Source organism: Streptomyces sp. CC224B (assembly GCF_030010595.1).
Classification (GTDB): domain Bacteria; phylum Actinomycetota; class Actinomycetes; order Streptomycetales; family Streptomycetaceae; genus Streptomyces; species Streptomyces longispororuber.
Genome location: NZ_JASCXL010000033.1, coordinates 1 through 81685, shown reverse-complemented (window position 1 = coordinate 81685; position 81685 = coordinate 1). Strand labels below are relative to the sequence as shown.

Annotated in this window: 63 protein-coding genes, 9 tRNA genes, 1 pseudogene and 1 riboswitch; of the genes and pseudogenes, 33 read left to right on the top strand and 40 right to left on the bottom strand. The window is 73.1% G+C overall.

The window, feature by feature from the left end; translation table 11 throughout:
* Positions 1-293 precede the first annotated feature (293 nt).
* Positions 294-842, bottom strand: a complete 549-nt coding sequence (locus QK440_RS15990) for a MarR family transcriptional regulator (RefSeq protein ID WP_282793757.1) — start codon at positions 840-842, stop codon at positions 294-296.
* Positions 843-945: 103 nt separating this feature from the next.
* Between QK440_RS15990 and QK440_RS15985 the strand changes: the two genes are divergently transcribed.
* On the top strand, positions 946-2223 hold the full coding sequence (locus QK440_RS15985; protein ID WP_282793756.1) for an MFS transporter: 1278 nt from the start codon (positions 946-948) through the stop codon (positions 2221-2223).
* Between the two features lie 80 nt (positions 2224-2303).
* Here QK440_RS15985 and QK440_RS15980 read toward each other — a convergent pair whose 3' ends face one another.
* Both QK440_RS15980 and QK440_RS15975 read right to left on the bottom strand, forming a co-directional pair.
* The gene (locus QK440_RS15980; protein WP_282793755.1) at positions 2304-3959 is read right to left on the bottom strand and encodes a SpoIIE family protein phosphatase; all 1656 of its coding nucleotides are present in this window, start codon (positions 3957-3959) and stop codon (positions 2304-2306) included.
* A 224-nt stretch (positions 3960-4183) separates the two neighbouring features.
* Positions 4184-5539 (bottom strand): NAD(P)/FAD-dependent oxidoreductase, encoded by a 1356-nt coding sequence (locus QK440_RS15975; RefSeq protein WP_282793754.1) that lies wholly within the window; start codon positions 5537-5539, stop codon positions 4184-4186.
* Between the two features lie 373 nt (positions 5540-5912).
* On the opposite strand from QK440_RS15975, the gene QK440_RS15970 reads away from it, so the two are divergent.
* Positions 5913-6722 carry a helix-turn-helix domain-containing protein gene (locus tag QK440_RS15970; protein ID WP_282793753.1) on the top strand — a complete coding sequence of 270 codons (810 nt, stop codon included), beginning with the start codon at positions 5913-5915 and terminating at the stop codon, positions 6720-6722.
* A gap of 212 nt (positions 6723-6934) precedes the next feature.
* Positions 6935-9073: a sigma-70 family RNA polymerase sigma factor gene (locus QK440_RS15965; RefSeq protein ID WP_282793752.1), complete on the top strand. Its 2139-nt coding sequence runs from the start codon at positions 6935-6937 to the stop codon at positions 9071-9073.
* 136 nt (positions 9074-9209) lie between these two features.
* Here the strand turns inward: QK440_RS15965 and QK440_RS15960 are convergent, their stop codons facing one another.
* A complete protein-coding gene (locus QK440_RS15960) occupies positions 9210-12701 on the bottom strand; it encodes a BTAD domain-containing putative transcriptional regulator (protein ID WP_282793751.1) in 3492 nt (1163 codons plus the stop codon).
* Positions 12702-12989: 288 nt separating this feature from the next.
* The gene (locus QK440_RS15955; RefSeq protein ID WP_282793750.1) at positions 12990-15095 is read right to left on the bottom strand and encodes an asparagine synthase-related protein; all 2106 of its coding nucleotides are present in this window, start codon (positions 15093-15095) and stop codon (positions 12990-12992) included.
* A gap of 826 nt (positions 15096-15921) precedes the next feature.
* On the opposite strand from QK440_RS15955, the gene QK440_RS15950 reads away from it, so the two are divergent.
* The 4 genes from QK440_RS15950 (at position 15922) to QK440_RS15935 (ending at position 20960) form a co-directional block, all read left to right on the top strand.
* A complete protein-coding gene (locus QK440_RS15950) occupies positions 15922-17370 on the top strand; it encodes an MFS transporter (RefSeq protein ID WP_190135712.1) in 1449 nt (482 codons plus the stop codon).
* Between the two features lie 96 nt (positions 17371-17466).
* Complete coding sequence (gene lhgO, locus QK440_RS15945) at positions 17467-18675, top strand: L-2-hydroxyglutarate oxidase (RefSeq protein WP_282793749.1); 1209 nt, start codon at positions 17467-17469, stop codon at positions 18673-18675.
* Between the two features lie 131 nt (positions 18676-18806).
* Positions 18807-19574 carry a tRNA (guanosine(46)-N7)-methyltransferase TrmB gene (gene trmB, locus QK440_RS15940; protein ID WP_282793748.1) on the top strand — a complete coding sequence of 256 codons (768 nt, stop codon included), beginning with the start codon at positions 18807-18809 and terminating at the stop codon, positions 19572-19574.
* A gap of 66 nt (positions 19575-19640) precedes the next feature.
* Complete coding sequence (locus QK440_RS15935) at positions 19641-20960, top strand: PrsW family intramembrane metalloprotease (protein WP_282793747.1); 1320 nt, start codon at positions 19641-19643, stop codon at positions 20958-20960.
* Between the two features lie 2 nt (positions 20961-20962).
* Here QK440_RS15935 and QK440_RS15930 read toward each other — a convergent pair whose 3' ends face one another.
* From QK440_RS15930 to QK440_RS15915, 4 genes are all read right to left on the bottom strand, one after another.
* A complete protein-coding gene (locus QK440_RS15930; RefSeq protein WP_282793746.1) occupies positions 20963-21907 on the bottom strand; it encodes an aldo/keto reductase in 945 nt (314 codons plus the stop codon).
* Between the two features lie 179 nt (positions 21908-22086).
* The gene (locus QK440_RS15925; RefSeq protein ID WP_282793745.1) at positions 22087-23313 is read right to left on the bottom strand and encodes a M23 family metallopeptidase; all 1227 of its coding nucleotides are present in this window, start codon (positions 23311-23313) and stop codon (positions 22087-22089) included.
* Between the two features lie 11 nt (positions 23314-23324).
* Positions 23325-23518: riboswitch (cyclic di-AMP (ydaO/yuaA leader) on the bottom strand.
* Between the two features lie 231 nt (positions 23519-23749).
* Positions 23750-24862 (bottom strand): PP2C family protein-serine/threonine phosphatase, encoded by a 1113-nt coding sequence (locus QK440_RS15920; protein WP_282793744.1) that lies wholly within the window; start codon positions 24860-24862, stop codon positions 23750-23752.
* A gap of 354 nt (positions 24863-25216) precedes the next feature.
* A tRNA-Met gene (locus QK440_RS15915) sits at positions 25217-25290 on the bottom strand.
* A gap of 278 nt (positions 25291-25568) precedes the next feature.
* Here QK440_RS15915 and QK440_RS15910 point away from each other — a divergent pair.
* The 3 genes from QK440_RS15910 (at position 25569) to QK440_RS15900 (ending at position 28279) form a co-directional block, all read left to right on the top strand.
* Positions 25569-26066, top strand: coding sequence for a SigE family RNA polymerase sigma factor (locus tag QK440_RS15910; protein ID WP_282793743.1), 498 nt, complete (start codon positions 25569-25571; stop codon positions 26064-26066).
* A 299-nt stretch (positions 26067-26365) separates the two neighbouring features.
* Complete coding sequence (locus QK440_RS15905) at positions 26366-26887, top strand: hypothetical protein (RefSeq protein ID WP_282793742.1); 522 nt, start codon at positions 26366-26368, stop codon at positions 26885-26887.
* A gap of 117 nt (positions 26888-27004) precedes the next feature.
* Positions 27005-28279 (top strand): mannosyltransferase family protein, encoded by a 1275-nt coding sequence (locus tag QK440_RS15900; RefSeq protein WP_282793741.1) that lies wholly within the window; start codon positions 27005-27007, stop codon positions 28277-28279.
* Between the two features lie 475 nt (positions 28280-28754).
* Here the strand turns inward: QK440_RS15900 and QK440_RS15895 are convergent, their stop codons facing one another.
* The 6 genes from QK440_RS15895 to QK440_RS15870 all read right to left on the bottom strand — a co-directional run bounded on the left by QK440_RS15895 (position 28755) and on the right by QK440_RS15870 (position 32947).
* Positions 28755-28994, bottom strand: a complete 240-nt coding sequence (locus tag QK440_RS15895) for a hypothetical protein (protein WP_282793740.1) — start codon at positions 28992-28994, stop codon at positions 28755-28757.
* Between the two features lie 106 nt (positions 28995-29100).
* A complete protein-coding gene (locus QK440_RS15890; RefSeq protein ID WP_282793739.1) occupies positions 29101-29628 on the bottom strand; it encodes a flavoprotein in 528 nt (175 codons plus the stop codon).
* Positions 29625-29780, bottom strand: a complete 156-nt coding sequence (locus QK440_RS15885) for a hypothetical protein (protein ID WP_282793738.1) — start codon at positions 29778-29780, stop codon at positions 29625-29627. The genes QK440_RS15890 and QK440_RS15885 overlap by 4 nt, the downstream gene beginning before the upstream one ends.
* 137 nt (positions 29781-29917) lie before the next feature.
* Positions 29918-30274: a hypothetical protein gene (locus QK440_RS15880; protein WP_282793737.1), complete on the bottom strand. Its 357-nt coding sequence runs from the start codon at positions 30272-30274 to the stop codon at positions 29918-29920.
* Between the two features lie 832 nt (positions 30275-31106).
* A complete protein-coding gene (locus QK440_RS15875; protein ID WP_282793736.1) occupies positions 31107-32546 on the bottom strand; it encodes a hypothetical protein in 1440 nt (479 codons plus the stop codon).
* Positions 32547-32617: 71 nt separating this feature from the next.
* Positions 32618-32947, bottom strand: a complete 330-nt coding sequence (locus QK440_RS15870) for a hypothetical protein (protein WP_282793735.1) — start codon at positions 32945-32947, stop codon at positions 32618-32620.
* Between the two features lie 137 nt (positions 32948-33084).
* Between QK440_RS15870 and QK440_RS15865 the strand changes: the two genes are divergently transcribed.
* The 3 genes and pseudogenes from QK440_RS15865 to QK440_RS15855 form a co-directional block, all read left to right on the top strand.
* Positions 33085-33291 (top strand): hypothetical protein, encoded by a 207-nt coding sequence (locus tag QK440_RS15865; RefSeq protein ID WP_282793734.1) that lies wholly within the window; start codon positions 33085-33087, stop codon positions 33289-33291.
* Between the two features lie 54 nt (positions 33292-33345).
* The gene (locus QK440_RS15860) at positions 33346-33501 is read left to right on the top strand and encodes a hypothetical protein (RefSeq protein WP_282793733.1); all 156 of its coding nucleotides are present in this window, start codon (positions 33346-33348) and stop codon (positions 33499-33501) included.
* Positions 33502-33655: 154 nt separating this feature from the next.
* Positions 33656-34210 (top strand): annotated as a pseudogene (locus QK440_RS15855) (tyrosine-type recombinase/integrase); the annotation flags it as partial.
* Positions 34211-34452: 242 nt separating this feature from the next.
* On the opposite strand, the gene QK440_RS15850 reads toward QK440_RS15855, so the two are convergent.
* From QK440_RS15850 to QK440_RS15830, 5 genes are all read right to left on the bottom strand, one after another.
* Positions 34453-34525: transfer RNA gene (locus QK440_RS15850), tRNA-Lys, on the bottom strand.
* A 102-nt stretch (positions 34526-34627) separates the two neighbouring features.
* A complete protein-coding gene (locus tag QK440_RS15845; RefSeq protein WP_282793732.1) occupies positions 34628-36934 on the bottom strand; it encodes a FlgD immunoglobulin-like domain containing protein in 2307 nt (768 codons plus the stop codon).
* Positions 36935-37046: 112 nt separating this feature from the next.
* On the bottom strand, positions 37047-39470 hold the full coding sequence (locus QK440_RS15840) for a DEAD/DEAH box helicase (protein ID WP_282793731.1): 2424 nt from the start codon (positions 39468-39470) through the stop codon (positions 37047-37049).
* A gap of 503 nt (positions 39471-39973) precedes the next feature.
* Complete coding sequence (locus QK440_RS15835; protein ID WP_282793730.1) at positions 39974-40534, bottom strand: hypothetical protein; 561 nt, start codon at positions 40532-40534, stop codon at positions 39974-39976.
* A 191-nt stretch (positions 40535-40725) separates the two neighbouring features.
* Positions 40726-41076: a metallopeptidase family protein gene (locus QK440_RS15830; RefSeq protein ID WP_016643405.1), complete on the bottom strand. Its 351-nt coding sequence runs from the start codon at positions 41074-41076 to the stop codon at positions 40726-40728.
* A gap of 207 nt (positions 41077-41283) precedes the next feature.
* On the opposite strand from QK440_RS15830, the gene QK440_RS15825 reads away from it, so the two are divergent.
* The 5 genes from QK440_RS15825 to QK440_RS15805 all read left to right on the top strand — a co-directional run bounded on the left by QK440_RS15825 (position 41284) and on the right by QK440_RS15805 (position 43695).
* Positions 41284-42858 (top strand): metallophosphoesterase, encoded by a 1575-nt coding sequence (locus QK440_RS15825; protein WP_282793729.1) that lies wholly within the window; start codon positions 41284-41286, stop codon positions 42856-42858.
* A gap of 80 nt (positions 42859-42938) precedes the next feature.
* Positions 42939-43011, top strand: a tRNA-Glu gene (locus QK440_RS15820).
* Positions 43012-43051: 40 nt separating this feature from the next.
* Positions 43052-43126 (top strand) — tRNA-Asp (locus QK440_RS15815).
* 20 nt (positions 43127-43146) lie between these two features.
* Positions 43147-43220: transfer RNA gene (locus QK440_RS15810), tRNA-Phe, on the top strand.
* A 241-nt stretch (positions 43221-43461) separates the two neighbouring features.
* On the top strand, positions 43462-43695 hold the full coding sequence (locus QK440_RS15805; RefSeq protein WP_282793728.1) for a YozE family protein: 234 nt from the start codon (positions 43462-43464) through the stop codon (positions 43693-43695).
* A gap of 381 nt (positions 43696-44076) precedes the next feature.
* On the opposite strand, the gene QK440_RS15800 is transcribed toward QK440_RS15805, so the two are convergent.
* From QK440_RS15800 to QK440_RS15790, 3 genes are read right to left on the bottom strand one after another with little or no spacing between them, the layout of a single operon-like run.
* Positions 44077-44928: a cytochrome c biogenesis CcdA family protein gene (locus tag QK440_RS15800; RefSeq protein ID WP_282793727.1), complete on the bottom strand. Its 852-nt coding sequence runs from the start codon at positions 44926-44928 to the stop codon at positions 44077-44079.
* The gene (locus QK440_RS15795) at positions 44925-45815 is read right to left on the bottom strand and encodes a thioredoxin domain-containing protein (RefSeq protein ID WP_282793726.1); all 891 of its coding nucleotides are present in this window, start codon (positions 45813-45815) and stop codon (positions 44925-44927) included. The genes QK440_RS15800 and QK440_RS15795 overlap by 4 nt, the downstream gene beginning before the upstream one ends.
* A gap of 58 nt (positions 45816-45873) precedes the next feature.
* Complete coding sequence (locus QK440_RS15790) at positions 45874-46386, bottom strand: hypothetical protein (RefSeq protein ID WP_282793725.1); 513 nt, start codon at positions 46384-46386, stop codon at positions 45874-45876.
* Between the two features lie 149 nt (positions 46387-46535).
* On the opposite strand from QK440_RS15790, the gene hrpA reads away from it, so the two are divergent.
* The 3 genes from hrpA to QK440_RS15775 all read left to right on the top strand — a co-directional run bounded on the left by hrpA (position 46536) and on the right by QK440_RS15775 (position 51302).
* The gene (gene hrpA / locus QK440_RS15785) at positions 46536-50510 is read left to right on the top strand and encodes an ATP-dependent RNA helicase HrpA (protein ID WP_282793724.1); all 3975 of its coding nucleotides are present in this window, start codon (positions 46536-46538) and stop codon (positions 50508-50510) included.
* A gap of 109 nt (positions 50511-50619) precedes the next feature.
* A tRNA-Asp gene (locus QK440_RS15780) sits at positions 50620-50694 on the top strand.
* Positions 50695-51083: 389 nt separating this feature from the next.
* A complete protein-coding gene (locus tag QK440_RS15775; RefSeq protein ID WP_282793723.1) occupies positions 51084-51302 on the top strand; it encodes a DUF6274 family protein in 219 nt (72 codons plus the stop codon).
* A gap of 624 nt (positions 51303-51926) precedes the next feature.
* Here QK440_RS15775 and bldC read toward each other — a convergent pair.
* Together bldC and QK440_RS15765 are read right to left on the bottom strand one after the other, a co-directional pair.
* On the bottom strand, positions 51927-52133 hold the full coding sequence (gene bldC, locus QK440_RS15770) for a developmental transcriptional regulator BldC (RefSeq protein WP_003949541.1): 207 nt from the start codon (positions 52131-52133) through the stop codon (positions 51927-51929).
* 532 nt (positions 52134-52665) lie between these two features.
* Positions 52666-53583, bottom strand: a complete 918-nt coding sequence (locus QK440_RS15765) for a hypothetical protein (protein ID WP_282793722.1) — start codon at positions 53581-53583, stop codon at positions 52666-52668.
* Between the two features lie 264 nt (positions 53584-53847).
* Here QK440_RS15765 and QK440_RS15760 point away from each other — a divergent pair, with 264 nt between their 5' ends.
* A complete protein-coding gene (locus QK440_RS15760; protein WP_282793721.1) occupies positions 53848-54933 on the top strand; it encodes a Glu/Leu/Phe/Val dehydrogenase dimerization domain-containing protein in 1086 nt (361 codons plus the stop codon).
* Between the two features lie 374 nt (positions 54934-55307).
* Positions 55308-55565, top strand: a complete 258-nt coding sequence (locus tag QK440_RS15755) for a DUF3073 domain-containing protein (protein WP_190135694.1) — start codon at positions 55308-55310, stop codon at positions 55563-55565.
* 252 nt (positions 55566-55817) lie between these two features.
* Here the strand turns inward: QK440_RS15755 and purM are convergent, their stop codons facing one another.
* Both purM and purF read right to left on the bottom strand, forming a co-directional pair.
* Positions 55818-56900, bottom strand: coding sequence for a phosphoribosylformylglycinamidine cyclo-ligase (purM, locus tag QK440_RS15750; RefSeq protein ID WP_282793720.1), 1083 nt, complete (start codon positions 56898-56900; stop codon positions 55818-55820).
* Between the two features lie 31 nt (positions 56901-56931).
* Entirely contained in the window at positions 56932-58458 is a 1527-nt protein-coding gene (purF, locus tag QK440_RS15745) for an amidophosphoribosyltransferase (RefSeq protein ID WP_282793719.1), read from the bottom strand.
* A 261-nt stretch (positions 58459-58719) separates the two neighbouring features.
* On the opposite strand from purF, the gene QK440_RS41400 reads away from it, so the two are divergent.
* Positions 58720-58818: a putative leader peptide gene (locus QK440_RS41400; protein ID WP_349239295.1), complete on the top strand. Its 99-nt coding sequence runs from the start codon at positions 58720-58722 to the stop codon at positions 58816-58818.
* A 247-nt stretch (positions 58819-59065) separates the two neighbouring features.
* Positions 59066-60499, top strand: coding sequence for a sulfatase-like hydrolase/transferase (locus QK440_RS15740; protein WP_282793718.1), 1434 nt, complete (start codon positions 59066-59068; stop codon positions 60497-60499).
* Between the two features lie 176 nt (positions 60500-60675).
* Here the strand turns inward: QK440_RS15740 and QK440_RS15735 are convergent, their stop codons facing one another.
* The 8 genes from QK440_RS15735 to purS all read right to left on the bottom strand — a co-directional run bounded on the left by QK440_RS15735 (position 60676) and on the right by purS (position 68307).
* Positions 60676-61494, bottom strand: coding sequence for an META domain-containing protein (locus tag QK440_RS15735; RefSeq protein WP_282793717.1), 819 nt, complete (start codon positions 61492-61494; stop codon positions 60676-60678).
* Positions 61495-61781: 287 nt separating this feature from the next.
* Positions 61782-62579, bottom strand: a complete 798-nt coding sequence (locus QK440_RS15730) for a maleylpyruvate isomerase family mycothiol-dependent enzyme (protein WP_282793716.1) — start codon at positions 62577-62579, stop codon at positions 61782-61784.
* A 9-nt stretch (positions 62580-62588) separates the two neighbouring features.
* Entirely contained in the window at positions 62589-63248 is a 660-nt protein-coding gene (locus QK440_RS15725; protein WP_282793760.1) for a TetR/AcrR family transcriptional regulator, read from the bottom strand.
* 46 nt (positions 63249-63294) lie between these two features.
* Positions 63295-64200: a M23 family metallopeptidase gene (locus QK440_RS15720; RefSeq protein ID WP_282793715.1), complete on the bottom strand. Its 906-nt coding sequence runs from the start codon at positions 64198-64200 to the stop codon at positions 63295-63297.
* A gap of 189 nt (positions 64201-64389) precedes the next feature.
* The gene (locus QK440_RS15715) at positions 64390-64890 is read right to left on the bottom strand and encodes a winged helix-turn-helix domain-containing protein (protein ID WP_282793714.1); all 501 of its coding nucleotides are present in this window, start codon (positions 64888-64890) and stop codon (positions 64390-64392) included.
* Between the two features lie 146 nt (positions 64891-65036).
* Complete coding sequence (gene purL, locus QK440_RS15710) at positions 65037-67310, bottom strand: phosphoribosylformylglycinamidine synthase subunit PurL (protein WP_282793713.1); 2274 nt, start codon at positions 67308-67310, stop codon at positions 65037-65039.
* A complete protein-coding gene (gene purQ / locus QK440_RS15705; RefSeq protein WP_282793759.1) occupies positions 67307-67984 on the bottom strand; it encodes a phosphoribosylformylglycinamidine synthase subunit PurQ in 678 nt (225 codons plus the stop codon). The genes purL and purQ overlap by 4 nt, the downstream gene beginning before the upstream one ends.
* A gap of 56 nt (positions 67985-68040) precedes the next feature.
* The gene (purS, locus tag QK440_RS15700) at positions 68041-68307 is read right to left on the bottom strand and encodes a phosphoribosylformylglycinamidine synthase subunit PurS (protein ID WP_282793712.1); all 267 of its coding nucleotides are present in this window, start codon (positions 68305-68307) and stop codon (positions 68041-68043) included.
* A 429-nt stretch (positions 68308-68736) separates the two neighbouring features.
* Here purS and QK440_RS15695 point away from each other — a divergent pair, with 429 nt between their 5' ends.
* From QK440_RS15695 to QK440_RS15660, 8 genes are all read left to right on the top strand, one after another.
* Positions 68737-69054 (top strand): Lsr2 family protein, encoded by a 318-nt coding sequence (locus tag QK440_RS15695; protein ID WP_282793711.1) that lies wholly within the window; start codon positions 68737-68739, stop codon positions 69052-69054.
* Positions 69055-69209: 155 nt separating this feature from the next.
* A tRNA-Gly gene (locus QK440_RS15690) sits at positions 69210-69284 on the top strand.
* Between the two features lie 76 nt (positions 69285-69360).
* Positions 69361-69436 (top strand) — tRNA-Gly (locus QK440_RS15685).
* 204 nt (positions 69437-69640) lie between these two features.
* The gene (locus QK440_RS15680) at positions 69641-70657 is read left to right on the top strand and encodes an ABC transporter ATP-binding protein (protein ID WP_282793710.1); all 1017 of its coding nucleotides are present in this window, start codon (positions 69641-69643) and stop codon (positions 70655-70657) included.
* Complete coding sequence (locus QK440_RS15675; RefSeq protein WP_282793709.1) at positions 70654-71463, top strand: ABC transporter permease; 810 nt, start codon at positions 70654-70656, stop codon at positions 71461-71463. Before QK440_RS15680 ends, QK440_RS15675 begins: the two co-directional genes overlap by 4 nt.
* 11 nt (positions 71464-71474) lie before the next feature.
* Entirely contained in the window at positions 71475-73043 is a 1569-nt protein-coding gene (locus QK440_RS15670; protein WP_349239294.1) for a sensor histidine kinase, read from the top strand.
* Positions 73040-73648: a response regulator transcription factor gene (locus tag QK440_RS15665; RefSeq protein WP_282793708.1), complete on the top strand. Its 609-nt coding sequence runs from the start codon at positions 73040-73042 to the stop codon at positions 73646-73648. Before QK440_RS15670 ends, QK440_RS15665 begins: the two co-directional genes overlap by 4 nt.
* Before the next feature lie 23 nt (positions 73649-73671).
* Positions 73672-73744, top strand: a tRNA-Gly gene (locus QK440_RS15660).
* Between the two features lie 57 nt (positions 73745-73801).
* Here the strand turns inward: QK440_RS15660 and QK440_RS15655 are convergent.
* The 5 genes from QK440_RS15655 to purD form a co-directional block, all read right to left on the bottom strand.
* On the bottom strand, positions 73802-74713 hold the full coding sequence (locus tag QK440_RS15655; protein ID WP_282793707.1) for a phosphoribosylaminoimidazolesuccinocarboxamide synthase: 912 nt from the start codon (positions 74711-74713) through the stop codon (positions 73802-73804).
* Positions 74714-74816: 103 nt separating this feature from the next.
* Positions 74817-76337, bottom strand: a complete 1521-nt coding sequence (locus tag QK440_RS15650; RefSeq protein WP_282793706.1) for a N,N-dimethylformamidase beta subunit family domain-containing protein — start codon at positions 76335-76337, stop codon at positions 74817-74819.
* Between the two features lie 231 nt (positions 76338-76568).
* Positions 76569-78833 (bottom strand): hypothetical protein, encoded by a 2265-nt coding sequence (locus QK440_RS15645; RefSeq protein WP_282793758.1) that lies wholly within the window; start codon positions 78831-78833, stop codon positions 76569-76571.
* A 249-nt stretch (positions 78834-79082) separates the two neighbouring features.
* Complete coding sequence (locus QK440_RS15640; RefSeq protein WP_282793705.1) at positions 79083-79979, bottom strand: hypothetical protein; 897 nt, start codon at positions 79977-79979, stop codon at positions 79083-79085.
* Positions 79980-80131: 152 nt separating this feature from the next.
* Entirely contained in the window at positions 80132-81385 is a 1254-nt protein-coding gene (gene purD / locus QK440_RS15635) for a phosphoribosylamine--glycine ligase (protein WP_282793704.1), read from the bottom strand.
* Positions 81386-81685 lie beyond the last annotated feature (300 nt).

The window sequence follows — 81685 nt, the reverse complement described above, 5'->3', positions numbered from 1 at the left end:
TTGACTCTATCAGATCCTTTCGGGCCTGATTCCCTGTCAACCGGGTTTGTCTTCGCGGCTGTTGGGCCGTTCCGACGTCCCAAACTTTAGCGGATTCCCCCGGCGATTCATAATCGCGCTCCCGGAATGGAATTCGGGCACGCCGAAATCTGTCCCGTGGGGAGATCGTGCTGGTGGTTTGGTTGCCGCCGCAGCGGCGAGAGGTGCCGCCGCAGAACCGTTACGGCCCCGCGACAACTCGAAGTACCTTACGGACCCGGCGCGGCGGTGTCAACCCCCCGGCCCCGTGAACATCAGTCGAGGTCGGTGAGACGCCCGCCGGCGTCCGGCTGGGCGTGCTCCACCCGGCGCAGCAGCCGCGTGAGCACCTCGCCGAGGACGCCCCGCTCGGCGGGGGACAGGTCCTGGAGCAGGTCCTCCTCGAAGACCGTGGCGAGGCGCATGGCCTCCAGCCACTTCTCGCGCCCCTCGTCCGTGAGCTCCACGATCACCCGTACGCGGTTGTTCTCGTCACGCTCCCGGGTGACCAGGCCCTCGCTGACCATGCGGTCGATCCGGTGCGTCATGGCCGCCGGGGTGAGTCCGAGCCGCTTGGCCAGCTCGCCGGGGCCCATGCGGTACGGCGCGCCGGCGAGGACCAGGGCCTTGAGGACCTCCCACTCGGCGTTGCTGATGCCGAGGGTCGCGGTCTGCCGGCCGTAGGCGACGTTCATACGGCGGTTGAGGCGGCCCAGGGCCGAGACGATCTTCTCGACCTGGGGGTCGAGGTCCCGGAACTCCCGCTGGTACGCGGCGATCTGCTCTTCGAGTGTCGGCTCTGTGGGGCCGGGGGTGTCACCCATGGGCGCAGTATGGCACGCCCTGGCTTGCCGTCGAAGTCCTTCGATGTGTATTGTTTAGATCCTAACTTTAGCTTCGAAGTCTTCACTCCTAAGGCAGGTGAAAGTGACCAAGGTGATGGGTGCCGCGATGCGCCGGATCCACGTGGGCAACGCACTGAGCGCGTTCGGCCTCGGCTTCACCGTCCCCTTCCTGTACGTGTACGTGGCACAGGTCAGGGACCTCGGCGCCGTCACGGCGGGACTCGTACTCGCCGCCTTCGCCGTGGCCGCGCTCATCGTGCTGCCCTTCTCGGGCCGTGCCATCGACCGTCGCGGGCCGCTGCCCGTCCTCGTCGCCGCGCTGCTGACCGCCGCCGTCGGCGCGCTGAGCCTCGGTCTCGCCGGCAGCGCCCCGCTCGTCCTGCTCTCGGCGGGCGCGCTCGGCGCCGGTCAGGCCGTCATGCAGCCCGCGCTCGCCACGATGATCGTCGAGTGCTCCACGCCGGACACCCGTACGCGCGCGTTCGCCATGCAGTTCTTCCTGCAGAACCTGGGCCTCGGCGTCGGCGGGCTCATCGGCGGCCAGCTCGTGAAGCACGAGCGGCCCGGCGACTTCACGCTGCTCTTCGCCATCGAGACCGTGATCTTCCTGGTGCTCGCCGGTGTCATGGCCACCACGCGTCTGCCGCGGTCTCCCCGGATCACCGACGCCACCCCGCAGGCCCAGGGCACCATGAAGGACGTCTTCCGCAACCGCGTGATGCTGCAGCTCTGCGTCCTCGGGTTCGTCCTGTTCTTCGCCTGCTACGGCCAGTTCGAGTCCGGCCTCTCGGCGTACGGCGTGGAGGCCGCCGGGATCTCGCCGTCGACGCTCGGCATCGCGCTCGCCGCCAACACCGGGGCGATCGTGCTCGCCCAGTTCGCGGTCCTGCGCTTCGTCGAGCGCCGCAGGCGCTCCCAGGTGATCGCCGCCGTGGGCCTCATCTGGGCCGTCGCGTGGATCGCCGCGGGGTACGCCGGCCTCGGGCACGGCAGCCAGGCCATGGCCACCGCCGCGTTCATCTCGACGTACGCCCTGTTCGGCATCGGCGAGACCATGCTCGCGCCGACCGTCGCCCCGCTGGTCGCCGACCTGGCCCCGGAGTCGATGGTCGGGCGGTACAACTCCGCCTTCGCCCTGGTCAAGCAGCTCGCCCTGGCGGTCGGTCCGGCCGTGGGCGGGCCGATGGGCGCCACGCTGCACGCCCCGTACGTCGTGACGTTCCTGCTCTTCTCGCTCGGCATCACGGTGCTCGCGCTGCGGCTCGGCAAGCACCTCACCCCGGCGCAGAACCACCCGTACGCCCAGAAGAGCCGGATCGTGGCCCAGGGTGCCCCGGAAGCCGTGAGCGCCCACTCCTGACCCTCTTCCGGGGGGCGGCCCGGACACCGTCGGCTACGCGCGCGTGGGCACTGCCCCCGCGCGCGTCGTCGTACCGGGCCCTAGGCGCGCGGCAGCGCGAACTCGCACCACACCGCCTTGCCGCCTCCCGGCGTACGGCGCGAGCCCCAGTTCGAGGCGATCGTCGCGACGATGGCGATGCCCCGGCCGGACTCGTCCACGGGCTCGGCGCGGCGGCGCCGGGGCAGGTGGTCGTCGCCGTCGGTGACCTCGATGATCAGGCGGCGGTCGGTGCGGCGCAGCCGCAGGCGCATCGGGGGCGTGCCGTGCTGGAGCGAGTTCGCGACGAGCTCGCTGGCCGCGAGGACGCCCAGGTCGAGCAGGTCCTGGGGGAAGCGCCAGCTCGCCAGGACGCCGGTGGCGAAGGCACGCGCGCGCGGGGCCGCCTCCACGCCGCCGAGCAGCTCCAGGGCGGCGTTGCGGAACAGCTCCGCGTCCGCGCCCGTGCGGGCGGGCTGCTGGAGGACGAGGACCGCGACGTCGTCGTCGTGGTCGGCCGTGACGCCCAGGGCGCGGATCAGGCGGTCGCAGACGACCTGGGGCGTGCCGGTGGCGCCCGCGAGGGCGCGCTCCAGGGCGGCGACGCCCTCGTCGATGTCCTCGCTGCGCCGCTCCACCAGGCCGTCGGTGTACAGCACCGCGGTCGAGCCCGGGCCGAGCGGCACGGAGCCCGAGGTGTGCAGCCAGCCGCCGGTGCCGAGCGGCGGTCCTGTGGGCTCGTCCGCGCGGTGGATGGTGCCGTTCTCGTCCCGGACGAGGATCGGCAGGTGGCCCGCCGACGCGTACGCCAGGCTGCCCTCGTTCGGGTCGTGGACCGCGTACGCGCACGTGGCGATCTGGCTGGCGTCGATCTCGGCGGCCAGGCCGTCCAGGAGCTGCAGCACCTCGTGCGGCGGCAGGTCCAGGCGGGCGTAGGCGCGCACGGCCGTGCGGAGCTGGCCCATGACGGCGGCCGCGCGGACGCCGCGCCCCATGACGTCCCCGATGACCAGGGCCGTACGGCCGCCGCCGAGCGTGATGACGTCGTACCAGTCGCCGCCGACCGCGGCGTCCGTGCCGCCGGGCTGGTAGGTGGCGGCGATGCGCAGGTCGTCGGGCTGCTCCAACTCCTGGGGCAGGAGTGAGCGTTGCAGCGTCACGGCGGTCTCGCGCTGGCTGCGCTCGCTGGCGCGCAGCCGCTCGGCGGCCTCGGCGTGGTCGGTGACGTCGGCGGCGAACACCAGCACGCCGCCGTCCCGCGCGTCCGCCGCGGGGCCGCCCAGGGGCAGCGTCACGGGGGTGCAGGTGAAGGTGTACGACCGGCCGCCGGGGGCCTTGCGGGACTTGACCGTACGCGGCCGGGCGCTGCGCAGGACCTGGTCCATGAGGGGCAGCAGGCCGACCTCCGCCAGCTCGGGCAGCGCCTCGCGCGCGGGGGCGCCGGTCGGGCGGGGGCCGAACGCCGTCGTGTACGCGTCGTTGACGTACGCGATGCGGTGGTCGGGGCCGTGCACGAGCGCGACCAGGGCGGGGATGCTGTCGAGCACCGCGCGGGCCGGGAGTCCGTCGACGCCGTCCGGGAACGTCTGCGTGAGGCGCTCGGCGCGGGCGGCGGGGACGGAGTCACCCCGCTGTACCGGGGAGCCACCGGTCTCGGTGCGCGCCGCGGCGCGACGCTGTGTTCCGGGGAGCCGGGCGCTCCAGCGCGTGAAGTTCACTGCGTAGGCCTCGTGATGTCGCTTCTGGATCGGGCGGGGGTGTACGGCCGGGCGTTCGGCCGGTGGCGGTGCGGCGGGCGGCACCGCCTCCCGGGAAGACACAGCATGGCGCGGTGCGGGCCCCGGCTCTCTGGGGCCCGCTCATGGTCACACGTCCAGTCTGGCCGACCGGACTGACATCCGTCAGACGCCGGGCCTGCCCGGAGAGTTCCGGCAAGGGATCATCAGGACTCCTTCGGGCGTTCCCCTCCGGCCGCGAGTTCGAACTCCGCGCGCGGGTGTTCCAGTGACCCCAGGGAGACGATCTCGCGTTTGAACAGGCCGGACAGGGTCCATTCGGCGAGTACGCGGGACTTGCGGTTGACCGTGGGCACCCGGCTGAGGTGGTAGACGCGGTGCATGAACCACGCGGGGTAGCCCTTCAGCTTGCGGCCGTAGACGTGGGCGACGCCCTTGTGCAGTCCCAGGGAGGCCACGGAGCCCACGTACCTGTGCCGGTACTCCTGGAGGGGCTTGTCCCGCAGGGCGGCGGCGATGTTGTCACCCAGGGCCTTGGCCTGGCGCACGGCGTGCTGGGCGTTGGGGGCGCACTCCGCGCCGGGCTGCTCGGCGGTGACGTCGGGGACGGCGGCCGCGTCCCCGGCCGCCCAGGCGTGCGGCGCGCCGTCGACCGTCAGGCTCGGCGTGCACTTCAGGCGGCCGCGTTCGGTCAGCGGCAGGTCCGTGGCGGCGAGCAGCGGGCTCGGCTTGACGCCCGCGGTCCACACGACCGTACGGGTGGGGAAGCGTGCGCCGTCGCTGAGGACGGCGACGCGGTCCTCGCACGTGTCGAGGCGGGTCTCCAGGCGGACGTCGATGTTGCGCCGCCGCAGCTCGCGGACCGTGTACTTCCCCATCTCCTCGCCGACCTCGGGGAGGATGCGGCCGGAGGCCTCGACGAGGATCCACTTCATGTCGCCGGGCTTGATGTTGTGGTAGTAGCGCGCGGCGTAGCGGGCCATGTCCTCCAGCTCGCCGAGGGCTTCCACCCCGGCGTAGCCCCCGCCCACGAAGACGAAGGTGAGGGCGGCGTCGCGGACGGCGGGGTCGCGGGTGGAGGAGGCGATGTCCATCTGCTCGATGACGTGGTTGCGCAGCCCGATGGCCTCCTCGACGGTCTTGAAGCCGATGCCGTAGTCGGCGAGGCCGGGGATGGGCAGGGTGCGCGAGACGGAGCCGGGGGCGAGGACCAGCTCGTCGTAGGCGAGGTCGAGGGGGCCGGAGCCCTGCTCGTCGGTGGCGAGCGTGGTGAAGGACGCGGTGCGCTTGGCGTGGTCGATCGACGTGACCTCGCCGACGACGATGCGGCAGTGGTCGAGGACCCGGCGCAGCGGGACGACGACGTGGCGCGGGGAGATCGACCCGGCCGCCGCTTCGGGGAGGAACGGCTGGTACGTCATATACGGGTCGGGCGAGATCACGACGATCTCCACCTCGCCACGCCTCAGCTCCGGCTTGAGTTTCCGCTGGAGGCGCAGCGCGGTGTACATCCCGACGTAGCCACCGCCGACAACGAGAATGCGCACAGGTTCCGTCACCATCCCATGACGCACCCGCACTTCGCGTTTGTCCACAGGCTCGGCAATTTGTATGACTGGAAGCAGCGGGCGGCGGCAGGTCGTCCACTTGGCTGAGTCCGTGGCATAAGAGCAGGTCAGCGAGGGGTGGTGGGGTGGTGGTACAGGGTGCAATCGGGTGGGAACCGGTGCGTACTCCGATCGGGGGGCACCCCGTGCGGAACCCGCCTCTTCTGAATTGACTCTGGCTCAACTATGTTCGTGTGACGTCGGGGTGTCGGGGGATGCGCTCGTCGAGTCCGGTTTGCCGGGTTCGTGCGCGGCTCGCTCCTCACACGCCGGTCATCGATGACGGGGAGTGTCTCCGGGGGGAGACGTCATTACCGGGGGAAAACATATGCACATTCAGGACTCTCACTGGACTTCCGCGACAGCGCCGGCACCTGCCGTCGCCTCCAGCGGAAACGGACGGGAAGTGGGGGACACGGCGCGTACGACACCGCTGCGTGTGGACGCGCAGCGGAATCTCGAGCACGTCCTGCGCGCGGCCCGCGAGGTCTTCGGCGAGCTGGGGTACGGCGCGCCGATGGAGGACGTGGCCCGGCGGGCCCGTGTCGGTGTCGGCACGGTCTACCGCCGCTTCCCGAGCAAGGACGTACTGGTGCGACGGATAGCCGAGGAGGAGACCTCCCGGCTGACCGAACAGGCACGCGCTGCCCTCGGGCAGGAGGACGAGCCGTGGTCGGCGCTCTCGCGCTTCCTGCGGACCTCCGTGGCCTCGGGCGCGGGGCGGCTGCTGCCGCCGCAGGTGCTGCGCGTGAGCGTGGACGACCAAGCCGAGGCGGCGGGCGCGGCCGGCGGCGCGGCGATCACCGGGGCCGGCGTCGCGGAGGGCGCCGAGGCCCGGGTGCCGCAGCAGCGGCAGATGCCGCCGTCGCTCCCGCCGGAGCTGCGGCTCGTGGAGCAGCGGCCCGCGCCGGCGCAGGAGAGCGACGACGCGGGAGCCGCGGCGCTGCTCGACGTCGTCGGGCGGCTCGTGGACCGGGCGCGTGCGGCCGGTGAGCTGCGCGCGGACGTGACGGTGTCGGACGTGCTGCTCGTCATAGCGACGGCGGCGCCTTCGCTGCCGGACGCCGCACAGCAGGCCGCGGCGTCGTCCCGCCTCCTGGACATCCTCCTGGAGGGGCTCCGGTCGCGGCCTTCGTAACGCTCGTTCGGACCCTCACGGGTACGGAATGCTCAACCCCGATCATGTCCGCAAGGGGTTGAGCATTCCCCGAAGGGGTGAACGGTAGTGCTCCGTTCCGGTAACTCACCCCGGATGGGTGGTTGCTCGCCACCCCTATTCGACGGGGCGTCACCGTGTGGCACTCTTTCCCGCGTGTCCGGGTCTGCTAGTGCGTGCGGGGGCTTTCCGCGATGAGCGTTGACGGGCAGGACGAGCCCACCTCTCCCGGCGGTGAGCCGGAACCCCCTCCCCGCGACGAGCCGGACCCCGTCTCTCCCGGCGGCGAGCGGGGCGGTGAGCGAGGCGGGCTGCCCGCGCGGCAGGTGCCCGGCCAGGGCGGTCGCCGCGGCGGCGGAGGACCCGGCGGACGTCACGGCGGCAAGGGCGCCGGCTCCGCGTCCGGCGGCTCCCGCGACGGGTCCGGAGTGCCCGGTCCCGGTGCGAGTGTGCCGTCGCAGCGCAGCGGCGGTTCGGCCGGACCACCGGGCTCGGAGGGTGGTTCGTACGGCGCCCGTGGCGGTGACGTGCCGTCCTCGGACGCCGACCTGATCGACCGGATGCGGGCGGGCGAGGACGCGGCCTACGAGGAGCTGTACCGCAGGCACGCCGAGGCCGTGCGCCGCTATGCCCGTACCTGCTGCCGGGACGGGCACACCGCGGACGACCTCACGGCCGAGGTGTTCGCGCGGATGCTCCAGGCGGTGCGCTCCGGCGCCGGGCCGGAGTACGCCGTGCGCGCCTATCTGCTGACCACGGTGCGGCGCGTCGCGGCCGGGTGGACGAAGTCGGCGAAGCGGGAGCAACTCGTCGACGACTTCGCGGTGTTCGCCGCGCAGGCGGCCCGGGGCACCGAGGCGGCCGAGGACACCGCGTCCTTCGGCTCCTTCGGCGCGGGCCTGGACCTGGGCGCGGACGTCCGCGCCATGCACGAGGCCGAGCAGTCGCTCGCCATGCGGGCGTTCCGCAGCCTGCCCGAGCGCTGGCAGGCCGTGCTGTGGCACACGGAGGTCGAGGACGAGTCGCCGAGCGAGGTCGCCACGCTCTTCGGGCTCGACGCCAACGGCACCCGGGTGCTCGCCAGCCGTGCCCGCGAGGGCCTCAAGCAGGCGTATCTCCAGGCCCATGTGAGTGCCGCGCTCACCAAGAGCGAGGAGTGCGCGCGCTACGCCGACCGGCTCGGCGCCTACGCCCGCGGCGGCCTGCGCACCCGTGCCGAGCGGGGCTTGCGCAAGCATCTGGAGGAGTGCGCCGAGTGCCGGCTCGCGGCCGGCCAGATCGAGGAAGTGGCCAGCGGCATCCCCGCCGTCGTGCCGATCGCGGTCATCGGTTGGTTCGGTGCCGCCGGGTACGGCAAGGTGGCCGCGCTGGTCGGCGGCGGCGCCGCGGGCGCGGGTGCCGCGGGCGCGGCCGGGGCGGCGACGGGCGGTGGCGGCGGGGCCGGGGGCGCGGCGTCCGAGGGCCTCGGCACACCGGCGAAGGCCGGGATCGTGGCGGGCGCCGTCGTCGCGGCCGGCGTGGCCCTGGCGCTCGCGCTGGCCGGCAGCCCCGACGACGAGCCGACGAAGGCCAAGGCGCCGCCCGCCGAACCCGTCATCCCGCGCAACCCGCCGTCCTCGAAGCCGCTGCCGCAGCCCGAGCCGCCCGCGCCGGAGGCACAGCCCGTGCCGCCGGCCAAGGCCCCGCCGAGGCCCGCGCCGGAGCCCGTCCCCGAGCCGACGCCGACACCGACGCCGACGCCGAAGCCGCCGGTGGAGAGGCCTGGGCCGAGACCGGAGCCGCCGCCCCCGCCGCCGGAGCCGCGGCCGACACCGCCCAGGCCCACACCGACGCCCACGCCCACTCCCACCCCCACACCGTCACCCACGCCCACGCCATCACCCACTCCCACGCCCGCACCCGTGGTCTACCAGTGGAACGAGCTGGAGTACGGCCTCATCGGCGACGGCACCAAGCCCGAGATGCGGCTCGGGGAGAGCAGTTGGGTGTGGCAGCGGCGGGGCCTGTCCATCGCGGACACGCGGTACAGCCACGGCGTGACCGTCCACGGCACCTCCTCGGTCACCATCGACCTGAACCGGACGTGCACCGCGTACGAGGCGCTCGTCGGTGTCGACGACATGACGATGCGGCTCGGCGCGGTGCGGTTCTCCGTGTACGGCGACGGGGTGCGGCTCTGGCGGTCGCCGCTGGTGCGGGGCGGTGACTCGGCCGTGCCCGTGCACGTCGACCTGACCGGTCGCAGGACGATCCGCCTGGTCGTCGAGCCCCACACCTCGTTCGACTCGGTGGCCTTGGCGGACTGGGCGCAGTCGCGGTTCCGCTGCGTGTGAGGCGCCCGGCGGGGCGTGGCGGCGGCCGGGCGGGACGGGACGGCGACCGGACGGGACGGGGGCCGCGGGGTCGTGGGGCCGGTCCCAGTTCAGCCAGCCGGGACGGGGGCCGCAGGGTCGTGGGGTCGGTCCCGGCTCAGCCGGCCCGGTCGAGCTCCGCGAGGACGTCGTCGACGGTCAGCGCGGCGCCCGCCTCGCGCTCCCGGTCGTAGGCGGCCGGGCCGAGCACCGCGCGGGCCTCGGCCTCGACGCGGGCCGCCTCGGCGCGGTCCGGCATGGGGCGGTCGTGGCCGCCGCGCCAGCGGGTGGCGAGGGCGAGCAGCCGGGTGGCGCGCGCGTGCTCGCCCAGGCTCAGGAAGAACACGGCGGCGGCGTCCACCAGGATCGCCGTCATGATGTCCGAGCAGCGGTGGTGCAGCGCCGTCCGCAGCACGTCGGCGAGCACGGCGAGGCCGGCCCGCGGCCCGGCCTCGGCGGCGGTGACCCGGGCCTCCACGTGGCCGATGCCCACCGCGAACTGCGGCGGCATCGTACCGCGCTCCCCCTCCGCGCGGGCCGCCTGGCACAGCGCCCGCGCCCGCTCCGGGTCGCCCTCGGTGAGCGCCATGTCGGCCTGCATCAGCCGCACGAAGGCGCGGGAGTCCGTCACCCCGTACCGGTCGGCCTCGGCGCTCGCCTCGTCCAGGCCCTTGGCGGCCAGCTCGCGGTCGCCCTCGCGGTAGGTGATCTCGGCGAGCCGGGCGAGCAGGAACGGGGTCTCGGCGTGCGCGCCCACCTCGTACGCGAGCCGCAGCGCCTCCTCGTACTCCACGCGCGCCTCGGCGTGGCGGCTGCGGGCCATCGCCGCCTCGCCCGCCGCGCTGCACACCTGCGCGCGCAGCCAGCGGTCGCCCACGCGCCGGCTCAGCTCGCGCAGCTCCGCCAGGTCCTCGTCGACCCCGGCGAGGTCGCCGGGCCGGTCGATGACCGTGTGCACGCGGAACATCAGGGTGATCGAGACCTCCCAGTCGCCGCCGAAGCGGCGGCAGTTGTCGACGGCCGCGTCCAGGTACGACACCACGTTGTGCGGTTCGTCGAGGAAGTACAGCGTGAACGGCCACACCAGGCCGGGGAAGCGGCCGCTCGCGGGGACGGGCCGGGCGAAGGCGTCCCGCACCCGCAGGACGTACCGCCGGGCGCGGTCGTCGGCGAGCACCTCCGAGGGCCGCGACTCCACCGTCAGGAACAGGTGCAGCATCCGCAGGGACATGCGCGGCCAGTACAGCGGGTGGTGCTCATCCGCGAGATCGGTGTCGAGACCGGCGTTGAGCCGGGCGGTCTCGGAGGCCAACGGCGCGAAGGCGGCCGACGACGGGGCACTCGCCGCCACGATGGGGAGGGCAGGCGCGGGGGGTGCGGGCTCCGACGAGGAAGGTGCGGGCTGCGGGAGTGCCGTCATGCGCAGGACGCGGCTGACCCACTCGGAGCCCTCCACGCGGTAGTTGCGCAGCCACCAGAACCAGCCCATGGCGAGGGTCAGAGCGGTGGCCTGGTCCTCGTCGTGCTGGACGAGGGCCCGCTGGAGGGCCGCGCGGATGTTGTCGAGCTCGGTCTCCAGGCGGCCGATCCAGGGCAGTTGCTCGGCGGAGCGCAGCAGCGGCTCGGCACGCTCGACCAGCGCGCGCACGTACGCGCTGTGGCGGCGCTCGGCGGCCGCGCGCACCTCGGGGGTCTCGGCGGCGCGCTCGGTCGCGTACTCGTGGATGGTCTCCAGCATGCGGTAGCGCATGCCGCCGCCGTCCGTGCCCGCGCACGGCGTGGCGACGACGAGGGACTTGTCGACGAGGGCGCCGACGACGTCGGCGGCGGGGCCGGTGCAGACGGCCTCGGCGGCCTCCAGGTCCCAGCCGCCCGCGAAGACGGACACCTCGCGCAGGACCGTGCGCTCGGCGTCGTCCAGGAGGTCCCAGGACCAGTCGACGACCGCCCGCAGGGTCTGCTGGCGGGGTAGGACCGTCCGGGCGCCGCTGGTGAGCAGGCGGAAGCGGTCGTCGAGGCGGTCGGCGATCTGCCGGGGGGTGAGCAGCCGCAGGCGGGCGGCGGCCAGCTCGATGGCCAGGGGCAGGCCGTCGAGGCGGCGGCAGATCTCGTCCACCGCCCCGGCGTCGGCGGTGGCGTCGAAGCCGGGGCGCACGGCCGCGGCCCGCTCGGCGAAGAGGCGGTGCGCCGGGTCGGGCGGCAGCGGCTCGACGGGGCGCACGGACTCGCCCGGCACGCCCAGCGGCTCGCGGCTGGTCGCGACGATCGTGAGGCCCGGGCAGCGGGTGAGGAGGGTCTCGGCCAGTTCGGCGGCGGCGTCGATGACGTGCTCGCAGTTGTCAAGGATCAGGAGCAGGCTGCGCGGGGCGCAGTACTCGACCAGCAGGGCGACCGGGTCGTCCTGCGGAGCCGTCAGCTCGCTGGTCATCAGCACGGTCTCGCGCAGGCCGAGCGCGCTGACGACGGCACCGGGCACCGCCTCCGGCCGGTCGAGCGGGGCGAGCTCGGCCAGCCACGCGCTCGGATGCCCGGCGGCGGCTTCCTCGGCGAGGCGGGTCTTGCCGGAGCCGCCCGGTCCGGTGAGTGTCACCAGGCGGGCCCCGTGTATGTCCGAACGGATGGCCGCGAGTTCGGGTTCCCGCCCGACGAAGGACGTCAAGCGGGGGCGGATGTTCCCCTTCCGTTCGAGGCGGGGCTCGTGGGGAGCGTGCCCCTTCCACTCCGGGTGGGGCTCGTGTGGGGCGCGCTGTCGGTGCGGGGTCCGGAGGGCACGGTCCCTGTCCGCGTCACGGTCTTCCCCCGAGGACCGGTCCGGCCGGGGCGGCTCGGGCACGGCTGTGGCCGTGGTCCCGCGGCCCGGGGGACTGGTGCCCGGTCTGGGCGCACCGCGTTCCGGCGCCGCCAGCAGTTCCGCGTGCAGGGCCCGTAGTTCCGGGCCCGGGTCGGTGCCGAGGCCGTCGGCGAGGGTGCGGCGCGCCCGCTCGTACGCGGCGAGCGCGTCCGCGCCCCGGCCCGCGTCGCGCAGCGCCCGGATGAGCAGGGCGTGCAGCGTCTCGTCGTACGGCTGGGTGGCGGTCAGCTCGCGCAGCTCCGGCAGCACGTCCAGGGCCTGCCCGAGCAACAGGTCCGCCTCGATCCGCGCGCGGGTGGCCTCGGCGCGCCGGGCCTCCGGGCGGGTGGCCGCGGTGCGGTCGGGCAGGTCGGCGAGCGCCGGGCCGTGCCACAGGGCGAGGGCCTCGCGCAGGGTGCGGGCCGCGGTCGCGGCGTCGCCGCGGTCCAGGGCGGCGGTGCCCTCGCGGGCCAGGCGTTCGAAGCGGTGGAGGTCGACGTCGTCGGGGCCCGCGGTGAGGCGGTAGCCGCCGGGCTCGGAGGCGATGGCGTCCCTGCCGAGGGCTCTGCGGAGGCGGCCGACGAGGGCCTGGAGGGCGGCGGTGCCGTCCGCGGGCGGGTCGCCCGCCCAGATGTCGTCGATGAGCGCGTCGAGGGGGGCCGTGCGGCCGGCTCTCAGGGCGAGGGCCGCGAGGAGTGCGCGGAGGCGGGGGCCGCCCACCGGGACGGAGGTTCCCTGGTCGTCGTGCGCCTCTGTGGCGCCCAGCACTCGATACCGCACGGGTTCATTCTGGCTGGTCGGTGATCGGGGCGTCGTACCGTTCTCGCCGGGTGCCGCGCTGGGTGCCGCGCCGGGGCCGTGCTGGGGCCCGGCCGGAGTGCCCCGCCGGGGCTGCGCCGGATGCCCCGCGCGCGGCCGTGCGCGGGTGCTGGCGCCCTCCCGGGGGCTCCGTGCCCGCCCCCTTCCCGCAGCCATGGGGCTCCGCCCTCTGGGCCCCCGATATCGGCGCTCCGCGCCTCGTCCTCGAACGCCGGACGGGCCGGGGCTCCCCAGCGCCACCCCGTCTGCTCAGCCCGGCAAAGAGTGCGGTGCCCGTCCCGCCCCCAGAGTGCCCTGCTGCGGCACCACCGTCCCCGTCGGTACCGCGCGCTGGCGGGCGGGGGTGCCCGTCCAGCATGTTCCCCGGCGGGACAACAGGCGGCGCAGCCACACCTCCGTAGCGACCAGGTCGGCGAGGCCGTCCAGGGGGACCGGTTCGCCCTCGGCCGCCGCCCGCAGGGCCTTGCGGACCACGCGGGCCTCGACCAGGCCCGCCTGCGCGAGCAGGGGGGTGTCGAAGAGGGCCACCAGGCCGTCCACGGCCACCCGCAGGCCGGTGCGGGCGGCGGCCGCGTTCGAGGCGTGGGACGGGGCGCCCCAGCCGGGCGGGAGTTCGGTGACCCCGGAGCCCTCCAGGACGCTGCGCAGGATCTCGGCGCGGGCCCCGGGGCGTACCCGTACGGACTCGGGGAGGGCGCGGCAGGCGCGGACGACCTGGTTGTCCAGGAACGGCGCGTGCAGGCGCTGGGAGCGCACCTCCGCGGCCTGTTCGAGGATGCGGAGGTCCGCGGCGTGCCGGTAGAGGGCCGCCCGCGCGCGGAACTCACCGGGGCGCTGCCCGGGGCCGGGACCGGGGCGCGTCGTCGTCTCCTGGAGACGAACCGATACTTCAGCGAGGGCCTCACCGGTCAGCCAGCGCGCGGCCGGCCCCGGTCTGGCCCACGCGAGGGCCGCGAGCGAGGCCCCGACGGCGCCGCCGGGCTCCTCGAAGCGGCGGTGCAGGAGCCGGTCGGCCAGGGTCTCCACGCCCGCGCTGTGGGACGTACGGGCGAGGCGGCGCGCGGCCCCGTACACGCGCGCGGGCACCAGGACCGAGCCCTCGGCCTTGGCCAGGGCGGTCACCGGCCGCACCAGGTGGCGCCGCTTGCGGTCCATCAGGAGGTCGGCCAGGCGCGCGGGGTGGGCGTCGAGCACCTGCCGCGCGCCGTAGCCGGTGAAGTGGTCGGCGCTGCCCGAAGCGAGCCGGACGCGGTGGCGCTGGGCGGCGACCAGGACGCCGCTGGGCTCGTCGGTGAGCGGCACGTCCAGGTCGGCGTACGGCAGGACCTCCTCGCCGCCGGTGACGACGACGTGGTGCAGGCGCGGGTTGGCGGCGATGGCGCCCGCGCGCTCCAGCTCGGCCTCGCGGCCGCCGGTGGCGAGGTCGTTGAAGGTCACGGCGAGGAGCCGCTCGCCCGCCCCGGTGCCGTGGCCGAGGACGGTGCCCGGCACCCCCGGCAGGCCGGCGGCGAGCAGGGCGAGGGTGCCGGAGGCGGGCCCTCCGGAGAGGTCGGCGCCGATGCCGGGCACCGGCATGCCGCGGGCGGCGCGCCGCTCGGCGGGGCCCATGCCGGGCACGGGCCCGGGGTCGATGTCCGGCACGTGCCGCGGGGCCCGCAACCGCGCGCGTACGGCCTCGACGAGGGCGTCCCGGACGCCGTCCACCGCGCTGGCCTCGTCGGTGGGGGGCGCCGCGACGGCGAGCGACGCCACGGGCTCGTACCCGGCGACCTCGCGTGCGCCCGCGCGGAGGATCAGGGCATGCCCCGGGGGCACGCGTCGCACGCCCTGGTACGGCGTCGAGTCGTGCAGCGCCTCGGGCACGTCGGGGGCGGCGAGCAGCGCGGCGAGGTGGCCGATGTCCAGGTCGGCCTCGATGAGGTCGGCCAGGGGCAGGGCGGCGGTCGCGTAGGCCGTACCGTCCGCCCAGGGGGTGTAGAACACGGGCCGGGCGCCCGCCAGGTCACCGGCGATCATCACGCGGCGGCCGACTTGGACGACGGCGGTGTAGCTGCCGGGCCACGCGGTCAGGTGGCGCAGGGCGCCGCCGCGGGCGGCGAACAGGCTGACCCTGAGCTCCTCGTCGCTGGCGCCGCAGGTGCCGAGTACGGCGATGCGGGTCCGGTCGTCGGCCTTGACGGTGCGCACCTCGTCGGGGCGCCAGTCGCCGACGGCCCACAGGGGGTCGGGGTCGCCCCACAGGAGCTGGGACCCCACGGGGTGCACGGTCTCGCCGTCGTCCCCGGTGGCGCCCGCGGCGCCGACGGCGGCCGAGGGCCTCGCGGTGGTACTGCTCCACCCCACCAACCACCGCATCGCCGCCTCCACAGGCTGTGGACAACCAGTGCACCCGTCCGACCGAGGGACTGGGGACCCATGCTGCCACGAAGGAGGCGCACGAGAGGGTCTGCGACGGCGCTCGTACCGGCGCGAACACGCCCACGATGATCGTTCGTTGAGGCGGCAACGACGTGGGCGGAGGGCGGTGGAAGGGGTCGGCGACGTCGGCACGGGCCCCGACGACGACCTGACGTCCGCAGAACGACGGCCTGACGTCCGCGGAGGGAGCCGGTGGCGACGGGACGGGCGTGTCGGGCGGCCCGGGCGCGGGCAGGCGGCAGCGATTTTCGGCCAAATCAGCCATGGCCGAACACGCCCCCCAGGGCCGGAACGGCCCACGCACAGCCCGGGAGGCGGTGCTCGCCTCCCGGACCGGTCCGCCGCCCGCGGGGATGGAGGCGGCGGTGTCCCCCAGCCCGCTGACTCCAGCGCAGCGGGCCGACCCACGCGTCATCCATGGAAACGCTCCCCCGGTGGCCGTAGAAGAGCGCACACACAGGCGCACGGCCACACACCCGGAGCACGCCCCGACGGCGCCGCACGCCCGTACGGACAACAATCCCGCCATCCGGAACTGCGCCTCTTAACGCTTGGGATTCACCAAACTACGCTGGGTGTGCTGTTGTTCTCGCGGAGGCATATACCTGGGGGCTCGGCCACGCGCGCTTGCGGCCGGGATCGGGGAAACGGCGCGCGACACGCCGTACGCACCGAGGACCCCCGGTCGCCGTCCCCGGGGGAACGCGGCACGAATGCCGCGCGGTCACACCTGCCGGCAGCCGTCTGTGTCGAGGGGTGGCGCATGTCCAGGGAGCAACGCGGGCCGAACGAAAAGCTCGGCACCGTTCTCGCCCTCGCGGGAATCAGCAACGCGGGACTCGCCCGCAGGGTCAACGACCTCGGCGCCCAGCGCGGGCTGACCCTCCGGTACGACAAGACCTCGGTGGCCCGGTGGGTGTCCAAGGGCATGGTGCCGCAGGGCGCCGCGCCGCACCTCATCGCCGCCGCCATCGGGCAGAAGCTCGGCCGGCCGGTGCCGCTGCACGAGATCGGCCTCGCCGACGCGGACCCCGCGCCCGAGGTGGGCCTCGCCTTCCCGCGCGACGTCGGCGCCGCCGTGAAGTCGGCGACCGAGCTGTACCGCCTCGACCTCGCGGGCCGCCGCGCCGGCGGGGGCGGCATCTGGCAGTCCCTGGCCGGCTCCTTCGCCGTCAGCGCCTACGCCACGCCCGCGTCCCGCTGGCTGATAACCCCGGCCGACAGCTCCGTCGCGCGCGACGCCAGCCGCGAGGGGCCGCGCGACGCGGCCCGGGCGGACGACGGCGGCGCGCCGATGAAGGTCGGCCACAGCGACGTGCTGAAGCTGCGCGAGGCCGCGGAGGACGCGCGGCGATGGGACTCCAAGTACGGCGGCGGGGACTGGCGCTCGTCCATGGTCCCGGAGTGCCTGCGGGTCGAGGCGGCGCCGCTGCTGCTCGGCTCGTACTCGGACGAGGTGGGCCGCGCCCTGTTCGGCGCCACCGCCGAGCTGACCCGGCTCGCCGGGTGGATGGCCTTCGACACCGGCCAGCAGGAGGCCGCGCAGCGGTACTACATCCAGGCGCTGCGGCTCGCCCGCGCCGCGGCCGACGTACCCCTGGGCGGCTACGTCCTCGCGTCCATGTCCCTCCAGGCCACCTACCGCGGCTTCGGCGACGAGGGCGTCGACCTCGCGCAGGCCGCCCTCGAGCGCAACCGCGGCCTCGCCACCGCCCGGACCATGAGCTTCTTCCGCCTCGTCGAGGCACGCGCGCACGCGCGCGCCCACGACGCGCAGGCCGCCGGGGCCGCGCTGCGGGCCTCCGAGGGCTGGCTGGAGCGCGCCCGCGACGGCGACCACGACCCGTCGTGGCTCGGCTTCTACTCGTACGACCGGTTCGCCGCCGACGCCGCCGAGTGCTACCGCGACCTCAAGGCACCCCGCCAGGTCCGGCGCTTCACCGAGCAGGCCCTGTCCCGGCCCACCGAGGAGTTCGTCCGCTCCCACGGCCTGCGGCTCGTCGTCTCCGCCGTCGCCGAGCTGGAGTCCGGAAACCTGGACGCCGCCTGCGAGCAGGGCGTCCGGGCCGTGGAGGTCGCCGGGCGCATCTCCTCCGCCCGCACCACGGAGTACGTGAAGGACCTCCTGCACCGGCTCGAACCCTACGGCGACGAGCCCCGGGTGGTGGAGCTGCGGGAGCGGGCGCGCCCGCTGCTGGTCGCCCCGGCGTGAGCGGGGCCGCGCGGCCTCGCGTCCCGCGTGCTCAGGACCACGTTTACCGGCGTTGTCAGTGGTGCAGGGCACTATCGGGGTGGGAGGTGAGGAGCGATGGGTCGGGGTGCCGTGGCGTACGACTGTGACGTGCTCGTCGTCGGGGGCGGGATCGTCGGTCTGTCGGTCGCGCACGCCCTCACCCGTGCCGCGCCCGGCACCCGCGTGACCGTCCTGGAGAAGGAGGCCGGCCCCGCCCGCCACCAGACCGGGCGGAACAGCGGCGTGATCCACAGCGGGATCTACTACCGCCCCGGCTCGCTGAAGGCACGATTCGCCGTGCGCGGCGCCGCCGAGATGGTCAAGTTCTGCGCGGAGTACGACATTCCGCACGAGGTCACCGGCAAGCTCGTCGTCGCCACCGACCGCTCCGAGCTGCCCCGCCTGCACGCCCTCGTGCAGCGCGGCCGGGAGAACGGCATCCCGGTGCGCGAGCTCGGCCGCGCCCAGATAGCGGAGTACGAACCGGAGGTGCGCGGGCTCGCCGCGATCCACGTCGGCACCACCGGCATCTGCGACTACGGCGCGGTCGCCGAGCAGCTCGCCCGCGCCTCCGGCGCCGAGCTGCGGTACGGCGCGGAGGTGGTCCGCGTCGACCGGCGGCCCGGCCTCGGCGCCGCCGTGCGCACCGCCCGCGGCGACGTGGTGCGCGGCAGGGTCCTCGTCAACTGCGCCGGGCTGCACTGCGACCGCGTGGCCCGCCTGGCCGGTGACGACCCGGGCATGCGGATCGTGCCCTTCCGGGGGGAGTACTTCACCCTCACGCGGCCCGAGCTGGTGCGCGGCCTCGTCTACCCGGTGCCGGACCCGGCCTTCCCCTTCCTCGGCGTCCACCTCACCCGGGGCGTCGACGGCGGCGTCCACGTGGGGCCGAACGCGGTCCCCGCACTCGCCCGCGAGGGGTACGACTGGGGGGTCGTACGGCCCCGCGAGCTCGCCGGGACGCTCGCCTGGCCGGGCTCCTGGCAGATCGCCCGGCGGCACTGGCGGTACGGGACCGGGGAGCTGCGGCGCTCGGTGTCCAAGGCGGCGTTCACGGACGCGGTGCGCAGGCTCCTTCCGGCCGTCACGCCGGCGGACCTGGTGCCCTCCCCCGCGGGGGTGCGGGCCCAGGCCGTGCTGCGGGACGGGACGCTCGTCGACGACTTCCTGATACGCGAGGGCGACCGGACGGTGCACGTGCTGAACGCGCCCTCCCCCGCGGCCACCGCCTCGCTCCCGATCGGCCGCGAAGTCGCCCGCCGGGTCCTGGCCGCGCTGCGCTGACCCTGGCGCGGGCGCCCAGCCCGGAAATCGGCCTGCGGCCTCGTCCTCGAACGCCGGACGGGCTGGAACCCCTTGGCCCGCCCCGGCACCGGGCGCCCAGCAGGGCGGGCGGCACTAAAATCGGCGGCACTGTGTCTGAGAACTCCCGCCCGAAGGGCGCCCCCCGCTTTCCCGAAGGTCCCGTCCCCGACCCCTCCGGCGACCGGTTCGAGCGGCGCATCCGCAGCTTCACGCCGCGCCGCAGCCGCGTCACCACCGCTCAGGGCGACGCCCTGCGGCGGCTGTGGCCGAAGTGGGGCCTCGACATCGACGGACAGCGGGTGCTCGACCTGGCGGAGCTCTTCGGCACCACGGCGCCCGTCGTCCTGGAGATCGGCTTCGGGATGGGCGAGGCCACCGCGCAGATGGCGGCGGCGGACCCCGGCACCTGCATCCTCGCCGTGGACGTGCACACCCCCGGCCAGGGCAACCTGCTGAACCTCGCGGACCGCGCCGGTCTCACCAACGTCCGCGTCGCCAACGGCGACGCCGTGATCCTGCTGCGCGAGATGCTCGCCCCGCAGAGCCTGGACGGCGCCCGGGTCTACTTCCCGGACCCCTGGCCCAAGGCCCGCCACCACAAGCGGCGCCTGATCCAGCCCGACTTCCTGACGCTGCTCGCGCCCCGCCTCAAGCCCGGCGCGGTGCTGCACTGCGCCACGGACTGGGAGCCGTACGCGGAGCACATGCTGGAGGTGCTCACCGCGCACCCCGACTTCGAGAACACCCAGGAGGACGGCGGGTACGCGCCGCGCCCCGACTTCCGCCCGCTCACCCGCTTCGAGGGCCAGGGCCTCAGGAAGGGCCACGTCGTCCACGACCTGCTGTTCCGCCGCGCCGGCACGCCGAGCGGGGCCTGAGGCGCCGTCCCCACCCAGGCCTGAGGCACCGTCGCGGGCCGCTCCCAGCCTCGTTAGGGTCGAACCGTGGCCACCAGTCCCGCACGCCCGAGCCACCCGACGCCGCCCGGCGGGCCCGCCGGGCCGGCCGGGGCACCCGGGCCCCGGCACCCGCGCTGGTGGCAGCGCGGCGCCATCCGGGCCACCGGCGTGGTCACGCTCCTCGCGCTGTCCGGCCTGGTGATCCTCGCCCTTGTCCGCGAGCAGACCGGCACCGAGGGCTTCCTGGTCGGCCTCGGCCTCGCCACGCTCCCCGTACCGCTGCTGATCGCGGCGTTCCGCTGGCTGGACCGGGTGGCCCCGGGGCCCTGGCGGAACCTGGTGTTCGCCTTCTCCTGGGGAGCGTGCGCGGCCGCGCTCATCGCGATCCTCGCGAACAGCTTCGCGACCCGCTGGATAGCCACCGCCACCGCCGACCCGGCCGGCGCCGACACCCTCGGCGCGACCGTCATAGCGCCCGTCGTCGAGGAGTCCGCGAAGGCCGCGGCCGTGCTGCTCGTCTTCCTGTTCCGCAGAGCCGACTTCACCGGGGTCGTCGACGGCTTCGTGATAGCGGGCGTCACCGCCACCGGCTTCGCGTTCACCGAGAACATCCTCTACCTCGGCAACGCCTTCGGCACCGACCAGCTCAACGGCGAGAGCGGCCTCGCCTCCGTGACCGCGGCGACCTTCTTCGTCCGGGTTGTCATGTCACCGTTCGCGCACCCGCTGTTCACCGCGCTCACCGGCATCGGCTTCGGCATCGCCGCCGTCACCGCCGAGCACCACACCGTCCGCCGCACCGTGCTGCCGTGCGCCGGGCTGCTGCTCGCGATGGGGCTGCACGCCTTCTGGAACGGCTCGGCGGGCTTCGGCGAGTACGGCTTCTTCGTCGTGTACGCCGCCTTCATGCTGCCGGTGTTCGGGCTGCTGACCTGGCTCGCCGTCTGGCTGCGCCGGCGCGAGCTGCGGATCGTGCGCCAGGAGCTGCCCGTGTACGTGGCCGCGGGCTGGTTCGCGCCGGGCGACCCGTACGCGCTCGGCTCCCTGCGCGCCCGCACCCTCGCGCGCGACTACGCGGCGTACCACCTGGGCAGAGGCGCCGGGCGCACCGTCGTGGAGTACGAGACGCACGCGACGGCCCTCGCCCTCCTGCGGCACCGGGCCCGGCACGGCCGGGTCGGCGCCGACTTCATCACCCGGGAGCGCGAGCTGCTCGCGGCGCTGCGGGAGCGGCGCGCCGTGGCCGGGCCCGCGCTCGGGTACGCGGCCCGGGCGGCGACACCGCCCCCGGTGCCGCCGGGCACCGCGTACGCCGTGCACGCGTACGGCCCGGTCCGGCCCCCGTACCACCCCTACCGCACCTGAGCTCAGGCCGCGGCCGCCGTCAGGGCCGCGACCTCGGCCCCGGTCAGCTCCAGGTCGGCCACCGCGAGCAGCGCGGGGAGCTGCTCGACCGTGCGCGCCGAGGCGATCGGCGCCGCCACCGTCGGCTGCGCGGCGAGCCAGGCGAGGGCGACGGTGGCGACCTGCGCGTCGTGGGCCTTCGCCACCTCGTCCAGGGCGGCCAGGACCCGGCGGCCGCGCTCCGTGGCCAGGTACTCCCCGGCCTTCTGGGCACGGGCGCTGTCGACCTCCGAGCCCGGGCGGTACTTGCCGGTCAGGAAGCCGGAGGCGAGCGCGTAGTAGGGGACGGCGGCGAGCCCGGAGCGCGAGGCGACCTCCTGCAGCGGGCCCTCGTACGTGTCGCGGGAGACGAGGTTGTAGTGCGGTTGGAGTGCCACGTACCGCACGAGGCCCTCGCGGTCGGAGAAGTCGAGGGACTCCTGGAGCCGCTCGGCGGTGATGTTCGAGGCGGCGATCGCCCGCACCTTGCCGGAGCGCACCAGCTCGTCGAGGGCGGTGATGAACTCCTCGACGGGCACGGACGGGTCGTCGTAGTGCGTGTAGTAGAGGTCGATGTAGTCCGTGCCGAGGCGGCGCAGCGACTCCTCGGCGGCGGCCTTGACGGTGCGCGCGGACAGGCCCTTGTACGCGGGGTGGGCGCCCACCTTCGTGGCGATGACGACGTCGGAGCGGTTGCCGCGCGCGGCCAGCCACTGCCCGAGGACGGTCTCGGACTCGCCGCCCTGGTTGCCGGGCACCCAGTGCGAGTAGGCGTCGGCGGTGTCGATGAAGTTGCCGCCCGCGGCGGTGTAGGCGTCGAGGACGGCGAAGGACTGCTCGCGGTCGGCGGTCCAGCCGAAGACGTTGCCACCGAGGGCGAGCGGGAAGACTTCGAGGTCGGACGGGCCCAGAGGGCGAAGAGTGGTCATACGAGGCGTCAACGCCCGTACGGATTTCGGAATTCCGGCGGCGGGCCGGGCCCCGGGGCTGCGGCGGGGAAGGACCGGCGGCCCTGGCGTCGGGGGGTCGTCGCCAGGGCCGCCGGCGTCGTGGAGCCGCGCGCCAGGAGCCGCGGTGTTCCGCCGTGCCGCGGTTGTGCCGGGGGGTGTTACGGGTTCAGGCCCTTGCCCTGGAGCCACGCCAGGGGGTCGATCGTCGCGCCCGCGCCCGTCTTGACCTCCAGGTGGAGGTGCGGGCCCGTGACGTTGCCGGTGGCGCCGACCCGGCCGATGACCTCGCCCGTGGTGACCTTCTGGCCCGCGCTGACGCTGAGCGAGGACTGGTGGCAGTACCAGATCTCGGTGCCGTCCTCGAGCTCCAGGACCGTGCGGTAGCCGTACGCGCCCGCCCAGCCCGCCTCCTTGACGGTGCCGGTGTGGACGGCCTTGAGCGGGGTGCCGGTGGGGGCGGCGAAGTCCAGGCCGGTGTGGTGGCCGGAGGACCACATGGCGCCGGCGTCGCCGTAGTGGGAGGTCAGGGTGTACGAGGAGGTGGGCAGGGCGTAGCTCTTGGCGAGCTTCGCCAGGCGCTCGGCCTCGCGCTTCTCGCGGGCCTCGGCCTCCTTCTTCCGCTTCTCCTCGGCGGCCTTCGCCCTGGCCGCGGCCTCCGCCTTCTCCCGCTTGGCCTCGGCGGTCTCGGCGGCCTGCGTGACGGCGGCGGCCTGGGCCCGCGCCCGCTGGGCGTCGTCTGCCTGGTGCCGCTGGTTCTCGGCCTGCTGGAGGATGCGGGCGCGCAGGGCCTCGCCCGCGTCCGTGGTGCCCTGCTCGGCGTCGGCGGTGGTGACGCCGGCGGAGCTGAGCGGGGCGGTGGACGCGGCGGTGGCGGGCTCGGCCTCGGCCTTGTCACCGCCGAGCAGGGCGCCGACGCCGGGCAGCGACTCGGCCTCCGGCAGCGCGTCCGCGACCGCCGACATGTCGGGCATGGCGATGGAGACGGGCGGCTTGCCGCCCTGCGCGGAGGCGATGCCGCCCGCGCCGACGGCGGCGATCACGCCGACGCCGAGGACGGTGGAGCTGCGCGCGAGGCCGCCGCCGCCCTTCTTGTGGATGCGGTGCCGCCCGCGGACGGGGCGGACGCTCTCCGCGGTGGGGTTCCACTCCTCCCAGGAGCCCTCGGGCCGCTGGGCGGCGTACGGCGAGGAATCGAACGACTCGTACGGGGAAGAGTCCTCGTACGGAGCAGAGTCGGGGGAGGGGCCGAAGAAGTCGAAGGGACCGGAGTGACCGGCATGGCCGGAGTGACCTGCGGGACCCGCGGGGTCGTCACCCCCGGCGGCTCGGTCGGCGGTGTCGCCGTGCGGTATGAGCGCTTCTGGGGCAGGCCGGTTGGACGCCACGGGGGCGCACTCCTTTCCTTCCTTCTCGCCTACCGGGTTAGCTGACGGGTTCGGAGCAGGAAGGTCTCCTACGGCCGTACCTCACGTGCGGGACGCACCCCGTGACCACGTCACGGCGCTACGGCGTCTCGCACGCGAAGGGCGTCCGATTCACCCCAAGTTGGTGGTTCCCCGGCTCCCTTGCGGGATTAGGCGCGTGCGCGCGGAGCCGTCGGGTGTGACGGCTGGGACGACCGCGCTGCGTTATCGAACGTTAATAGACAGCGGCTCCGTAGTCCAAGCTGTTCCGACTGATCGTTAACGCTTACGCCACGTACACAACGGGACATCTACGTGCTGATCCGGGCGAGTTGACCGGCCGTCATGACGCAGCGCAGCCGGACGGATCTTCACATGTCGACGAAGGTGCGTCAGTTGGGCTGCGCTGGGGTTCCGTTCAGTCACCCGCCGTGACGGGACGGCGTACGGCGAGGAGCGCCATGTCGTCGGTGGCCCCGTCGGCGGTGTGGTCGAGGACCTCGGCGACGAGGGTGGAGACGAGCGCGTCGGGGGCGTCCGCGCCGGAGAAGATCCGGCCGCCGAGCCGCAGCGCGGGATCGTAGAAGGCGCCGTGCTCGTCCCGGGCCTCGCTGACCCCGTCGGTGTAGAGCAGCAGCGTCGAGCCGGGCGGGAAGTCGGTCTCGTCCGCGCGGTCGGGCCAGCTCCCCAGCTCGCCCATGCCGAGCGGAAGCGCGGGCTCCGTGGGCGAGAGCACGCACAGCCGCCCGTCGGCGCGCAGCAGCAGCGGTTCGGGGTGGCCGCGGTTCACGAGCCGGACGATCCCCCGGCCGGGCGGGATCTCGGCGAGGACCGCGGTGGTGAACCCCTCGAACGCGTCGAGTCCGTCGCGCCGGGTGCCCTCGCGCGCGAGCGCACGCTCCAGGCGCTGCGCCACGGCCTCCAGGGTGGCCTCCTGCTCGGCCGCCTCCCGGAAGGCGCCGATGACGACGGCGACGGCGGCCACCGCGCCCATGCCCTTGCCCCGTACGTCGCCGACGACGAGCCGGACGCCGTGCGGGGTGTCCTGCACCGCGTACAGGTCGCCGCCGATGAACGCGTCGGCCTGCGCGGCCTCGTAGCGCGCGGCGACGTCGAGGCCCCCGACGCGCGGCCCCGGCTGCGGCAGGACGGCGCGCTGGGCGGCCTCGGCGATGGAGCGGGCGGAGGCGAGGCGGGCGTTGCCGCGCCGGACGACGCGGTTGATGACGACGGCGAGGGCGCCGACGGTCAGCATGGTGAGGAACTCCGTGACCACCTCGACGTACGCGTCCGCGTGGTTCACCGTGCGCAGCGCAAGGACGGTGGCGCAGGACACGGCGGCGGTCGCCGCGGTGGTGCCGAGCGAGAAGAACGGCGCGGCGATCAGCGGGGCCGCCGCGAAGATCGGGGACGCGGTGAACTCGGGCGGCGTGAGCACGTCGAAGAGGATCCCGGCGACGATGAGGAACGGGGGCAGGGCCCGGGTCAGGGCCCGCTCCCGGGGGAGCCGTCTGCGGCCCTTACCGCCCATGGCGCCCCTCCGGCCCGGCACCGGCGCACCGGCCCCCACCACCCGAAGCAACCACCGTTCCACTCCCACCGCAGACCCGCCGCATCGGCCCAAGGCTTCCCGTCCGGCGGCCCGCGAGCGAGTCGGCGTGCGCCAAGTGGGTGAAGCGGGGGCGGGGTGCGGGGCGCGCGGCGTGGGCGGGGCGGGGGGCGCCCGGAGCGGGCGCCGGGCGTACGGGGCGTGAGGCGGCGCGGGCACACGGGACCCGGGGCAGGCGCGGGCGTGGGACGCCGAAGGCCGGAATCCCCAGACCCGGAATCCCCTGGGTACGCCGAAGGCCCGGGATCCGTTGGGATCCCGGGCCTTCGGTTTCAGTAGCGGGGACAGGATTTGAACCTGCGACCTCTGGGTTATGAGCCCAGCGAGCTACCGAGCTGCTCCACCCCGCGTCGGTGAACCCAACAGTACGCCATCAGGGGCCGTGAACGCGAACTGATGGCCGGAGGGCCGCCCCAGGACCCTCGGCAGGCACCCCGCCAGGGCCCCGCCACCCCGCGCCCGAACCCGATGCCACTACAAAAGCCCTGGTCAGGCCCTGGTCAGGCGTGCCCTCGGCCAGAGGCCACGCTGTGACCGGCGTCACCGGGATCTTTCGCGCCCCATGTCATCCGAACCCGGGTCGGGGGGCGTATGCACGGTGAGACCGAAGAGATCCAGGAGCAATCTGTTGACCGTCGAGGAGTTCGAGGAGTTCTACGCGCAGGCGGCCGCGCGGCTGACCGGCCAGCTCTACGTGATGCTCGGCGATCTGCACGAGGCGCAGGACGTCGTCCAGGAGGCCTTCGTCAAGGGCTGGAGCCGCCGGGGGCGGCTGGACCGGGACGGCAGTCCCGAGGCGTGGATCCGTACCGTCGCCTGGCGGCTCGCGGTGAGCCGCTGGCGCGGGCTGCGCCGCTCGGCCTCGGCCTGGCAGCGCAGCGGCGCCCCGCCGCACGCCGAGGGGCCGGGCCCCGACTCCGTCACGCTGGTCGAGGCGTTGCGCGCACTGCCGCCGCAGCAGCGCCGGACGCTCGCCCTGCACTACATGTGCGACCTCACCGTCGAGCAGATCGCCGGGGAGACCGGGCTGGCCGCCGGCACGGTCAAGACCCACCTGGCCCGCGGCCGGGCCGCGCTCGCCCGCCGCCTCACGGATCCGCGGACCGAGGAGGTCCACGGTGCGTGAACCCTCCGCTGTCTTCGCCACCCCGCGCCTCGCGGAGGCGCACCCGGCACCACGTGGCCCCCTGGCACCACGGGACCCCCTGGCACCACGGGACCCCCTGGCACTACGGGGACCGTCGGCACCACCAGCACCACCTCTCTACTCACCACCCCCACCCACCCCCCACACCACAGACACCACAGACGCCCCGGACACCACAGACGCCCCGGACACCCCGGTGCTCACACCCCGCACCACAGCCACGCCCACACCCCCCGTACGCCACCACCTGCCGGACCCACGCACCGAGGAGGCCCCCGGTGTCTGACCCCCAGCTCGATCCCCAGCACGACCCGTTGCGCTCGCTGTTCCAGGAGGCCGCTGCCGCCGGGCGGGCCCGTGCCGACGTGCCGCCGGTGGCGGTGGTCGTCCGGCGCGGCCGTCGGGCGCACCGGGTCTTCGTGACCGCGGTCGCCGTCACCGCCGCCCTCGTCGTCGCCGGCGCGGGCGCGGCGGCGCTGATGCGGGACTCCGCGCCCGCGACGCCGCCCGCGTCCGTGCCCTCGAAGCCGACGCCGTCCCCTTCGCCGCCCATGTCCCCCTCGCCGTCGGCGTCCACGACCTGGCCCCCGCCGCCGACCCTGGCCACGACGGCGACCACGCCGCCCGCCACGCGCCCGGCCGGATCGCCCACGCCGCCCTCGCGCACCAGCCCACCGCTGAGGGCACCGCGCACCACGGCCCCGCCGACCTCGGCGGGCGCGCCGCCGTCGCGGACCGAGGATCCGTCCCGGGGGCCGGTCAGGAGCACGGCGACCGACACGTCCGCGCCGGAGACCTGAGCCCGGCCCCACTCCCGCGCAGCCCCTCACCCCTTGCGCCCCTCCCCCACCTCGCGTCACCCACGCACCGCCGCGAGGCGGCCCCGCACACCCCGAACCGCCCCCGGAGGCCCCGCCATGCCCGTTTCGTCCCCTCCCCGGCCCCGGGAGGCGGCGCGCCCCGCCTCCGGGAACGCGCGCTCCCCCGGCCCAGCCACGCGCCGGAACGCCGTACGCGAGGCCGTACGGAACGGACTCCGCGCCACCGCCCGCCGCCTGTCGCACCGCGTGTCCCGCGAAGACAGGGACGTCCTCGCCCTCTACGTCCTCACCCGCGTAGGCCTGTGGACGACGGCCTACTGCGCCACCTGGCTGTTCCCGGCCGACTCCCGCACCCGTCACGCCTCCTCACTCCTGGCCGCCTGGCAGCAGTGGGACTGGTGGCACTACCTCCGCATAGCGCAGGACGGCTACTTCCCCGGGGGCGCGGGCCCCGGGACGGCGGACTGGGACAACCGGGAGGCCTTCTTCCCCGGTTTCCCGTTCGCGCTGCGGGCCGTCCACGCCGTCGTACCCGACTGGACGGCGGCCGGGCTGCTGCTCTCCCTCGTCTGCGGCGCGGTGGCGGTCCTCGCGCTCGCCCGCGTCACCCGCCGGTACGTGCCCCACCCGGACGCGGGGCGCCGCGCGGTCCTGTTCTTCCTGCTCTCCCCCTGCGCCGTGTTCCTCGCGGCCGGCTACACCGAGGCGCTGTTCCTCGCCCTGGCCCTGCCCGCGTGGCTGGCCGCGCAGCGCCGGGCCTGGCCGCTCGCCGCGACTTTGGCGGCCCTGGCGACCACCGTGCGCGTCAGCGGCCTCTTCCTGGCCGCCGCGATCGCCGTGCTCTTCCTGACGACCGTCCGCGCGCACCGCGACGGGCGCGCGCTGCCCTGGCTGCTGCTGCCCGCGCTGCCGCCGCTCGCGTACAGCGCGTACCTCCGGTCCCACACGGGTGACTGGATGGCGTGGAAGCACGCGGAGGAGCGCGGCTGGTACCGCGACTTCCACCCGCCCTGGGAGGCCTGGCGCAACACCTGGGACGCGGCCTTCCACCACACCGTCCCCACCGGTTACGCCATCGAGTTCCAGGCCGAGCTCCTCGCGATGGTCCTGGGCCTGCTGCTCACCGGCTTCCTGCTGTACCGGCGCCGCTGGCCCGAGGCGACGTACACCGCCCTGACCCTGGCCGCGCTCGGCACCTCGTACTGGTACATGTCCCTGCCCCGCGCCACCCTCCTGTGGTGGCCGCTGTGGGTGGTCCTCGCCGCCTGGAGCCTGCGCGCCCCGCGCGTACGCACCGCGTACGTGTGCCTCGTGGCGCCCCTCATGACCGTCTGCGCCCTCACGTTCCTGACGGGCCGGTGGGCGGGGTGACCCCGGCGCGGAGGGGCGGCTGCGCGGTACGGCGTGCGGCCGCCCGCAGACGCGAACGGGCCCGTCCGGAGACTCCTCCGGGCGGGCCCTCTTCCACGATCGCCAACACTTCGGCCGAGCACCGGCCGAGCCAATGATCTGCAACGCCCCTTCGAGCGCGCATCAGCCCCTGGCTCGCGGCCTGGGCCGCAAGTCAGGGGCTGATCACTCCGTAGACCGTGTGGGACTCGAACCCACAACCAATGGAGGCAAAAGTCGACGAGGACCCGTGACGGGGCGGTCCGTCGCATGATCCCTCATGCCATCCGACCAGGTGAGAGCCGGTTGGATGGCATGGCGATCACAGCTCATCGCAGCCCATCCGAAGGCGTCCGGGCTCACTCCGGGCTCACGTTGCACCCTGGCTGACCTGCAACAAAGGTGTCGAGCGCCGCCAGGCACCGGACCTCGCACCGGCCCCTGGCAGCACGTCGCGTTACTCCGCGTCTCCGTCCTCGCCCTTCCGAAGTGGCGGGTCCTCGAAGATGTCGACCCGCCACCATTCCTCAGACGCGCCGGGCTCCACGTAGTTGCTCAGCGCGACGCCCATCCCGAGAGTTGCAGCGGCCTTGAGCAATTCGTACGCCTGCTCAGGGTCTGTCGTGTGCATCTCCTTCACCTGAGCAGGATTGGGAACGAAATCGCCGTCGCCTTCTACGCGCTCTGCGTACGCCATCGCAGCCCTCCCATGCGATACGAAACAGCTCGAGTCTGTCGCTCCCCGGCGAAGGAAGGGAGCGAACTCCGAAACTTCCAGCACCCACTGGCGGGCAGGCTGACGCCTACGGCAGCGCGTCGAGGGCCGCCTGCCACGGGTACGCGTCAAGGTCGCCGTGTTTCGGCTCATGCGGGACGAACCCGCCGTCGCCGAGCAGGACCGTGACGCCGTTGGTCCGCAGGAGGTCGACGCTCGTCGCGAGGGCCGGGTGCGCGGCCTGCGCACGGTTGAGGTACGGCAGGGCGACGAGTGGCAGGCCGAGCCCGATCGCTTCCGTGATGAGGCCAAGGGCGAGCGTGTCCGAGATCCCGAGCGCCCACTTGTTGAGTGTGTTGAACGTGGCCGGGGCGACGAGGATCGCGTCGGGTGGCGGCAGCACATCGGGCTCGTCGGGCAGCTTGTACGAGGTGCGCACGGGGTGCCCGGTCAGTTCCTCGAGCTGCGGCAGCTCGCCCTCGAGCCAGCGGGCGGCGGATGGCGTGAACACCTGGCACACGTCCCAACCCGCCGCCTGCGCCTGCTCGATACCGGATCGGATTCGGCGCGAGGGCGGCGCCGCGCAAGAGATCAGATAGAGCACGCGGTCAGTCATGCGGGCAGTCCACAGCGCGCTGCCAGACCGCGCAAGCGCCCCTCTGCGGACCCGACTCCCAGCAGCCGCAGATCCTCGACGAGGCGCTTCGTACGCGGGCGGCAGTGCGTCTCCTCGGGTGCCTCGCGCTCGGCCTCGAGAAGCGTGCTCACGGCTTCCTCGCGTCTGCCGGCCTGCGTGAGCCCACGGGCCACGTCGCCCAGGTGGTGTGCTCGCCGTTCCCTCGGCAGCGCGCTCATGGCCGGAACAGCGATCTCGGCCGCCGCTGCCACGGCGTCGGCCCCGTCGTTCAGGCGCACCAGGGCGGAGACGCGGTGAATCCGTACGTTGGTCGGCCCGAAGGCGGTCCACAGCGCGTGCCGTCCGCACCCAACCGCTCGGCGGAGGCTTCCGCCGCCTCGAGCAGGTCCGGCACCGCGGCGCGCGTCTCGGCGTGGGCCGCTGCCATGGTGGCCTTCGGGTACAGCATGCCGAGCACGCTCAGCCCTTGCTCCCCACGGTCGACGAGGTCGGCCTCGAGGCGCCCGGCGACGGCAGTCGCGAGATCGACGGCCGCCGCACCGTCACCGCGGTGGAACATCGCGTCGCACAGGTGCCGCGTAGCCCCCGCCATGGCCATGCTGTCCCCGGACCGCTCGGCCGCCATGACGCTCCGGTCAGCGACAGGACCCCTACGCGGCAGCGGAGTACGGGGCCCGCTGCGTCAGCGGTGACGATGCCGACTGCGACGCGGCCTCTGGCCTGCACAGCGCCCCGGAGCCGGTCGAGGAATAGCAGCGCAAGCACACCCAGGAGACCGGACACCTGCGCTACCGCCGCGTCTTCGCCGACTATGCGGTCATGGAACCCACCCACGACCTCCCCACCAGGCTGGAGCCCGCCCACGTCCGCCGGGTCACCACCTAGCTGCCCTCGCCGAGGAACCAGCGGCGGGCCCGCTCCACCCGCCGCACGCGGCCCGACCCTTGCCCGTGAGAAGGCCGGGCCGCACTTCCGGCACAGGGAAGGAGGTGAGACCGTGGGAGGCGACGACGGGATATCCAAGGTCAACGGGTACGACGTGTTCGGGCAGGAGACCGTCCCCCCTGCCGAGCCGGACAGCGAAGACGAGGACGGCGCCGATGGCTAAGAAACCATGCGTCGGCGTCGGCTCCTACATCAAGCGTGACCTGCCCGACCGTGCACCCATCGGGCCTGGTGCGGCAAGCATCCAAAGAGCGCACCCGGCTCGTGGCGCGCGCCGGATGGGTGTGCGTGGACTGCGTACGCGAGGCGAGCAGACCCGCGCAGTAGGGCAGCGCTGTGACCGGTCGCCCGGACGGGCCCAACTGTCAGTGCCACGATGTATTCGCGCGCACGCGCGCGTAAAGGCGCGACCGGTCGCGTGCGGACCGCTACCGCCTTTCGTGAAACGACACCGATGCTGCCGACAGATCAGCGGAAGTGCCCGGCCAATCGGCCCAGCACGCAGTCGCTACTTATCCCCGAGCAGCACCAATCAACCGAGTCAACATCGTGCCATGAACGCGCTTGATCAAGAATCGCTGGACTCGCCGAAGGCGCAGATGCCCCAGCTTGCCTCGCAAGAGCAGGTCATCTACGCGATACGACTCTTCCAGAAGTCTGGAATCCAGCACATGCTCTTCCTCGGATCCCTCCATGAATCTCGTGAATACCCTTTCCTTCGCCTCGGCTCGCATCTCCAGCCAGCCCATCCCCACATACGAGCGGGTCACACCGAGATCATGATTGCGGTCATAGAGCAAGTGCCACTCGAGCCCACAGTCCCTAAGTACGCTTGAAACGGGTGCGAGAATCCTGATGGCGACAGAAGAGAGCCCTTTATCGCGAATTCCCTCGAGGTGACTTCCGACAGAATCGAGCGCCTGCCGCATCCTCTGGAAATCTCCCTCACCCACCAAAGCATCAAGCGATTTCCCGTAAAGCCAGTCCGCCCTAAAACCATAGTACACTTCATCGAAGCCACTCTGCGGTGACCACTCTCTCCCCGACTTTGTGACCCCTGATATTTCATCCAGGTAGGCGCGGCGGTAGACAGTTATGTTCCCGTAAACTTCCCGCAAGGCGACGTCGAGCTCTGAGAGTTTAGCCAAGAGTTCTGTCAACATTCGATTCGTGTCCTTAGCCGCCTCGTCACGCGCCCTCACTCCGTCAATCAGAGGGCTGGCCCTAGAAACAGCTAGGACGCCGACCCCAAGTACTAGAACTGGGATCCAAGTTCTCTGATCAGCCAGAGACACAGAGCGTTCAGCAATCCGCCCAAGGTCGCCCCGTAGCTCCCCCGGCCGCTCATGGTCGTACACGACCGCGCAAGACGAAAGAACAACTACCGACCTTCGAGCGAAAACCCTGACCACCCTCATTGGCAGCTCGGAAAGCATCTCCAGTCGATTCCTCCTCGTCGCCATCCTCTCCAGGCGCCTCGAAGATATCTGGCCGGTGAGGCGCCTCGCTCTCATGTAGTGAAAGAGCCGGGCAGGGGTCTTCCCTTCAAGGCTGCCGAGGGAGCGCGGCATCCGCTTTCTCCATCCAGGCGCTCCCACCCCCACCCCAATCTTGCGGGCCGACCCTATCGCTCCAGAAAACCATTGGCGCCGCTCTATTCGCGCGCTCACCCTGCTCCAGAATCTGATAGTCCAGAAGCGAGTAAACTCAACAAGAAACCCCAGGATGAAGAAGGCAATAACAGCCTTCAGTGGCACGGCTGTCCAGCGGGCCCCTACATGGGCATCAATCGTGGAGAACACTTCATCTGAAATTGCCATACGCACCTCCACGGTTGGCCCTGAGTACAGCGTCATTATCTGGGCCACCCGGGTGAGCCGAAGAAACTTGAGGAGATCCTGAGGTCTGTCCGCGAGCCGGGCGACGTAACACTCGGCGCCCAAGGCGACCACGAAGATGACGAAGGTGACAGCTCTCTGTGCCCTGTCACCTTCGTCATCTTGGCGTCACCTTCGCGGCCCGCCTACGCGACCACGCGCCACACCCACCCGCCGTCGAAGTCCGCCTTCTGCGACTTCACGTGCGCTTTGGCCCGGCAGCGGCGCAGCGTGTGCCGCTCGAACCCGGCCTGTGCCCCGGCCTTGAACAGCTCGCCCGCAGGCGCTTCGCCGCCGTTGCGGGTCAGGTAGTCGCGCAGCCACGCGACGGCTTCCTCGCGCTCGCTGCGTTCCTCTGGCGCCGTGCCCGAGTCGGCGAGCACGTCCCCGACGCTCTGCGCCGACTCGCCCGTGAACTCGACGCGCCCCAAAGAGGTCAGGCCGTCCCCGGTCTCGACCTCCGTGTCCCGCACCACGTACGTGAGCGACGGTAGGTCGAGGCGCCCGAGGTTGTTCTTCTCCTGGGACAGGATGACCGTCCGACGCGCAGGCCGACCTCGACAAGGTCCGCGCCCTGCTCACCATCCCTGGCGACGACGACCCCGACGGCCGCGTGCGCATAGGCGACCTCCTCGCCTCCGTCTCGGCCAAGAAGGAGGCGATACCGGACCACGAGGAGACGAAGCGCCGCTTCCGCTCCGGGCAGTCCCTCACGACCCGGATCACCGTGGGCGAGTGGCTCGACGAGTGGCTCGCGGGCAAGCGCCGCCGCGACACCACCCTCGACGGGTACGCCTCGCACATCCGGGTGCACCTCTAGCCCCGCATAGGCGAGCGCCGCCTCGACCGCCTCACGGTCGGCCTCCTGGTCGAGATGTTCGACGCCATCGAGGACCACAACGAGGAGATCCTCGCCGAGAACGCCGACCGTCACGCTCAGATGGAGCGGTGCAAGCCGACCAAGCCGGGGCGGCCCGCGGGAGCCGAGCGCGAGCGACTGGCCAAGGAGCGGGCGAAGCTCGCCGGATGAAGCCCTTCCGGAAGATCACGGGAGCGGCCAGCCGACAGCGCATCCGGGCCACCCTACGCGCCGCCCTCAACGACGCGATCGCCCAGCAGCTCATCACGTTCAACCCGGCGGCGCACGTCGAGCTCGACAGCGGCAGGCGCCCCAAGGCCCTCGTGTGGACCGAGGACCGCATCGCGCAGTGGCGGCGCACGGGAGCCGAACCCTCCCCCGTCATGGTCTGGACGCCCGAGCAGACCGGCGCCTTCCTCGACCGGGCCGCGAAGCACCGCCTGTACGCGCTCTTCCACCTGGTCGCGTTCCGCGGGCTCCGCCGGGCGAGGCATGCGGCCTGCAATGGGCCGACGTCGACCTGCGCGGCGGCACGCTCACGGTCACCACGCAGCTCGTACAGCGCGGCTGGAAGGTCGAGGAGTCCGCCCCCAAGACGGACAGCGGCGCCCGCGTGGTCGCCCTCGACTCGGCGACGGTCGAGGTCCTTAAGGCGCACCGCAAGCGGCAGATGCGCGAGCGCCTCAAGTGGGGCGAGGCGTACGTCGAGACGGGTCGTGTCTTCACGCAAGACGACGGCGAGTGGCTGCACCCGACATGGGTCACCGACCAGTTCCAGCACCTCGCCACCGAAGCGGAGCTGCCGCCCATCCGTCTGCACGATCTCCGCCACGGCGCGGCGACGCTCGCTCTCGCCGCCGGGGCCGACATGAAGGTCGTGCAGGAGATGCTCGGGCACTCCTCCATCACGATCACGTCGGACACGTACACGAGCGTGCTCCCCGAGGTCCCCAAGAAGGCGGCCGAGGACGCCGCGCGCCTCGTCCCCCGACAAGATCGCCGCACCGCCGGGCTCACCTGCGGCCAGCAAGGGGCCAGCGAACAGCGGAGCGCCCCGCCCGGCAAAGCCAGACAGGGCGCTCAAGCGCAGGTCAGATGGGGTTTCCACCAACCCGCTTCCCGTAGACCGTGTGGGACTCGAACCCACAACCAATGGATTAAAAGTCCACTGCTCTGCCAATTGAGCTAACGGTCCACACCGACGTGCTGTCGGCGCACCCATGAGCATAGCCGGAGAGGCCTGGCAGTCCGATGGGGTATCGGCACCGGGTGCCGTCGTGGGTCGCCGGGGCGGGGGTCAGCGGCCTCCGGTGAGGCGGAGCGTGCCCGTCTGCACGGTGCGGTAAGCGGCGTCCCCGGCGCCCCTCGCGCTGAGCGTCCAGGTGTGGCGGCCGGTGCGGGCCCTCTTGCCGTCGGGAGTGCGGCCGTTCCAGCGTGCGGTGATCGTCGCGGCCTCGCGGGCGGTCCCGCGTACCGTCCCGGACGTCTTGCCGGTGGCGTCCTCGAACGTCAGCTTCCACGCGGTGGCGGGCCGGGACAGCTGCCAGGTGCCCCGCCACGTGGCACCCGTGGCGGCGGTGCGCGACTCGATGGAGGTGACGGGCGAGCGCGGCACCGCGACCGGCACGACCCGCACGCGCTGCTCGGCGTCGACGTACGCGACGTGGCCGCCGAACCTGTCGACGGTCCAGCTCGGGCCGGGCTCGTCGTACTCCGGCACAGTGGCGAGGCGCCTGGTGGTCACGCGCGCCCCCGCGCCCCTGTGGAAGTCGGTGAGGTCGAGACGGGTCCCGGTCCGGCGCACGAGGAAGCCGTCGCCCAGCAGCGCACCGCCCTTGGGCACCGTGATGTTCCTCTTCGCCGTCAGGTCCCGCACCCCGGCCCTGCCCCCGCAGTCCCAGTAGAGCCAACGCCCCACCACCTGGAGGCCCTTGGGCACGCAGCCGGAGCCCAGTGTGACGGGCGCGCTCGTCTTCCGGGACCTCAGGTCGTACGACACGACCGTGCCGGTGGTCCTGCCGGGGTGCCACACCTTGGTGCCCCAGAGGGCGGCCGAGTGGGCGGTGAAGGTGTGGGCGACGGGCTCCCTGGCGGCGTTCTCGGAGTCTCCGACGTAGTACCGGGTCTTGCCGCGCTTGTTGATCAGCGTGTAGCGGCCGGACGCGCCGACGAGGTCGACGCGTCCCGTGCCGGGGGCGATCGTCCGGTGCGTGTGCGGGGACGTGGGCTCGCGGACGGTGTCGCCGGTGGAGTACGCGACCCGGCCGTTGCCGAGGGCGTACAGGTCGACGCACGTGGAGTCCTCCGCGCACGGCGCGTACGCCTTGTCGGGCAGTGCGGCGACGTGCTCGGGACCCGAGACGGCCCTCGGGGCGCCGGTGGCGGACAGGTCGTAGGAGCGGAGTTCGCGCTCCCCGGGGGCGCCACCGCCACCGCCCGCGGTCGCCACCGTCAGCCGGCCGCCGCCGAGTGCGAGGCCGTCGATCCGAGCCCTGACCGGCTCGACGTCGCGGACCGCGGCGAGCCGCACTCCGCCTGCGTCGTCGGCGAGAACCCTGCGGACGGCCCAGTCGGCGGACCCGGTGCCGCCCACGGTAAGGACCGAGCCGTCGGCGGCGGGCGCGAGCCACGTGCCCGCGTGGTCGAGCAGGCGCTCGCTGCCGCCGCCGACACGGACCGCGTGCAGCGGCTGGCCCACCTGCCGCTTCGGCAGCGCCTCCTCGTGCACGACCAGGATCCGGTCACCGGCGAGGGCCATCGTCGCCCGGCGCGCGGTGGTGGGGCCGACGGGGCCGGGGATCGTGGTCCGCACCGGCGCGGCGTGCGGCGTACCGCGCTCCACGGTGTACGCCACGTCGCGCTCGGGCCAGTAGCCGAGGACCCGGTCGGCGGAGAGCGCGTACTGCGTCGGCAGGTCGTCGCCGTTGAGGGCGGGGAAGAGGGGGGTGAGACCGCCTGTGCGGTAGTCGAGCAGGTAGGCCCTGGTGCCCTCGGGGCCGCGCAGGAGGAGGACCGCGCCGTCGCGGTCCTGGAACCGTACGCGTTCCATGCCCGTCACGCCGTCGGGCAGGCCCCGCACCACCCGGTCCGAGACGGTGCCGTCGGCCTCGGCGCGCAGCAGGTGCAGGGAGAGGGTGCCGGTCGCACGGTCGCGCACGGTCGAGACGGCGGTGCGGTCGGTGAACGCGCCGGTCATCAGGTAGTGCTCGGACGAAGCGGTGATCGCGACGGACTCGCCGGAGTCCAGGTCGGTGAGGTCCAGCGCGTGGAACCCGGGGCGGATGTCCATGGCGACCGAGCCGTTCACCGACGTGGGGTGCTCCACCTGGCGGGTGCGGCCCGTCTCGAACTCCGTCCAGAGGACGCCGCTCCGCCCGTCGTCCGTCTCCGTACGGTGCAGGTACCCGGTGCGGCCGGCGCCGTACAGCGATACGCCGCGCGGCTCGAACCGGTCGGCCGCGTCGACGACGACGGTTCCGGCGGGTCCGGGTCCGGGTCCGGGCTCGGCCACGGCCGGTGGCGCGGCGAGCGAGAGCAGTCCGGCGGACAGCGCGAGCGACGCCGTCGTGGCGACCGTGCCGCGCCGCCAGGTGTAGCGAGCCAAGAGATCCCCCCTGATCATTTTTCGGCTCGGATGCTAACAGTCGCGGCGCAACGCCCCGGACACGGACGAAAGCGGGCCCATCCGAAGATGGGCCCGCTCTCTTCAGCTACGGTCAGCCGTTGCGCTTCCAGCGCGGCTTGTCGTCGCGGCGGCCGAAGGAGCCGCCGCCGGAGCCGGAGCGGTGGTCGTCACGACGGTTGTACGACGGACGGTCGTGGCCGCCGGAGCGGTAGCCGCCGGAAGGGCGGTCGTCGCGGCGGTCACGGTTGTACGGGCGGTCGCTGCCGCGGTGGCCGGACGGGCGGTCGTCCCGGCGGAAGCCGCCGCGGTCGTCGCGGCGCTCGAAGGGACGGCCACCGCGGTCGTCACGACGGTCACGGTCACGGTTGAAACCGCCCCGGTCGTCACGACGGTTGTCACGGCTGTCGCGGTTGTCACGGCTGTCGCGGTTGAAGCCACCGCGGTCGTCGCGGCGCTCGAAGGGACGGCCGCCACGGTCGTCACGACGGTCACGGTCACGGTTGAAACCGCCCCGGTCGTCACGACGGTTGTCACGGCTGAAGCCACCACGGTCGTCACGGCGGCTGTCGCGGCTGTCGCGGTTGAAGCCACCGCGGTCGTCGCGGCGCTCGAAGGGACGGCCACCGCGGTCGTCACGACGGTCACGGTCACGGTTGAAACCGCCCCGGTCGTCACGACGGTTGTCACGGCTGAAGCCACCACGGTCGTCACGGCGGCTGTCACGGCTGTCACGGTTGTCGCGGCTGAAGCCACCGCGGTCACCACGGTCGAAGCGCTCGGTGCGCTCCGGGCGCTCGGTGCGCTCCGCGCGCTCGGCCCGCGGCTGCTCCGCCTGCTCCGGGACGGAGACGGCGGCCGCGGCCTCGGTCTCGCCCGCGTCGGCGGCGGTCTCCACGGCGGCGGAGGCGGCGAGCGCCTCGGCCGGGTCCTCGCCCCGCTCGCGCGCGGCCCGGGCGGTGAGGCGGTCGGCCTCCTCGCGCAGCTCCGCGGCGCGGCGCTGGGCCCGCTCCAGCTCCTTGGTGAGCTGGCGCACCTCGCGCTCGGCCTGGCTCGCGGCGTTGCCCGCGGACTCGGCCTGCACCTCGGTCATGGACCGGGCGCCGGTGATCTCGGCGACCTCCGGGTCGAAGGCGCCGCCGCCGTTGATGATGTGGCGCGTGGCGTCGACGCCCGCGTCCTCCATGAGGCGGAAGATCTGGCGGCGCTGGTGCGGCAGGGACAGGGAGACGACCGTGCCCGTCCGCCCGGCGCGCGCCGTACGGCCCGCACGGTGCAGGTAGTCCTTGTGGTCGCCGGCCGGGTCCACGTTCAGGACGAGGTCGATGCCGTCGACGTGGATGCCGCGCGCGGCGACGTCCGTGGCGACGAGGACGTTCACGTACCCGTCCTTGAAGTCCGCGAGGGTGCGGGTGCGCGCGCCCTGCGTCATGCCGCCGTGCAGCGCGTCGGCCTTCACGCCGGCGTCGCGGAGCTGCTCGGCGACGCGGTCGGCGCCGAGCTGGGTGCGGACGAAGATGATCGTGCGGCCCTTGCGGGAGGCGATCGCGGAGGTGACCGGCGCCTTGTCCCGGGGCTTCACGATCAGGATGTGGTGCGTCATGGTCGTGACGGCGCCCTGCGCGGCGTCGACCTCGTGCGCGACCGGGTTGTTCAGGTACCGGTCGACGAGGGTCTTGATCTCGTTCTCCATCGTCGCGGAGAACAGCATGCGCTGGCCGTCCGCCGGGACCTGGTCGAGCAGCTCGGTGACCTCGGGCAGGAAGCCCAGGTCCGACATCTGGTCGGCCTCGTCGAGCACGGCGATCCGCACGTTCTCGAGCGAGCAGGCGCCGCGGTTGATCAGGTCGCGCAGGCGGCCCGGGGTGGCGACCAGGATGTCGACGCCCTTCTCCAGGGCGTAGATCTGGTTGCCCATGGACGTACCGCCGCAGACGACCTTCATCTTCAGGCCGACGACGTCGCCGTACGGCTGGAGGGCGTCGGCGACCTGCATGGCGAGCTCGCGGGTCGGCGTCAGGATGACGGCGCGCGGCTTCTTCTTCTCCGTGTGGCCGCCCGCGAGGGTGGCCAGGGCCGGCAGGCCGAAGGAGAGGGTCTTGCCGGAGCCGGTACGGCCGCGGCCGAGGATGTCCTTGCCGGCCAGGGCGTCCGGGATGGTCGCGGCCTGGATCGGGAAGGGCGTGGTGACGCCGTTGCGGGCGAGCTTGCGGACGACGGCCTCGGGGAGACCGAGGTCGGCGAAGGTCATACCGGGCTCTTCGGCTTCCTCGGCCTCGTCGACCTCATCGGCCTCGGGGGTGACGAGCGCCTCATCGGCCTCGGGGGTGACGAGCGCCTCGACGGCCTCAAGGACCTCGGCGGCGGCGGTGTCGGTGTCGGTCGCGGCGGGCGCCGCGGCCGTCTCGGCGGCGTCAGCGGCCTCGGTCACCGAGGGAACATCGGCGAGGGTCGCGAGCTCGGCCTCGTCCTGGACCTGAACCTGGACAGCGTCAACGTCAAAACTGGAAATGGACATGCGAAATGCGAAACCTTCCGGAGTCTCGGCACGCGCCCACAACTCCGTGATTTCGCAATGGACCGCCTCAATGCGGTCAGCCACGGCAAGGGAGAGTACGCGCCACACGGCGCTCTCTTTTACGGCGCCGGGCAAATGGGATCAAACGATCTACCACCATACGCACCTCCCCCCCCCATTGGCAAACCCCCACCGGAAGAACCCTCCCCGAAGGCCCACCGCGCCCTGCCCGCCCCCGGTGCTCCGCCCCCGGAAAACGACGCCGTACCCAGTGCTGCAACCAGCGTCGCACCCAGCCCTGCAACCAGCGCCGGACCAGCGAGGACAGCCCTGGAGAAGCAGCCCGTCCGGTGCTTGCGGACGAGGCCGCCCAGCGCTCGACGACCAGCCCGACCGGCGCTTGCGGACGAGGCCGCGAGCCGGTCACACCCGGCTCCTCCGCCCCGCCGATCACCCCCAGCCCCCGCGCCCCACCGGACCACGCCGGACCCCGCGCCCCCGGCCTACGCCGGCCCCGCCGCGGGCGACGGCTCCCCCTGCTCCTTCACCGGCCCCTCCACCTCCCCGTGCGCCGACGACGACGGCTCGGGCGTCGTGGGGTCCGGCGTCGGGGAGGGCGGCTCGGGCGTCGGGTCCGGCGTGGGGGTGGTGCGCGTCGGCCGGGGCCCCGGCTTCGTGCGGGTCGGCGTGGGGCGTCCGTTCCTCGTCGGCTCGACCGACGCCGCGGTCGTGCCCGAACCGGCCCGCGAGGGCTTGGTCCCGGGCTTGTCGTCGCGGGGGCCGGCGGCCTTCCGGTCCTCGCCGCGCCTGCCCCGGTCCTTCCCGCCCCGGCCCTTCCGGCCCTTGTCGTCGTCGCCGCGGCGGCCGCCGTCCCGCCCCTCCTCGCGCGCGGCGCCGGGCAGCACCGTCCCGCCGTCGGGCGCGGCGGCGCCCCCGCGCTCCCGGCCGGACTTCCCCGGGGCGGGCGCGCCGCTCCCGTCGTCGCCGATGCTCATACAGCCCGCGGTCGCCGCGACGGCCATGGCGGCCGCCGCCCACCGGACGGAAACGTACAACTGGCGCACGGCCGAGCACCTCCGAGGCGCAGGGGAGAGGGACGCCCTGCCCAACTCCCGCGCACGGCAAGAGGACACGCGCCCCGGCGCCCCGGACAGGCCCCGCGCCCGCCCCGGACAAGGCCCGCGCCCGCCCGCACGAGCCCCGCGCCCGCCGCACCGCCCACCGCCGCGCCCACCGCCGCGCCCGGCGGCGCCGCTCAGCCGTACCCGAGCGCGTGCAGCCGCTCGTCGTCGATCCCGAAGTGGTGCGCCACCTCGTGCACGACGGTGATCTCCGTCTCGGCCACGACGTCCTCGCGCGACTCGCACATCCGCAGCGTCGGCCCCCGGTAGATCGTGATCCGGTCGGGCAGCACCCCGGCGTACCACTCGCCGCGGTCGGTCAGCGGCGTGCCCTCGTAGAGCCCGAGCAGCTCGGGGTCGTCGCGGGGCGGCTCGTCCTCGACGAACACCGCCACGTTGTCCATGAGCCGTGTCAGCTCGGGCGGGATCCGGTCGAGCGCCTCGGCCACCAGTTCCTCGAACTCCTCGCGCGTCATCTCCAGCACGGGCCCATTGTCGACCGTCGATCACCGCCAGGCATAGCCACGTCCCGACATGGGCATACGCGCCCAATGGGGCGCGACGTCATGGTCGTTCTGCGGCACCTGCGCAGCCTGCGCGGTGCCCCCGCCGCTCTCCGCGACCGCCTCCGCACGCTCCGGAGCGGCCCCGGCGACAACCACGAAAGCCCAGCTCAGGGCGGGTCCTCAGGCGTGGAGCAGCGTCCTCGCCGACGCGCCCTCCGGGGCGTCCGGAGCTTCCGAGACCTCCGGGGCCCTCACACACCCCACGGCCCCGGGGGTGCCCGCAAGCGCTCCCCGCGCGCCCTGCCCGGCCTCGCGCCCACCCCGCACCCCGTCGCGCGCGCCCTCGGCCTGGTGGCCGTCGTGCTGCTCGGCGCCTGGCTCGGCCTGCTGGTCGTCGGCAGCGTCCACACGTCCGTGGGCCCCATGGAGACCCGGATGGCGCTGCGGCCCTCGCTCACCGGCGGCACGAAGATCGACGTGTCGCCGCTCGGCGCCCTGGAGCTGCGCTCGCACGTCGCGCCCATCCGCCTGGACGTCGACGTGGACCGCCTCGACCCGGTGCGCTCCGAGGCCCTGGTCAACCACCCCGAGCGGATCTCCGGCCTCCAGGAGGAGGTCGCGAGCGACGTCGTGAACGGCACGCTGAACCTGGCGGTCCGCTCCTGCGCGGCGGTCGTCGCCGGGGCCACCGCCCTCGGCCTGGCCGTCTACCGCCGCCCGCGCCGCGCCCTCGCCGCGGGCGGCCTCGCGCTCGCCCTACTTGCCGCCTCCGGCACGGCCGCGTACGCCACCTGGAACCCCAAGTCGGTCCTTGAGCCCAAGTTCTCCGGCCTGCTCTCCAGTGCGCCCTCCGTCGTCGGCAACGCCCGCAGCATCGTCAGCGAGTTCGACGTCTACCAGCGCGAACTGGCCCGCCTCGTCACCAACGTCACCAAGCTGTACGACGTCACGTCCACGCTGCCCGCGTACGAGCCGGACCCGTCCACGATCCGCCTCCTGCACGTCTCCGACATCCACCTGAACCCGGCGAGCTGGAAGATCGTCAGCTCGCTGGTCGAGCAGTACGAGATCGACGTCATCGTCGACTCCGGCGACACCATGGACCACGGCACCGCCGCCGAGAACGCCTTCCTGGACCCCATCGAGGACCTCGGCGCGCCCTACGTCTGGGTCCGAGGCAACCACGACTCGCGCACCACGCAGCGCTACCTCTCGAAGCTCAGGAACACCTACGTCCTGGACGACGGCAAGCCCGTCGACGTCGCGGGCGTGCGCTTCGCGGGCATCGGCGACCCCCAGTTCACGCCCGACCGCTCCACGAAGGCGGAGGGCAACCCGGCGGAGGAGGTGGCGGGCATCACGCTCGCCTCGTCGCTGCGCGCCCAGGCCGCGGCGGGCACCCCCGTCGACATCGCTGTCGCCCACAACCCGGTGGCCGCGCGGCAGACCGACGGCACCGTGCCGCTCGTCCTCGCCGGGCACCTGCACCACCAGGAGATGGACGTCCTGGACAAGGGCACGCGGCTGCGGATCGAGGGCTCCACCGGCGGCAGCGGGCTGCGGGCGGTCGAGGGCGAGCACCCGGACCCGGTCGAGGCCTCCGTGCTCTACCTGGACCGCGCCACCCAGCGGCTCCAGGCCTGGGACGAGATCAAGCTCGGCGGGCTCGGCCTGACAAAAGCCGAGGTCAGCCGCCATCTGCCCAAGGAGAACCGGCCCGGGGCGACCCCACCCACGCCCCCGCCGACCCCCCGCCCGTAAACCGTTTTGGCGATAGCTCCCCGTATCCCATATGCTTCTCACGTCCCCGACGCGCTGCGAAGCGCCCAGGCGGGTCGATAGCCCTCATCGTCTAGCGGCCTAGGACGCCGCCCTTTCAAGGCGGTAGCACGGGTTCGAATCCCGTTGGGGGCACGCAACACCGTGTGCGAGACTGGTGCTCGCGCAACAGCTTGGTCCTGTGGAGCAGTTTGGAGTGCTCGCCACCCTGTCAAGGTGGAGGCCGCGGGTTCAAATCCCGTCAGGACCGCTGCAACCGCAAGGTTGCGTGGCTGGGTAGCTCAGTTGGTACGAGCGTCCGCCTGAAAAGCGGAAGGTCGCCGGTTCGACCCCGGCCCCAGCCACAGCCGCCCTCACCAGGGCATGAACCCTCTCCGAAGATCCTTCGGAGAGGGTTCTTTCATGCCGGTCACGCCAACGCGTACGCCAACGGCCCTCAGGAGAGGGCGTCCCCCAGCTTCCGGAGTGCCTTCCGCTGCTCGTCCAGCGTGAACGCCCCCGCACGTTCGCTCCCATGACGGCCGCGGTCTGCTCGAATCTGCCTGATCCGGCATCAATCTGTCGCTGAGGCGGAAGGATGCGGGCATGCCCAGGCCGAAGAACTTCACTGCGTGGTTGAAGACCCATACAGATCAGCGCACCGCCATCGGGGATCTCGCACGGGACGTCTCCGGCGATCCCGGCTGGCCCTCAGGCAAGGGGAGGCAGGGACAGCTCGACTACCTGGAAGAGTGCGGCGCCATTCCGGATGCTGTCGAGACGCTTGAGCGCGCGTGGACTGAGTACGAGGCATACCGAGCGGCCCATGCTGATACCTGAGCAGGGATACGCCAACCCGTACGCCAACACCAGCGCACAACCACACCCACTACGGACCTAGGACTCACAGCCTGATCAGCCCCTGACCAGCCCAGTCACGGCCTGAAAAGCGGAAGGTCGCCGGTTCGACCCCGGCCCCGGCCACAGCAGAAGCCCCCGTCTCCGGACGGGGGCTTCGTCGTTTTCCAGCCCTCGAACCCGGATCGGCTCCGCCTGGAACCCGTACCGGGTGTCGCCCCAGGTGGTAGCTGCGGGGCGGATGCGAATGCGGGGTGATGTTTCACGTGAAACGCCGCGCGCGGAGGGCCAGTTGGCAGGGCTCTCGTGCGGTCGCCGGGAGGGCTCCGGGCGGGCCCGAGGGCGCACCCGGAGCCCGGCCCGTCACTCCGTGTCCGGCGTCGTGCGGGAATCCGTCCGGCGGCCGCGCAGGATCGCTGCGAGGGCCACCGCGCCCGCCACCGCGACCAAGCCCACCAGCACCGCCCAGTCCGGTACCGCCTCTCCCAGGCGGCCGGCCCGTTCCTGTACCGCGTACGAGTCGTCCACGTCGAGGAGGCCGGGGAGTGCGGCGGCCCCGTCGTACGCGAGGAACAGGGCACCGAGCAGGATGAAGAAGAGGCCCGACAGGAGCGACGTCGTGTGCAGCTCCAGGCGGCCGACGCGGAGCGCCCGCCCCCGCAGCCACCGCCGCCGTCCCAGGTCGAACCGCTCCCAGAGGGCGGCGAGCACGAACAGCGGTACCGCCATGCCCAGCGCGTACACGGCGAGCAGCGCGCCCCCGTACACCGGGCTGCCGCTCACCGCGGCGACGGTGAGGACGCTGCCGAGGATCGGGCCCGCGCAGAACCCCGCGAGCCCGTACACCGCCCCGAGCGCGTACACCGACACCGCCGTGGTGGGCCGGATGCGCCCCGACAGCTCGGCCAGGCGGCGCGAGGCGAAGCCGAACCCCACGATCTGCGCGACCCCGAGCACGATGATCAGCCAGCCCGCGCAGAACACCAGCTCCTCCCGGTGCCCGAAGAAGAACCGCCCGACCGTGGACCCGGCCGCGCCCAGCGGCACGAGCGTCGTGGCGAGCCCGGCGTAGAAGATCCCGGTCCGGGCGAGCAGCCGCGACGTGGAGTCGATCGAGTACGCGAAGAACGCCGGGAGCAGCAGCGCGCTGCACGGGCTGACCAGGGCGAGCAGCCCGGCGAGGAAGGCGGCGAAGTATCCGACGTCGGCCGTCACTCGCCCGACCCCTCCTTGCCACCCTTGCCACCCTGGTCGCCCCGACTGCCCTGGCCGTCCTCGCCGCTCCGGCGGCCGTCCTTGCCGCCCTGACCGTCCTCGCCGCTCCGGCGGCCGCCCTGGCCGCTCTTGCCGCCCTCGCCGCCCCCGGCCCGATCCCCCGCCGCCGCCTCGATCGCCTGCTCGAAGACGGACTCGGGCTGCGCGCCCGCGATGGGGCGCCCGTTGATCAGGAACGACGGCGTGGACGTGGCGCCGAGCTTGTAGCCCTCCTCCTGGTCCTTCCGCACCGCCGCCTTCGCCGCGTCGCTGCCGGCGTCGCGCGTGAAGCGCGCCACGTCCTTGACCCCGGCCGCGCGCGCCAGCTCCTTCAACCGGTCCTCACCGAAGCCCTTCTCCTTGGCGCCCTCGGCGTACGCGGCCTCGTGGAACTGCCAGAACCGGCCCTGCCGGCCCGCCGCCCAGGCGCCCCGCGCCGCCCGCTCCGAGTCCTCGCCGAAGATCGGGAAGTTCCGCCACTCGATGCGCAGCGTGCCGTCCTCCACGTACTTCGTCACCAGGTCGGGCTCGGTGTCGCGGGCGAACTTCCCGCAGTAGCCGCACTTGAAGTCGGCGAACTCGATCATGACGACGGGGGCGTCCGCGCGGCCCTGGGCGAGCGGGTCCCGCGCGTCCCGGCGGGCGAGCGCCTCCAGCTCGGGGAAGACGCCGTCGCGCGGCCCGGCGGCGGAGCCCTTCTCACCGGAGGCGACCGAGGCCGACGGCTCGTCCGGCTTGGTGGCGGAGTACGAGGCGAGGCCGAGCGCCCCGGCGGCGACGGCCACGGCCGCCATGACGGCGATGTGCTTCTTCTTGCGGGCGGTGCGGGGGGTGCGGGCGGTGGACATGGTGATGCGCTTCTCCTGTTGTGTGCGTGCCGGTGGGACCCCTGGGGACAGGGGTCTCCTACACGCGCAGCACGGAGAGGCCGACCGGTGAGGGCGGCGCGACCGGCGGCGGCGCCCGCAGCACCCGCGCGGCGGCGAGCAGGGCCTGCTCCGCGCCCCAGGCGCCCCAGTCACCCGACACGGCGCGGACGTCGTAGGGCGCGGGCAGCAGCTCGTACGAGGGACCCGGTCGCGGCGCCAGGGGCCGCTGGCCGAGGTCCTGCTCGTCCCGCTGGCCGCAGCCGGGCGGCGCCTGCCGCCCGGCGGAGTCATGAGCGAGCGCCCGCTCGAAGGGCCCGGCGGACATCCCCGGCGCATCCGGACCGGCGGAGTCGGCGGGCACGGCAGGCACGGCGGGCTCGGCGGGCTCGGCGGGCTCGGCGGCAGGGGCAGCGGCAGCAGCAGCGGCGGGCACGGCCCCTACCGGCGCCGCGGGCCGCCCGGCCGCCGCCGCGGGCCCGCAGAACGTCCCGAGCACCACGAGCAGCAGCGCCACCAAGGGGCACCACGGCGAACGCGTACGGGACGACATGCCCGGAATGGTACGTGCCGGGCCGGGCACCCCGGGCGGCCCGGCCACACTCCCGGGCGGCCCGGGCCGCGCTCCCCGGGCGTCCGCGGCACCCGCCGCATGAAATCGGTTGGCCACCTGTCCGCGCCGGGTGAGATCCTTGACGGCGTATGTCTACGCAGCCCGCCCTCACCCTCGACGCCCTCGCCTCCCGCCTGCCGGAGCTGTCGCTGCGCGACGAGCACCGCATCGGCCGGCGGCTCGAAGGTGCGCGCCGGATCCGCAAGCCCGAGGCCCGGGCCGCCGTCCTCGACGAGATCGCGACGGACATCGACCGGGCCGCCGCCAGGACGGCGGGCCGCGCCGAGGGCGTTCCCGCGATCACGTACCCGGAGCAGCTCCCGGTCAGCCAGAAGAAGGACGCGATCCTGGAGGCGATCCGCGACCACCAGGTGGTGATCGTCGCGGGTGAGACGGGCTCCGGCAAGACCACCCAGATCCCGAAGATCTGCCTGGAGCTCGGCCGCGGCGTCCGCGGCCTCATCGGCCACACGCAGCCGCGCCGCCTCGCCGCCCGCACGGTCGCCGAGCGCGTCGCCGACGAGCTGGACACGCCGCTCGGCGAGGCCGTCGGCTGGAAGGTCCGCTTCACGGACCAGGTGAGCGACGGCACGTACGTGAAGCTGATGACGGACGGCATCCTGCTGGCCGAGATCCAGACGGACCGCGAGCTGCGCGCGTACGACACGATCATCATCGACGAGGCCCACGAGCGCAGCCTCAACATCGACTTCCTGCTCGGCTACCTCGCGCAGCTCCTGCCGAAGCGCCCGGACCTGAAGGTCGTGATCACCTCCGCGACCATCGACCCCGAGCGCTTCTCCCGGCACTTCGGGGACGCCCCGATCGTGGAGGTCAGCGGCCGTACGTACCCCGTGGAGGTGCGCTACCGCCCGCTCCTCGAGGAGGACGGCGACGACCCGGACCGCGACCAGATCACCGCGATCACGGACGCCGTCGAGGAGCTGATGGCCGAGGGCAAGGGCGACATCCTGGTCTTCCTGTCCGGCGAGCGCGAGATCCGCGACACGGCGGACGCGCTGGAGAAGAAGAAGTACCGGTTCACGGAGGTGCTGCCGCTGTACGCGCGGCTCTCGCACGCCGAGCAGCACCGCGTCTTCCAGCGGCCCGACGCGGGTACAGCCCGCAGGATCGTGCTGGCGACCAACGTCGCCGAGACCTCCCTGACCGTCCCGGGCATCAAGTACGTCATCGACCCGGGCACGGCCCGCATCTCCCGCTACAGCCACCGTACGAAGGTGCAGCGGCTGCCCATCGAGCCGATCAGCCAGGCCAGCGCCAACCAGCGCAAGGGCCGCTGCGGCCGCACCAGCGACGGCATCTGCATCCGGCTGTACTCCGAGGACGACTTCACCTCCCGCCCGGAGTTCACGGACGCGGAGATCCTGCGCACGAACCTGGCCTCCGTCATCCTCCAGATGACCGCCGCCGGCCTCGGCGACATCGAGAAGTTCCCCTTCATCGACCCGCCGGACCACCGCAACATCCGCGACGGCGTGCAGCTCCTCCAGGAGCTCGGCGCCCTCGACCCCGCGCAGAAGGACCCGAAGAAGCGCCTCACGCAGGCGGGCCGCAAGCTCGCCCAGCTTCCCGTGGACCCGCGCCTGGCCCGGATGGTCCTGGAGGCCGACAGGAACGGCTGCGTCCGCGAGGTCATGGTCATCGCCGCCGCCCTGTCCATCCAGGACCCGCGCGAGCGCCCCGCCGACAAGCAGACGCAGGCCGACCAGCACCACGCCCGCTTCAAGGACGAGACGTCCGACTTCCTCGCGTACCTGAACCTCTGGCGGTACGTGCGCGAGCAGCAGAAGGAGCTCGGCTCGTCCGCGTTCCGCCGCATGTGCAAGCGGGAGTTCCTGAACTTCCTGCGCATCCGCGAGTGGCAGGACATCTACTCGCAGCTCCGGACCGTCGCCAAGCAGATGGGCATCCAGCTCAACGACAGCGACGCCCCCGAGAAGCAGGTGCACATCTCGCTGCTGGCCGGTCTGCTCAGCCACGTCGGCATGAAGGACGTCAAGAACGCCGGGGCGGAGGGCGGGAAGAACACCGCGAAGAACGAGTACCTGGGCGCGCGGAACGCCAAGTTCGCGATCTTCCCGGGCTCCGCGCTGTTCAAGAAGCCGCCGCGCTTCGTGATGTCCGCCGAGCTGGTCGAAACGTCACGCCTGTGGGCCCGCGTCAACGCGCGCATCGAGCCGGAGTGGGTCGAGCCGCTCGCCCAGCACCTGCTCAAGCGCACCTACAGCGAGCCGCACTGGGAGAAGGACCAGGCGGCCGTCATGGCGTACGAGAAGGTGACGCTGTACGGCGTCCCGATCGTCACCGACCGCAAGGTGAACTACGGGCGCATCGACCCCGAGGTCTCCCGCGAGCTCTTCATCCGCAACGCGCTCGTCGAGGGCGACTGGCGCACGCACCACAAGTTCTTCGCCGCCAACCGCAAGCTGCTCACCGAGGTCGAGGAGCTGGAGCACCGCGCGCGGCGCCGCGACATCCTCGTCGACGACGAGACGCTCTTCGACTTCTACGACCAGCGCGTGCCCGAGGACGTCGTGTCCGGGGCGCACTTCGACTCCTGGTGGAAGAAGAAGCGCCACGAGGAGCCCGAGCTGCTCGACTTCGAGCGCTCCATGCTCATCAACGAGCGGGCCGGGGACGTCTCGAAGGACGACTACCCGGACGCGTGGCGGCAGGGCCCGCTGAAGTTCCGGGTGACGTACCAGTTCGAGCCCGGCGCGGACGCGGACGGCGTGACGGTCCACATCCCCCTCCAGGTGCTCAACCAGGTCTCGCCGGAGGGCTTCGACTGGCAGATCCCGGGCCTGCGCGAAGAGGTCGTCACGGAGCTCATCCGCTCCCTGCCGAAGCCGATCCGCCGCAACTACGTCCCGGCGCCCAACTACGCCAGGGAGTTCCTGAAGCGGGCCGCGCCCCTCCAGGAGCCGCTGCACGTCACGCTGGTGCGCGAGCTGCAGAAGATGGTCGGCGTGCCGGTGGGCGCCGACGACTTCGACCTGTCCCGCGTCCCCGACCACCTGAAGATCACCTTCCGGATCGTCGACGAGCGGCGCCGCAAGCTCGCCGAGGACAAGGACCTGGAGGCCCTCAAGCTCCGGCTCAAGCCCAAGGCGCGCAAGGCCCTCTCGCAGGCCGCCGCCGCCACGGCGGAGCGCACGGGCGGCGCGACCATCGAGCGCACCGGCCTCACGGACTGGACCATCGGCACCCTCACCCGCGTCTTCGAGACCCGGAGGGCAGGCCAGCCCGTCAAGGCCTACCCGGCCCTCGTGGACGACGGCGACACGGTCTCCGTACGCCTCTTCGACACCGAGGCGGAGCAGGCCCAGGCCATGTGGAAGGGCACCCGCCGCCTGATCCTGCGCAACATCCCGGTCAATCCGGCCAAGTTCGCCCAGGACAAGCTGACCAACCAGCAGAAGCTCGCCCTGTCCGCGAACCCGCACGGCTCCATGCCCGCGCTGTTCGCCGACTGCGCCACGGCCGCCGCGGACAAGCTGATCGCGGACTTCGGTGGGCCCGTGTGGGACGAGGAGTCGTACCGCAAGCTCTACGACAAGGTGCGCGCCGACATCGTCGACACCACGGTTCGCACGGTCGCCCAGGTCCAGCAGGTCGTGGCCGCCTGGCAGGCCTGCGAGCGGCGCCTGAAGTCCACCCGGAGCCCGGCGCTGCTCCCGAACCTCCAGGACGTGCGCGAGCAGCTCGACGCCCTCGTCAGGCCGGGCTTCGTCACGGAGGCGGGCATCCGCCGGCTGCCGGACCTGATGCGCTACATGGTCGCCGCCGACCGCCGCCTCCAGCAGATGCCGGCGAACGCGCAGCGGGACACCACGCGCATGGAGAAGGTCCGCGAGATGCGCGACGAGTACGCGTGGCTCCTGGAGCAGCTGCCGCAGGGCCGCCCCGTGCCGCAGGAGGTCCTGGACATCCGCTGGATGATCGAGGAGCTGCGGGTCAGCTACTTCGCCCACGCACTCGGCACGGCCCACCCCGTGTCGGACAAGCGCATCGTGAAGGCCATCGACGCGGCGGTCCCGTAGCAGGAAACCCCGTGACGAGACGGGCACACAGGGTGAGTTCGACCACTGGCCTGCGCTGCTGTACAGTCTCTTCTCGCAGCACAACGCGCAAGTAAGTGCCGCGAAACCTGGTCCTGTGGAGCAGTTTGGAGTGCTCGCCACCCTGTCAAGGTGGAGGCCGCGGGTTCAAATCCCGTCAGGACCGCAGTGGGAAGCGGGCCGCATCCGTAAGGGTGCGGCCCGCTTTCGTGCGTCCGGGGGCCGCACGAGCGCTTCCGCGCGTCCGGGGCCGGTGCGGGCGCTTCCAGGGCCCCGAGTCCGGTACGAGCGCTTCCGCGGGTCCGGGGCCGGTACGAACGCTTCCGCAGGCCCAGGCCCAGGTCCGGGTACGAGCCGACGCTCGCGCGCCACTGCCCCCACATACGGCCGCCGCAGCACCCCGCGGCGCGACCGCACCGGCGCGACCGCACCCCCACCCGCTCCGGCGGCCCGTTCCCGTGCTCCCTCCTTGACGCCGTCACATTCCCCCGGTACCTCAACAGCAGGGCCGGAGAGACCGCGGAAGACCTCGCCCCCGGCCCCAGGAGGTGACGCATGACGCCAGTCCCCGCATCCGCCCGGCACGAGACCCGCGCCCTGCTGCGCGCGCATCTCGCCGCGGCGTCGCGCTACCGCCACGTGACGCGGCACTGCCCCATCTGCCATCGCCTGCTCCGGCTCGCCATGGAGCCCTCCGACGACGCCCACGAGGCCGTACAGGGGCCCGAGCGGCACGCTGAGCAATGCGAGGACGAAAGTCCCCCCAAGGCATGACCAAAGCCGAGGCGGACGGCGCCCGGGCGGTGCGAAGCTGAGGACGCGGGGACGGGCGCCGACGCCCAACACCCCATTAGCGCAAGGGCGGTGAGGGCAACAAGCCACGGGCCGTGTGACGGTAGTCACCGAATGAGTTTCGAAAACCCTGGAACTTACACCCGCCCTACACCACGTCAATCTAATATGTGCAATTGCACCACACTCCGGACCTGTCCGATGAGCAGTGTTGAGCGGCCCTGTGAGCCGCCTTGTTGAACCCTGGGAGGGCGTGTAGGGCGGACGCCCCGGCGCGCGAGCGGGCCGGCGACCGCGCACGCCGGAGTACGACAGGGGCGCGCGCGTCGACGGTGAACCTGCGACAGGCCCGACGACGGACCAGCGACGAACCAGCGACGGACCGCACAAAAAAGATCGCGCTGGACCCGGCGGAGTCCAGCGCGATCGACGACGCACCCAAGTGGCTCAGGCGGGGGACCCGTTGGGGCGGGGCCCGTGTCGTATGGAGCTGTGTGTGGAGCTATGCGTGGAGCTGAGTGTCGGGCGGTACGGCCGGGTTGGGGGACCCGGCAGCGGTGGCGCTCTTCGCCCGATGTCTGCCTTTTCCTGCGATAACGCCCTGCGTCAGGCCTCGCTGCGCTGCTGCGGGATACCCGCGAGAAGCGCGCGGACCTCGGCCTCGCGGTAACGGCGGTGCCCGCCGAGCGTGCGAATCGACGTGAGCTTGCCAGCCTTGGCCCAGCGCGTGACCGTCTTGGGGTCGACGCGGAACATCGTGGCGACCTCAGCCGGGGTCAGCAGCGGCTCGGCATCAGGGGTGCGAGCGGTCATGAGCGGCCTCCTCGGGAGAACCGAACCTTCTCGGTTCATTCCTCTAAATTCTGCACCTTGACCCGCGTTGCCCGAAATGGCGGACGCGAGTCGAGTCGGTTATAGGACGAACGGCTTGTCCTCGGCACTACAACTACACCATCCGTCCAGCCGCGTCGGCCAAACCGATGGAATTGCCCTCCCAGGTGTCCATCAGCGACGGAAGCCGATGGACCATGCCATAGCGGACAGTCACGCCATAGTGACGATCAGTCACAGAGCGATCAGGAGTCAACAGACCCCCCATAGCGTGCAATGCTGAGCAATCCGCCCATAGTTGGACGGAAGGAGCCCTGTCCGGACTCCTTGTCCTATTTTGGCATGAGGAATGTGGATCGGCGCAAGAGCCAGTTAAGTGCGGTCCGTCACGCTTGCGGGCAAAGGCCCGGATCAGGACCTACGTCCCGGCGCCGGGACAGCGAAAGCCCAGGATGCACTACGCCGGGCCGAAGATCCCCGGCCCAGGGTCACAGGTGGGACACAGAACGCGACGTCAGTTCGAGAACTGCCGCTCCCGGACCGCGCGCCACCGCTCGACGAGGCGCGCGTACGCCTCTCCGGCGCTCGCCCCGTCGCCGTCGCGCAGGGCCTCGATGCCCTCGGCCACGTCCGCCGCCGAGTGGTCCTCGTCGAGCATCTCCTCGGGCAGCGTGTGCACCAGGCCGCCGTAGTCCAGCTCCACGAGGGAGCGCGGATGGAACTCCTCCAGCCACCGGCCCACGTCCACCAGGCCGTCGATGAGCGGGCCCTCGTCCATCGCGTCACGCAGCGCCTTCAGGCCCCGCGCCACGCGGCGCCGCGCCTGCACCATCGGCGTGCGGTACCGCAGCACCGGTGCCCCCGCGCCGGACGCCCCGCCCTCGTCGGCGCCGCCGCACCCCTCATCGGGCTTCTCGCCGCACCCCTCTCCGTACCCCTTGTCGTCGCCCCTGTCGTAGAAGCGCTCCTCGTCCGCGACCAGGACGAACCAGTTCAGCGGCACGTGCCAGGTGGCCGTCCGGATCCAGGGGCGCGCGTCGGGGTTGCGGGCCAGCCACGCCTCGTAGTCCGCCGCGGCCTGGCGGCGCACCACCGGCGGGATGACCGCGTCGAGGACCGGCGCGGGCAGCGACCCGGTCAGCTCCCCGAGGGCCTGCCAGCCGCGCAGCCGGGTGCGCCAGGGGCACACGCACACCACGCCGTCGGCCTCGACCACGAACGCGTCCCGGCTCTCGTGCACCGGCACCGGGATCGGTGGCGTGGGCGCCAAATCAGCCAGCGAGGCGCGCAGTTCGTCCTGGTAGGAGGGGCGCTCGGGGCGGCGCGCGTAGCGCGCCCAGTGGGTGCGCTCGGGCTCGGGGAAGGCGGCGAGGGGCTCGTACACACGCAGGTACGACGCGTACGGGACGACCACCGAGGACACCTTGGGCACGGCTCCTCCCCTCCCCCGCCCACCGGCCGGAAAACACTGCGCTTCGCGCCATTGGCCGAACACCGCCGTACCCCGCCGCACAGCCCCGGCGAGTGATCCCGCGGCCGGACGGACAGGGTGATGCCGAACACCGTGCGGTGCCCTGGTCCTGCCAAGCTCTAGTCTCATGCCACGGCTCAGGCTCTACTCTCGTGCCACCACCGGGACCCGCCACCCGCACGGGCATCCCGACCAACCGCCGCTACGTAACCGGGAGTCACCACCGTGACCGATGTAACCGACGGCGTCCTGCACACCCTCTTCCAGTCGGAGCAGGGGGGCCACGAGCAGGTCGTGCTCTGCCAGGACCGCGCCAGCGGACTCAAGGCCGTCATCGCCATCCACTCCACCGCCCTGGGCCCCGCCCTCGGCGGTACGCGCTTCTACCCGTACGCCACCGAAGAGGCGGCCGTCGCCGACGCGCTGAACCTCGCGCGCGGCATGTCGTACAAGAACGCCATGGCCGGGCTCGACCACGGCGGGGGCAAGGCCGTCATCATCGGCGACCCGGAGAAGATCAAGAGCGAGGAGCTGCTGCTCGCCTACGGCCGCTTCGTGGCCTCGCTCGGCGGCCGTTACGTGACGGCCTGCGACGTCGGCACGTACGTGGCGGACATGGACGTGGTGGCCCGCGAGAACCGCTGGACGACCGGCCGCTCCCCCGAGAACGGCGGCGCGGGCGACTCCTCCGTGCTGACCGCCTTCGGCGTCTTCCAGGGCATGCGGGCCTCCGCTCAGCACCTGTGGGGCGCGCCCACGCTGCGCGGCCGCACGGTCGGCGTCGCGGGCGTCGGCAAGGTGGGGCACATCCTCGTCGAGCACCTCCTGGAGGACGGCGCCGAGGTCGTGATCACGGACGTGCGCGAGGACTCCGTGCGCCGCATCACCGACAAGCACCCGAAGGTCACCGCGGTCGCCGACACCGAGACCCTGATCCGCCTGCCGGAGCTCGACGTGTACGCGCCCTGCGCGCTGGGCGGCGCGCTGAACGACGACACGGTGCCCGTGGTCACCGCCAAGGTGGTGTGCGGCGCGGCCAACAACCAGCTCGCGCACCCCGGCGTCGAGAAGGACCTCGCCGACCGCGGCATCCTCTACGCCCCCGACTACGTGGTGAACGCGGGCGGCGTCATCCAGGTCGCCGACGAGCTGCACGGCTTCGACTTCGACCGGTGCAAGGCCAAGGCGGCGAAGATCTACGACACCACGCTCGCCATCTTCGCTCGCGCCAAGACGGACGGCATACCGCCCGCCGCGGCCGCCGACCGGATCGCCGAGCAGCGCATCGCGGAGGCCCGCGGCGCCCTCTGACGCCACTCCGCGAAGAATGGCCGAAAAATACCCCTGGGTTCCCGGCCGCCGTCGGCCCGCGGCGGGGAATCCGGGGGGAAAGCGGCCGGCCCGCCGCGATCACGGCGGCGGAAAACGCGGCGTGACGAGACGAGACTCACGCTTGTCGGCGGGTCGTCCGCCAAGAAGAGGTTAAAATCGCTCCGACCAGCGAGGAAAGGGCGCCTTGCCAGTCGTGCGCCTAGGCGCGTCCTGCGGGCGACGTACCGTATGGCCGCAGGAGCAGGTACCGTGGAAGCCCTACGGACCGGTCTCTCCACGGAGAGCCGGTTCCGGACCATGAACGCGTGTCAAGACTCTGGGGCCGTGAGCCCCGATACCGAGGGGGTCGAGCCATGGGGCGCGGCCGGGCCAAGGCCAAGCAGACGAAGGTCGCCCGCCAGCTGAAGTACAACAGCGGTGGGACCGACCTCGCACGCCTGGCCAACGAGCTGGGCGCTTCGACTTCGCAGCAGCCGCCGAACGGCGAGCCGTTCGAGGACGAGGACGAAGAAGACCCGTACGCGCGGTACGCGGAGCTGTACAACAGCGACGACGACGATGACGAGGGTGCGGACGAGTCCGGCCCGTCGCGGCAGCGCCGCGGCGCCTGAATCTCGTAGTCCGGTACTTCTCGCCGGAACGTCCGTACGTCTCACCGACAGCGGCACATCGCACTTCACCCGGTCCGGGGCATCACGCCGGACCGGGTTTCGTGCTGTCCGGAGGCTCGGAGGTCCGGGAGTCCGGAGCGGAGCGGTGCCGTGGGTGGCGGTGGCCGGACGCAGCGGAGCGGACCGGTCCGGGGGGTCCCGGAGCGATCCGCTCCTCGGCTGATCGGTACCTGCCGGCGTGACTGCCGGTGACTACTTCGCGTAGTCGCCGGTCAGCTCGGCCCCCGTGGCGCGGTCGCCGCGGGCGGTGATCTCGCCCGCCACCCACGCGTCGAGGCCGCGGTCGGCCAGCGTCGTCAGGGCCACGTCCACCGAGTCCCCGGGGACGACGGCGATCATGCCCACGCCCATGTTGAGGGTCTTCTCCAGCTCCAGGCGCTCGACCTCGCCCGCGGTGCCGACCAGGTCGAAGACGGCGCCCGGCGTCCAGGTGGAGCGGTCGACGGTGGCGTGCAGGCCGTCGGGGATGACGCGGGCCAGGTTCGCCGCGAGGCCGCCGCCGGTGACGTGGCTGAGGGCGTGCACCTCGGTGGTGCGGATGAGCGCCAGGCAGTCCAGGGAGTAGATCCGGGTGGGCTCGAGGAGCTCCTCGCCGAGGGTGCGGCCGAACTCCTCCACCCGCTGGTCGAGGGCCATCCCGGCGCGGTCGAGGAGCACGTGCCGGACCAGGGAGTACCCGTTGGAGTGAAGCCCGGAGGACGCCATCGCGATGACCGCGTCGCCCTCGCGGACGCGGTCCGCGCCGAGCACCCGGTCGGCTTCCACCACGCCCGTGCCCGCGCCCGCGACGTCGAAGTCGTCGGGGCCGAGCAGTCCGGGGTGCTCGGCGGTCTCGCCGCCGACCAGGGAGCAGCCCGCGAGGACGCAGCCCTCGGCGATGCCCTTGACGATGGCGGCGACGCGCTCGGGGTGGACCTTGCCGACGCAGATGTAGTCGGTCATGAACAGCGGCTCGGCGCCGCACACGACGATGTCGTCCATGACCATCGCGACCAGGTCGTGGCCGATGGTGTCGTACACGCCGAGCCGGCGGGCGAGGTCGACCTTGGTGCCGACGCCGTCCGTGGCGGAGGCCAGCAGCGGACGGTCGAAGCGCTTGAGGGCGGAGGCGTCGAAGAGCCCGGCGAAGCCGCCGAGGCCGCCGAGGCCCGCCACCTCCGGGCGCCGGGTCTTCGCGACCCACTCCTTCATCAGCTCGACCGCGCGGTCGCCCGCTTCGATGTCGACGCCCGCCGCCGCGTAGGAGGCGCCAGTACCAGCAGTTGTCTCAGACATGCCCGGGATCTTTCGGATTGGACGACGGGGCTCAGGGGCGACGGATCGCGTCGGCGGCGGCCGTGGACGCCGGGCCCGCGGCCAGCTCCGTCTCCAGGAGCTGCTTGCCGAGGAGCTCGGGGTCGGGCAGGTCCATCGGGTACTCGCCGTCGAAGCAGGCGCGGCAGAGGTTCGGCTTGTCGATGGTGGTGGCCTCGATCATGCCGTCGATGGAGATGTACGCCAGGGAGTCGGCGCCGAGTGAGGTGCCGATCTCGTCGATCGTCATGCCGTTGGCGATGAGCTCGGCGCGGGTCGCGAAGTCGATGCCGAAGAAGCACGGCCACTTGACGGGCGGCGAGGAGATCCGCACGTGCACCTCGGCGGCGCCGGCCTCGCGGAGCATCTTGACCAGGGCGCGCTGGGTGTTGCCGCGGACGATCGAGTCGTCGACGACCACCAGGCGCTTGCCCTTGATGACTTCCTTGAGGGGGTTGAGCTTGAGGCGGATGCCGAGCTGGCGGATGGTCTGCGAGGGCTGGATGAAGGTCCGCCCGACGTAGGCGTTCTTGACCAGGCCCGCGCCGAAGGGGATGCCGGAGGCCTCCGCGTAGCCGATCGCGGCGGGCGTGCCGGACTCGGGGGTGGCTATCACCAGGTCGGCGTCGGCCGGGGCTTCCTTGGCCAGTTTCCGTCCCATCTCGACGCGCGAGAGGTAGACGTTGCGGCCCGCGATGTCGGTGTCGGGGCGGGCCAGGTAGACGTACTCGAAGACGCAGCCCTTGGGCTTCGCCTCCGCGAAGCGGGAGGTGCGCAGACCGTTCTCGTCGATGGCGACGAACTCGCCGGGCTCGATCTCGCGGACGTAGCTGGCGCCGCAGATGTCGAGGGCGGCGGACTCCGAGGCGACGACCCAGCCGCGCTCCAAGCGGCCGAGGACGAGGGGGCGGATGCCCTGCGGGTCGCGGGCCGCGTACAGCGTGTGCTCGTTCATGAAGACGAGGCTGAACGCGCCCTGGACCTGCGGCAGCACCTGCGTGGCCGCCTCCTCGACGGTCAGGGGCTTGCCGTCGGCGTCGGTCTGGCCCGCGAGCAGCGCGGTGACCAGGTCCGTGTCGTTGGTCGCGGCGACCTGGGTGGCGCGGCCGTTCTCCTTGGGCAGGCCGGCGACCAGCTCGGCGAGGTGGGCCGTGTTGACCAGGTTGCCGTTGTGGCCGAGGGCGATGGAGCCGTGGGCCGTGGCGCGGAACGTGGGCTGGGCGTTCTCCCAGACGGAGGCTCCGGTGGTGGAGTAGCGGGCGTGTCCGACGGCGATGTGTCCCTGGAGGGAGCCGAGGGAGGTCTCGTCGAAGACCTGGGACACGAGGCCCATGTCCTTGAAGACGAGGATCTGGGAGCCGTTGCTGACCGCGATTCCCGCGGATTCCTGGCCCCGATGCTGGAGGGCGTAGAGCCCGAAGTACGTGAGCTTTGCGACCTCTTCGCCCGGAGCCCAGACACCGAAGACGCCGCATGCGTCCTGGGGGCCTTTCTCGCCGGGGAGCAGATCGTGATTGAGTCGACCGTCACCACGTGGCACGCCACCGAGTGTAGGCGAGATCGACCACTGGTCCGAATTGGGGACGCGGGCCCCGCGGGCGGCGCGGAACGTGGACTTGACGGGGTGGCGCGGGGGTGCGGCGGGGTATGGAGGTTCCACCAAATCGGTGAGCGGGGGTGACGTCCGCCGACGCCTCGCGCGCCGCCCGGTCACCGGAGTGCTTCCGCCGTACGAAGGGCGTGTGAACAGGCACGACAGTGCGTTGACAGGGGTCCGCGGACTCCGTGAGGCTCCTGGTTCATGCAGCCCTCCGGTGTCCCGTCGGCGGTCCGGCTCGTGTGGCGCCGCCACGTCGATCTGGCCCGTGTGGCGAGCGCGATCTGTCGTCGCGCCGCCTGAGACCGGCTTTCACTTCGCCCCGTTCCATGGTGGTTTGACCCTTTCGCGCGTGGGACGTTTGTCACGCTGAAACGTTCCCCCACGGCCGCCGCGGAGGGGTTCCGCCGCCGGTCGACGGGCTTCCGCCGCGCTCCTCCCGCCCCTGCCCGGGGTGGTTTCCCCGTCCCCGCGAGCGGTACCGCGCCGCCTTCGCGCGGGGATGTCCCCGCGCCCCGCCTTGGGGCCTCTCCCCGCCCTGGAGTCCTTTGTGTCTTCGTACGAGATCCCGCTGTCCCGGCGTGCCTTCACCGGGGGTGTGGCGGGTGCCGCCGCTGCCGTCGGCATCGGTGCCGACGAGGCCGCCGCCGCGCCCGCGGAGCGGCCCTTCGCCGGGCCCGCGGAGCGGCCGTTCACCGTCCGTGAGGACCGTGGCGGCAGACCCGCCCGGCGGCCCAACATCCTGTTCGTCCTCGGCGACGACCTCGGCTGGGCCGACCTGTCGTCGTACGGGTCGCCGCACATCAGGACCCCGCACCTGGACCGCCTCGCCCGCCAGGGCGTGCGCTTCACCCACGCCTACTCGGGCTCGGCGACCTGCTCCCCGACCCGCTTCAGCCTGTACACGGGGCGCTTCCCCGGGCGGACGGAGGGCGGGCTCGCCGAGCCCATCGCGGACCGGTCCGCGGGCCTGGACCCGACGCACCCGACGCTCGCCTCGCTGCTGCGCGACGCCGGGTACGCGACCGCGCTGATCGGCAAGTGGCACTGCGGCTACCTGCCGGACCACTCGCCCACCAAGTCCGGCTGGGACGAGTTCTTCGGGAACTTCGGCGGCGCCCTGGAGTACTACTCCAAGCTCGGCCTGGGCGGCGAGTACGACCTGTACGAGGGCGACGCGACGTACAAGGACCTGCGCTACTACACGCGGGTCCTGACCGAGCGGGCCGTCGATTACGTCCGGCGCGGCCACGACCGGCCCTGGCTGCTGAACCTGAACTTCACCACGCCGCACTGGCCGTGGATCGCGGACGGCGACACCGAGGTCAGCGCGGAGATCGTACGGCGCATCAAGGCCGGGGAGCGGGGCGCCCTGCAGCACCGGGACGGCGGGTCCGTGGCCAAGTACACCGCGATGGTGCAGGACCTGGACCGGTCGATCGGGCAGGTGCTGCACGCCCTGAAGGCCTCCGGGCAGGAGCGCGACACCCTCGTCTTCTTCGCCTCCGACAACGGCGGCGAGCGCTTCTCCTACACCTGGCCGCTGAGCGGCAACAAGGGCTCGCTGCGGGAGGGCGGCATCCGGGTGCCGACCATCGTGCGCTGGCCCGCCCGGCTGGACGGCGGCCAGGTCAGCGACGTGCCCGTGTACACACCGGACTGGACGGCGACGCTCCTCGAACTCGCCGGGGCCCGGCCCCACCCGGCCTACCCGCTCGACGGCACGAGCCTGGCCGGCTACCTGCTGCGCGGCCGGGAGCCGGGCGAGCGGGACCTGTTCTGGCGGGTGCGGGGCGAGCGGGCGCTGCGGCGCGGGCCGTGGAAGTACTACCGCGGCAAGGGCGGGCCGGACCAGCTCTTCCACCTGGGCCGGGACCAGCGGGAACAGGCCGACCTGGCGGGCCGGGAGCCCGGCCTGCTCGCCGAGCTGCGGACCGCGTGGGAGCGGACGGACGCGGAGCTGCTGCCCTACCCGGCGGGGTGAGGGGCGCGGGCGCTGCCGCGCGGCGGGCGGGGCGGCCACGGGCAGGGGCGCCGCGGACAGCGGTCGGTGCTGCGGGCGGGGCGGCCACGGGTGAGGTGGCCGCCGGCCGCCGCGGGTGATCAGCCGCCGGGGGTGGTGGCCCGGGGGCCCGGGGGGGGTGGCCGGGGGCCCGGAGGCTATCGGTCCGTCTTCCGCGCTCCGGCGGTGACCACCGTGCCGTCCTGCGCGGTGAGCGTGAGGCTGTCGTCCTTGACCTCGTACCGAGCCGTGCCCTCGAAGAGCTTCAGGAGGTCGCGCTCGGTCTTGGCCTTGGCGCCCTGGCACAGCATCCGGGTCGTCTTCGGCTTCCCGAAGGCGATCTTCCCGGCGCGCGGCTCGGCCTTGGCGGTGACGCCGTTGCAGCCGAGGTTGCCGCGCACCGTGCCGTCCTTGCCGAAGACCAGGCGGGCCTTGCCCGCGACCTGCTTGGGCAGGGGGCGCGCGGTGTCGTCGGTGCCCACGGAGTCCACGGTCCAGGTGGTGCCCTGGAGCGGGGGTTCGGGGATGGCCGGGCCGGAGGACAGGGCGATCTTGTCGCCCGTGGCGTTGGTGAGCGTCAGCCGGTCGCCGGCCACGTCGGCCTTGAGCGTGCCGTCGAGGGCACGGGCGAGGCTCTGCTCGAACTTGAGGTCGTCGCAGGCCAGCTCCGTGTGGACGCCCGGCTTGAAGCGGACCGTGTCGCCCCGCACGGAGACGTCGGCGCCGTAGCCGTTGCAGCCGAAGTGGCCGCCGGTGCCGCCCTTGCCGCCGAGCCGGACGTAGGTGCCGCTCGGAGCCTGCTGTTTCTTGCCGTCGACGGTGAGGCTCTCGATGTTCCAGCGCACACCGGTGAGGCGTGCCGTGGAGCCGTCGGTTCCGGAGTCCCGCCGGGAGCCGTCGGCCGTGCCGGAGCCGGACTCCGAGCCGCAGGCGGCGAGCAGACCTGCGGCGGCGAGGACGGTGAGGGTCTGGGTCACGCGCTGCTTGTACATGCCATTGTGACGGGGCGCCCCGCGGTCCGGTTCCCTCCCGCGTCCCGCTCCGGAACCGTCGATTGCGCAGGTCCGGTACGCACCGCCCGCGCCGGTCGCGTACACCTCGCCCACGCCGGTCGCGTTCATCCCGCCCGCGCCGGTCCGGTGCGCCTCACCCGCGTCCGGCGCGCCTCGCCCGCGCCGGTCGCGTACGTTCGCCGCGCTCCGACCGCGCTCCGCCACGCGCGCCGGGCCCGCTCCACCGCGGCCGCCGTCGCCGCTCCGCCCGCTCAGGACATGAGCGGCAACAGCCCCTCCAGGTCCGCCCGTTCGCCGCTCGCGCTCACCCGGGCCGCGGCCAGCTCCGCGCGCCACGTCGTGCGGCCCGTCGCGAGCCGGATCCAGGTCAGCGGGTCGGTCTCGACGACGTTCGGCGGGGTGCCGCGGGTGTGCCGGGGCCCCTCCACGCACTGCACCACGGCGTACGGCGGAACGCGGACCTCCACCGCGCCGCCGGGGGCCTTGAGGGCCAGCGTGTCAGCGAGCAGCCGGGTGCACGCGGCCAGGGCCTGGCGGTCGTACGGGACGTCGAGGCCGGGCACGGCGTCGTTCAGGTCGTCGGTGTGCACGACGAGCTCGACGGTGCGCGTGACCAGGAAGTCGGCGAGGGTCATGCCGCCGAAGCGCATCCGGACGAGGCGGGTGGAGGGCACACCGGGCAGAGCCTGGCCGAGCCGGTCGGCGGCCTGCCCGAACAGCGCGTCGAGGTCCGCGCCCCCGTCCACGATGCCGCGTACGTCCTCGTCGACCTGGCCGGCGGCCGCCGACGTCCGGAACGCCCAGTTCTGCAGGGTGACATCGGCCTCGGCGGGCTCCGGCGCGTCCAGTGCGCGGGCGACCGAGCCGAGCGACATCGTCAGGTGCGCGGCCAGCTCGCGCACGCTCCAGTCGCCGAGCCGGGTCGGGCGCCCGAGCTGCTCCTCCGAGAGGCCCGCGACGGCTTCCCGCACGGTCGTGAACTGCGTGAGGACGGCGGTGCGGATCTTCGTCGGATCGTAGGCGCGCACGCGCTTCTTGGCCGGTGGCATGGGGGGAGCCTAAGCCTTCACCGCGTAGTCGCTGAGGCCCTTTTCCAGCAGGTCGAAGGCGGCGCGGGCGAGCCGGTCGGCGTCCGCGGCGATCCGCTCCGTGGGTTCGCCCGCCATGCGGCGGCGCATGACGTCCGCGCAGACCGCGTTGCGTACGCCGATGAGCTGGGCGGCGGCGACCTGGGCGAGCACCGGCTCGCCGGTCTCCTCGGCGAGCACCTCGGCGAGCAGGCTCTGGCCGCGCACCTGGAGGTCGTGCGCGCGCTTGATCAGGACGGGGGTCTCCAGGACGAGGCGCAGGGTCTCCATCGCCCGCCGGTCGTCGCTGAGGCCGACGGCAGGGGAGCGCTCGGCGATCAGGCCGAGCAGCTCGCGGCGCAGTGCGTCGACGGCGGACTCGCCGGGGGCGCGGTCCCTGACCGCCCGGGCGGCGTCGGCGAGGTGCTCCTCCATCGGCCGCAGGACCAGGTCCTCCTTGGTGCCGAAGTAGTTGAAGACGGTCATCTTGGACACGTCGGCGGCCGCGGCGATTTCGGCAACGGACACCTTGTCGAAGCCGCGCTCGACGAAGAGGTCCACCGCGGCCTGCCAGATCCGCTGGGCGGTCTGCCGCTTCTTGCGCTCGCGCAGTCCCGGCCGGCGGGCCTGGGGCCCCTCAGCGGCGGCCATGCGCGTCTCTCCGAGCTGCCATGCCCGCATTGTACGAGGATGAAATTTAATCCCGGCTCAAGTTTGCACTGGGCCCATTCTTCGTCAGGGTGGTCTCCCCGCGGCCGTCCCCGCGGCCGTCCGCGGGGCTCCCCTCCGTCACCGTCGTCACCGTGAACTCCTCCTTGTTGGCGGGCACCCCCACGCCGCGCCACCGGAACGGAACGCCGCGCGCCGCCTCCAGGTCGGGGCTGTCCATGAGCTGGAAGTGCAGGTGCGGCTCGGAGGAGTTGCCGGAGTTGCCGCAGCGGCCGATGACCTGGCCCGCGCGCACCCGGTCACCGGGGCGCACGGCGAGCGACCCGCGCTGGAGGTGCGCGTACGCGGCGTACGTACCGCCGCCGAGGTCGAGGATCACGTGGTTGCCGAGGACCCGGTGCGCCCCGGCGAGGCCGCGCAGGTCCCCCTCGACGAACAGCAGGTACAGCACCCCCACCAGGGAGCTGCGGCTGAGGTGGTCGCGCTGGCGGTCCTCGGCGTGCACGACGGTGGCGTCGGCGACGGCCAGCAGGTCCGCGCCGAAGGCCGGGTAGCGGTCGCCGCGGCGGGCGAGCGGCCACAGCCAGGAGAAGCCCGGGCGGGGGCGCTCGTCGTCCTCGGCCGTGATGTCGATGGCGTACGTCTGGCCGTAGCCGTGGGTGCCGTGGCTCGGGACGCGGTCGGCCGGGCTGTTCAGGGCGGACCAGCGGCCCGTGACCGGCGGCAGCACCTCGACGGGCTCGCGCGGAGCGGCGCCCATGTCGTGGCGCGCGGAGCGGCCCGCCACGATGCCCGCGACCCACGAGAGCACCAGCGGCGTGAAGATCAGCCACCACGCGAAGGGGTAGTCGACGAAGAAGCGGCCGACGACGAGCCCGAAGAAGACGAGGACCAGCAGACGCCGCAGGACCGCGCACAGCTTGCGTATCACCATGGTTGTTCTCCTCAGTCGAACGTGATGGTCAGGACGCGCGGCGGGCCGGTCGGCCAGGGGGCGCGTGCCGTGGTCACGGAGCGCGTGGCCCGGTCAAGGAGTGCGTGCCGCGGTCACGGAACGCGTGCCGCGGTCACGGAACGCGTGGCCCGGTCAAGGAGCGCGTGCCGGTCCGGAGGCGCGTGCCGGTCAGGGCGTCGCCGCCGACAGCGCCACCAGGAGCGGCACCACCCGTCCCGCCGGCACCTCGTGGCGCCCGCGCCCGGTGGTGTCCAGCCAGCCCGCGGCGGTCAGTTGGCGCAGGTGGTGGTAGATCTGCCCGGTCGTGCCGACGTCGTCGAGCGCGGCGAGCTCGGCGGCGGTACGGCGGCCGCCGAGGATCTCGCGGAGCAGCCGGAGCCGCACCGGATGCCCGAGTGCGGCGAACGACTCGGCCGCGGTCGCCAGGTCCGCCGCGAGCACGTCCTCGGTCACCTGGCCGTACTGCCAGTCGTACCGCTGCCCGGTCGGGAGCCGCACCGCGCCGGTGAACAGCACGCCTCCGTCGGCCGCGCCGACGTCCGCGAGCTGGGCCTTCCAGCCGTCCAGCGCCCAGAAGTCCCCCTCGCCGACGACGGGTCCGGGCCGGTCGGCGCCTTCGAGGGCGGCGACGCGGCGCTCCAGTTCGGCGACGCGCTCCTCAAGTTCCATGCATGGAACTTACGTAATTACGTAATCACAAGTCAAGGGTGCCCGCGGAACTCGAACTCGAACGGGAACGGCGAAGGCCCCGTCCGCGTACGGACGGGGCCGGGGGACCGCGCGCCCGCGAACACCGCGGGCGTGGCCGGAGCGGGTCAGCCGAAGAGCGCCGGAATGGTCTCCGTGTGCGCGGCCCGCAGCTCGTCGAGGCCGAGGGAGAACTGGCCCTGCACCTCCACGGCGTCCCCGTCCACCACGCCGATGCGCGTGGCGGGCAGGCCCCGCGCCGCGCACATGTCGGTGAACCGCAGCTCCTCGCTGCGCGGCACGGACACGACCGCCCGGCCCGCCGACTCGGAGAACAGGAACGTGAACGCGTCGCCCGTGGCGGAGCCACCGGTGGACAGCGCGTCCGGCACGACGAGCCGGGCGCCGGTCCCGCCGCGCAGGCAGGACTCGACGACCGCCTGGATCAGGCCGCCGTCGGACAGGTCGTGCGCGGCGTCGATCATGCCGTCGCGCGAGGCCGAGATGAGGATGTCGGCGAGCAGCCGCTCCCGCTCCAGGTCGACCTCGGGCGGAAGCCCGCCGAGGTGGTCGTGGACGACCCCCGCCCAGGCCGAGCCGCCGAACTCCTCCCGCGTGTCGCCGAGCAGGTAGAGGAGCTGGCCCTCCTCCGTGAAGGCGATCGGCGTACGGCGCGTGACGTCGTCGATGACGCCGAGCACGGCCACCACCGGCGTGGGGTGGATCGCCGTCTCGCCGGTCTGGTTGTACAGCGAGACGTTGCCGCCGGTCACCGGGGTGCCCAGCGCCAGGCAGCCGTCCGCGAGGCCGCGGGTGGCCTCGGCGAACTGCCACATCACCGCCGGGTCCTCGGGCGAGCCGAAGTTCAGGCAGTTGGAGATGGCGAGCGGCTTGGCGCCGGAGGCCGCGACGTTGCGGTACGACTCGGCGAGCGCGAGCTGCGCGCCCGCGTACGGGTCGAGCTTCGCGTACCGGCCGTTGCCGTCGGTGGCCATCGCGACGCCGAGGTTCGTCTCCTCGTCGACGCGGATCATGCCGGCGTCCTCGGGCTGCGCGAGCACCGTGTTGCCCTGCACGAAGCGGTCGTACTGGTCGGTGATCCACGCCTTGGACGCCTGGTTCGGGGACGCCACGACCTGCAGGACCTGGTCCCGCAGCGCCTCGGGGGTGGCGGGCCGGGGGAGCCTGCCCGCGTCGTCGGCCTGGAGGGCGTCCTGCCAGGACGGGCGCTCGTACGGCCGGTGGTAGACGGGACCCTCGTGGGCGACGGTGCGCGGCGGCACGTCGACGATCTGCTCGCCGTGCCAGAAGATCTCCAGGCGCTCGCCGTCCGTCACCTCGCCGATGACGGTCGCGATGACGTCCCACTTCTCGCAGATCTCCAGGAACCGGCCGACCTTGTCCGGCTCCACGATCGCGCACATGCGTTCCTGCGACTCGCTCATGAGGATCTCCTCCGGCGAGAGCGAGGAGTCGCGCAGCGGGACCGTGTCCAGCTCCACGCGCATGCCGCCCGAACCGGCCGAGGCCAGCTCGCTGGTGGCGCAGGACAGGCCCGCGCCGCCGAGGTCCTGGATGCCCGCGACCAGGTCCTCCCGGAAGATCTCCAGGGTGCACTCGATGAGGAGCTTCTCCTGGAAGGGGTCGCCGACCTGGACGGCGGGACGGCGCGAGGGCCCGGTGGAGTCGAAGGTCTCCGAGGCCAGCACGGAGACGCCGCCGATACCGTCGCCGCCGGTGCGGGCGCCGTACAGGATGACCTTGTTGCCCGGCCCGGACGCCTTCGCAAGGTGGATGTCCTCGTGCTTCATGACGCCGATGCAGCCGGCGTTGACCAGCGGGTTGCCCTGGTAGCAGGGGTCGAAGACGACCTCGCCGCCGATGTTCGGCAGCCCCAGGCAGTTGCCGTAGCCGCCGATGCCCGCGACCACGCCGGGCAGGACGCGCTTGGTGTCGGGGTGGTCGGCCGCGCCGAAGCGCAGCGGGTCCACGACCGCGACCGGGCGCGCGCCCATGGCGAGGATGTCGCGCACGATGCCGCCGACGCCGGTCGCGGCGCCCTGGTAGGGCTCGATGTACGACGGGTGGTTGTGCGACTCGACCTTGAAGGTGACGGCGTAGCCCTGGCCGACGTCGACGACGCCCGCGTTCTCCCCGATGCCGACGAGCATCGCGTCGTTGTCGGGGACCTTCTCGCCGAACTGCTTCAGGTGCACCTTGCTGCTCTTGTACGAGCAGTGCTCGGACCACATGACGGAGTACATGGCGAGCTCGGCGCCGGTCGGGCGGCGGCCGAGGATCTCGCGGATGCGGGCGTACTCGTCCTCCTTGAGGCCGAGTTCCTTCCAGGGCTGCGCGGCCTCGGGGGTCTCCGCCGCGTGCTTGACGGTGTCGAGGGTCATCGGGCGTCCACCAGCTTCTTCAGGATCGAGGTGAAGAATCCAAGGCCGTCCGTGCGGCCGGTCCCGACCAGCGGCTCCACCGCGTGCTCGGGGTGCGGCATGAGGCCGACGACGTTGCCCGCCTCGTTCGTGATGCCCGCGATGTCGCGCAGCGAGCCGTTCGGGTTCATGTCCAGGTAGCGGAAGGCGACGCGGCCCTCCGCCTCCAGCATGTCGAGGGTGCGCTCGTCGGCGACGTAGCGGCCGTCGATGTTCTTCAGGGGGATGGAGATCTCCTGGCCCGGCGTGTAGTCGGCCGTCCAGGCGGTCCTGTCCGTCTCGACCCGCAGCTTCTGGTCCCGGCAGATGAAGTGCAGGTGGTTGTTGCGCAGCATCGCGCCGGGCAGCAGGTGCGTCTCGGTCAGGACCTGGAAGCCGTTGCAGATCCCGAGGACCGGCATGCCCGCCCTGGCCTGGTCGACGACCGACTCCATGACCGGCGAGAACCGGGAGATGGCACCGGCCCGCAGATAGTCGCCGTAGGAGAAACCGCCGGGCAGCACCACGGCGTCGACCTGCTTGAGGTCCTTGTCGCGGTGCCACAGCGGCACCGGCTCACCACCCGCCACGCGCACCGCGCGCTGCGTGTCACGGTCGTCGAGGGTCCCCGGGAATGTGACGACTCCGATGCGAATGTTCCCGCGGCCCGAAGGGCCTCCGTCAAGGGTGGCGGCGGGAGACGGGAGGGCGGTCACTTCGCGGCTCCCGCCGTGCCGTCCTCGACCTTTACGACGAAGTCCTCGATCACCGTGTTGGCGAGGAAGGTTTCCGCCATCTCGTGGATACGGGCGAGCGCGGCGTCGTCCACCGGCCCGTCCACTTCGAGTTCGAAGCGCTTTCCCTGACGTACATCGGAGATGCCCTGGAATCCGAGGCGCGGCAGTGCACGCTGCACCGCCTGTCCCTGGGGGTCGAGGATCTCCGGCTTGAGCATGACGTCGACTACGACGCGTGCCACTGGCACTCCCGGTGTGTGGTGCTTGCGTGTGCTGCTTGCGTGTGCTGAGCAGGTTCCTTCAGACTACCCGTACAAAAATTCTACTCGCGTAGATTCGTAGAAACCTACGTGACGCCAGTCACTTCGTTACGGGGATGCGCTGGTCACCGGGGTGCCACCCCGGGGACGGCCGCGGAAAATCCTGGAAAAGATCACAGCGCGCCATTGCGCCGGACGGCCCGCCCCGGTCACTCTGCTGACAAGCGGGCCGGTGCCGTTTTACCCCCGGCCGGCTGCCGGAACACGCGGTGGGTTTTCGCCGACTTCCCCCTGCAATGCCGAGCACTGTACAAAGGAATTGGCTATAGCCGATACTTTGTCCAAAACTGCCGGACAGTCGGCATCACCCCATGTCATATGCGGTGGCGTCGCACGAAAGGACCGATATTCGTGGCGCAGCGTGTCGTGGTCACTCTCTATGACGACATCGACGGCTCAGAAGCGGCGGAAACGGTCGTCTTCGGTCTCGACGGGAAGTCGTACGAGATCGACCTCAACGAATCCAATGCCGAGGAACTCCGCAAGGCCCTGGACCCGTACCTCCAGGCGGCCCGCAAGAGGTCGAAGTCCGGCAAGGTCTACCGGCACACGGCGGTGACGCCGGACCCCGCGGCCGTACGCGCCTGGGCCCGCTCGCGCCGCCTCGACGTACCGCCCCGGGGCCGCATCCCGAAGAGCGTGTACGAGGCCTTCGAGGCGGCGAACTGACGGGCGCGGGCCCGTGGGCTGACGGGCGCGGGCCGGCGAACTAACGGGCGCCGCAGGGGTGCTGTGCAGCCGACTTGCGCAGCACCCCCGCTGATCAGCTAAAGTCTGGAGCACGCCGAGGGGCGAGGCCGAAAGGCCGAACCCCACAGCAGCGTGCGGGTGTAGTTCAGTAGTAGAACATCCCCCTTCCAGGGGGAAGGCGCAGTGTGCGATTCCTGTCACCCGCTCCACACCAGGAGCCAGTCACCCATTCGGGTGCGGTAAGCTGGTGCTCGCACCGATCGGTGGAAGCCGGTCGGGGGCAATGCGAACGTAGCTCAGTTGGTAGAGCGCAACCTTGCCAAGGTTGAGGTCGCGAGTTCGAACCTCGTCGTTCGCTCCACGAAGAAGCCCGGTGCCACAGGCGCCGGGCTTCTTGCCGTTCCGGGGGTTCCGGGGCCCTCGGGGTCACGGGCCGGTTGTTCGGGGGCGGCTTGTCCGGGAGCGGCTCGTTCGGGGGCGGGCCGCCGCGCCGTCTGACATTTGTCATGGGTGCCGATGACAGGCCGCACTGCCGGGACGGCCCCGGCCGTACGACGCTTGGACCATGACTGAGCAAGTGATCGACGTCGACGGCCTGCGGCGGACCTACGCGGGCGGCTTCGAAGCGGTCCGGGGGATCTCGTTCACCGTGGCCCGGGGCGAGCTGTTCGCCCTCCTGGGCACGAACGGCGCGGGCAAGACCTCCACCGTCGAGGTCCTCGAAGGCCTGACCGCACCCGCCGCCGGACACGTCCGCGTCCTCGGCCACGACCCGTACCGCGAACGGGACGAGGTGCGGCCGCGCATCGGCGTGATGCTCCAGGAAGGCGGCTTCCCCTCCGAGCTGACCGTCGCCGAGACGGCCCGCATGTGGGCCGGGTGCACCAGCGGCGCGGGACCCGTCGGCGACGCGCTGGAGGCCGTCGGCCTCGGCAGGCGCGGCGGCACCCGCGTGAAGCAGCTCTCCGGCGGCGAGAAGCGGCGGCTCGACCTCGCGATGGCGCTCATCGGCGACCCCGAGGTGCTCTTCCTCGACGAACCCACCACCGGCCTCGACGCCGAAGGCCGCCGCGAGACCTGGGAGTTGGTGCGCGCCCTGCGGGAGCGGGGCACGACCGTGCTCCTCACCACGCACTACCTGGAGGAGGCCGAAGAGCTCGCCGACCGCCTCGCCATCCTGCACGAGGGCCGGATCGCCGCCACCGGGACCGTCGCCGACGTCGTCGCCACGCAGCCCGCGCGGATCTCCTTCGAACTCCCCGACGGCTACTTCCTCGGCGACCTGCCGCCGCTCGCCGCCCTCGGCGTCACCGGCCACGAACTGACGGGCCGTACGGTGCGCCTGCGGACCGACACCCTCCAGCGCTCCGCGACCGAACTGCTGCTCTGGGCCCGGCAGGCCGGGGTCGAACTGCGCGGACTCGACATCCGCGCGGCGTCGCTGGAGGAGGCGTTCCTGCGGATCGCGCGGGAGATGGCCGGGACGGACGGTTCTCCCGGTGGCACTTCCGGCAGCGACGGGGCCCCGGGTTCGCACGGGGCCTCCGGCACCGGCGAGGCTTTCGACAAGGAGACGGCATGAGCACCATGACCTCGCCCCCGGCCACCGCGCGGCGGGCCGCGCGCACCACCCCGGCCCGGCGTCTGCTGGCCCTCGCACGGGCCGAGCTGACCCTGCTCGGCCGCAGCAAGGGCACGCTCGTGGTGGCGCTCTTCGTGCCGCTCGTGATGCCGTTCAGCGTGCGCGCCGGCGCCTCGGAGATGGACCTCGAGGGCACCGGCCTGTCCGTCGGCTCGGTCGTCCTGCCCGGCGCGATCGGCTTCTCCCTGCTCTTCGCCGTGTACTCGGCGCTGGTGAACGTGTACGCGGCCCGGCGCGAGGAGCTCGTCCTCAAGCGGCTGCGCACCGGCGAACTGCGGGACGCCGAGATCCTCGCTGGCGCCGCGCTGCCGTCCGTGGCCGTCGGCCTCCTCCAGTCCCTCCTGCTGGCCGCGGGCTGCGTGGCGCTGCTCGACGTCGGCGCCCCGGAAGCGCCGCACTACGCCGTGCTCGGGCTGCTGCTCGGCCTCGCCCTGTGGCCCGTCCTCGCGGCCGCGACGGCGAGCTTCAGCCGCAGCGTGGAGAACGCGCAGGTCGCGGCCATGCCGCTGCTGCTCCTTTCGTTCTTCGGCTCCGGCACGATGGTTCCGCTGGAAGTCATGCCGGACCGGGTCGCCGCCGTCTGCGAGCTGCTGCCCCTGACCCCGGTGGTCGAGCTGATCCGCGGTGGCTGGACCGGTGACCTGTCGGCCGCCGACGCCCTGGGCGCGCTCGCCGTCGCGGTGGCCTGGATCGCCCTCGGCGTGTTTGCTGTACGACGGTGGTTCCGCTGGGAACCACGGCGCTGAGGAGGGAAGACGTGGTGGTCGGCCGGATGCGTGCCGTGCAGCGCGGCTGGCACGAGCGGAGCAAGATCGAGCGGGTCGAGCTGCAGTCCGTGGTGATGTGGCACGCCCTGCCGTGGATGCTCTTCGTGAGCTGGGGCACGCTGCCTCTCGGCCTGAACCTGCGGCCCGACCTGCCGGCGCAGGTGCTCGGCTGGGTGATGCTCGCGACCGCCGCCGCGCAGTGCGTCCACATGAACCGCGGCATGCGCCGGGCGCTCGACCACTACCTGGGGCGCGGCCCGTACCCCGCGCGCGACGTGAGCGTGTCCCGCGCCCTCCTGGCGGCCATGTTCGCCCTCGCCTTCGCGCTCCAGGCCGTCGACGGCGTGAAGGACGACATGATCGGCTTCGTCGTGGCCTTCATGGTCGTGCCGCACTGCGTGGCGCTCGGCTTCCTGGCGCCGCTGCGGGGCTTCGCCGCCCGCTTCCTGGCCATGGAGGCGGTGACCCTGGCGGGTTTCGCCGCCGCCGGCGTGCACGACGGCCGGCTGCTTGTGATCGCCGCGCTCGTCGCGTTCGGCGCCGGGATCGCCCTGATCAGTACGCGGTGCAGTGCCTGGACGCTCTCGGTGATGTGGGAGGCCGACCGGGCCCGTGAGGTGGAGGCCCGCCTCGCCGTCGCCGAGGAGCGGCTGCGCTTCGGCCGCGACCTGCACGACGTGATGGGGCGCAACCTCGCCGTCATCGCCCTCAAGAGCGAGCTCGCCGCGCAGTTGGCCCGGCGCGGACGGCCCGAGGCGGTGGACCAGATGGTCGAGGTGCAGCGGATCGCCCAGCAGTCGCAGCGGGAGATCCGGGAGGTCGTCCGCGGCTACCGCGAGGCGGAGCTCGGGGTGGAACTCGCCGGGGCCCACGGCGTCCTGGAGGCCGCCGGCATCACCTGCCGGGTCACCGGGGAACCCGCCGGACTGCCGCCGGCGGCGCAGTCGGCCCTCGGCTGGGTGGTACGGGAGGGCACCACGAACGTGCTGCGGCACGGCGACGCGCAGCACTGCGCCATCACCGTGTCCCTCACCGCGGGACAGGCGACGCTGACCATCGAGAACGACGGGGTGCCGGAGGGCCGCTCGGCCACCCGCGGCACCGGCCTCGCCGGGCTGCGCGAGCGCCTGGCCGCCGTGGGCGGCACGCTGGAGCACTCCGCCGCCGACGGCCGGTTCCGCGTCACCGCGCGCGTGCCGGTACCGGGGCCCGGCGAGGAGCGCCCGGCCGAGGAGGGCACCCCGGCGGAGGCGGTGCCCCCGCCCGGGGCCTGGAAGGCGTACCGCTCCCGCGCGGGGCGCGCGTCCGGGGGCGGCCCCGAGGCCGTACGAAACCGTACGTCCGGTGCGGGCCCGCGGTGGCGCCGCGGCAGGCCCCGGCCCGGCCGGGAGGGCCGCCCCGGCGACATGGCCAGGACCGCCGCCAGGCCCCGGCCCCCTGCGGACAGGCCGTCCGGCACAGAGCCCGCGGAAGCCGCCGTACCTGTGGAGAACGTCGTACCTGTGGAGAACGTCGACCTCGTGGAAGCCGTGCAGCCCTCCGAGGTGAAGGCCTCGTGACCGTGCGTGTGCTGCTCGCCGACGACGAGCACCTGATCCGCGGCGCCCTCGCCGCCCTGCTCCGGCTGGAGGACGACCTCACCGTCGTCGCCGAGGCCGCCTCCGGCCCCGAGGCGCTCGCCATGGCGCGCGCCCACCGGCCCGACGTGGCGGTGCTCGACCTCCAGATGCCGGGGGCGGACGGTGTGAGTGTGGCCACATCCCTGCGGCAGGAACTCCCCGACTGCCAGGTCATGATCGTGACCAGCCACGGCCGCCCCGGGCACCTCAAGCGGGCCCTCGCGGTCGGCGTGCGCGGCTTCGTGCCGAAGACGGTCAGCGCCCAGCAGCTCGCCGAGATCATCCGGACCGTGCACAGCGGACGGCGTTACGTGGACCAGGAGTTGGCGGCCGACGCGATCTCCGCGGGCGACTCCCCGCTGACCGCCCGCGAGGCGGAGGTGCTCGAACTCGCCGCCGACGGCGCGTCGATCGCGGAGATCGCCGAGCGCGCCTCGCTGTCCCAGGGAACGGTCCGCAACTACCTCTCCTCGGCGGTCACCAAGACCGGGGCGGAGAACCGGCACGCGGCAGTGCGTCTCGCACGCGAGCGAGGTTGGGTATAGTAGCTATCGCGCTTCGGCGCAGCGCGGACGTAGCTCAGTTGGTAGAGCGCAACCTTGCCAAGGTTGAGGTCGCCAGTTCGAACCTGGTCGTCCGCTCCGTCGAGAAGCCCCCGGTTCCCTGGACCGGGGGCTTCTTCGTGCTCCGGCCGCCCGCTACCAGGCGGTCCCGGTGAGCCGCTCGTACGCCTCGACGTACTTGGCGCGTGTGGCGTCCACCACATCCTGCGGCAGCGGCGGGGGCGGCTGCTCGCTCGCGCGGTCCCAGCCGGAGGCGGGCGAGGTCAGCCAGTCGCGGACGAACTGCTTGTCGAAGGACGGCTGGGCGTGGCCCGGCTCCCAGACGTCGGCGGGCCAGAAGCGGGACGAGTCCGGGGTGAGCACCTCGTCGGCGAGGACCAGGCCCGCGTCCTCACCGCCGTCGGCGGCCAGGCCGAACTCGAACTTCGTGTCCGCGAGGATCAGCCCCCGCTCCCGCGCGATGTCCCGCGCCCTGCCGTACACGGCCAGGGTCGCCTGCCGGAGCTGGGCCGCCGTCTCGGCGCCGACCTGGCGGGCCACCTCCTCGTACGACACGTTCTCGTCGTGCTCGCCGACCTCCGCCTTCGTGGCGGGCGTGAAGATCGGCGCGGGCAGCTCGGAGCCGTCCACGAGGCCCTCGGGCAGCGCGAGACCGCAGACGGTGCGGGTCTCCCGGTACTCGGCGAGGCCGGAGCCCGTCAGGTAGCCGCGCGCGACGCACTCGACCGGGACCATCTCCAGGCGCCGGCAGACCAGGGTGCGGCCCTCCCAGTCGGCGGGAGCGCCGGGCGGCAGCTCCGTGGAGAGCACGTGGTTCGGCGCCAGGTCGGCGAGCTGGTCGAACCACCACAGGGAGAGCTGCGTGAGCACCCGGCCCTTGTCGGGGATCTCCGTGGGCAGCACCCAGTCGTAGGCGGAGATGCGGTCGCTCGCCACCATGACGAGGTCGCCCGCCTCGTTCTGGTACAGCTCGCGCACCTTGCCGGTGTGCAGATGCACCAAACCCGGAACCTGGATCGGTTCAGGCTTTTCGACGAATCCGGACACGGTTCCTCCCCGTGGTTCTGTCTGAGTGCTCCGATTCTCCCGTATGCGGAGGATGGTCTTGGCCAAGGGTCGGCCGGAGCGCCCGGGGTCGGCCCCCATCGGCTCAGTCGCGCTTGCAGATGCGGTCCAGGAGGTTCGCCGTGGCGCGCTGCACGCGGGCGTCGACGTGGCCGGGCCGGTCGAGCGCCGGGGACCAGGCGAAGGTGCCCGAGGCGAAGACGAGCGCCCCGGACGGGGCCCGGTACAGCGACGTCTCCTGGTGCCGGACGGTGCCCTCGCCGTCCTCGTACGGCGAGTGGGCGAGCAGGATGCGGTCCTGGTGCGCGGGCAGCGCCGTGCGCGGGAAGTAGCGGTCGGCCTCGCCCGCGACCAGGCCCGGGATCCCGTCGCCCTCGTGCGCGCCGGTCGCCTCCCACAGCCAGTGGTCGGCGTTGCGGACGATGAGCGGGTGCGGCTCGGGTACGCGGCCCGCGTACTGGATGCCCATGAGCTGCTGCTCCGGTACGTCGACCTCGCGCCACAGGGCGGCCTTGCCGGGCCCGCGGCGTTTTCGGCAGGTCAGCAGCCGGTCCGGGACGCCCGACGGGGACGGGCCCAACTCCACCTGCCAGTACATGGTGTTGGCCGACAGGAAGACCAGGGACGTGCCGCTCTCCCGGGCCAGCTCGGTGGTGCGGCGCATCGCCGGGGACCAGTACTCGTCGTGGCCGGGGAAGACCAGGCCCCGGTAGCGGGTGGAGTCGACGTGGCCCGCGTGCAGGTCGCGGGCGTCGGCGTAGGCGAGGTCGTAGCCGTACCGCTCGGCCCAGCGGATGAAGTCGTAGGCGTGGCCGACGTGCAGCGGCAGCCCCGCGCCCGCGTACGGCCGGTCGAAGGAGACCGTGACCGCGGCCTCGCTCTCGCCGAGGAGCCTGCCGTGCTCGTCCCAGGCGTGGTACAGGCTCGCGCCGGTGCGGCCGTCCTCCGGGTAGAGGTTGTACGCCTGCCAGGTGATGTCCGGCAGCACGACGAGCAGGTCGGCGGAGGGGGCGTGGCCCAACTCGCCCTGGACGAGGCTGTCGCGGACGGTGAACGGCACGTGCGAGCGGTAGCCGTCGACGGTGGTGAGGACGGCGACGTACGCGCCGATGTTCCAGTACGAGGGGATCTGGAGCCGCCAGGACAGCCACCAGTGGTGACACGAGACGGTGCGGTCGGCGGTGAGCGGCGGGGGCTGCACGATGCCGGACAGGCGCGGGCTCGTGGTGATCTTCGCCGCGCCGTCGCCGCCGTAGTGGCCGATGCGGTAGATGTCCACGCTGAACTGCTGCGGCGGGTCGACCGTGATGTGGAAGTCGATCGCCTCACCCGGGGCGGCGGCGCCGGTGCCCGTGAACCCTTTGATCTGCCGGCGCACGTCGTCGGCGGTCCGCGGGCCGCCGCCGGTGCGCGCCATCGGGATGTGCCGCGGCCCGGTGGCGCCGGGCGCCGGTGCGTGGTCCACGTACCAGGGGACGACCTGGCCCGTGTCGTCGAAGTAGTGCTCCGCGCCCCGGAGCCAGGGCAGCGGGCCCTGGCCGAAGGGGTCGGTGACGGCGTGGGCGAGGGCGCCCGACTCCCAGCGGCGGATCGGCTCCGGTCCCATGCGTAGTCCCCTCCCTCGCTCCCGAGCCCGTTCTCCGCCGCTGCGTGGTCGTTGGCCCGGTGCCGGTGCGGAGGCGGAGCCCCCGCGGTGCCGCGGCGGTCTTTCCCTTTCCCGGACCCAGCACATCACATTACGCACGCGGCCCGTTACCGTTCGTCGTGAATTCGCAAGACCGGAACGCCGCCCTTCCGGTACGGCCCGGGGCCCTCTGGGCGCCGTGGGGGCGGGGCGTCACACGAGGCGGAGGGGTTTCTCCGGGCGGACGCCCTGCTCCGCGAGCCAGGCGCGGAGGGGCCCGGGGTCGCCCTCCTCGACCAGGGTGAGGACCCGGGGCGTGAGGTCGGCCGCGCGCTCACCCCCTATGAGCAGGGACGGACCGTCCAGCCAGTCGAGGCCCGGCACCGCGCCGGCCGTGTCTATGGCCGCGCAGCACACCAGCGCCGAGACGTGGTCGGCGAGCAGCTCCCGGCCGGTGCGGGGCGGCTGGAGCGGGAACAGGGGCAGTGCCCCGTCGTCCCAGAGCGCGCCGTCCGGCGACGGCCCGGTGGGCACGGGCCGGGCGGGGGCGGCGGCCTCCTCGCGGGCCAGCTCGGCACTGAGCCCGGCGGCGAGCAGACTGCCGGGGCCTTCGGGCCGGTCGTCTTCGGCGTCTTCGTCCACCAGGGCGTCTTGGTCCACTACGGCGTCTTCGTCCACAGCGACGCCTTCGTCCACTGCGACGTCTTCGTCCCCTACGGCGTCTGCGGTGCCTGCAGTGTCTGCGGCGGCCGCACCGTCTGCGTTGCGCGCACCGTCAACACGGTCAACACCGTCAACATCGTCAACGCCGTCCATGCTCGCCCCGCTGCCCGCGTGGACTGGGGTGACCGTGTTGACGGCGTCGGGCGCGTTGACCGCGCGAGCCGCGTGGGCCGCGTCGTCCGCGGCACCCGTGGCACCCGTGGCGCCCGGGACCTCTGCCACATCTGCCACATCTGCCACGTCTGCGACATCCGTGCCCTCGTCGCCGCCGTGGACGCCGTAAGGGCCGGTTACGACCCCGTCGTAGCGGTCGACCGCCGCGTCGTGGGGGTCGGCGCCCGCGGTCTCCGGGTCGGTCGCCGCGGCTGCCGGGTCGGTCAGGTGGTCGAGGACGCGCCCGAGGGTCGGGCCCTCGGGGTCGGGTCCCTCGGGGTCGGAGGAGCGGCTGACGCCGAGCGAGTCGAGCACCCGGTGCAGCCGGGCCGCGTCCATGCGCCACTTGCGGTCGACGACCTCGTCCGGATACTCCTGCCAGGCCACCGGGGCCCAGCCCGGACCGGCCTCGGCGGGACCCCCGTGGAACAACCGGGCGGCCAGCAGCGAGGCCGCCTCGTCCACCGCGCCGGGCTCCTCCAGGAGGTCGCAGGCGGGCCGCTCGCCGAGGCGCGAGGCGAACCCGTCGGCCAGGCGGTCCCTGCGGGAGAGCTCGGTGAGCGCGGAGACCACGCCCGCGTCGAGCCGCGAGGGCCAGCGGCCCATGCGCCAGGCGGGCAGCGCGACCCGGGTCAGGAGCCGGTCCCAGCCCGCGTACGCCAGGCCCACCTGCTCCTGGGCGACGATCCGGGCGCCGTAGTCCACCGTCTGGGCGCGCTCGGCGGCGGCCGCGGCGACGCCGCGCTCCATCTCCGCCGCGTGCGTACGGCAGCTCCGCAGCAGCAGCCGCGCCACCCGGCCGACCCCGCCGAGGACGGTGCGCGCCACGGGCCCGCGGCCGGGGACCACGGCGACCGCGACGGCCGCGTCCAGACCGCGTACGAAGCGGCGTGCGGCCGCTATGTCCGGGTGGGCCGAGGGGCCCGTGCCCGCGACCACCGGGGCGAGGACCGCCCGCAGCTCGCCGACCCGCATCCACCACAGGAAGGGCGAGCCGATGACCAGCACCGGGGCCGCGGGGGCCACGCGCCGGGCTCCGCGCCCGCCGCGTATCCGCCCGGGGTCCGGGTCGCCGAGGGCCTCGGCGGACGTCCGCGCTGACCCTGTCCCGGACGCTTCGGCCGACGCCGCGGAGTGCGAGTTCCCCGAAGCCTCCGAAGAACCCGAAGACCTCGCCGACCGGCGGCGGCACGCGTCGTGGGCCGGGTGCGTACGGTCCTCCAGCCAGCTGTCGCAGTCCGGGGTGAGCGCTATGGCGGAGGGCGCGGGCACGTCCAGGCGGTCGGCGAGGTCCCGCACCAGGCGGTACAGGTCCGGCGCCGCGGCCTCCGTGATCGGGACCGTCGGGCTCAGGGCCGGTCTGGCGCGGGCCACCACCAGGGCGACGACCGCGGCGGCGCAGAGGACGACCACCGCGAGGGCCGTGACGGCCCAGCGGACGGCGGCCCAGCCCGCGCCCTGCACATGGCCCATGGCCGTGGCGGCCAGCAGCACGACGGCGACGGCCGCGGGCAGCAGGGCGACGGCCAGCGCCCTGCCGCGAATACGCAGCACCGCAAGAGCCCGGGAGCGCGCGGCCCGCGCGCCCGCCTCCTCACCCATTCCTGACACGACCGAAGACACCCCCTTGCTGCCTACAGCCCGGCCGTCGGCCGGAGCCGGCGGCGGCGCACGTCGTTGGCGTTGCTCACTCCCCCACTGTGGCACCCGCCACTGACATCGCAATGCCGGTGGGCTGTTTGGCTGCCGGGTGCCTGAACCCCTGCGCCGCACCCTAGTTGGGACGTGGGGCAGCGTCAGCCGGATGGCCGAGCGGTCACTCGATGGAATGGCTTTGGGTAAAGGTGACCGTCAGGTTCCGGCCGCGAGGAAACGCCGGAGCGAGGCCGTCAGGCTCTCCGCGAAGGCCTCCCGTTCCCGGGTGCCCAGGGCCTCCAGCGACAGGTACGGGTTGAGGTCCTCCAGCTCGACCAGGAGCAGCCGCCCGTCCGGCGCCCGGCAGGCGTCGACCCGCTGGATGCCGTGGGACAGGGTGTTCCAGGCGATGAAGCGCCGTGCGAAGTCCAGGTCCTCGGTGGTCGGGACGTAGGGCTCCAGGTGCCAGCGCCGCTCCGGCCGGGGTGCGTACAGCGCGTACTGGAAGGTGTCGTCGACGAAGTAGAAGGACACCTCGTAGCGGAAGTCGATCCGGGGCTGCGCGAGGAGCCCGCCGTGCTCGCGGAAGTCCAGGCGGGTCAGGTCCGTGCGGCCGACCGTCCGCAGCCCGATGGAGTCCGCGCCGAACTCCGGCTTGATCACGTAGGCCGCCGCCTCGGGCAGCCGGTCGAGGTCCTCCGGGCGGTCGACGGTCGGGATGACCGGCAGGCCCGCGCCCGTCAGCTCGACGAGGTAGCGCTTGCCCGCCATGTCGGCGCGGCCGGTGAGCGGGTTGTAGACGCGTACGCCGTCGCGCAGCGCGCGACTGCGGAAGGCGTCGTACGCCTCCTGGTAGTGGATGACGGGCCCGCTGTTGCGTACGACGACCAGGTCGAAGCCGTCCATCAGCGCGGCCGCGTCCAGCGGATGGCACAGCGCGACGTCGAAGTCCTCGCGCAGCCGCGCGGACAGCTGGATGTCCTCGTCGCAGTAGCGCCGCCCGCGGGCCTCGTAGGCGAGGTCGGTGACGTACAGCAGACGGGGAACGCCGGGGCCGCTGTGACTACGGGGACGACTGGGATCGCTGGGACCGTTGGGACGACTGGAGGCCATGACGTCACGTTACGTGAGGTCATGGCCTCGGAAGCCGGGAGCAGGACGCCGGACGCCGGACGCCGGGAGCCTGGCGCGCGGCGCCGGGCGGCGGCCGTGGGCGGCGAGACCCGCGAGGGCCGTGGGGCCCGTGGGATCCGCGGGGTCTGCGCTCAGAGCCCGCCGGCTGCCTGCTCGGCGATGTCCGTCCGGTGCTGGGAGCCGTCGAGCCGGATGCGGGCCACGGCCGCGTACGCGCGCTCGCGGGCCTCGGCCAGGTCGGACCCGGTGGCGGTCACGGACAGCACGCGGCCGCCCGCGCTGACGATCGCGTCGCCGTCGCGCCTGGTCCCCGCGTGCAGGACGTACGCGTGCGGGGCGTCCCGCTGCGCCACCTCGTCGAGCCCCTCGACGGGGTCGCCGGTGCGCGGGGTGCCGGGGTAGTTGTGCGAGGCGATGACGACGGTGACGGCCGCGTCGTCGCTCCAGCGCAGCGGCGGCAGGTCGGCGAGCGTGCCGTTGGCGGCGGCCAGCAGGACGCCCGCGAGCGGAGTCTTGAGCCGGGCCAGGACGACCTGCGTCTCGGGGTCGCCGAAGCGGGCGTTGAACTCGATGACGCGGACGCCGCGGCCGGTGATCGCCAGCCCCGCGTACAGCAGGCCGGAGAACGGCGCGCCGCGGCGGCGCAGTTCGTCGACGGTCGGCTGGAGCACCGTCTCGAGCACCTCGTCGACGAGCTTGGGGTCGGCCCACGGCAGCGGCGAGTAGGCGCCCATGCCGCCGGTGTTGGGGCCCTCGTCGCCGTCGAGCGCGCGCTTGAAGTCCTGGGCGGGACGCAGCGGGACGACGGTCTCGCCGTCGGTGACGGCGAACAGCGACACCTCCGGGCCGTCGAGGAACTCCTCGATGACGACGCGGCCGCAGGCGCGGGCGTGCGCCCTGGCCTCCTCGACGTCGCCGGTGACGACGACGCCCTTGCCCGCGGCGAGGCCGTCGTCCTTGACGACGTACGGCGCGCCGAAGGCGTCGAGGGCCTCGTCGATCTCCTCGTCCGTCGTGCAGACGTACGAACGCGCGGTGGGGACCCCGGCACCCGCCATCACGTCCTTCGCGAAGGCCTTGGAGCCCTCCAGGCGGGCGGCCTCCCGGGACGGCCCGAAGCACGGGATACCCGCCTCCCGTACGGCGTCGGCGACACCGGCGACGAGGGGCGCCTCCGGCCCCACGACGACGAGGTCCGCCTCCAGCGCGCGGGCGAGGCCCGTCACGGCGGCACCGTCGAGGGCGTCGACCTGGTGCAGCTCGGCGACCTCCGCGATGCCGGCGTTGCCGGGCGCGCAGTGCAGGGCGGTGACCGCGGGGTCGAGGGACAGGGAGCGGCACAGGGCGTGTTCGCGGGCACCGCTGCCGATGACGAGGACCTTCACGGGGTCAGCCTAGCCCGGCCGGGCGGGGGGCTTTGGCCGGGTGTCCGAGGTGGGGGGTGGGCGACGCTTGTACGTTCGTACGAGCCTCCGACCTCGGGGGGCCGGGCCTGCGCGGGGCGCCCCAGACCCGCCCCTTCTCCGAAACCAAGGGGCTCCGCCCCCTGGACCCCCGCAATCGCGCTGGCGCGCTCGTCCTCAAACGCCGGACGGGCTGGAATTTTCGCCGGGCCGCGCTGGAGAGCCCGTCCGGCGTTTGGGGACGAGGCGCGGAGCGCCGAAAAGCGGGGTCCAGGGGCGGCC

What these genes read in the sequence shown, in the direction of transcription:
- QK440_RS15990 (WP_282793757.1), bottom strand. Translation starts at nt 842, where the DNA reads ATGGGTGACACCCCCGGCCCCACAGAGCCGACACTCGAAGAGCAGATC.
- QK440_RS15975 (WP_282793754.1), bottom strand. Translation starts at nt 5,539, where the DNA reads ATGGTGACGGAACCTGTGCGCATTCTCGTTGTCGGCGGTGGCTACGTC.
- QK440_RS15970 (WP_282793753.1), top strand. Translation starts at nt 5,913, where the DNA reads ATGCACATTCAGGACTCTCACTGGACTTCCGCGACAGCGCCGGCACCT.
- QK440_RS15965 (WP_282793752.1), top strand. Translation starts at nt 6,935, where the DNA reads ATGAGCGTTGACGGGCAGGACGAGCCCACCTCTCCCGGCGGTGAGCCG.
- QK440_RS15955 (WP_282793750.1), bottom strand. Translation starts at nt 15,095, where the DNA reads ATGCGGTGGTTGGTGGGGTGGAGCAGTACCACCGCGAGGCCCTCGGCC.
- QK440_RS15950 (WP_190135712.1), top strand. Translation starts at nt 15,922, where the DNA reads ATGTCCAGGGAGCAACGCGGGCCGAACGAAAAGCTCGGCACCGTTCTC.
- lhgO (WP_282793749.1), top strand. Translation starts at nt 17,467, where the DNA reads ATGGGTCGGGGTGCCGTGGCGTACGACTGTGACGTGCTCGTCGTCGGG.
- QK440_RS15930 (WP_282793746.1), bottom strand. Translation starts at nt 21,907, where the DNA reads ATGACCACTCTTCGCCCTCTGGGCCCGTCCGACCTCGAAGTCTTCCCG.
- QK440_RS15920 (WP_282793744.1), bottom strand. Translation starts at nt 24,862, where the DNA reads ATGGGCGGTAAGGGCCGCAGACGGCTCCCCCGGGAGCGGGCCCTGACC.
- QK440_RS15900 (WP_282793741.1), top strand. Translation starts at nt 27,005, where the DNA reads ATGCCCGTTTCGTCCCCTCCCCGGCCCCGGGAGGCGGCGCGCCCCGCC.
- QK440_RS15895 (WP_282793740.1), bottom strand. Translation starts at nt 28,994, where the DNA reads ATGGCGTACGCAGAGCGCGTAGAAGGCGACGGCGATTTCGTTCCCAAT.
- QK440_RS15890 (WP_282793739.1), bottom strand. Translation starts at nt 29,628, where the DNA reads ATGACTGACCGCGTGCTCTATCTGATCTCTTGCGCGGCGCCGCCCTCG.
- QK440_RS15880 (WP_282793737.1), bottom strand. Translation starts at nt 30,274, where the DNA reads ATGGCGGCCGAGCGGTCCGGGGACAGCATGGCCATGGCGGGGGCTACG.
- QK440_RS15860 (WP_282793733.1), top strand. Translation starts at nt 33,346, where the DNA reads ATGTTCGACGCCATCGAGGACCACAACGAGGAGATCCTCGCCGAGAAC.
- QK440_RS15840 (WP_282793731.1), bottom strand. Translation starts at nt 39,470, where the DNA reads ATGTCCATTTCCAGTTTTGACGTTGACGCTGTCCAGGTTCAGGTCCAG.
- QK440_RS15805 (WP_282793728.1), top strand. Translation starts at nt 43,462, where the DNA reads ATGCCCAGGCCGAAGAACTTCACTGCGTGGTTGAAGACCCATACAGAT.
- QK440_RS15795 (WP_282793726.1), bottom strand. Translation starts at nt 45,815, where the DNA reads ATGTCCACCGCCCGCACCCCCCGCACCGCCCGCAAGAAGAAGCACATC.
- QK440_RS15790 (WP_282793725.1), bottom strand. Translation starts at nt 46,386, where the DNA reads ATGTCGTCCCGTACGCGTTCGCCGTGGTGCCCCTTGGTGGCGCTGCTG.
- hrpA (WP_282793724.1), top strand. Translation starts at nt 46,536, where the DNA reads ATGTCTACGCAGCCCGCCCTCACCCTCGACGCCCTCGCCTCCCGCCTG.
- QK440_RS15775 (WP_282793723.1), top strand. Translation starts at nt 51,084, where the DNA reads ATGACGCCAGTCCCCGCATCCGCCCGGCACGAGACCCGCGCCCTGCTG.
- bldC (WP_003949541.1), bottom strand. Translation starts at nt 52,133, where the DNA reads ATGACCGCTCGCACCCCTGATGCCGAGCCGCTGCTGACCCCGGCTGAG.
- QK440_RS15755 (WP_190135694.1), top strand. Translation starts at nt 55,308, where the DNA reads ATGGGGCGCGGCCGGGCCAAGGCCAAGCAGACGAAGGTCGCCCGCCAG.
- purM (WP_282793720.1), bottom strand. Translation starts at nt 56,900, where the DNA reads ATGTCTGAGACAACTGCTGGTACTGGCGCCTCCTACGCGGCGGCGGGC.
- QK440_RS41400 (WP_349239295.1), top strand. Translation starts at nt 58,720, where the DNA reads ATGCAGCCCTCCGGTGTCCCGTCGGCGGTCCGGCTCGTGTGGCGCCGC.
- QK440_RS15730 (WP_282793716.1), bottom strand. Translation starts at nt 62,579, where the DNA reads ATGCCACCGGCCAAGAAGCGCGTGCGCGCCTACGATCCGACGAAGATC.
- QK440_RS15725 (WP_282793760.1), bottom strand. Translation starts at nt 63,248, where the DNA reads ATGGCCGCCGCTGAGGGGCCCCAGGCCCGCCGGCCGGGACTGCGCGAG.
- QK440_RS15720 (WP_282793715.1), bottom strand. Translation starts at nt 64,200, where the DNA reads ATGGTGATACGCAAGCTGTGCGCGGTCCTGCGGCGTCTGCTGGTCCTC.
- QK440_RS15715 (WP_282793714.1), bottom strand. Translation starts at nt 64,890, where the DNA reads ATGGAACTTGAGGAGCGCGTCGCCGAACTGGAGCGCCGCGTCGCCGCC.
- purL (WP_282793713.1), bottom strand. Translation starts at nt 67,310, where the DNA reads ATGACCCTCGACACCGTCAAGCACGCGGCGGAGACCCCCGAGGCCGCG.
- QK440_RS15680 (WP_282793710.1), top strand. Translation starts at nt 69,641, where the DNA reads ATGACTGAGCAAGTGATCGACGTCGACGGCCTGCGGCGGACCTACGCG.
- QK440_RS15675 (WP_282793709.1), top strand. Translation starts at nt 70,654, where the DNA reads ATGAGCACCATGACCTCGCCCCCGGCCACCGCGCGGCGGGCCGCGCGC.
- QK440_RS15650 (WP_282793706.1), bottom strand. Translation starts at nt 76,337, where the DNA reads ATGGGACCGGAGCCGATCCGCCGCTGGGAGTCGGGCGCCCTCGCCCAC.
- QK440_RS15645 (WP_282793758.1), bottom strand. Translation starts at nt 78,833, where the DNA reads ATGGGTGAGGAGGCGGGCGCGCGGGCCGCGCGCTCCCGGGCTCTTGCG.
- QK440_RS15640 (WP_282793705.1), bottom strand. Translation starts at nt 79,979, where the DNA reads ATGGCCTCCAGTCGTCCCAACGGTCCCAGCGATCCCAGTCGTCCCCGT.